Source organism: Qipengyuania sphaerica (genome assembly GCF_019711595.1).
In the GTDB taxonomy this organism is placed as follows: Bacteria; Pseudomonadota; Alphaproteobacteria; order Sphingomonadales; family Sphingomonadaceae; genus Qipengyuania; species Qipengyuania sphaerica.
Genome location: NZ_JAIGNR010000001.1, coordinates 892,034 through 1,007,376, shown reverse-complemented (window position 1 = coordinate 1,007,376; position 115,343 = coordinate 892,034). Strand labels below are relative to the sequence as shown.

Here is a 115,343-nt window from a genome sequence, read left to right as displayed (position 1 = left end):
AAAGCTCGAAAGGCTGCGACTCTTCCTGATTGCCGGTGCCATAACGCCCGAGGCGAGCGAGCATGGTGTTGAGCTTGTCGGCAGAGTTGCGCAGCGTGACCAGCATGTCCTTGCGGAATTCGGGCTTGTCGACGTGCTTCTCGGCATTCTTGAGCAACAGCGACATCTGGCTGGAGAGGTTCTTGATGTCGTGCATCACGAAGGCCATCCGGCGGTTGAATTCCTCGAAGCGTGCCGCTTCCGACAACGCTTCCTGTCCCGCCTGCTCGGCAAGATAGCTCGCCAGCTGCTGGCCGACGATACCGAGAAGGTCGAAATCCTCCCAGTCTAGCTTGCGCTTCACCTGCGGACGGGCAAGCACGATGACGCCGATCAGCCGGTCGAAATGGAGCAGCGGTACTGCCGCCCATGCGCGCGGCTCTTCCATAAGCCAGTCGGGAACGAGGTCGATCTCCCCGTGGTGTTCGATACCGGCGCGCGCCTCGTCGAAATCGAGGATCAGCCCTTCGCGTTCGAATATCGCGGCGAGACGCCCCGGCACGGGATCGCTCGGCACGACCAGCTGCGGCCAGCGCCAGTGTCCGCCGAATTCGAGGTGCCCCTCATTGTCCGCCAGAAGCAGGATGCCGCGCGGACTGTCGGTAATGTCGGCCAGCGCCTTGATGGCGCGTTCCTGCAGGCTCGCCTCTTCGACCGTGCCGCGTCCGATCGTGTGGGTGAAGCGGATCCACTCGTTGCGATAGTCGTAACGGTGCTTGAAGAGATGCTTGATCGCGGTCACCCGCAGCCAGCCGCGCAGCTTGTCCGACGGCAGCCAGATCAGTGCCAGCGCGCCAGCGGCAATCACCAGCCCGACCTGCGTCAACCGCGCCCCGCTGCCCGAAAGGACATCGAGCCAGTTCGCAAGGCCCAGCATCACGATGAGATAGCCGCCGATGACCAGCAGCGAGAGCATCTGGAAAGTGACTGCACGCGAGGGGCTGAATGTCAGCCCGGCCGCGCTCTTGTTGAACCCCAGCGCGAAGGGAACAGCGATAATCGCACCGGCAAGTCCGCGCAGCGCGACCAGCTCGTTCGCATAGTCACCTGCGAGGTATGCGATAGTGTAGAAGTTGAGCGAGAATGCCCATAGCCCCGCAAGCGCAGCCGCGTTCCAGCGCAGGATGCGGCGCGAGGATTGCGAGGCACCGACATAGAGGTTGTGCAGCAGGACCAGCGCACCGATCGAGACCATGACCCGGAAAATGGCCGAGGTCTCCACGACCAGTTCGGCCAGGTCGGGCGACAAGGCGAACCGCTGCCCGATAACGAGCAATACGAGCTGGAGACATTCGACGAAGGCCAGCGAGGCGGCCGCAGGGCGTACGATACGCAGGCTCTCGTCGCGACCGTCATTGGCAAAGAGGCGGAAAAGGACGAAAATCCACGCAAGGTTGCTGGCCACTTCGGTCATGCCCACGATGGGCTGGCCATAATCGAAGCTTGCGGCGGCAAAACACCAGTTTGCGGAAAGCGCGAGCGCAACGATACCGGCCCAGCGATCCGAGCGGTTTTCGTCACCGCTACGCAGGATCCAGACGGCCGCGCAGGCGCTGACGATCGCGCCGATCGTGTAAAAGATATAGGATAGCGAGCCGGCCCACTCCATCAGCCGCGGTCCCGCCCATGACGGCTAGCCAGCCGAACCAGTAAAAGTGCCCCGATCATCCCTGCCAACTCGTGTGGTTGCCTGAAGCTGCGGGATTACGCGCGAAATGGTGAATTGTCGGTAAATTTTACACCATATAAACCAAGAAGGCGACGCCATCCCGAGGGAAAGCGTCGCCATTCCTGACAGTTGCGAATGGAGGCTCCGGTTTATTCCGAAACCGATTCCTCGACCGCTTCGCCTGCATTCTGCGCGGCATCGCCAACCTGTCCGGCAGCTTCGCCGACCTGGTTTGCGGCATCGGCAACGGCATTGTCCTTGGCGACTTCCGCCCCGCTCATCTGCGAAAAGATCACGAATGCGCCGATCGCGAGGACGAGGAGGATGAGGATCAGGCCCCAGGAGGTGCCGCCGCTACGCTGGGTACCGGTGTCGGAGACAACAGTATGTGTGGTGTGCGTATTGCCCGCGCTATCGGTCGTTTCGGTGATACGTTCTTCGGTCATGGGATAATTCCTTACGCTGAACCCTTGAATGTGGCGAAAACGCGGCACGATGGCGGGCGGTTCCGCAGAAAGAGGGTTAACGACGGCGAATTATCGCGTTCCGAACTCGAAAGGCGAGGTTCCGCGGCGCATCCGATCGAAGTGCAACTTGCGCCCCCGCGGGGGAAGGGACCGCTGTGCGCAGCCCTCGCGGTAGCAGCGCGAACAGCCAGGTCCGATGGGTTGTGCGTCGTTCGGCCTCAGGGATAGTCCGCGTGCCTGTGCCAGCTCGGTGGCAAGCACCGCCTCGATACCCACCGCCACGACGAAACGAGCCTCTCCCGGCGCTCCGCTGCCCTCGACGCTGCGCATCATGGTGAGCCAGCCGCCCTGTCCCTCGCCTGCATCGTCGAGGCTGACATATTGGGTGACGAGGTCCCCGCCACGCTCGAATGCGCGGTGTGCGTCCCAGAGCGGGCACGATACGTCCTCACCGGCGAAGCGCGCCGTGCTCGCACCCATGAAACTTTTTGAGAATTGCCCCGCCCGGTCGAGCCGGACCATGAAGAAGGGAAGGCCGCGCTGGCCGACACGCTGGAGCGTGGTCAACCGGTGCGCAAGCTGTTCGAAACTGACCGCGAACCGCCGTTCCAGCACAGGCAAATCGTATCCGGTCGCCTCGCAGGCACGCAGGAACCGGCTGTAGGGCATCAGGAGCGCGGCAGCGAAATAGCCGTCGAGATGGCGTTTGAACAAGGCGCGCGCGGCTTCGTCATCGAAGCGGGCGCCCTGTGCGATGGCCATGATCTCGTCCGCCTTTTCCAGCTGCGCGATTTTCAGCGCGAGCTGGAAATTGCGCGAGGCAGGCCCAAGCATTTCGGAGAGCTGCACCTGCCGTGCATGGAGGTCGAGACGGCTCAGGCTGTCGGGCAGGACTTCGCGTGGCAGCGAGCGGACCGAAAGCTGGTGTCGCTCGCGAAGGCGTTCGGTCAGGGCAAGACCGATATCGCCGCGCGATAGGCGCATCTCGTCGGCCAGTTCCTCGGCCGCCGTATCGAGGTCGGCAAAGTGGTTGCGCCAACGCTCGATCTCGCGGCGCGAGGCCTCGAGCGGGTCATCGGCGACTGCTGCACCGGGCCCGGCGTTGTCGTAGAGCCTTGCAAATGCCGCGGCAGCCTGCGGGGCAGTGGCGAGGAATTCGTCCAGTTCCTCGCGGTCGATGGACAGGTCAGCAAAGCGCTCGTCGGCAAAGCGACGGGCAAGTCCGTCGAGCCCGCCGATCGCTTCGTCCTCGCGGATGCTGCGCGGGTCAAAGTCGAACTGTTCGACCAGCCCCATCACAACCCGGGCGCTAACGGGACGCTGGTTGCGCTCGATCAGGTTGAGGTAGCTGGGAGAGATCGACAGCCGCGAAGCCATCGCCGCCTGCGTGAGGTTCTCGCGCTTCCTGAGGCGCCTGATGGCCGGCCCTGCGCGGATGGCATCGTCCGACATTTGTAAATTCCTTTACAGGTTTACACGTTGGTTACGCCAAAAGGGCGTGATCAGACAAGATATTTTGTAAATTTCCCTGCCCGAATCGGCTTCCGGAGCGCATTACTCATCGCAAGGCACACGCCACACCGGACAGGAGAATACGCCATGACCTACCAGAGCCACATCGCGCAGATGAACGAGACCATCGCCCAGAACGGCGACAGCTGGGCTGCCATCGATGCTGCCAGCGCTGCCCGCATGGCGGTCCAGAACCGCTTCCCCACCGGCCTCGACATTGCGCGCTACACCGCGAAGATCATGCGCGAGGACATGGAAGCCTATGACGCCGATCCGGCGAACTACACCCAGTCGCTCGGCTGCTGGCACGGGTTCATCGCGCAGCAGAAGATGATCTCGATCAAGAAGCATTTCGGCAGCACCAAGCGCCGTTACCTTTACCTCTCGGGCTGGATGGTCGCCGCGCTGCGCAGCGAGTTTGGCCCCCTTCCCGACCAGTCGATGCACGAAAAGACGAGCGTCCCGGCGCTGATCGAGGAACTCTACACCTTCCTCAAGCAGGCCGACGCCCGCGAACTCGGCGGCATGTTCCGCGAGCTCGACGAGGCCAAGGCCAAGGGCGATGCCGTCAACACGCACCGCCTGCTCAAGGAAATCGACGAGCACCAGACGCATGTCGTGCCGATCATCGCCGATATCGATGCAGGTTTCGGCAATGCCGAGGCGACCTACCTGCTCGCCAAGAAGATGATCGAAGCCGGCGCCTGTGCGCTCCAGATCGAGAACCAGGTGTCTGACGAAAAGCAGTGCGGCCACCAGGACGGCAAGGTTACCGTTCCGCACGAGGACTTCCTCCAGAAGATCCGCGCGATCCGCTATGCCTTCCTCGAACTGGGCGTTCCCGACGGCATCATCGTTGCGCGCACCGACAGCCTCGGCGCCGGGCTGACCAAGCAGATCGCCTTCTCGAAGGAGCCGGGCGACCTCGGCGACCAGTACAACGCCTTCCTCGATTGCGACGAGGTGGACCCTGCCGACATCAAGAACGGCCAGGTCTTCATCAGCCGCGACGGCAAGCTGCTGGCGCCCAAGCGCCTGCCGAGCAATCTCTACCAGTTCCGCGCCGGAACGGGCGAGGACCGCTGTGTGCTCGATTGCATCACCGCGCTCCAGAACGGCGCCGACCTGCTCTGGATCGAGACCGAGAAGCCGCACATCGGCCAGATCGGCGGCATGGTGAACCGCATCCGCGAGGTGATCCCCAATGCCAAGCTGGTCTACAACAACTCGCCCAGCTTCAACTGGACGCTCAACTTCCGCCAGCAGGTATTCGACGCCTGGGAAGCGGACGGCAAGGACGTGTCGGCCTACGACCGCGCCAAGCTGATGAGCATTGACTATGACGGCACCGATCTGGCGGCAGAGGCCGACGAGCGTATCCGCACCTTCCAGAAGGACGCGGCGCGCGAGGCGGGCATCTTCCACCACCTGATCACACTGCCGACCTATCACACGGCTGCGCTCAGCACCGACAACCTCGCCCGCGAATACTTCGGGGATGCCGGGATGCTCGGCTACGTCAAGAACGTCCAGCGCGAGGAAATTCGCCAGGGTATCGCTTGTGTGAAGCACCAGAACATGGCCGGCAGCGACATCGGCGATGACCACAAGGAATACTTCGCCGGCGAAGCGGCTCTCAAGGCCGGCGGCAAGGACAACACCATGAACCAGTTCGCAGCCGCGTAAGGAGAGGAAGGATGACTACGATGACCGAAGACACTCCGAAGACCGAGCCGGGCCGCGCACGCGCCCTGTTCTCGACCGCCGATTTCCGCCTGCTGCGCACTGCGCTGACCAGCTATGCGCGCCAGACCGAGGACCGCGAGGAGCTGGCGAAGATCAACGCGCTTCACCACCGCCTCGGCACCTACGTGCCCTCGGACGGCTAATACCCTTTTCACAGTTCTCCTGGGGAGGAGAAACGGCTGCCGGAGTGCCCCAACACTCCGGCAGCCGTCAATTTATTCGCCGCCAAAGAAACCTAGGGCGCAGGCATTAGGTCGAGCGCTGCGCTGGCGAGCGCTTCGGCGCCGGTCCTGACAACCGCCTCTGCATCGGGGGCCCAGAACGGCGAGTGCAACGAGGGAAGCGGCTTGCCCTCCTCCTTCATCGCCTTGAGCATCGCGTCGGGCGTACCGCTGATCCAGAAGATCATCGATTTCACCCCTTCCGGATCCGCGCGGCGGAACTGGCTGAAATCTTCCCCTCCCATCACCGCGGGCCATTGCATCACCCGATCCTCGCCGAACCGCGCGCGAAAGGCGCTGGCGCGCTCTTCGCTGAAACCCGGATCGTTGAAGGTCGAGGGCGTGTACGGGTCCTCCACCGTCACCACGGGGTAGAGCTCTTCGGGAAGGCCCGCTGTGATCGCCTCGCCCCGCGCCACGCGGCGGATGCCGTCGAGCAGGAGCTGGCGGCTCTCGTCCGAATAGCTGCGCACTGTCAGCTGCAGCTTCGCTTCATCCGAGATGATGTTGTGCTTCGCGCCCGCATGGAAGCTGCCCACCGTTATGACGGCCGGATCGAGCGGCGAGCTATTGCGGCTCACCACCGTCTGCAGCTTCATCACGATCGCACTCGCCAGCACGATCGGATCGCGCGTGGTGTGCGGATAGGCACCGTGCCCGCCGACACCCTTCACATGGATATCGACGCTGTCGACGTTCGCCAGCGCATAGCCGGGCGTATAGCCGATGGTCCCTGCCGGCGCAGGCGCGGCGGCGTCATGGAAGGCAAGCACGTACTCTGGCTTGGGAAAGCGGGTGTAGAGGCCGTCCTCGATCATGGCGAGCGCGCCCAGCCCCAGTTCCTCGGCGGGCTGCAGGATCATCACCAGCGTTCCGCTCCATTCATCCTTGCGTTCGGCCAGCAGCTGGGCCGCGCCGATGAAGCCGGTCATGTGCGTGTCGTGTCCGCAGGCGTGCATGACGCCCGTGGTCACGCCGCTGGCAGGCGTGGCGGTGACCTTGCTGGCGTAAGGCAATCCGGTCTGCTCGATTACCGGCAGGCCGTCCATGTCCGCACGCAGCATGACCACCGGCCCATCGCCGTTTTTCATCACAGAGACCACGCCGGTCTGGCCGACGCCCTCGGTCACTTCGAAGCCGAGCGCGCGCATCCGCTTGGCCAGCTTGGCGGCGGTCTGATGCTCTTCGAAGCTGAGTTCGGGATTGGCGTGGAGATCGCGGTAGAGCTCCATCAGTTCCGGCATGTCCTCTTCGAGGCTGGCACGCAGGTCCTGCGCGTTGGCAGGAGCGGCAAAGGCAAGCGCAGCACAGGCCGCCACGAGTGTTGGACGCAGGTTGGAATTCAGCACGGCAATCCCCTCAGCTTGGAACATGTGGAACACGGTCCTGGGGAGAAGATCTCCCCATCCGCGAAACTGGTCATATGTCAGCGCGAGACTGGCAGAGCCCGCACCAATAGGAAAGCGTTAGAGACCGCAACTAAAGTCCATAGGTCAGCACCAGACCGACCGACAGCGCCGTCACCATGATCAGCACGAGCGGCACACCGGTCTTCACATAGTCTCCGAACTGGTAGCTGCCCTCGGCCATGATCAGCATGTTTGTCTGATAGGCGATGGGTGTCGCATAAGAGAGATTGCAGCCGAACAGCACGGCCAGCACCAGCGGTTCGGGCGGCAGGCCCAGCTGCGCGGCGACTGCAAAGGCGATGGGGGTGCCCACGGTTGCAGCAGTCGCGTTGGAGGCAAAGTTCGTGAGGATGGTCACGAAGACCATGATCGCGGCCAGGACAAGCGCGGGCGAGAGGAACTGAAGGCCATAGGATAGCAATTCGCCAAGCCATGCCGCTGCCCCGCTCTCGTCGATGATGCGGCCGATGGCGATACTGGCGGCAACCAGCACGATGACCTGTGCGGACAGGGCCCTGCCCACGCGGTCGAATTTCACGCAGCCGGTAACGAACATCAGGATCGCCCCACCAAGTGCGGCAATGGCGATCGGAAGGATACCGATCGAGGCAAGCAGGACCGAAACGCCCATTATCGTGGCGGCCAGCGCAGCCTTGGAGCGACGCGGTAATTCGCGCCGGCCTTCGAGCTGCAGCAGGCTGTCGGCCGTGGCGAAGGTTTCAAGATCGTGCTGGATACCCATCACCAGCAGCACATCGCCCTCACGCATACGGATATCGCCGACGTCGCTATACTGGTCTTTCTGGCCGATCACCGTGTCGGGGCGATGGATGCCGACAACCGCCACCCCATAGAGGTCGGCTATGCCAGAAGTCGGAAGAGTGCGATTGATCAGGCGGCTGTCGGCGGTGACCGTCATTTCGACTACTTCGATGTCTTCACCCGTTTCGTTATGCGCGCGCTTGATGCGTTCGAGAACCCAACCGGGCGCCGCCTCCCCGCGCATGACCGCGATGGCCTCCTCGATTGCCTCATGCGTGCCTGAAACCTTGATCCGCTGTCCCGGGCGAAACAGGCCTGGCTTCACGTCGTGGAATTCGATCCCCGACGGCAGGCGCGAGGCGATCTGCGCCAGTTCGCGCCCGTTCATCAGGCTGTTCTCGGTTACGCGCAGGCGGGTAAAAAAGCGGCGCTGGTTCTGTGGGAGGACGACACGGTTGTCACGCAGCATCCTGGGCATGACCAGCCAGATATAAGGCAACGCCACCACCGCAGCCATGAGTACGATGGGGGTGAAATGGAACACGCTCATCATCGGCATGCCGAGATCCACCGCGATCGATACGACGAGAATGTTGGTCGAAGTGCCGATGGTAGTGGCCAATCCGCCGATCAGCGAAGCGGCATTGAGCGGCATGAGGGTCTTCGATGCAGGCAGCGCGCCGCGGGCGGCAAGCGTGACGAAGATCGGGATGAGCAGGACCAGCACCGGCGTGTTGTTGACGAACATCGACAGTGCGAAGGCGATGAAGAGCGAAAACAACAACCCCAGCTGGAGGTTGAACTTGAACACCCGCTCCAGCAACCGTGCGGCCGGCTCCAGCGCCCCGGTGACGATCAGGCCGCGCCCGAGGATCATCAGTGCGCAGATCGTGATCAGTGCGTAATGGCCGAAGCCGCCGAAGGCGATGGCAAGGCCATCGGTCGGCGACTGACCCTCGAGCGGAAAGAAATAGAGACCCACCGCGATCACCGCGATCGTCAGCAGCGAAATGATCTCGATAGTCATGCGTCCGCGCGCAAAGGCGACGAACATCGCGATGGTCACGACCATGGCGGCAATAGCGTGGTAGGACGGCATCCCGATCATTCAGGTGCGCGATTCCCAAACCTCAGAGACTTATGCAAGGATATTAGCAAAAGCTAATTTTCGATGTCGGTTGCTCGGCTGCGCAGACAAAGGATCGCAACGGCCAGCAGGGCCGTGGCCAGCGTCCCTGCAATTCCGGCAGGCATCATCCAGGCAAGACCGCTAGGCATGGCGATGATGGAGAGGATTGTCCCTGCCAAACCGGCGAGGATTGCCAGCGCTCCCACGAGTTTCTTTCCTCCGCGATCGGTCACGAGAACCATTCCGAACCCGATCGCCGCCATGGCGAACAACGCCTTGCCTGCAAAATAGAGAAAGAAAGCCCCCTTGAGGATCGTATCGAACAAGGACGGCACCTGCTCCTGCGCAGCCGCAGCCGGAGCGAACATCGACAAGCCCATGCCGACCTGGATAATGTTGAACAGCGCACCCACGCAGATTGCCGACCACGCGAGAGGCGCGATTGGCGACCGCGCCGAAAGCGTCAGCGCCGCGACCGCAATTAGCGTGAAAGCGGCCATTTCGACCATCCAGGTGATCGGGCGCAGGACGGTTTCGGGCCCGGCCGGAGAAACGACGGTCATGTAGAAGACCTGCGTGCCCACCAGCAGCAACAGTGCTGCGGCGATGACCGTCATCGATGATCGGATGGAAAACTGCATGGGGAACCTCGCGCCGGATGTGATCGTGCTGCGCCCATCATCCGCACGGTTAGCACGAAAGGTTACAATCAGCCGAGCGGCGCCATGACCCAGGTCAGGGCGACCAGTTCCCCATCTTCGTCACCTTCCTGCCACATCAGCTCGGCGACCTCGTCGAGCAGTGCGTTCATCCGCGCGAGCCGCTTGGCATCCATCCGGTTGACAAGGCGGAAGAAGCCGAGGTTGCGCGCATCCCCGCTCGCACGCACTTCGGCCTGACGCTGCCCTTGCGAAAAGTCGCGCTGGGCGCGGCGGCCGAGCGCGGTGACGATCTTCTGCATCGTCTCGGCATTGGCCGGATCCTCGAGTGCGCGACGCAGGCGCATCCGGCGCGAAGGCGTGTTGTAGAGCGCTTCCGCCTTGCCGTTATGCGTCCTGCTACCCGTATCCGCGACAAGTCCGACTTCGACGAGCTGTTCGAGGTGATGATAGATGGCGGACGGCTTCATGCCGATTGCCGGGGCCAGCTCGCGCACGGCCATGGGCCCGTGTGCGGCAAGATGGTCGACGATATCCATGCGGGTTGCAGACGCGAGGCAGGCAAGCTGGTCTTCGCGCAGGATCCACTCGTCCTGCTCCCTCGCGTTGGCGGTCGGCTTCTGCGGCAATTCCTCGTCCCCTGTTCAAGAACCCTTGCCAAAGCGAATAGGCCGCAGGGCTGGCGCGAGGCAACATGTCATTCGTCGAGGGAGGTCGCACCCCGCCCGATTTCAATTCATTTTTTTATGCTAGTTTGAATAGGAGCGCTCCCGTTTCAAGGGAACCTCGGGGAATATCGATGGGATTGGTCCGCTTCTTACTCGCTCTTGCCGTGCTGCTTGCACACATGCCCACCTCCACGGTGAAGTTCATCCATGGCGGGTTGGCTGTGCAGGCCTTCTTCGTGGTCTCGGGCTTCTACATGGCGCTGGTGCTCGACCGGAAATACTCGGACACGAAGCTGTTCTATTCGAACCGCCTGCTGCGCCTTGCTCCGGCCTATTTCGCGATGATGCTGATCGCCGGTGTGGCGCTGTTCGGTTTCGGCCTGACAGTCACCTCCTCACCCGGCATTTTCGAGGCGGTGTTCACCAATCCCCTGTCGGCGGCCGTGATGCTGTTCGAGAACATATTCGTGATCGGCCAGCACTGGACCTACTGGTTCATGATCGATGAGGCGGGTGGGCTGAATTTCGATCCCTACGGCGGCATGCCGACCGAAACGAGCGCGGTCGCCTTCCAGGCGCTGCTCGTGCCGCAAAGCTGGAGCCTGTCGCTCGAGCTGATGTTCTACGCCATCGCGCCGTGGCTGGCGAAGCGACACTTGCGCACGCTGCTGGCGATCGCGGGGGCGAGCATCGGCCTGCGGTTTCTCGGTCATCTCCTGCCGGTGGAATTCCCGCTGTGGCAGGGGCGGCTGTTCGTCACCGTCCTGTTCATGTTTCTCTTCGGCATGCTCGCCTACCGCGCGATGCCGCTGGTGGAGAAGCTCCCGCGTGCCGCCCACTTCGCGGTGCTGGCGGCGCTTATCGCGCTGATCGTCGGAATGCCGCAGCTCGGTTGGTCGGGCGACGTGCAATCCTGGCTGATCTATTTCGGCGTTGCCGTGGGCACGCCCTTCGCATTCTGCGCGACGCGGCAGTGGAAAACGGATCGCTGGATCGGCGAACTGAGCTATCCGATCTATCTCACCCACCTGCTGGTGATGGCACCGGTGCTGATCTACGAATGGCCCTACCCGACCTGGACCACCATCGTCATCACGCTGGCCCTCTCGGCCGCGATCCTGCAGTTCATCGAACGCCCCGTCGACCGCTGGCGCCAGCGCCGCGCGAGGGGCCTCGTGCCCGCAAACGATGCGGGTTCGATCGAGGAAATGGCGCCGGCGACGCCCTGACGATGGGTGGTGGTACCTCTGGCCGGACTCGAACCGGCACTTCCGAAGAAACTCGATTTTGAGTCGAGCGCGTCTACCAATTCCGCCACAGAGGCACGTGTTGGAGCGCGGGCACTAGCCGCGCCGGGTCAGCCTTTCAAGGCGTTTGCGAGCAGCTTGTGAAGCCGCGAGTGCAGCTGGTCGTTCGCGGCCAGCACCTGCTTCGAGTGGATCGCTTCGGAACGCCCGCGGAAATCGGATACGAAACCGCCCGCTTCGCGCACGATCAGGCAGCCCGCTGCAGTGTCCCACTCGTTGAGACCGCTTTCCCAGAACCCGTCGTAGCGGCCAGCTGCCAGCCAGGCGAGGTCGAGCGAGGCGGCACCGAAGCGGCGGATGCCAGCCACCTGCGGACCGATGGCATTGAAGATCTTGGACCATTCGGCAAAATCGCCATGGCCGTGAAACGGGATACCCGTGGCGATCAGTGCCTCGGACGGATTGCGGCGCGAGGAGACGCGCAGGCGCCCGTCGTGCAGCCATGCCCCGCGGCTCTTTTCTGCCCAAAACGTCTCGTCGGTGATCGGGTTATAGATGACCGCAGCGGTCACATCGCCCCATTCGTCGCTGCCGAGCTTCCTTTCCTGCACCGCGATACTGATCGCGAAATGCGGAATGCCGTGCAGGAAATTGCTGGTGCCGTCGAGCGGGTCGACGATCCAGCGCGGCATGCCTTCCGCGCCCTCGATCGTGCCCGCCTCTTCCATCTCGAAACCCCAGTCGGGGCGCGCAGCGAGCAGTTCGTCGTAGATCGTGCGTTCGGCGCGAAGGTCCGCCTTCGACACGAAGTCGGCAGGGCCCTTGCGGCTCGCCTGGAGGTGTTCGATCTCGCCGAAGTCGCGGCGCAGGCGGCCACCCGCCTTGCGTGCGGCTTTCTCCATCACGCGGATCAGTCCGGAAAGTACGGCCATTGTCTTCTCTTACTCGGTGAGGACGCGGATCGACCGGGCGGCGAGGTGGATGTCGCCCCACTCGCATTCCATGTCGAACTTCGTGCCCTCGATATTGAATTTCTCGATCGCGAAGCGGCGCTGCATCTTGTCGCTGGCGGCCTCGCGGCGGTCGAGCTGCAGCGTGCTGATGCCGGCGAACTTGAGCATGCCGGGATGCCAGCAGCAGTCTTCACCTTCGAGCGGGGTCTCGTAATCGTCGTGACCGGGCTCGAGGCAGAAATCCATCTCCAGCGTCAACTCGTCATCGTTGATGATGACCGCGCGCAGCGTGCTCTTGGCGATGTCGACATTGTCGAAACGGCTGGCGATGGATTTGCCCATGGATGCGACCTCTTAGTTAGCCTTGCCGACGTAAGTCTGTTCGTAAACGTCGACCACGATCCGCGTGCCGCTTTCGATATGCGGCGGGACCATGATGCGCACACCATTATCGAGCACGGCGGGCTTGTAGCTGGACGAGGCGGTCTGCCCCTTCACCACGGCATCGGCCTCGACGATTTCGGCTTCGATCTGTGCGGGCAGTTCGACCGAAATCGGCTTTTCTTCCCACAGTTCGAGCTTCACCTGCATCCCGTCCTGAAGGAAGGGACGCGCATCGCCGAGCAGGTCGGACGGAAGCGTGATCTGCTCGTAGGTGTTCTGGTCCATGAAGACGAGCATGTCGCCGTCTTCGTAGAGGAACTGGTATTCCTGCGTCTCGAGGCGCACCTTTTCGACCGTGTCGGCGCTGCGGAAGCGGACGTTGGTCTTGCGACCATCCTGCAGGTTCTTCATTTCGACCTGCATGTAGGCGCCGCCCTTGCCCGGCTGGGTGTGCTGGATCTTCGCGACCTTCCAGATGCCGCCTTCGTATTCGATGATGTTGCCCGGACGGATGTCCACGCCGCTGATCTTCATGGGAGTTTGCCTCGATGTGAAAGAGCGCTGCCGTGATGCGGGCAGCAATGTGGAGCGCGCCTTACAGGGTGGAAGGCCCGGCGGCAAGGTGGTGGAAATTTTGCGGCATTTTCCCTATATGGGAGAACTGGAGGGCATGAGATGAAACCGCTTGCTATCGCCATAGTGGCGTCCGCCGCGACGCTCGCTGCAACCCCCGCCGATGCGCAGGGACGGCTCGGCCTGCTGCCGCAGGGCGAATATGTATGCGCCCTGCCCGGTGCAGCCAATGGCGCTGCGTGGAACGAGCTCGAAGGGCGCGGTTTCCAGATTACCGGCGCTTCTAGCTACAAGGCAGGAAACGGCGCGGGCACCTACCTTCTCGAAGGCAAGCGCGTGACCTTCACCCGAGGACCGATGAAGGGCACCCAGATGATGCGCGTGTCTTCCGGCATGCTGCAGGAGGTCGACAGAGCGGGCAAGCTTGGCCGCATGCGCTGTCATCGCTCTGGTCCTGTGACCGACTAAAACCTACCGCCCGCGCCTAAGCAGCGGGTAAGGATTGACCGGATTTGCCGGCTCCCACCATTCCGAATCGGGTGTTGTCTGCAGGATCGCGAAATGAAGATGCGGCGCGTCGGGCGAGGCGTTGCCGGTCGAACCGACCGCGCCCAGCCGCTGCCCGCGACGGACCTTCTGTCCTTCCTTCAATCCGTCTGCATATTTGTCGAGATGGGCATAATAGTGGATCGTGCGCCCATCGTTCGAACGGATATACATCGTCAGCCCGCCAGCGTCCGAGGTGAACAGCTTTTCGATTACGCCCGGTGCAGCCGCCACCACGCTGGTCCCGGTCGGCGCCATGATGTCGATCGCCTCGTGCAGGCGCTCACCGCCTCCGCGCGCGTCGCTATAGGTATCGGACAGCTCGCTGGGGCGGACGTTCAGCACTGGAATGACGAGTTCGCCCGCCTTGCTCATATCGATCGGGCGCGCGAACTCGGTATCGAGCGCTTCGGCCTTACGCGCTTCCTGCGATACGGGCGTCGGGGAACCGGCTTGTGCCGGATCCGTGCTTGTTGGCGACGGGCTGGGCGCAGCCTCAGCTGGCCGCGTACTGTCACGCTGTCCCTCGCCGGATGCATTCTCGATCAGTGATCCCCCCGCCACGATCCAGATCGCACTGGTGATCGTGGCGGTGATGATGACGGTGAGCAGTCGGTCGACGAAGTTCATAGCCCTCCCCTAGCCCCTTACGCCTCGAAAATCACCTGCGTGGACTGGCTGACCATTCCGGCAAGCCGCGCGGCGTCCCAATTCGTCAGGCGAACACAGCCGCTCGATTGTGCGCGGCCGATGGTTTCCGGGTCGGGCGTGCCGTGGATGCCGTAATGTTCCTTGCTCAGATCGATCCACACTATGCCGACGGGGGAATTGGGTCCTGGCGGAAGGGTATATTCCTTCCCTTCTTCCTTGCCGCCCGACAGGACAGAAGGATCATAGTTGTATGGCGGATTGTATGCTTCGCCCACAATGTCCCATTCGCCCAGCGGCAGGGGGAATTCGCTCGAACCGGAGCTGACTGTGAACAGGGCGACGAGCTTGTCGCCCTGGTAGGCCTTCAGCGTCTTGCCCGCCTTGCTCACGACAATGCGATCGACTTCGGGCTGGTCGGAGCCCACGCCCAGGCTGGCGAGAGTGCGCTGCCAGTCGCGATTGTCGATCTTGCCCTTCTCGATCCGGTCGCCCCCTATATTGGGCACGCGGATTTGCTGACCGGCGGTGAAATAACTTTCGATCCTGGCCTTGCCTTCGTCGGTATGAGGCGGGGTTTTTTCCGTTTTGACCTCGGTGGTCGACTGCGAAGACGACGTTGCCGTGGAATCTTCGCCCTTGGCATTCATCCCCGCCGGACGCCCATTGGGATTGAGCGCCTTCAATACGTCGACGGTGGTGTGGAAACGTTCTGCCAGGCGCTCGTCGAGCGATTTGTAGCCGAGACTTTCAAGCTTTGCCATGCCCTCAGGATCCTCGGGAATGTCGACATATTCCGCGCTGGACCAGCTGGCCGGGATGGTGACGACGCGCGTGGCCGGGATCGAATCCCAGTCGCTAAGCGCAGTCTTGGTCGCCTCGTCCAGCTCGCCGGTCACATCGAGGTCGTTGGCTTCCTGGAAGCCCCTGAGCGCGTTCTCGGTGCTCATTCCCATCTTGCCGTCGATCACACCGGGGCCGAAGCCCACGCGGTCGAGTACGACCTGAGCCTGCATGATCGGACGCTCCTCGCTGTCGGGGATGGCATCGTCCTCGCGCGCCACGCTGTCGCCCATGCCATAGGCATCGTCGTTCGAGGCCATGGAATCGGCGAGGTTGTCCTCGTCATAAGTCTCGTAGCCGTAGTCTTCGGCAGGCGCCGTCTGGGCGGTGGTGGTATCGGTGTCTTCTTCCGCACCGTTCATGCCGCAGGCGGCAAGGGCGAGCGAGGAAACGGCGACAAACAACAGGTTACGCATGAGGACCTCTCCTGGATTTCGGGGAGGCGACCCGCCCCGTACAGGAGAGATAACTCACGCCTTCGCGATTTGCTCCGCAAAGGATTTTACCGCCGCAACCTCGTCGCCAGACCAAACCGCGCCCGAGACGGCGAGGAAATCCGCACCGGCCTTCACCAAGGGGCCGCAATTGGCAGGCGTAATCCCCCCGATGGCAACCGAGGGGATCTCGACCATCTCGTGCCACCATTCGAGGAGGTCAGTCTCGGCGCGGTGTTCGGTTTCCTTGGTCTCGCTGGGGAAGAAGGCTCCGAAAGCGACATAGTCCGCTCCCGCCTCGCCCGCCTCGATCGCGAGGTGGCGCGAGGCATGGCAGGTCACCCCGATCTGCGCATCGCGGCCCAGCTCCTCGCGCGCCTCGCCGACATCGCCATCGCCCTGGCCAAGGTGCACACCATCGGCCTTCAATCGCTTGGCGAGCGCAATGGAATCGTTGACGATGAAAGCCACTTCATGCGCGGCGCAGATTTCCTGCAGCGGCTCGGCCAGTGCCGCCGCCTCGTGCTGGTCCAGCCCCTTCACGCGGAACTGGAAGGCGGTGACAATGCCCTTGCCCGCCTCGAGCGCCCTTTCCAGACGCTGCGGGAAGTCGCCTGACACATCGAGCGGGGAGATCAGGTATAGCTGGGTGGGAACGTCGTTCATGCAAACGCTCAATAGTGGACGCAACGCTTTAGGCAATGCACCTGTCCCGCTTGCCGCCCGAAGCCGCGTTTACCGCATGCTAATCGCGATTTACTAGTCGACGCGGAATGATCGAGCCGTACACCATGTTCGACCCGCGATGGGTTATCGAGAATTGGGACCTCCCAAAAAGCTTTCTCTATAACATCCCGGAGTGGCGCGGATCAGGCGATGTCGTGCTGCACCGCATCGACCTCGAGGGCCAGATCACTTCGCTAGAAACAGTCAGCTCGGAAACCTTTGTCGGTTTGCTCAACGAGGCCTGCGACAAGCTTGGCGAGAGACTCAACCTCTATTTCTATTCGCAGCCTCTCGACGGGAAGCTGCTGCGCACATTTCCGCGGGTCCAGAACCTGCAGGTATCCTCCTTCGATTTCGAACATCCCGAAGTGGTGGGCGAGCTCGACCACCTGGAGGTCTTCTGCCATGACGTCGCCTTTTGCGACGATCCGAAGCGCCTGGAGAAGATTGGTGTCGAACGACTCAAGCGGCTGACGCTTGTCGAAACGCCTGATCGAAAGCTCGACCTGTCGCCTCTCGCTGATGCCGGGAAGCTCGAAACGCTGCGGCTGATGGGCCAGTATCGCAATGTCGAGGCCATCGGGGCACTGGATCGCTTGCGCGAGCTGGTGCTTTACCCGGCGAAGAAGCTGGACCTCGGATTCATCGAGGACATGCGTGGGCTCGAAGTGCTCAAATTCGCCGTCGGTGCAATGGACAGTCTCGAAAGCCTCAAGGCGCACGCGAATCTGCGCGACCTGTCCTTCGAGTGGGTGCGCTTCCTGTCGGAGCTCGGCGATCTGCAGCGCTTCCCCGCCCTCGAACGATTGCGACTGTCGGACCAGTCGCGGATCGACGAACTCGTGACCGGACGCGGGAATACAGCGCTGCGTCACATATGGCTTGGCGGCCTTGCCAAACTGCACAATTTCCGCGGCCTCGGCGAGCTACCGGCGCTGGAGAGCTTCTTCGCGCACAGCACGGGTCTCACGCTCGAGCAGATCGATCTGCCCGCCTCGCTCGCCTATCTCCAGATCATACCGAAGCGGATGAGGGAACGTCCGGCGGCCGAGGCTGCGATACGCGAACTCGGCCTGCGCTTCGAAGAGCACCCGGACGCCAATTTCTTCTACAAGTAGGTCTTTCGATCAGGCCACGCTGGCGGCGTGGATCTGGTCGATCGCGCCCGACAGCGTGCCGTCGAACTCGTCGTCGCTCTGCTGCTTGCGCAGGTCCTGCAGAAGGCCGCGGCTGAAGCTGGCGATCATGCCGGGGTTCTGCGCGAGCTTCTCGCATGCTTCGTCGGTCGAATAACCGCCTGACAGCGCCACCACGCGCAGCACCTTGGGATGCTTGACCAGCCCGGCGAACAGGCCCGCTTCGGCAGGGATCGAGAGTTTGAGCATGACCTGCTGCCCCTCTGGAAGCGCATCGAGACCTTCCTCGATCGCTTCGAGCATGATCTTCTCGCCCTCGGCACGATCTGCGGCAGTGATGTCGTATTCGGGCTCGAGCATCGGCATGAGGCCGCAGGCGAGGATTCGCGCGCCGTCGGCGAACTGCTGACGCACTGCTTCCTTTATACCGACCGGGTTGGCTGACTTGATCACGCTGCGCATCTTCGTGCCGAAAACGCCCAGTTCCTTTGCCCGAGCACACATGGCTTCGAGGTTCGGATTGGGCTTCATCAGCTGCGCACCGTCGCGCTCGTCCTCGAGGCCCTTGTCGACCTTGAGGAAGGGCACGATGCCGCGGTCCTTGAGGCGGGCGGGCACGGTCACGCCGCCGCTTTCGCCTTCCATGGTCTTTTCGAACAGGATCGCGCCGATCACCTTGCCATTACCGAAGCAGGGCGCTTCGATGATGCGCTGGCGCATTTCGTGGATCATGCCGAACATCTGGTCGTCGCCATCCCATTCATGGTCTTCCACGCCATACCCGCGCAGCGCCTTGGGGGTGGAGCCACCCGACTGGTCGAGTGCTGCAATAAAGCCCTGTCCGTGAGCGATCCGCTCGCGCATTTCTTCGAAGGTCATGAGTCCGTCCCGTATCCGTGAAAACGTATGCGCGGCCCAATAGCCGCCTCGTTTCGCAGTCGCAACTGCGTGCCGGTAACTATTCACGGGGCGAGACGTATTGGTCACAGACAAGCGGAGAGATGCATGCTGGACGAAACGCAAGAAAAGCTTTGCGATGAGAACGACACCGATTTTTCGGACCTGAAAGCGCTGACGGTCAATTGCACGCTCAAGCGCAGTCCGGAGGGCTCGCATACCGACAAGCTGCTAGGGGTGGTCGAGACGATCCTCGTTCGGAACAAGGTCGGGCTCGAGCAGGTGCGGCTGGTTGACCACGAGATTGCGCCGGGCGTCTATCCGGACATGACCGAGCATGGGGCGGATACCGACGACTGGCCCGAAATCTGGGAAAAGGTGGAGGCAGCCGACATCCTCGTGGTTGGCACGCCGATCTGGCTGGGCGAGAAATCCTCCGTCTGCCAGCGACTTATCGAGCGGTTGTACGGGCACTCGGGCCAGACGAACGATCAGGGCCAGTATGTCTTCTACGGCAAGGTCGGCGGCTGCATCGTCACGGGCAACGAGGACGGCATCAAGCACGTCGGCATGGGGCTCCTCTATTCGCTGCAGCACGTCGGCTACACCATCCCGCCGCAGGCCGATGCGGGCTGGATCGGCGAGGCCGGCCCCGGCCCCAGCTATGGCGATACGAAGGAAGACGGGAGCGGCTATGTCGGCTTCGACAACGACTTCACTCGCCGCAATGCCACCTTCATGACCTGGAACCTGATGCACATGGCGCGCATGCTCAAGGATGCAGGCGGCATTCCCGCGTGGGGCAATTCGGTCGATCTATGGGAGGAAGGCCGCCGCTTCGATGCGCCCAACCCCGAATATCGCTAGGCCGTCAGCGCAGCCACGCCCGGAAGCGCCTTGCCTTCCATCCATTCGAGGAAGGCGCCGCCTGCGGTCGAAACGAAGGTGAAATCGTCCTTCGCGCCTGCGTGGGCCAGCGCGGCAACGGTATCGCCCCCGCCTGCAACCGAGGTCAGCGAACCGCCTTCGGTCAGTGCCGCTGCCGTCTTGGCGAGCGCCACGGTTGCGGCATCGAAGGGTTCGGTTTCGAATGCGCCCATGGGGCCGTTCCACACCAGCGTGCGGCACGTCTTGAGCACATCGCCCAGCGCCTCGACCGCCTGCGGACCGACGTCGAGGATCATCTCGTCCTCAGCGACTTCGTGGACGTTACAGACCCGCATGCTCGACGGGTTGGCGGCGAATTCCTTGGCCACCACCACGTCATAGGGGAGGTGTACGGTGCAACCTGCATGGTCGGCCTGATCGATGATGCGGTTGGCGGTGTCGGTGAGGTCGTGCTCGCACAGCGACTTGCCGACATCCACTCCGCGCGCGGCGAGGAAGGTGTTGGCCATCCCGCCGCCGATAATGAGGTGCTGTACCTTGCCGACGAGGTTTTCGAGCACGTCGAGCTTGGTCGAGACCTTGGCCCCGCCGACCACGGCCGCAACGGGCTGTTCGGGATTGCCGAGCGCTGCGTCGAGCGCCTTCAGTTCGGCCTCCATCGCGCGGCCCGCATAGGCCGGGAGGTGGTGCGCCAGTCCCTCGGTGCTCGCGTGCGCGCGGTGGGCAGCGGAGAAGGCATCGTTGACGTAGAAATTGCCGTGGGCGGCAATGCCCTTCGCGAATTCGGGATCGTTCGCCTCTTCGCCCGGCCAGAAGCGGACGTTGTCGAGCAGGCCGATGTCACCATCCGACAATATGCCGATGCTCTGTTCGACCACCGGGCCCATGACCTCGGGGATGAACATGATTTCCTTGTCCAGCACCTTTTCCACATCACCCTGCACGAAGCTGGTACTCATGGTCGAATGGCGCTGGCCCTTGGGACGGCCGAAATGGGCGAGCAGCAGGACCTTGGCGCCCTTGTCCGCGAGTTCGAGGATGGTGGGTTTCACCGCCTCGACCCGCGTGACGTCGGTGGCCGATCCGTCCTTCATCGGAAGGTTCAGATCGACGCGCACAAGCGCGACCTTGCCGGTCACATCGCCAAGGTCGTCCAGGGTCTTGAAGCTGCTCATTTCGGTGGCTTCCCTTAGAGGAACTTCGCCATCACACCGGCGGTGTCGATCATGCGGTTCGAGAAGCCCCATTCGTTGTCGTACCAGCTGACGACGCGGCAGAGCTTGCCTTCCATCACGCTGGTTTCGAGGCTGTCGATGGTCGAGCTCGCCGGGTGGTGGTTGAAGTCGCTGCTGACGAGCGGCTGGTCGGTATAGTCGAGCACGCCCTTCATTGCGCCTTCCGAAGCTGCCTTGAGCGCGGCATTGAGTTCTTCGGCGGTGGTATCGCGCTTCGGCGTGAACACCAGATCGACGAGGCTGACGTTGGGCGTCGGCACGCGCACGCTCGAGCCGTCGAGCTTGCCGGCCAGTTCGGGCAGGACCAGGCCGACCGCACGGGCAGCACCGGTGGTGGTCGGGATCATGTTCTGCGCACCGCCGCGCGCACGGCGCATGTCGGAGTGCATCTGGTCGAGCATGCGCTGGTCGTTGGTGTAGCTGTGGATCGTGGTCATGAAACCGCGCTCGATGCCGACCGTGTCATGCAGCACCTTGGCCATCGGCGAGAGGCAGTTGGTGGTGCAGCTGGCGTTCGAGACGATCACGTCCTCCGCGGTCAGCACATCGTGGTTCACGCCGTAAACGATGGTGGCCGAAACGTTCTTGGCCGGAGCCGAGATCAGCACGCGCTTGGCGCCTGCCTTGAGGTGCGGTTCGGCAGCTTCGTGGCTCTGGAAAAAGCCGGTGCATTCGAGCGCGATGTCGACGCCCTGCTCGGCGTGCGGCAAATTGCCCGGATCGCGTTCGCTGGTGACGGCGATCTTCTTGCCGTTGACGGTCAGGAAGCCTTCGCCGACTTCGACCGTGCCAGGGAAGCGGCCGTGCGTGCTGTCGTACTGGAACAGCAGCGCGTTTGACTTGGTGTCCGCGAGATCGTTGATCGAAACCAGTTCGAGATCGTGATCGTCACGTTCGAGGATCGCGCGCGCCACGAGGCGTCCGATGCGTCCGAAACCGTTGATTGCAACCTTGGTAGCCATGCGAAAAGCTCCTGCTTAACCGTTCAGTTTGTTCATGATTTGCGGAACGATAGCGTCCGCAGTGAAGCCGAATTTCTTGAAAAGGTCTCCGGCCGGGGCAGATGCGCCGAACCGGTCGAGACCGATGCTGAGGCCGTTCTCGCCGGTGTAGCGCTCCCAGCCGAACGTGGTGCCCGCCTCGATGCTGACGCGCAGCGTATCGGCCGGAATCATGTCCTTGCGGTATGCCTCGTCCTGCTCGTCGAACAGCTGGGTGCAGACCATCGAGACGACGCTTGCGCCCACGCCCTGCTTCTCCAGCTGCTCTGCGCAAGCAAGAGCGAGGTGCACTTCCGAGCCGCTGGCGACCAGCGTGACCTTGTGCGCATTGCCCGCCTTCTTGAGGCGGTAGGCGCCCTTGGAGCACATGTCGGTCTCCTCCGGGGCGTTGCGCACCTGCGGCAGGTTCTGACGGCTGAGCGCCAGCACGGAGGGACGATCCTTGCTGCGCAGCGCGATGTCCCAGCACTCGGCGGTTTCGACCGCGTCTGCGGGGCGCATCACCAGCAGGTTCGGGATCATGCGCAGGCTCTGCACATGCTCGACCGGTTGGTGTGTCGGGCCGTCCTCGCCAAGCCCGATGCTGTCATGCGTCATCACGTAGATGGCGCGCGTCTGCTGCAATGCGGAGAGGCGGATCGCGGCGCGGCAATAATCGGTAAAGACGAGGAAGGTGCCGCCATAGGGAATAACACCTCCGTGCAGCGCCATGCCGTTCATCGCTGCGGCCATGCCGAATTCGCGGATACCGTAGTAGATGTAGCGGCCCGAATAATCGTCTGCCGTGAACGGGCCGATGCCGCCCGCCTTGGTGTTGTTAGAACCCGTCAGGTCGGCGCTTCCGCCCATGGTGTCGGGCAACATGGCATTGATCTGTTCCAGCGCCATTTCGCTCGCCTTGCGGGTCGCGACCTTGACCGGGTCCTTCATCAGCGACTGGATGTAATTGTCGAGGCTGAACTTGGCCGGGAGGTCGCCCGCCATGCGGCGCTCGAAATCGGCGCGGCGGCCGTCGTTCGAAAGCCGGTCCTGCCATGCCTTGTGCGCCGACTGTCCGCCCTCGGCTGTGCCGCGCCAGTCGCCCAGCACCTGCTCGGGAATTTCGAAGGGCTTGTGGTCCCAGCCCAGTACATCGCGCGCGGCAGAGATTTCTTCGTCGCCCAGCGGCGCGCCGTGGGTGGCACTGGTGCCCTGCTTGTTGGGAGCGCCCTTGCCGATGACGGTGCGGCACGCGATCAGCGAGGGACGCTCGTCAGCCTGCGCGTCGTCGAGTGCGCGGCGGATGTCGGCGAAATCGTGCCCGTCGCAGCTCGTGACGTGCCAACCGGTCGCCTCGTAGCGGGCCTTGATGTCCTCGCTGGTCGACAGGTCGGTCGAACCGTCGATAGTGATCTGGTTGTCGTCCCACAGCACGTTCATGCGACCGAGCTTCAGGTGGCCGGCAAGCCCGATCGCCTCGTGGTTGATACCTTCCATCAGGCAGCCGTCGCCCGCGATCACCCAGGTCTTGTGGTCAACAATGTCGCTGCCGAAATCGGCGTTCAGCTTGCGCTCTGCAATCGCCATGCCGACAGCCATGGCGAGACCCTGACCAAGCGGGCCGGTGGTGCATTCGACGCCATCGAGCAGGAAGTTTTCCGGGTGGCCCGCACAAGGGCTGCCGAGCTGGCGGAAGTTACGGATGTCGTCCATCGTCGGATGCGCGTAACCAGAAAGGTGCAGCAGGCTGTAGATCAGCATCGACCCGTGGCCCGCCGAAAGCACGAACCGGTCACGGTCGGCCCAGTCGGGCGCGGACGGATCGTGCTTCAGATATTCGCTCCACAGGACGGTGGCGACATCGGCCATGCCCATCGGCATGCCGGGATGACCCGAGTTTGCCGCCTGCACCGCATCCATCGAAAGTGCCCTGATGGCATTGGCCATCTGGACCATGCGAGCGGTGTCGAGACTCATGCTGGAACTTCTCCGAAAATGTGGGGCGATTCGACGCGTGCGCACCCTTCGCGGAGGCAGGAGTTGAGGTCAACCCGACGAGGCGATCAATCAGCCCACGCGCCCTCCTCGCCCGATTTATCAACAGGCGGGGCCAAGCCTTTGCCAAGGCGGACCAATATCGTTAATTCGTGAGGCACCATGAGCCAGCAACGCATTTCCGGCGCTATCGACAGGATCGAACGCGCACTGACCCGTATCGAGGCGCAGGCCGGAAATCCGTGCGGCGACGGCGAGGCGGCGGCCAAGCACGAGGCGCTGAAATCACGCGTCGTGGCCAGCCTCTCGCAGCTCGACATGCTGATCGAAAGCCTCGAGAAATGAGCGAGGTAAAGCTCCAGGTCGGTGGGAGGCAGTACACCGTATCGGTTGCCGACGGGCAGGAGGACAACTTGCGCGGTCTCGCCTCCACCGTCGATGCCAAGATTGCCGGCATGGGCAACAATGTCTCGAACAACGAGGCCAAGAACCTGCTGTTCGCGGCGATCCTGCTGGCAGACGAACTGGACGAGGCGAAGAAGAAGGCCGCGCAAGCCCCGACGCATCCGCCCGACCCCGGCATCGATACCGATGGGCTGGCGGATCGGCTGGAACGCCTCGCAGTCGCGCTCGAAAATGCAGCGGCAAGGCTTGAGGGCTGAGCGCAGGCCTCCTAAATAGGGTCTTGGCGGGGCTGCCCGGCACGAGCCAATGAACATCCCTGAGGCTATAAGCAATCCTAGGGAGCTGTCCCTACTGGATTGGCGGGTTCGTCCCGGTGATCTGGATATACGGCGCCCACCTGACGTGAAGGCGTCAGAGGATTTCACGGCAACGACCCATGGTGGTCCCGTCACTCTTTTTCGCGCTACCGCTGCGCTGCATGCGCGCGCAGTGGTCCAGGTCGCGGCATTATTCTCCAAGAGGGACGCGTGACCAAGGACGAACTTCGCAAAAAGCTCAGGGCCGCGCGCCGCGATACGGTTACCGCCCTCCCCGACAGCATGCGCGGCCTCGTGTTTCATCGCCCTCCCGCGCCTCTTCTCGATTTCGTGCCGGAAGGAGCCATTATCGGCCTCTACCGCGCCAATCCGTTCGAGGCTCCGGCAGCGTCCTACGCCAAGTTCTTCCTCGACCGCGGGCACGAGATCGCCCTTCCCCGCTTTGCCGGCAAGACGGCGCCGATGGAATTCGCGCGCCATTCCGAACCGTTCGAGGAGGAGGATCTCGAAGTGGGCCCCTTCGGCCTGCTCCAGCCCTATGCAGATGCGCCAGTGCTCGATCCGGACGTGCTGTTCGTTCCGCTGGTTGGCTTCACCGCAAATGGCGGACGCCTGGGTCAGGGCGGCGGACATTACGACCGCTGGCTGGCAGATCACCCCTCCGCGCTTCCGATTGGTCTTGCATGGGATTGCCAACTTGCCGGCGAGCTTCCCACCGAAGATCATGACCGGCCCCTGCAAGCGGTCGTCACTCCAACCCGCCTCTACGGACCGTTTTCATGAGAACCGAACCCACCTGGCGTATTCCTGTCGGACTGCTCGGCCTGCTGCTCGCGCTTGCCATCTACGGTATCGTCCTTGCCCGCTACCTGCCGGGCCTGATCGGCAACTGGCCGACGCTGGCGCAGACCGTTGTCTACGTTTTCTTCGGCCTCGTCTGGCTGCTCCCGCTCGGGCGGTTCCTCAAGTGGATGGAAACCGGCAGCTTCCGCCGATAGCACATACGAAAAAGCCGCCCGGAAGGCGGCTCGTTCGTCTCGATTTCGAGAAATATCCCAAGGGTGGCGCGAGTGACGGGGCTCGAACCCGCGACCTTCGGCGTGACAGGCCGACACTCTAACCAACTGAGCTACACCCGCGCATTTGCGCGTCAGCGCCCCCTTGGGAGCCGCGCATCTAGTGGAGGCTCCGCGACCTGTCAACGCTATTTCAGGGGGAATTTTCGCATAATATCACCCAATCCAGCAGGCTGTTGAAATTTACCCAAATTTTACCTTTTGGGAGGAGCCTGAAGGCTGAAACCACGTGGGGCAATACAGGGGGTTTCGACGATGTTGCAGACGGCATTACTCGGCCTGTCGCTCGCCATGTTGGGCGGCGGCGCACTGGCAGCCAAATCGGCGATCGACATCCAGTATTCGGTGGTCGGAGAACTACCGCAGGAATGAAAACTCCCGCCGAAGCGGGAGTTTATTGAATTCAGTCGACGAGGATCAGCGCGGGCGTTTCCAGCAGCCTCTTGAGCGCCTGGATGAAGCTTGCCGCATCCCAGCCGTCGACCACGCGGTGATCGCAGCTGATCGAGATGTTCATCAGCTTGCGCTTCTCGATCCGCTCCACACCGTCGCTGCCCTTCACATACATCGGACGTTCGATAATCCGGTTGGGCCCGATGATGGCGACTTCGGGACGGTTGATGACCGGCGTGGTCGCCACGCCGCCGAGCGGCCCGAGCGAGGTGACGGTCAGCGTGCCGCCTTCCATCTCTTCCTTCTTCGCGGTGCCGTTGCGGGCAGCATCGGCAAGACGCGAGATCTCGTTCGCGAGTTGCCACAGGTTCTTGGCCTGCGCGTCCTTGATGACCGGGACCATCAGACCCGCATCGGTCTGCGCGGCCATGCCCATGTTGACCGAGCCGTGGCGCGTCACCACGCCCGCCTCGTCGTCGTAGCGCGCGTTGATCATCGGGAAGTCGGGCAGCGTCTTGCAGATCGCGGTGATCAGCAGCGGGAGAATCGTCAGCTTGGGCTTGTCGCCGCGGCTGTCGTTCAGTTGCGCGCGCATGACTTCGAGGTCGGTGACATCGCATTCCTCGACATAAGAGAAGTGCGGGATGTTGCGCTTCGAGGCGGCCATGTTCTCGGCAATGCGGCGACGCATGCCGATGACCTTCTTCTCCTCGTCTTCGCGGGTCTTGGCGGCGGCTCCATAGCCCGAGTTGTAGGAGAGGAACTGGTCGAGGTCGCCGTGACGGATACGGCCTTCTTCCGAGGGCTTCACCTGCGCGAGGTCGACGCCGAGATCCTTGGCGCGCTTGCGCACTGCGGGCGTGGCGAGAACCTTTGCCTGGTGCTTGGGTTCGGGCGCCGGAGTCGGCGCGGGCAGCGGTTCGGGATCGGGATCGGCGGCCAAAGCATCGTCGGCATCGCTTGCGTCCGAAGTCTCGACCTCGATCCGCTCTTCGACTTCCTTCGCCTTGGAGGCAGGAGCAGGAGCCGGGGCATCCTCGGCCACATCCTCGGGCACTTCGCCATCGACTTCGATCACCACCAGCATCGAGCCGATCGAGACCATGTCGCCTTCCTCGCCGGCGATCTCGAGGATCTTGCCGTCGACCGGGCTTTCCATCGGGACGGTCGCCTTGTCGGTCATCATGTCGACGAATTCCTCGTCTTCCTTGACCGTGTCGCCGACCTTCTTGTGCCACTGGACGATTTCCGCCTCGGCGATGCCTTCGCCGATGTCGGGCATGTTGAAGATGAACTTTGCCATTTCGGTTACTCGCCTATCTGATTGTCATAGACCCAGTCGGTCACTTCAAAAGTGGCCAGCTGGGTGCCGGGCGTGGCGGAATAGCCGACGCCCGCATGAATATCCTTCAGCCGTCCCGGGAAACGGCTCATAATCTCGATCCGCGCGACCTCGGTTTCGATCGTCACCAGCGGGATGCCCTCTGCGAACTCCGTGCCGGTCGCGACATGCCACTCATGCACCAATTCGGGGACATAAGGACCAAGGTCTTCCGGAACGAAGAAAGGCACTTCACGCATTATTCGGCCAAGATCTTGTCGAGGGCCTCGCCGATGCGGATCGGACCGGGGAAATAGGCCCATTCGAGGCTGTGGGGATAGGGTGTGTCGAAGCCGGTCACGCGTTCGACCGGGGCTTCGAGGTGATAGAAGCAGCGTTCGGTCACCAGTGCGCTGAGTTCGGCGCCGAAACCGGCGGTGCGGGTCGCTTCGTGCACGATCAGGCAGCGACCGGTCTTCTTGACCGATTCCTCGATGGTTTCGATGTCGACGGGCACGATGGTGCGCAGGTCGACTATGTCCGCCTCTACGCCCTTCTCGCGGCAGACTGCCTCGACCACGTGGACCATCGTGCCATAGGCGAGGATGGTGAGCTCATCGCCTTCGGTCGCGTAACGCGCCTTGCCGAGCGGGATCTTGTAGTGTCCTTCCGGCACGACGCTCGCATCGAAGCGCTTCCACGGTTCGACCGGCTTGTCGTAATAGCCCGAGAACGGGCCGTTGTAGATGCGCTTGGGCTCGAAGAATATGACCGGGTCATTATCCTCGATCGCGCTGATCAGCAGGCCCTTGGCGTCATAGGGCGTCGCCGGAATGACCGTCTTCAGGCCGGAGACATGGGCGAAGATAGCCTCTGGGCTCTGGCTATGCGTCTGGCCGCCGAAGATACCGCCGCCGAACGGACTGCGCACGGTAATCGGCGCGGTGTATTCGGCTGCCGAACGATAGCGCAGGCGCGCGGCTTCGGAGATCAGCTGGTCGAGGCCCGGATAGATATAGTCGGCGAACTGGATTTCCGGCACGGGGCGCAGGCCATAGGCCCCCATACCCACCGCTGCGGCAATGATACCGCATTCGGAAATCGGCGTGTCGAACACGCGGGTCTTGCCGTATTTTTCCTGCAGGCCGGCGGTGCAGCGGAACACGCCGCCGAAATAGCCGACGTCCTCGCCCATGATGACGATGTTGTCGTCGCGGCCCATGGTCACGTCTAGCGCATCGTTGATCGCCTCGATCATGTTGAGGCGGCGTTCGGTGCCCTGCTCTGCTGCGGGCGCCGTCTTTGTTGCGGTGTCGCTCATGCGCCCTTCCCTCCGTTCGGGAGTCCTTCGGGGAACTTGGTTTCGCGTTCGCGGATCGCCTGGTCGGCCTGCTCCTGCAGGTGCCAGGGCAGCTCCTCGAACACGTCTTCGAACATGGTTCGGAAAGGATGGTGGAGACCGTGGCCAAGGATACCGTTCTGCTCGGCTTCCTTGGTCGTCTTCTTGACGAATTCGGCGGCCTCGAGGTCCATCTTCTCCTGCCGATCCTCGTCCCACTCGCCGATTTCGATGAGGTGGTTCTTGAGCCGCATGACCGGATCGCCCAGCGGCCATTCGTCACGCTCTTGCGCGCTGCGGTAGCCGGAGGGGTCGTCGGAGGTGGAGTGGCCTTCGGCGCGATAGGAAAAGAACTCGATCAGCGTCGGTCCGGCATTAGCGCGGGCGCGGTTGGCCGCCCATTGCTCTGCCGCGTAGCAGGCGAGCGGGTCGTTACCATCGACGCGAAGCGAGGCGATGCCATAACCGAGGCCGCGTGCTGCGAAGGTCGAACGCTCGGCCCCGGCAAAGCCGCTGAAGCTGGAGATCGCCCACTGGTTGTTGACCACGTTGAGGATGACCGGCGCATTGTAGACGGTTGCGAACAGGCAGGCGGAATGGAAGTCGCCTTCCGCCGTGCTGCCCTCGCCCACCCAGGTCGCGGCAATCCGGCTGTCGCCCTTGATCGCGCTCGCCATCGCCCAGCCGACCGCCTGCGGGGTCTGCGTGGCGAGGTTGCCCGAGATGGTGAAGAAGCTGTGCTCCTTGCTGGAGTACATGATCGGCAGCTGACGGCCCTTCAGCTTGTCGCCCTTGTTCGAGTAGATCTGGTTGATCATCTCGATCATCGGGTAGCCGCGCTGGATCAGGATGCCCTGCTGGCGGTAGCTGGGGAAGACCATGTCGTCTGCCGCGAGCGCCATGCTGGCGGAAACGCTGGTCGCCTCCTCGCCGGTGCACTTCATGTAGAACGAAGTCTTGCCCTGGCGCTGCCCGCGGAACATGCGCTCGTCGAAAGCGCGCGTCATGGCCATGTGGCCGAGCATGGTGCGTAAGGTCTCGGGATCGAGCTTGGGGTCCCACGGCCCGTGCGCCCTGTTGTCCTCGCCCAGCACGCGGATCAGGCCATGCGCGAAATCGAGCATGTCCTTTGGATCGGTGGTCTCGTCGGGGCGCGGCTGCGCGCCCGCTTCGGGCACCTCGATATGCGAGAAATCGACCGCGTCGCCGGGCCGGAACTTGGGTTCTGGTACGTGGAGCGATAGCTTGGGGCGATTGTCGCCCGCCTTCGCTGCTCCACCTTGAGGCCTGTCGGCCATAGAATCGTCTCCCAGACGTAATCTTACGCTTACGCGTTATTTTATTTCACGCCGAGGAAACGGTCAAGTACGCCTTCGCATACGATTTCGGTCACACCGCGACGGGAGCCTTGATGGGCCCGTGCGGCGTGTAGTCGTGAACCGCGAAATCCTCAATCCGGTAGTCGAAGATCGTCGGCGGACGCCGCACAATCTCAAGCGTCGGCTGGCCCACAGGTTCCCGCGAGAGCTGTTCCTTCACGAGGTGTTCGTGGTTGAGGTAAAGGTGCGTATCGGCTCCCATCCACACGAATTCGCCCGGTTCCATCCCTACCTGCTGCGCGATCATTCGTAGCAGGAGCGCCCCCGACCACAGGTTGAAGGGCAGCCCCAGCGCCACGTCGCAGCTGCGCTGGTAGAGAATGCCGTTCAGGCGCTGCTCGCCATCGATACCGGTCGAAACATGGTACTGGTAGGTCTTGTGGCAGGGCGGCAATGCCATCTGCGGTACTTCGGCGACGTTCCAGCCTTCGATGATGTGGCGGCGGCTGCCCGGGTTCTCGCTCAATGATTCGATGACTTCGGCCACCTGGTTGATGCCCCGTCCCTTGCGGAACAGCCCGCCCTTGACCGGCTGGTATGTCGGCCAGTCGACCCATTGCTTGCCGTAAACCGGGCCCAGTTCGCCCCATTCGGTAGCGAATTCCTCGTCATCGGCGATCTTCTGGACGAAAGCGTCGAGTTCGATCTCGTCGCCCGTCTCCTCGACATAGCGCGCGTGCGGCCACTCGTTCCAGATCTTCACCCCCTGCAGGACAAGCGGGCGGATATTGGTGTTGCCGGTGAGGAACCACAACAGTTCGCGCGTGGCGGTCTTCCAGTAGACGCGCTTGGTCGTAATCAGCGGCATCGCGCCATCGGCCAGGTCGAACCGCAATTGCGCACCGAAGATCGAGCGCGTTCCCACGCCCGTACGGTCACGCCGCTCGTCTCCCTCGAGCCAGATCAGGCGCATGAGGTCGAGATATTGCTGTTCGAAATGGGGCTCTGGCACTGGTTTTCTTCGCTATTTCTGTCGCCGCGGACCCTAGGCGGAAATTAAGGCAAAAGCCCGCTTGCGTGCAAGGCAATCCACACCTATAGGGCCGCCTCTGCCTCGCGGGGTCCGCCCCGCAACGCATCCGGTCGGGGAGTAGCTCAGCCTGGTAGAGCACTGTCTTCGGGAGGCAGGGGCCGGAGGTTCGAATCCTCTCTCCCCGACCATTTTATCGCGCAAGCGACGGTTTTCCGCCTTTTAGCATGGGTCATCGCACCGCTGCGGTCACACGACTGTAGCACATAAGCGATGCACATGCGGAAAGGTCACGACCAATGACTCGCATCGCACATGTCACGCGCCGCGGCGCCCGATATGTCTTCCGGCGCCGCATCCATTTCCAAAATATTATCTCTCGCCCCCTAGCGCTCGCGCTCCAGACGGCTGACCCATTCGTCGCGCGCCAGCGCGCTGCGATCCTGTCGGCACGTTTCGCGGTCGTAAAATCAAGCGTGAGAAGAATGTTAGGACAAGGAACAGCCCTGACCGGGCCGCAGATTGAGGCGCTCTTCCGGCAGGAGTTGGAAAGCGAACTGAGAGCCATCGTGGATTTTGCATTCAGCGATGGAGCCTGGGCCGATGAGGCACTAGTGATCGCGTCGGACGATCGTGTGAAGTACAGTTTTCTGAGGTCGCCCGATCGTCATCGCCCCGAGTTTGTCGAGCTCGCACTCGGCCTCTTCCCAGATGAAATGGTGACGCAGCGGCTGGCCGGCGTCGGCGCTTCGACTGGTTCAAGCAATATCGCGGTGGCGCGCACGCACCTGATCCGTGCCCGCGCTGTTGCCGGGGCCAAGATCCAGAACCTGTACGATGACGAAGCCATGGATGCACCCGATCCCATCGCAGTTCTAATGGGTGAATTTGACGATCCAAGTCAGGCCACCCTCCCCTTGTCCACGACGGCCGTCGTCCCAGCCGAGAATATTCAAACGTCCCAGGACCTTCGAGAATGCAAGTTCGACTACTACGACGAGCGTCGTTTCTCGGAGATCATCGAAGAGGTCGCGGCAGACTTAAAAACCGAAGGAATATGGAGCGGAAAGCTAGATCAACAGCGCCGGATCATGCGCACCTTCGCCTGGATCACGGGTGACAGAGAGCTTGGGTCTTACACGCACCGTGACGTTGCTGCGTTTAAAAAGGCACTCCTCAAGCTGCCAAAGCGCTTCAAGTTCGGAACGCCTCAGAAAGGGGCGATGTCCCGACCCTTTGATCAAATAGCTAGAGGGTTGGCTTCCGGAAAATCCGGGGAACCGAGAAGCAAAAAGACCGTCAATCGCGATCTCAGCACTATGAGTACGGTTGGTAAACATCTCGAGCAGACCGCCTGGAAGCCAAAAATCGAGGGCAGCAAGGTAATGAACTTTGCTGGCGCGACGATCGGAATCAAGGAAGGGAAAAGCACCGAATTAAGGCCTGTCTGGACGAAAGAACACCTGCGGTGCCTCTTCTCATCCCCGATCTTCACCGGCGGTGGCGCTGGCAAGAAACGATTGAAGAACAGCGAGCATAGCCCGCGGGTTTGGCACGATGCAGCCTATTTTGCTCCGCTGCTCTGGTACTACACGCATGCCTGTCGGGAAGAGATCTGTGGTATCGAGATAGCCGATGTCTTCGCTGACGCCCCAGTCCCATTCATATGGATCCGTAATAATAAGACCCGCGGGGTGGACGGCGAGTTGGCTGGTGAGAAGCGCCCCGCCCGCCGCCGCGAGATCCCAATACACCCCGAACTAATCCGCCTGGGATTTCTGGAGTACGTCGAGAAAATTCGCCGCGATGGTCACACCGAGGTGTTCCCTGAATTGTATTTGCAAAAATCTAAAAGAGGTGGCGCCCAGTTCTACTATCGAGCGTGGACGCACATGGTGGATTGGATCGAAGACCGTATGCCCATTCCAATCGATGAAAACGGCAAGAAAACCGACATCCACTCGATTAGAGCGCTGGGCTCCTCTTTCTATGAAGTTGAGGGCGTGAACCCGATTATGCGGGCCGATCTGATGGGACACGAGCGAGAGGGGACGAATGCACGCCACTACTCTAAGCGGGTGGACGCGGAGGGTCTGTCCGTTGTTCTGAGTGAGCGCCTGCAGATGCTGTGCAGGTATGTTCCTGTGATCACTGAACACCTAAATGCAGCACCCATCAGGCTCTTGCCATTGAGCGACAGATCACGTGTCGGTTCAGGTCGGCCAAGAAAGGCTCGAAGTGATGCCGGAGCTTCTAGGTCTTAATCTGGCGACGGAAAGCCACAGGGTGACCTGGTTCCCAGCGAGTAGGCGACGATTTTGACCATCACTACCTGCTTCGGCCGGTCCAACCTTTAGATGGCTTTAGCCGCGCCGCTCTGCTGATCCCGAATTGCACCAACTGATGGCTGTTTGGACAACGATGACCATTTTTTAAATGGAGATGCCGATGGCGGACCCTGAAACCATCTTGACCGGATGGCCCGCACTGATGTCAACTGAAATAGCCGCTCGTTACCTATCTGTCGATGAACAGACGCTCCTACGCCTGGCCGATCAATTCAACAATCCGGCAATCGAGATTGAAGGCTTATCGATCAGGTGGCGAAAGCAAGATCTCGACCGTCTGATCAAGAAATTGCCACTAGTCTCCCCAAGCGTGGGAGAAGGCGATAGACCTCGCCTGTTGAAGCTTGATAGTTCACAACTCAATGAAATCGCGGAACAAGTCGCACGACGCATCGAACGCGCCCAGCCGAACACTACAGCTAAGCTTTTATCGATAAACGACGCCTGTGCTATTCTCGGTCTCGGGCGTACAAGCGTTTATAGGATGATCAAAGATGGAGCTTTGCAGGCTCGACGGATTGGTCGCCGAACTCTGATTTTGAGGGAAGAGCTAGAAGCGATCCTCGATGGCTCCAACCGGGCCTGAAAATGTCAACGATTGAAGCGAAGCAGCTAGACCTACTAGCCGCAACCGAGAATTTCTTGCTGGACACCTATGGCGCAAAGCTATTGGTTGTTGGAAGTGAGTAGCCTCAGCGTGTCCGCTAACATTTGGGCCTTCATCTGGTTATTGTAACTAGCCTTGCCGCGCCAATTTCGAACTTCGTGATATCTATCCCGGACACCCGCAGTTCCTCCAATCCGTCAACACCGTCAGAGTCCGTGAACAGTGAAATCCGCCCATACTTCTCAAGCAATTCCTGCAGCGGAGTTTTGAGGGAAGTCGAGCTACCAAGCTGATTTGCAGCTCGCCAGCTCCCAAACTCACCGACCGAAATAGTCGTCCGCACTGCCCCGTCGACAAGGACCAAGTCGACAGACCTGCCCTCGAACTGGCTGAGCCAAGACTTGAACTGCTCGCTTTCTAGAATGTCGCTCATCGAGGCGGACACATCGATCGCCAGAACTTCGTCATCACATCCGATCGCTGCGCCGCGAACGGGCTCGCCAACAAGTTCACGGACAATGTCCCGAAACTCATTGAGCGCATTGCGGTTCAAGGGAGTCAGGTTCCCGATCATCCGACACCGATTGCTTACGGAGGTGTCGAGGTCGGTGAATTCGGCACCAACAGGTCCGTAGTTCACCAGCACGACCTCCGCAGCCGGGTGCGCCCGGGCATAATCTTCGAGCGCGTCCCGGAAATTCCGGGCAGATCGTTTCTTGTAGTGCTTGACCTCGACCACCAGCGGACAAGCGGCAGGATCTGCTCCCTGCTTCCACAGACTGTAGTCCGGCTGCACAGCGCATTTGCGCCCCTCGCCCACCGGATCGGCAAGTGGAACGCGCTTTTCGGAATAAAGAGACAGTCGGGGACTTGCAGTCTCGATGTCAGCGATCAGCGTCTCGGAAAATGCAAACCTGAGGCCTGCGTCGGGCGCATTGTATTCGATATCGTGCCCGTCTGCGGCGGCAGCAATTCGCGTCGCTATCCAGACACCATAAGTTTCGTAGCGCTGCTTCCATACCGGTAGCGACAGAATGCGCTCGAGATCCTCAATTGCAAGCTTCCCAACGATCCGTCGCCTCGGAAATCGCTCCAGCTTCTCCTTGAGACTTGCGGCAAGCGCATCCTGCTGATCAGCTGGCAGACGGAGGGTATTGGCCAGATAGAAGACATGCGAGCGCAGCCAGTAGTCAGTCTCGCTCTGGGCGATGCTCCACGGATGCAAGGCATCACCGGCAACAACACGGTACCCGCGTGCGTAATGTGCCTCCAGCAGTCTCGCTCGCGTCTCGCCCTGATCGCGCAAGATCGAGACGGCTGCAAGCAGGATGCCGGCCACATCGGCAAGGCCACCTTGAAATTGGTCAGGATAGAGACTTGCCGGAAACGTGGAATATTCGCCGGACTCGTAAGCGGTCAGCCAGCTATCTACGTCTGCAATGCCTGTGACCGGCGGTCCATCGCCGTAGAGGCCTTGAGAGAGAGTATCTGGGTCTTCCAGTTCAAGGCGGAGATCGTTGAGCATCCAGGCATTGCCAAGGTCGAGCGCCGGGATATCAATCTCCGCTTCGATCTCGCGCCAGTGCAGAAGGAATTCCTCGAAGTGCTGGAACTCAACCAGGCTCTCATCGATCCGCAACCGCCATTGTGTGCGTCCCCTACGCGCACCTGCCTGCTCGAAGAATTCGAGGATGTCCGAGAACATGGCTGCGAAGGGTTCGATTATCTGAAACAGCGCGCGCAGGAACTGTTCGATAGATCTGCGAGCAAGCGCCTCCTCCAGCGTGAAGGCTGAAGGGCAAAGCAATTCGCGGAGCTTGTCGAGGAGATCGGCATCACGCCCGTCAATCTCGAGACCACCGATCTGTTGCAGGGCCCGCCAGGCCTCCAGACCGCTCTCGTAGACCTTATCCAAACTGAGGTCTCCCAGTTGATTGCTTGCCGCTCACAGCTCGAACTCGCTCTTCTCGAACAGCGGCACGCCCGGAAGTTCCTGTGTGTGGACAAGATTGCTGCTCTTCTCGAGCGCATTGACCAGCGTCCTGCGAGGTACCTCGGTCTTGCGCTCGACATGGCCGTGCTTGCCATCGAGCGTGGAGAGCAAAGTCGTCAGCCGGTTCCGCTTGCGCTTGCCGCCCTTGTTCGCGAAGTGCTCCCACAGCGTCCGGGGCGTAGCATTGAGGCTGCCATGATGGCCGACTTTGTAGACATCGACATCCTTCAACTTGTCCATCACCTCGGGATCGTTGAGCGCGAACCGCCAGTTCTCGATCTGCGCATCACCTGGAAACAGGAAGGACTTCGAGCCGATCCGAAACAGCAGGATCAGGCTGGTGTTGTTCATCGTGTCATCGAGGATGCGCACGATCTGGAACAGGCGGGAAAGTTCGAGCCGCTTGAGCCGGTGCCGGATCCAGAACATGTCGCGGCGCCCCCTCGAACCGGCAACACTCGGGAATGGGTCAACCGGATCGCCTTTGTATAATGCGCTCGAGGCAGCATTGATGTGCCAAAACTCGACATCGTCGCGCGAACGCATGCGCGTTACATCCTCTGACTGTTCAATGGTCGGCGGACCTAGCGCATCGACCGCCACGCCGGGAAGCACGCGATCGAGATCGAGCTCCATCTTCGCATGGGCAAAGATGGCCCGGCCGGCCGCTCCCATCCGCATTAGACGTTCGACCGCCTTGCGATTGCGGATATTGTCTGCGCCCATGAATTCGAGCTTTTCTACAGTCGCCCTGTCCACCGATTTGAGGTGGTTCAGCGCTTTGATGTTGCCATCGTCAAAGCGGTTCTCGGCAAACTGGCCCATCAGCGCGAGACGGCGTCGGTGCCGGGCACCGGTGGCAAGCGGAGCATGCGCATCCTCCGGGATGTCAGGATCCTCGGTCCAGGGCTGGATCACCACTTCGGGCTTGAGGTCTTCCAGTATCGACCCGGTGGAATCGCTGCTGAAGGCACTGATATGATCCTTGTGGCGATGGGTGGCGACCAGTACGTCGAGCTTGCCGCCGCATTCGTCACGGATCGATTCAACCACCTTTTCCATCCAGCCCCGCGTGCCTTTGGGTGACTTCATGCTACCGCAGTCAATCAGGATGTGTTTCGCAGACTGGTCGTCGTAATGGATCGTCATCAGGAAGCAGTCGCCGAAGCCGACATTGTAGGTCCTGATCGTGACCTTCTGCGGCACGGGATTTCTTCGGGGTCGTCTTGCCATCACCACTGCTCCCGTTTGCGCCGCGAGGAGGATCCCATTGCCCTCGATCGGTGGAGGCTTGCAAAATTGCTCTCCCCGCTGGTTTCGTTTTCAAACGCACCCATGTCCCATAGGCTCTTCAACCGCCGGGTCTGCTTCGTCGAGGCAACTCCGGTGGCGATATGATACTTGAGCTTGCCATAGTCGTTGAAAATCAGCGTGCCGCCGCCATAGAGCCGGATGAACTCGCTGGTTCGCATACCTTCCGGCCGTTCGATATCGAGTGAGCCCAGCCCGCTCGCAAATGTATGCAGGATCTGCAGGTACTCGACCACCGTCTCGCGTACGCGAAACCCGTCCGGACCTTCGCGCACGACCGGGCGGACAGAAACGATCTTGGTGAACGCATCCGGATGCAGTTCGAGAATGTCTGCATTTTCCCACAGGAAACGGAACACCGCCTCCCGGTCCCAAGTCATCTCGGCATGGCCGTGGAAGCCATAGGTCAGCTGGTCAGCCTCATCCTGAGGCAGCAGCCAGGCAGCATCATCAGCAGGTGATCCGGGAGCAATCCCATATGAGGCAAAGCTCTCCCTGATCGCTGTCCGGTATCCGTACCGGGTATCATCGGGCGCGGTTTCCATATCGGACGTGATAAGTGCCGACAGGAAGTCACCATAACTGAGGTTGGCCGGCGGCAGATAATCAAGTGCGCGGATGCACATGCGCAGCAGATGCTGTGCGGCCGTGGTGCCTTCCTCGACCGCGCGTTCAAGATCGATCATGCCGCCACCGAGCGGATCGAGCGGTTCGATGCGTCGCCACCAGATTGCGAGGAAGGCATTGATTAGCGGCGCAACGAGCACCTCGCCGAAATCATGTGCGCTTATGCGCAGTGCCTCGTCATGATAGAGCGAGGTATCGGGTTCCATCTCGACCGAGCGCCGAAGTGCATCGCCGCGCAATGCTGCGAGATTAGCCTCGCCCATATTGGCACCGAATTCCTCAGCAAGCCCGGCAAGGAAGGACTTGCGTAGCGCCTCGGGCTTGAGGCGCCGTTTGGCGATCAGCGCATCAGGCTCGCCACTGGTCAGGGCGAACTCGACCAGCTCGCTGCTACGGAAGCCTGAGAGTAGCGCGATGATATCGGCAAAGCCCTCATGGAAAGCGGCTTGGTCGATCGAGGAAGGGCGAATGTACTCGGTGCGCAGGCCATCGAGCACGGCGTGCACAGTCTCGTGCACGATGATGTCGTGCGACAGGCAGGTGAACACGAACTCCCCCTCGCTGTTGGGCTTCACGAAATAGCCGAAGGCAAGCAGTTCATCATCGCGCGAGTAGAACGCGTTCATGTCGTTGAACGCATGCGGCGAGACCTTGAGCTGGTGGCCGCCGGACTCGAACCCCCATTGGATCGTACGACCAAGCGCGCGCTCGAACTCGAGGATAGTGTTTGAGATCAACGCGTAGCAATTCTGCGCGTGAAATGCCGGATTGCCAAGCAAGTTGCGGATGGCAGCCTTCGTAGGCGCCCGCGCGCCATTGATGACTGCCTCGGCAATATCGACGTCGGGCGCCGGATGCGGCGCGATTAGCTTGTCGAGCGTCGCATCATAGTCGACTACGTGGATGCGGGCGCCCTTGGGCCCAGAAACGAGCCGCTCGTTGGGAACCTTTACCTGTGTAAACAGCGGTATTCCCCTGCTGTCAGTAATCGAGGGATCCTGGGCTAGGACCCAAAGCCTTCGTGTCGGTGCTTCCGGACAAAACCGCATGCTTTCCCCCTTACTGGCCTCTTATTGGTCTTCTGGCCTGCCAATTGTGCTAGCGTTGCCCATCCGTTCAGCTCCCGAATTCGCGATCAGGATAGGGCAATTTCCCGGGCGGCGTGATCGACGCATCGAAATAACTGCGCAGCGATGCATCGCAGCTGGCATAGCCGAAGTTGATCAACTGCTCCTGCAACGATGTGCTCATCTTCTTCAGCCGTGTCGGTGTCTCGGCGAGCGCTCTGCCCTGCTCGTCAGTAGGAGCATCCGGCATCTTCACCGGATACCTGCTGACCGGCGTCCTGATACTCCAGAACGCGCCTTGCATGTCCCCGTCATTGTAGGCCTGCACCACCTGCCGCGAGCGGATCGAATGCACCTGCTGGTGGATCACATTGAGGACGCGATAGGTCTGGCGTCCCCAGCCCGGCGCCGGCGAAGCTTCAAGCGGCAGGCTGCCACCGCCATCGGAGACGAGAACATTGGTGTAGCGGTCCCAGATGGGCTCCAGTCCGTAGTTGTCATAGACACCGCCATCGGTAAGCGAGATATCGCTGAAGAAGCTGTCGGGAACGCCGGGCTCGCGGATGGTGAAAGCGTCGGGCGATACCTTCAGCTTGTAAGGGGAAAGAAAAGGCGGAAAAGCTGACGACGCCGTCACCGCATCGGCAAGGGGCAGGTCGGGATTGTCGATCGAGCCCACACGGTAATCGCGCATGTAGGGTTTGGAGAAACGCCACAGCACTCCGGTCTCGAGGTTGGTGGCGTTGATGACAAACCTCGGCGAAGCAGGAATCTGTTGCAGGCTCGCGCCCTTGAACAGGTGCTTGTCATACTGTTTGGCAACATATCTGGCGACGCCACCCGGCAGGAACCTTCCTCGCAGTATCGAGGGCCGGTCAATCGTCCGGCCCGCAAGCGCGCGAACCGGATCGACAACATGATCGAATAGATCTTCCCGAGAATTGATCTGCGACCAGCGCAGAGCAAGCACTCCAGCGGTGATCGAACCGCCTGACACGCTTGAGATGCGACTCAGTCTTCCGATGAGACCCGTTTCATGCAGACGGATCACCGTGCCAAGGTGATAGAGCATGGCGCGGTATCCCCCGCCGGATAAACTCAAACCTATGCCGTTCTCCCGTGCCATCGCCCAAAGCTACGCTAAGATTGGCCTGAATACAAAACCGGACTTTGACTGATCCCAATAGCCAGAATGTTATCCGTCCGCCCGCAAGAAGAGCGCACTATTCGTATTGTGTGTTCATCGCTGACGCTCATCAACTTGGTGCACTGCCATCATCAGCCGACTGTCTGTTTTTTTGCTTACATCCCATGAGCAGACGGACAGCTTACGGCCCATAGCCACCGTTCGAGCTTCTTGCTCCAATGTCCGGAACGCTACCCTCTTCAGACTGTCAGCTTTGAGGATGGAAAATCCGGAATCCATCCTCTCAGCTTTCGCGCCCAATTTCAGCCAGCCCTTTGTCCACGAAAGGAGGGGATGAAGCGCCGAAATATTCATCTTACCTTCCTCGCCAGAGTACTAGAAAAGGACGTGAAATTCTTCGGATACAACCATGTATGTTCGACTTAAAAACTGAAGCTGGTCTTCAGAAACAGCGAAACCGTGAACTCTTCATTTGCGTCTGAAGGCTCACTGCCGTCTTTCGTGTAACCGAACTTAAGCCCCGGAGCGATGGGGCTCTCCCCTCCCAGAACGGCGTATACCGGAACCTCGACCCCCAAGTCATTGCTGAGCGCGTCGAAGCTGACGAGTGGTGCGATGCCGACGCCCGTGGCAACTCCATTGACCGGAAAGAACCGCCGATACTCGCCGCGCAGAACGAGCGATTCCTCGCGTTCCGGAAGCGCGGAAAATCCAGACTTACAATCGACCGCCGGATCGCCGATCGGCGTCTTGCAGATGATCGTCTCGTCGAGTTCCTCGAGCGCGTCGGCGTATTCCACCTCAGCCTTAATCGCGCTGACTCCGTCTGCAGGGTAAAATACTCCCGTCAATGTAGTTGAATAGGCCGTCTTGAAATCTTCATTCGTGCCAAGGTCGACAGGGTCGACGGCTTCATATTCTTTGAACGCCACACTGCCTTTCACGCCGATCGTATAAAATGGAATTCCAGCGGCGCGGTTGGCCGCGATCATCGCCATCGGCAAATGCTTGCGGATAAAACTCGGTGACACGATCGGTAATCGCCTCATTTCGTCGCATTCGCGTTTCTTTTCAGCATCGCCGCCAGCCCTGCGATCGCATGCGGCGAGCGCCCTGACACCGAGCTTTGCGTACGTGTCGTCGCTATAATTCTCCAAACTTGAAGCGCTGGACATCAACGTCAGGCCGGCGCTCAGCTTGAGACCATTGGCCAAACGGTCGAGGGTCGGATCCTTGATCACGTCGTCAGTGCCGCCGATTGGCAGTGCAATCCCTACCTTCCACATCAGCGCGTTCTGCTCGATGCGGGACGGATCACCGTTGTCGCTGGCCGTATACCCACTGACGCTCGCATTGGCCTCGGACTTCTTTTCGGAGACGTCGATAGAGGTGGTTAAACCGATGAACACTTCATCGAACCTGTCGCTTGGAGCAGTGACGACTATGGGATCAGCATTGGTATCGGCGGGCTGCTGCGCCAACCCCGTCGATGGCACCAGAACCAGCGATGTTGCCATTGCGGCGGGATAGCGTCTCATCAGCCCTCCTCCCCCTCTTTGCCCTGAATGCTGAAGTACCAGATGTCATTGAGAAAGGTGGCGGTCCCAGGAACGGTCAGCTTCATCGGCCACGTTCCACCCACCGGATAGATCATGGTGGTCTTGGGGGACTTCACTGTCAAAGAGACTTCGCGTCCGCCTCCCTTGCAATCGAGGTGAAGCCCGTACTCGCCTGCGTCGAGATCATCGGATTGCAACTCGAACTTGCCGTTCCCTTTGTCGCTCAGGATTAGGCCGTGTGAAATGACTTTCTGATCATCTTCCGTCCAACTGAAAAGGTGTACGAACCAACCAATCTTCGTCTCGTCCTTGGGTTCAGCCAGTATCTTGATTTTCGCCATCGCAAATCCCCGCCATCCGAAAATAATTGTTCCGGTTATTAAAGCATGCAATGTTGTTTACAGAAAATCAATGGAGAGGACACTGCATCTTCCGATATGCGAAATAGAAGTTTCGTGTCCTCGAATAAAGGATTCTTTAAGTTGGACAATTTCGGCCGGACGGCCGGCGCGCGATCCGCTTGAGGCACTTTCTGGCCTGAACCTTCGGCAAAGAACCGTCCGACAACTATAGAAAAGCCTGGCAGATGTGGGGTCGTTAGGCGAATGTCTGCTTCGGCGATCTAGCGGTCGCGTAACAGACAGTCCGCCATCGGCCCTATAGTTGCCATGGTGCAGAGCCAAGCTGAAGTCCTCACAGAAACGTCGGAACTTGCACTTTTCTAGTCGAATAAACTCGGGGATGCAGATGCCTTTTCCGGGAGAAGTTTAAGCCTTCTCATGCGGCCCTCTGACTGTGCGAACCATTCTGCTTGGTCCTTGATAGCGGGCTCTCGCTCGGTCCAAACATCGATAAGTCCACACCGTGTGACGAATGGTTGTACAGGCTTTCCGTCAGAGCGTGTGACTCCTGAGGAAGAAGGCTCACAACCTCGGCAAAACTTAGCCGGATTGAACTTCACATGGGCAGCGTGCGCATCGACGGCCCTCTCTATGCGCCGTCCAAGTGAACTCATGTCTCGCCTAAAGGCGGTTCTGCATTCGAAGCAAATGCTAAACTGCCTCCAAACCTCATACGTGGAAAAAATGGACCGCGCCCTCAAGAACCGGAACGAGTAAGATCGTCCGGCACCGTTGAGGTGTCTTATTTGTCGATTTCGTGCTTCCGCTCGCGCATTCGTATAGCGTTCGATGTCGATATCGGTGTCGAGAAAATCGTTGATCGGACTGTCGGGATCTAAACCGGAAACGGCATCATTCTTCTGTCCCGCCCCAATACAATCCCAGTACGAAAAAATCTCTAAGCGCCAATTGCTGAAGGTTTGAATTACGCCGCTAAACGCATCCGACTGTTGCTCGTCGAGCCATTCGCGCCATTCGCTGAATTTCGCTTCCGCTTCTTCACGGTTTCTCGAATGGTATACATCGAGCAATCGCTCTTTGGCCCAATACACACTCTTAAGGTGAGGGGCGCATTCCAGAAAATCCATGAGGGCCTGATGCCTCTCCTGGTTCTTCTCCTTTAGAACTCGCGACCGCGTTGCAAGGCAGAGCCTTAGATCCTTTGCAGTATCCTTTTGATCGTTGCGGACATTTCGGCGAGCTTTATCGACAACGCTGTTTATTCGTTTCGCAACATGCCATCGATCGGCGACAATGGTTACGCGATCACCGAAGGCAGCCCTAACCGCATTTCTGAAATTGGCTGAAAGATCGATGGTCACAAATCTAATGCGCTCGTAGCCCTGAAGAGCGACGAGAGCTTGGTAAACTGTAAACCCCTCCTTATCGGGCAAGACATCGACGACTTGCGAAGTCTCTCCGTCAGACAAAATTGTCCTAAATACTTTTGTCTTTCCGTTTGGAAATTTTTCGATGTTCTGGAGTCGTACCTTCTCATCTTTTCCGGAAGGGAGGCAAACTTCGTCGATTGAAAGTATTCTAGGAGTATCGATGCGGAAATTGGCATCCAATTTATCTAAGAGTTGATCTGCAATCCTGCGGATCGTAGCTTCTGGAACTCCGGTTTGCTTCGCCAGAGCGGAAAAGGTCTGCTTGAAACAGTTGTCTTCGATGTATCGACGACATCGTGAGGTTAGTTTGCCATCGAAATACCCGTCCGGTCGAAATTGAAAAGTCTTCGTTTCACAGTTCTCACTGCGGCAGCGCCCACGTGGGACTTCGACCCTAAGTTTTGCCGGGCGCCCTTGGTACGGAACATCGACGAAGAGCTGATAACATACTCCGTGCTTGGAGGCTTTGTTTCCACACGCCGGGCAGCGCCAATCCGTTGGCCGAACTAGCTTGGCGTGAATCCATGCTCCTTCGTTACTGTCGTCAATACGGGAAGTTATGAAATTGGTATCCTCGAGATATCCGATCCCGATTCCAACAGTGCCTCTGCCGTCAATTGTCACCAAACCTCCCACGTTGCGTTCAGCGGGCGGCAGTTAAGAGTTAATCCTTAAAACTCTGTATTTGAACGATTTCGGACGTAAGGGTGGTTGTGCTGGCAGAGATTATTGGTCGCCATGAGCAACGACCAAATTGTAATTGCAGCCTTTGCCCACCGTAAGCCTTCTAAACTGGCGCCTTCTGAGCTGTATCGCATGAGACGAAGACGTAATGGCCCGTTCGTGCCTCTCAACAATTGTCAGAAACGGTTCTCGTGCCAGCGGCCGAGATAGAAAAAGCCTGCCGGTGCATCCCTGCCCTGGTCGAATTTCTCCAGAGTCTGATGGAGCGACGGCGACACGAAGGTCTTGGAGAAAGAGATTTCTTCAAGACCCCGGTTTACCTTCGCACCGTTGGCCAGGACGTGACCGATGTGGGCGGCGAGTTGCCGACGGAACTCGTCCTCATCATGAGCCAGCCCGGCTGCAAAGTGAACCGAGTGTCCCTGACCGGTTGCAAGGTCGCTGACTGACCCAAGATAGATGCGCCGTGTAGCATCGCTCTGCGGCTCACTAACCTCCCAGTCGTAGGGAGGCACATCAAAGGGATTTTCTCCTTCCCCGTTAGGCTGGACCTCGCCGCTTACGAGCATCTCACGGGCGCGTTCCATGGTCGCCTGCAGCTCTGCCACTGCATCCTCTCCCTTGCGGGCGAAATGCGCCGCCAGAGACTCCGAAGGCTTAGAGCTTTGTTGCTTCCTCATACCTCACCTTCCCAATTCATCTTATGCTCCTCCCATGCTGCGAGCGCAGCCTCATAGCCGCGATCGCTGCACAATTCGGTACAGGCACCGCCAAAGCCATTGATCGTGATGTCGCGCGAGAGGACCGCACAATGGATGTGATTGCCCTGCCCTTTCAGGCCAGCAAAGCCCGGGATATGGGCGATCAGCACCACCGCGAAGCGATGCGCGAAGTGAGAGCGCGCATAGCTGCGCACCCGTTCGAACCCGACATGCCAGGCCTCGGCCGGATCGAGCATGATCTTGACGTGGATCATTGCGTGCTGCTCGTAGACAGGAAGGGTGTCGTCAAACCGATCGACGAGCGTCCCGAACCTGACAAGATCCCCCGGAGCGGTCGGGGGAACGAGCACATCGTACTTGGCCGCATATCCGAAGCGGGGATCGCCACCAGGGACAAGCTTCTTGTCGAACCAGGGCCGCAGGCCGACCCTGTTATCCTGTCCCTTATACCAATGGCGCGAGAACTCGAAATCGGGATGGTCGTCACACCGATGGTGGACGAACACGCTCAACTTGGTCTGCGCAATATCTGCGCAAGGTGCGAAATCCTTGGAGGTGGACTGGGCCATAGCTAGAACCCTCCGTCAAATGAGGGACGCTCGATGGCCCGCATGATCCCGGCATAGCGCTCGGCCCCGTTCGAATAAGGCGCACCTTCATAGGCCTCGAGCCCCTTCCCGGTGAAGCGGAAGAACGGACCCGATGCCTGCGAGGGCACCAGCCACATGTCGCCGCCATCACGGCGCCAAGCAAGGAAGTCGCACAGCCAGCTCTGGCTTCCATCCATCAGCACATCGAACGACGCGCCTAAGAGCGGATCGAACCGCAGCACGACAAGGTCCATCTGAAGCAACAGAGCTAGCGTTTCGCATTCGGCAAAGAGCAGCGGCCGGTCGCAGGAAGTGGCGGTAACCACCACGCCTGCTTCCTGGTCGACATAGAAGCCCTCATTGGTGCGATAGCTCATCTCGTTGCTGTCGGGCGAAAGTCCGGTCGCGCTCAGAAAGGCGCCCAATCGGCTAAGCGTCCTGTATGTCCTGTGGACAGTATGCGGCAGCAAGGGTTCGCCCCCATGAGGGCGTTGCGGGGTAACCATATTCATGTCGGATGATCCTTGGTGGGAGATCGCTCTGGCCGAGCGCGCGCTCCCCACTTAATTTCATATACTACTCGGCCCTACCGCCGAGCCACTCCATTGTACGGGGTAAGCGGTGACGGCTGTCGGCACCACAAATCTCGATGCGAGAAGCCTCGCCCTGGCAAGGACGAGACCGCGATCGTCGCTATCCGTCTACGGCTACACAACCTTACGCAGGCCCTTTTCAAATTCGAAGGAAACTGCGGGTTTCAGATTGGTCTCACCATTTCGAGCGAGCAAAATACAGTGCTTCTAATCACGGCAGCGAAGGGAAGTCTTTTCGACGATAGGAATGGACCATTTCTGCTAATTCTACTGGCTGCAGTACCTCGACATGCGAGCCCCAGGAGTAAAGGTGCCAAGCCATCTCAAGATGTCCAGAAGCCCTGAATCGTACGATAAGTGAACCATCCTCGCACCTTTCCGACGCCTGGGTCGGATGGAACAGAAAGCGGCTGGCTCGCTCCGCCGCATCGGGCGTAAAGCGCCACACCACTTCGCCGAACTCGGCATCGTTGTGGAATGAGCCAAAGGCGCGACTGGCGTGGGCGCGAAGATCGAATTCAGTTGGATAAGAGAAGCTCGACGCCAGGACCTCGGCCTCGCTGATGTCCTCGACGCGGTAATGGCGGAAGCGCCCATCCTTCTTTGCCAGATCCCGCCCGACGAGATAACGCCGTGCGCCCAATAAGAGCCCTAACGGCTCGATCGTGCGCCAGCTTGCCTCCCCTTCGCCGCGGCTACGATAGGCCACCCTGAGATGAAATGGGCCTTTCAAGGCCTGTGAGATCGCGCGATCAACCTCCGCTGCCGCAGCTGGCTGAGGCCCAGGTCGCGCGGCATAGCCGAGGGCCTCGAGCAGGGCCTCCTCGTCAACGGCCAGACGCCCGCCGCTCTCCGGCGGGATAAGGGCCCTAACCTTACGATCAAGTCCGGCTAGCCGTTCAGCTTCTGCGACCAGGCCAATTCGGCGAAGCTCGCCGACCGCCGTGGTCATGGCCGCAAGCTCATCCGCAGAGGGCGACAGCAACTGCGCGATAGCGCGAGCGGGAACCCGCCAGTAGTGGCGCCGATCCCCCTCGTCGATCCAGTGTTCGGTTGCGGGAAATGCCTCCTCAAGGGCGCCGATCATCCGTTGCGCAGTTCGGCGCACACAACCGAATTCGGCCTCCACGTCAGCGAGACAAACTCCGCGCCGTGACGTCGCCATCATGGCGAGGCGCAGCAGGTCGACTGCCTTGGAAAACGACATGGCTCCTCCATTGGGTGACAGTTTTTGTCGCCCTCGTCCTTCATAACGGATTCGCACCAACAGGAAAGGACCCAACATGGAGTTTACCCACCACGCACAGACCCGCCTCCAGCAGCGCGGTATTCCGACCGAAGCTGTCGATGCGCTGCTCGCCTATGGCAACAGCCGCAGGCACCATGGCGCAGATGTCTACTACCTCGACCGGCAGGCGCGTTCCCGGGCCAAGGCCGGCCTCGGCTCTCATCTCTTTAATCGCATCGAGAAGGCTCTCGATTCCTACCTCGTCGTGGGCGACGACGGCGCGGTCATCACCGCTGCGCATCGCCTGCAGCGGCTCAAGTTCTGAAGGATGCGCGCAGTGACCGGCGTCCCGGACAATTTCAAAAACTGCATTCTTGTCAGCAAGTTGGAGGCACCGTACTGTCCTCCCCTCACCCGGTTAGTGGAGCAATCCTGAACATGCGTAAGCACAATTCCCGATTGCTTCACTCGGCCTCGGACCTCAACGCCTTCCTGGGCTGCGCGCACGCCGCGGCCCTCAACCTCAGAAAGCTGCAGGCGCCCGACTCACTGCCCGAGCGGGCCGAAGACGACGAGACCATGGTCCTCATCCAGGACGCCGGGCACGCCCATGAGGCGGACTATCTCGCCTCGCTGTGTCAGTCGGGTGAGGTTGCAGAGATCTCGAGCGAAGGAACGCTCGAGGAACGCGCAGAGGCAACTCTTGTTGCCATGCAGGCAGGTGCGCCCTTCATCTATCAGGCAACCTTTCTCGATCCGCCGTGGCACGGCTTTGCCGACTTCCTTCGCCGTGTCGATCTCGGCACCGATCTGGGCACATGGGGCTATGAAGTCATCGACACCAAGCTGGCCCGCTCCCCTAACCCCAAGCATGTCATCCAGCTGGCGCTCTATTCGAAGATGATCGAAAATGTGCAGGGAAAGCCGCCGCACACGATGCATCTGGTCCTCGGCGACGGCGCGGAAGCGAGCTTCCGCCGCGTCGAGTTCGAGCACTTCGTCCGCGCGGCGAGCGAGCGCTATCTCGCCTTCATTGGTGAAGGTGCAGAAGGGTCGCGTCCCGAACCGTGCAAGGCCTGTTCGCTATGCGGCTGGCGCGAAGTCTGTGCCGCCCAATGGGAGGAGGAGGATCACCTCTTCCAGGTGGCCGGCATCCAGAGCACGCAGATCGACAAACTGCGCGAGGCTGGTGTCAACACCGTTGGAGACCTTGGCGCACTCCCGGCAGGCACGCAGATTCCCCGTCTGGCCCCGCGCACCTTCGAGCGTCTGAGGGCGCAGGCAGCCTTGCAGGTTGCACGGCGAACGGGTGAGCTGACGACAGAGCCTCTGCCGATCGAACCGGGACGAGGGTTTGCCCGGATGCCCGCGCCGAGCCCACACGACCTCTTCTTCGACCTCGAGGGTGATCCGCTCCATCCCGATGGCCTCGAATATCTCTGGGGCGTTCATTACCGTGGGCCTGCGGGCGATCCCCTCTTCCGCCATGCCTGGGGGCATGACCGTGCAGCCGAGCGGGCCGCCTTCGAGAGCATGGTTGATTTCTTCACCGAGCACTGTGCGCGGCACCCCAACGCGCACATCTACCACTATGCGCCTTACGAGGTGACGGTGCTGCGCCGCCTTTCAACCGCCTTTGCCAGCCGCGAGGCTGCCGTCGACAACCTTCTTCGAGGCGAGAAACTGGTCGATCTCTATTCGATCGTTCGCGGCGCCATCCGGACATCCGAGCCAGATCTCAGCCTCAAGACGCTCGAGATCTTCTTTGCCGAAAAGCGTGGCGAGGATGTGCAGAAGGCCGATCAGTCGATCGTCCACTATCACCGCTGGCGCGAGACCGGCGATCAGGCACTGCTCGACGGCATTCTCGCCTACAACAAAGTTGACTGCGAGAACACGGAAGGCCTGCGCGACTGGCTGCTGACGCTCCGGCCCGACCTTCCCTGGTGGACCAAGACAGGTCCCGAGCCATCCTCTGAGAAAAGTGAGGAATCTCTACGGCGCGAGGAAAGGCTCGATGCCCTGCGCCGGGCAATCACGGCTGGCTCTGTTCCGTCATCCGATCGTGGCCGCGAGCTCACCTCGCACCTCATCGACTTTCACACGCGCGCAAAAAAGCCCGAACAATGGGCCATCTTCGACCGCTGTGAGCGAGAAGAGGACGAACTAGTCGACGACGGCGAGTGCATCGGATCGATATCCCCCGCAGGCGATGAGTGGCTGCGACCCGAAAAGCAGTCGATAGTCGCAACCTACCGGTTCCCGGCGCAGGATACCAAGCTCCGCGAAGGCAAGGAAACGCTCCACGCACCGACCCGCGAGCGGCTCGGCACCATCTTTGCCATCGACCGCGAACAAGGCATTGTCGAAGTCAAGCGCGGCAAGAAGGCAGGGAGCGACTTCCCGACGGCAGGATCTCTGATTCCCGGTTGGCCTCTCGACACAACGCAGCTCGAGCTCGCTGTCGAGCGCGTCGCCAATGCTTGGGCCTCGCACGACCCGGCTGGTCCGGGCGAGGCGCGCTACCGAGCGCTTTCCGACATTGTCGAGCGAACCGGTCCTCGCCTCCTCGACTGGCAGGGCGGGACGCTTGTCAGGGACGATGAGACACTGGTCGAGGCTGCGATCGGACGAGCCCTGGCGCTCGATCATTCTGCGCTCTTCATCCAGGGCCCTCCGGGGACCGGCAAGACCTATACCAGTGCCCACATGATCCTCTCGCTGATCGCAGCAGGCAAGAATGTCGGGGTTTCCTCGAACAGCCACAAGGCGATCAACAATCTCCTCGGGAAGGTCGAGGAGGTTGCCGAGAAGGAAGGCGTCCATGTGTTCGGCGCCAAGAAGGTCTCGCCTGGCGATCCGGACAGCTACCTCAACGGCAAGATGATCTATGACCTTGCCGACAATGGCGATGTCGAAGAGGGCGGCTATGATCTCGTAGGCGGGACTGCCTGGCTCTTTGCCCGCCCAGCCTTTGATCAGCATTTCGACTATCTCGTCGTCGACGAGGCCGGGCAGGTCTCACTCGGCCACCTGCTCGCGATGGGTTCGGCAGCAAAGAACATCATTCTCGTCGGTGACCAGATGCAGCTTGGCCAGCCGATCCAGGGCGCACACCCCGGCGAAAGCGGGCTCTCCGCGCTCGACTACCTGCTCGAGGGCGCGGCAACCATTGCGCCGGACCGAGGCATCCTCCTAGACACAAGCTGGCGCATGAACCCCTCGATCGGGAGCTTCATCTCGCGCGCCGTTTATGATGGCCGCCTCAAGTCCCATCCCGCCTGCGAAAAACAGACTCTGCTCCTCGGTGATGCAGCGGACCCCAACCTGCCTCCGCACGGGATCCGGATGATCCCGATGGACCACACCGGCTGCAGGCAGGCTAGTGAAGCGGAAGTCACCAAGACAGTCGAGCTGGTCGAGGCGCTGCTCGGCACCCGTTTCATCGACTTCAACGGCAATGAAGGAACGGTCACTCTCGACAACATCCTCGTGGTCGCTCCCTTCAACATGCAGGTGAATGCGCTCAAGGATGCGCTTCCTGAAGGAGCCAGGGTCGGTACGGTCGACAAGTTCCAGGGACAGGAGGCCGAGATTGTCATCGTCAGCATGACAACCTCATCGCCCGATGACCTGCCGCGTCACGTTGACTTCTTCTATTCGAAGAACAGGCTCAATGTGGCAGTCAGCCGCGCACGGGCGCTCGCCATCGTCCTTGCCAATCCGAAATTGCTCGAGCTCGAGGCGACCACGGTCGAACACCTGAAGCTGGTCAATACGCTCGCCTGGCTCAATAACGAGGCAAGTAATTGAAGAAGCGACTGGATCGAAACGGAGAAATTTGGAAGATGCACGTGGGGGTATTTCGCTGGTGACTGAAGACAAGTTCAAGGAATGGTTGGCGAGCGAAGGGCTGGTAGCCAGCTCGATCTCGACGCGGATCTCGGATCTGCGGCGGGTCGAGAAGCACTTCGGCGATCTCGACGCGGCATACGACCAGGATGGCTGCGCCAGCATCTTTCAGAAACTCACCTACACCGCAGCCGATCAGGCGGCGGGTAAGCCCAACCCTTCCGGGATCGAGATCGAAGGCAATCTCTACGACGGCCTGTCAGGCTACAAGTCTTCGCTGACCGCTTATGTCCGCTTCAGGAATAGCGAGACAAACACGGGAGCCATGAGCCAGGCGGATCGGATCCGTCAGCATGTGGCCGACAATCACGCGAACCCTGCTCGCCGGAGAGGCGAAAGCCAGTTCTCGGTGGTTTCGGGAGATATTCACCGCGACCTTGGGCTCGCGAATGCCATGCCAGCCGTTTGCAGCGCCCTCGACAGCCGCAAGTTTGCCGAGGTGATCGATGGAGAGCTGGTAGACAGGGTCGGACCTGCCAACTCCTCGACCGTCCGCTTTACCTTTAGTCTCAATGCCGAAGAGGCTTTCGATATCGCGGCCGCCGAGCGCGAATTGAAGCGACGCTACGGTGAAGAGATCCCGACCATCAAAAATACAGGCAACCAGTATATCACGAGCTTTGCTCTGCCCGATGAGCGGCAGGTAGCGCTGGAAAAGGAAGGTCAGTCGGTCCGGATCTGGATTGAAGGCAGCAGGGACAATCCTCCGCCCGCTGGCTCGCCGACATATTATGCCCCAGACCAGGGACGCCAGGCCAATCTCCCCCGCCGCCTCAAGCACCTGCCGCCCGGCGGCGCGCAGCCACGCAAGGTGATCAAGATCACCTTTGCTGATCGGGCAAGCTTCACCGACGTGCTCGACTGGTACGAGGCGCAAGGGTCAAGCCCAGGCACACTGACCCGCGCGGCGGTCCTTGACGCAATCCGCGAATGTGAAGAGGTCGGGACCGACCCGTTCCTCGACAAGCATGGCTTCAGGCGGCCCAGAACCTACTGGATTGCCGAGAACGGCAAGTTCTACCCCTGCAAGGCGATTGCCAATGTCGCGCTGCGCTCGGTCGAAGGAGCCGACACCCAGATCCGTGATGCAACCCGTTCCCGTGAGCTCATATCGCGCTTGGGATTCAGGGTGGTCGACAGTCTCGATGAAAAGCTCGATGCAGCCGAGCTCGAACGGCTCAAGCAGCGCTTTCTGAGCTTTTTCCCTGATTTCGAGCCAGCAGGATTCGCCCCAAGCGAAGGCGGATATTACGATGAAGAGCGAGGATACAAGGAAGCCTTGCTCGAAAAGGCACAGGCAGCGCTCGACGACAGTTCCTTGTCTGAAGAAGAAGTGGGCGGGCGCTTCCTTGATATTCTGACCGGTCCGCAATCAGGCCTCCTCGGCTGGCGCACCGATGCCCGGATCAAGGCTCTGCGCGAGGCTCATCCTGGGATCCTCGAAACCGAAGCGGGAAGCCTGATCCTTTCCGATGACGATCCAGCCGTAGCCCTCGATCGCTTCGTCAAGGCCACTTGGCCTATCCTCAGCGAGGGACAGGACAAAAGCCAGCCATACAGCGAGAGCCGGAATATCCCCTCGATGCTGCTGGCCCTTGCACATCCGACAGAAGCGATGGGGATCAACACGGACCCCCTCTGGCGCGCAAGCAAGGCGCTGACAGGCAAACCTCCTTTTGGGAACAATGCCCTTAACGAGAACGAGTATGCAGAGATCCTCGACCTTGCTGAAGCCCTCTTCGAGAAATTCGAGGAATGGGGCTGGCAGCCGCGCGATCTCTGGGATGTCCAGGGATTCATCTGGGTCGTCAGGGAAACCCAGGACGCAGCCCAGCCCGACAATGATTCAGATCACGATGAGACCAAGCCCATGCCCAGACCCACCAATCTCATTCTCTACGGCCCTCCCGGGACCGGAAAGACCTACCGGACCGCAAAGGAAGCCGTAGAACTCTGCGATGGTTCGGCTCCCGATGACCGATCCGAACTGAAGGCGCGCTACGATACGCTCGTCGAGGCCGGGCAGATCGGTTTCGTCACCTTCCACCAGTCATATGCCTATGAAGACTTCGTCGAAGGCCTGCGGCCAGAGACAGGAAGCGGTGAAAGAGAAGATGAAGGCGCAGCGGCTGGTTTCCGTCTGGAACCCAAGCGAGGGACATTTCGGGAAATATCCGCGCTTGCCCAGCAATCCCGGCGCAATGCCGGCAGGCCAACCGGGCTCGACCTAAGCGGTCGCGAGTTCTTCAAGATGTCTCTTGGCCGAGCGGGCAGCGAAGATCATATCTATGATGCTGCCATCGAAGGGAATTACATAGTCCTTGGCTGGGGCGGCGATGTGGACTGGTCCGACCCCCAGTACGATGGTTACCAGGCCATCTTCGACAAGTGGAACGAGCTTCATCCAGGCACCCATGGCTCGGATGGCAACATCTCGCAGCTTTGGCGGTTCCGCAGCTCCATGAAGGAGGGCGACATCGTCATTGTTCCGGACGGAAATTCAAGTTTCCGCGCCATTGGCGAGATTGTCGGCCCATACGAATATGCCCCGACCGACGTCCGCGAGTATAACCATCGCCGCGCCGTTCGCTGGCTTCTTGTCCTCGACGAATCCTTGCCCGTTGAGACCATCCATGATGGCAAGTTCACCATGCGCACATGTTATCTGCTGAAGCGCAACCGGATGAAGCTCGAGGCGCTATCGCGTCTGCTGCCTGGCAATGCTCCGGCTTCCAACGCCTCTCCTGACCAGTTCGTTCTCATCATCGACGAGATCAACCGCGCCAATATCTCCAAGGTCTTCGGCGAGCTGATCACGCTCATCGAGGAAGACAAGAGGATCGGCGGGACCAACCAGACGACCGTCAAGCTTCCCTATTCTGGCGATGTCTTTGGGGTGCCCGACAACCTCCACATCATCGGCACCATGAACACCGCCGACCGCTCGATCGCGCTCCTCGATACCGCGCTTCGCCGCCGGTTCACCTTTCGCGAGCTCATGCCCGAGCCTGGCTTGCTCAAGGAAGCCGCCGAACGGACGGGCGTGCCCCTGGTTGGACTGCTGCGCCGTTTCAATGAGCGGATCGAATATCTCTTCGACCGCGAACATCAGATCGGCCACGCCTATTTCATGAATTGCCGGACTGTCGAAGACGTCCACGAAACGATGCGACACCGCGTCATCCCGCTCCTCGCCGAATATTTCTACGAGGACTGGAACAAGGTCGCACTCGTTCTCGGCGATGCCGAAGGAGCAGGACGTTTTCTGACGCGTACTCAGCTCGCTCCGCCGGCTGGCATCCAGTCCGACGGTTACAGCGAGGAACGCTGGCGCTGGCAGGTTCGCGATCACTTCGACGACAGTGCCTACGACGCCTTTGCATGATCAGCCGGACAGTCCTTGAGTGGCGCAAGATCCGCTATGGCGATGGGCCCGAGGAAATACCTGAATGGGCCGCTGACCGAATCGCCGCAGTCGCGCGCGCCAACCCCCTTGGCGGCGAGGAAGGCGCCCGCATCTTGCAGCATGGCAGGAGCTCGCTACGCGCGCAGCAGGTTGTCGGCGTCATCGCAGCCCAGGATTGCACCCTCGAAATCCTTCCCAAGATCGACGGGCTTGGCGATGGCGACAGCGCGGCTAGCCAGGCACAGATCCGGCGCAATCTCGTGCACATGCTCGCCGTTGCGCTCGATCTCGACATTGCCGCAGGGCAGATGGCGCGGCTCGGCTGGCAGGATGAAAACCTGCTCGAGGTCCTGATCCGCCTGTTCTGCGACAGGCTCTTCGAAGCCGTGCATCTCGGTCTGCCTCGGCGCTACGTCGCCATGGAAGAAGACATTCCGACGCTGCGCGGACGGCTCGACGTCATTTGGCAGTTCTCGACGCTGGCTGCAAGCCCCGATCGGCTGGCGTGCCGCTTCGATGAATTGTCGAGCGACATTCCGCTCAACCAGATCATGAAGGCCGCCGTTGCCCGCCTGCTGCAACTGTCGCGGTCCACACACAATCAGCGCAAGCTGCGCGAGCTGTCGTTCGCCTTTGCCGAAGTGAGCGACGTTCCGGTCCAGTCACTGCGCTGGAATAGCGTGATCCTCGACCGCACTAATGCCCGCTGGAAGGATCTTCTCGAGCTCGCCCGACTTCTCCTCGGCGAGCGATTCCAGACGACGACCAGCGGGCGCGGCCGAGGCTTCTCCCTGCTGTTCGAAATGAACACCCTGTTCGAGGAGTTCGTGGGCCGCACCCTAAGGCGCGCCCTTATTGGCACAGGCCTCCAGGTCGATCTTCAGGGCGGAAGGCTGCACTGTCTTGCGGAGTTAGACGAGGACTACGCTGCGACCGGTCGCCGGCGCTTCATGACCAAGCCGGACATCATGATCCGCCGAGGCTCCGAGCGGGTGATGATCATCGACACCAAATGGAAGCGGCTCGCGCCATCGATCGACGATCCGAAGCAGGGCGTGAGCCAATCGGACGTCTACCAGATGATGGCCTACGGCAGGATCTACCAATGCCCTAACCTCATGCTGCTTTATCCTCATCACGATGGGATGGGGGTTGAAGCTGGCATTACCAGCAGACATGAAGTTGTGGGATGCGACGACCGACTGGCGACCACCACCCTTGATCTGTCCCAGCTTGCGGCTTGTGCGCCGGCGCTGCGCTTGTTGATTGGCGAGGCGGCCGACAATAATGTCCAAGCAGCCACTGCAGAGCTATCGTAACGGTCGGCACTTCCATTTAGGCGGCGGACCACCCTGATAGAACCGGTCAAGTGCGCTGACCCTCGCAGGGGTAAGGATTCCCGGGGTTAGGATGCCCTACCCTCCACAGCCACAAATGTGGCCTCTGCAAATTTTTGCCCCCTAACTGCCAAGTAGCGCCTAGCAAGCGTTGCGGCCGTCTCTAGGTGGCCTGCAGCGTCTTGGTAATCAGCTGCCCTAAATATCGATCACGCCCGCCATTCATAAACAGCAAGTGCCTGTCTTCCAGGTTCGCCTGGGATTCTCGGTCGCCAATGTTGAGCAAATTTTCAAAGGCTGTGTTGGACAGGATGAATGCATTCAGCGTTAGCATTGGATCGGCGACTTCTGCCTCCACATCCTTGATCTCACGATAGAGCTGAAGTTTGGGATCGGAAAGGTCCACCAGTTTGATACCTTTGGGATCAACGAAGCTTAGCCACTGCTGGCCACTCGCCTCATCCACGATCCACAGTAGGTAATCTGGATAAAAATTACCTGCGGTCGCAAATCCCAAGCCCTTGCTCTTGGTGTCAGCATTGCGCAGCAGGTAAAGGCTCTTGCCTTCCAGCAGCTCCTTGCCCAGATCTGAGCCACAGAAGGCTTCCATATCCCTTACAAACTGGACTTCGCTGGGCGCATCAAACGCGATGGGGCGCATCCGTAATGGGAGGGCGTGCCCATCGGCAGGTGCCATCAGCGGGTAATACAGGTGCTCATTGAAGCTGATAGCGATCAACGGGCCATCGGCCCATTTTCGCGCTGCGTCTATGTCCCCTCCAGCGACAACCGTCTGCAGTTCTTTCAAGCGCGAAAGCCAGGTTTCGCCTTCGTCTGTGTTATCAATCTCAAAGCGGTAAGCCTCGAGCATCGAGCCGTGATCTTCATCGACATAATCGACCTGAAAGAATTGCCCTTCGTACGCGCCTTTCAGAGCCTGATAGAAACGGTCAGTGTAGTCGATCAGAAGGCGGATCAGGATGCCCTGCTGCTTCTCAATGTCGGCGAATGATCGAACTTCCAGCTCACTCGCCGGCGCGTAGAGGGTGTACCAATCCTGCCTTGCAGTACAGAAAGATTGTAGCCGCTCCCGGTCGATGCGGAGATTGCTCCAGGTGCGCAGTAATTTGTATTCTTGCACGGCCAAGAACACCGCGTCCCAATCGAAACCTGCCATCGCAGTTGGTGAGATCTTCCCCTCGTTGCGCACCTCAACCGGTTGTGAACCTTCTGCCGCACCATTGGTCGTCAGCGCCTCAACTCGCGGGTACAGATCGAGCTTGATGTGCGGCTTCTTTACCCGGCCCTCGAAATCTCCGAGCTCATAGAGCGTGGGGTAGTGGGTGCGCTTGAAGCCTTTGGCCTGGTTGTCCTTGTACCCGTCTTTCAGCTTTAAGGTCTTGAGGCGTTTGCCCACTGGGAGGTTTGATTTGGTAGGGAAGTCGAGCTCAAGTATTTCGTCGCTCGGCGTGATCCCTTCTTCGCGCAGATAATCTTTGAATGTTGCCATGTAGCTAGCACGCACGCCGAAGATGTTCAGCGTTTCTAGCGTATCTAAATGCGAGCCCTTCGCCGTCTGCTGGCGCTCGGTAGGTGTTGAGCGCTTGAGGGACATGCCCCGACCTTTGAGGCGAACCCCGCGCCCGAACAGCTGGATGATCTGGGTGCCCTCACCGCGTCCCATATTGAGCAAGCCCATGGTCGACACGCGCCAGCTCGACCAGCCTTCGGTGAACTTGCGCGATCCGATTAGGATGTTGAGCTTGCTGCCCTTGTCGTTGAGCGTTTCGAACAAGCCCGAACCGAAGTCATCGCTGACCGCGTCGTAAGGCTCGCCTTCATTGTCTGCCGTTTTGAAAAACTTACTGTCATCCCCGATGTTGATGAGGCCGAACGGCTCCTCCGTGCCCACCTGCAAAGCCAGTTCGCCGTCGCTTCCCTTGAGATTAACAAGCTTTAGGCGTTGGCGTGATCCTGCGTTGAACAAGCGGCGCAAGATATCGGCGAAGATCGTGTCCGCATCCATCGTTGAGAGTGCCACAAAGCGGCGAGCGAAGATATTGTTCCCCTTGGGATCGAGCAATTGGGCCCGGTCGTTCACCAGCTCGTCGATCCAGCGTGTGGAGCGCTCCTGTTCGTTCAGGAATTCGCCCAGGAAGCGCACCACGGCGAGGATGTCGCTATCGTCATCCGCCACCTTATTGCCCACGAATACCCAAAGCGGCTTGGCGATGTTGAAGTCAGCTATCTTCTCGCCCTGCGTGTCCCACAGATAGAGCTGCTGGTAGAAGGCGAGCACGCACGCGGTGAAATACTTTGCCAGCTGCTCCTCATCATCCTTCTCGTCCAAGTTGAGGATCAGGGATTCCTTGCCGTAGCCGTCAGCGTAGAAGAATTTGTAGCTGTAATCGAACAGCACTGCTTTGGCGTAAGCTTCCTTCACCGCATCTGTTTTGGCCTGCCGCTTGTCGGCGGAATTCAGGGCTAACTTGGCAAGGTCATCCTCGCTCAGTTTGCGCAGGTCGCCGGTGTCGAACCATCGCTTGGCCTTGGATTTGAGGATCGCTTCTTCAGCCTTTTCGATCGTCAGCCCCTTGTTCACCGCCTGGCCGAAGGTGGCGCTGTATTCGAAGGCGAAGCCCTTACTTACAAGGGCCTCGCGACGGGCCATCCATGCGCCGCCCGCGCTGCCTGCACCGCGATGGCCCTCGTCGACCAGTACAAGGTTGTTGCCCTCGAAAGCTTCGACGGCGACGGTCTTGTCGCCCATTTCGTCGCCCAGCTTGTTGATGTCGATCACTTCGATCGTGCCGGGGAAGTCTGGACTGCGGTTCTTGTCGAACAGGCGGGTGAAGCTGAAGCCGGACAGTGCCAGCTCTTCCAGGTGCTGGCGCGAGAGGCCCTCGTTCGGCGTCAGCAGGATGATCTTGTCAGGATAGCTCTTGCCGTTGCCATTCTGGAAATAGTGCAGATACTGATGGATATTGACGTGCAGCAGCAGCGTCTTGCCACTGCCAGTCGCGTTCCAGAAGGCCAGCTTGTTGAGGTCGTCAGCAGTGTAATTCCGAAAAGGTTCGGAGCCATCCTCCTTGCGGTACTCGGCCATCTGGGCGTTGAGCCCGTCCAGCAGATCCTGCCGCCGGTTGAAATACCAGTCGAGATAGATCTCGGTGAACAGCAGGCTGAGATACTGGAAATACTTCATCGTCAGCACATGGCCGTCCACCGCGTTGCGGCGTTGGGTTATGGCTTGCCAGTGCTTGACGATGTTGAGGTCGTATCGGCGCAGCTTCGCCTCATCGATTTGGTCGAGGTTGAAGAGATTGCGCGTCAGCTCGTGGAAGAATTTCGTCTGGCCGTCATCCTCCAGGCCTTCGTGCCGGTCGGCTCCGAGACGCTCTTTGAGCGCATCTAGGCTGCCGCCGTGGAAGAAGCCAAGCATCCAGCGATTGAGCACCAGCTCTTGATGGAAACTGCGTTTCTTCTTCGGAGCGCGCGCCATCAGGCGTCGCTCACATCGAACATTGCTTCGAGGAATGTCGGTTCAATCTGACGCAGCTTCAGCCGCTTCTCGGTCCCGCCTTCTTCCTCGGACGATTGCACGACCGACGGGATATTGTGATCGCCATTGATATAGACGAATTCATATTCGCTATCGGACGGGTTGATCGCCAGCTTGTCGCAAAGCTTGGTCAGCTCTTCATATCCGATCTTTTCGCAATCGCGCCACAACACCAGCGTGCGCTCACCCGTGGGAAGCGTTCCTTCAACGGCGGTGAAGCCCTGCTTCAGCTGTATGTCGATCGTCTTGACGGTGAGGCCAATCAGGTAATTGAACGTTTCGACCATATCGACCTTGCGTCGCTCTTGGGCTCCGGCGCTATCGACCGCGATATTGAGCTCATAGTCGAAGGGCTTCCTGAAATCCTCGACTGAGAGCAGCGATCCGCGCGTCTCGACATCGAGCATGTAGCGCATTAGGTAATCGTCGCGGGCTTCCTCGTTCAGGCCATCTAGCAGGCCCTTCTGGCCCTCGTCACGGACGAGCGCGAGGTTATTGAGCGTGTCCTCGTAGCTTTCGATCTTCAGCGTTTTGAACGCATGGCTAGTGCCGACACTTTTGGTAGCAGGCTCGCCAGCTTGCCAGTCAGCTGAATACACGACCTTCGCCATCCTAGGTTTGATGACTGAGTTGAAGTAATCGCCTTGCTCCACCAAAACGTATTTGCGATTTCCGTTATCGATGCGGTTCGTCGTTATGACCGCATGCCCTGTGCTTCCAGACCCCGCGTAGCAATCCAAGACTGTGCTGTTCGGCCTTGTTGTGTGCAAAACAAAACGAGACACAAAATTGGCATGCTTGGGCGCAAGGAAGATCCCAGATCTGCCGAACAAGGCGTAAGTCTGCTTTTCCCCATCCGAATAATCTGTGAATACGCTCTTCCCGACGTTTGTCTCCACTTCATTCAGATAACGCTTGATCTGAGGAACCTTATTCTCGTCGTCACCCCAGCTTATTCGGTCTTTGGCATCCAACGAGGTGAAACTTTGCCTTCCAGCTCTATCGCCCTCGCTCTTGAACGCGAATTTCCAGCCACTCTTCGGGTGTGGTACCGGACGCCCAGTTTTCGGATGCAAGGGTTTATACCAGCGGAAGTTTGGATCATTTGGGTCACCAGTGCTGGCTGCCTGCTTGGTTGCTGGCATTGAAGCATCGCTTTCGCGCCAAACCCAGATCTGACCCTTTTTCTGTGCAGCTTCTGACTGCAATATCAGCTTGCCTTCGTCGTCTCGATACTCGGCATTCTTATAATTGTAGAGCCCTTTCCAAGGATCGTTTCGCTTCTCCTCTTCCCAGTCCAAACCGTCGGCTTCAACCTGATGACGATACTCTTCAAGATGCTCCTCATAGAGCTTCTTGATCTCCGTTTCGATAGTTTCGATCAGAGGGTACTGTGGGTTCAACTTCGCCACCAACTCCATGACTTCCGCAAATCCAGGCTTGGGTTCGCGAAACATGAGCCGGTCTTTTTCAACCGTCGGCCGATCCTTGGCATAGACCATCACATATTCGTGGTTGGTCGAGTAGTTCGGCGCCTGGCTATTGTTCGTATTCATCGACCAGATGAGCTCTTCGACATGATTGTCTGCACCAAAATTCAGATCGAGAACATGCTCGAGGTTGGTGCGCTCATGCTTGTCGATACTAACGAAAATTGCCCCATCATCCGGCATCAAGGGGGCGATACGGGACAAGCGATTGTCGAGCATTGTTGTCCAAGCTGAGTGCTTGAAAGTGTTCTTGTAAGGAATGGCACTGCTTGAGGTGTTGTATGGCGGATCGATGTAAACGCACTTCACGCTCTCGCGGTAACGAGCGTTGATGAGGTTCAGCGCCTGATAGTTGTCGCCATGGATCAGCAAGCCATCGGTGCTCGCATCGACATGGGAAATCGCCTTCAGCAGGTCCGCCTTGAACGCCTCATCGAATAGCGCAGTATCGACCATCAGATAGGGATCGGCCTTCAGCTCCTCGACCGTCCCGGGCTTGGCATTCTTGCGCATTCCCAGATCATGCCACTGCGCCCATTGCGCTTCGTTGGCAGCGATGGCGGGATAAAGCTTCTCCGGCACGCGATCGAGCGTCACGCAGTAATGAGCCGACACGACAAATTTCTTCTTCAGCCACAGCTTCTTCTGGAAATCCTCGATACTGGCGAGGAAGTTGATCAGGTCCAGCGCGATGGCGCGCAGGCACTGGATCATGCGCAGGTTCTTCTCGATCGCACCGAAGCTGGCGGCATCTTGCACATCGTCGAGGTTCATCACCTCGTTCTTGATGTAGAAATCCAGCTCGCGCCACAGGAAGCCGCCCAGGTCCTTGTGAATGAAATAGTCGGCGGTGTTCTTCTGCGTATAGGTGGTAAGATGCTTTTCCAGCAGCGTGCGCTGCGGCTTCTTCTCGGTCGGCGCGCGCTGCGTCAGGCCAAGCCAGCGTTCCTGAACGCCCTCATCCGCCAACACCGCCTCGACCGCCTGATCGACCAGCGTCTCCTGCTTGGTCTTGGTCGGGAAGGCGCGGTATTCAAAGCGGACGATCAGGTCGTCGCCCTCCTCGCTGACGGGGACAATCTGTTCCTCATGGGCTTCGCCCTCGTCATCGATCCGCGTGACGGTGCGCGCCTCGGCCAGCGCAAAGCGGCGCTCCTTGTCGTTGTCCTTGCGGTTGTCCTTCGCCGTATCGGCGGAGATCAGCCGGAAATGGACGGTGCGCTCGTCGTCGAGCTTGAAGGCATAGTTGGAGAACGCCTCGCCCGACTTGGTGTAATACTGGTCTTTGTTGGCCCAATGCAGCACCACTTCCTCGCCCGCATAGGGAATGGCGTAGGTATCACCCCTGTAGCGGCGCTGGCTGATGAAATCGCCCTTGTCGTAATAGCGGCTGAAGAAGGCGAGCAGGTGGCTGAAGACGGCGTTCTCATGCTCGGACGCGCCGGATGAACCGGCGGCGATGGCAGCGCGCAGCTCCTTCACCTTGGCCACGCCATCCGGAACTACGCCCAGCGCCTGTGCGGATTTGATCGCCTCGTCCAATTCGCGCTGCTGCGCCTCGACATTGGCGGCGGCGCCGGAGGCGAGCGCCTCAGCCACACGCTCCTTCAGGCGCGTCGAAAGGTAAGCGTTAATCTCGTCAGCGCGGGCATTGAGGATACGATAGACACCAAAATCCAGTTCGGGCCGGTCGATCTGAAAGATCTCGCGCAGCTTGCTGACCAGCTCGTCGTATTTACTCACTCGCAATCCTTTCCACGGCACTCGCCTCTCGCCGCCTCTTGGCGACGTTCGATCACCTCATCAACTGTCGCACGCAGGTTCTCCAGATCTGACAAAGCGATATCCTTTCGGTTCAGGACCAGTACGTCGATCAATTCCTCGAGAAGTTCGGTAGCTGTGAATGTCTGGCCACCTATCGAGAAGCCATAGCCTTCTTGAGATATTCGCCGGGGCCAAATCCGCGCCTCTTTCGTCTTAGACCAATCAAAGCCCTCACTCTTGTGTCGATTTATCGCGAAAGATCCATTGGCCCTCACCGAGATTGGAAACTGTGATCGCAACTGGCTGATCATATCCAGGCGGGCCTTGGGGTCGGGGACCTCAGAGATCAGTCGCCGGATAAACTCCAAATCTCCGTGCTGCTTAAAATGCTCGAACGCATCTCTAACCGCCTGTTCAAAGCGCTGCCGAAACCGATGATCAGCAGGGTACCAGCCAAATCCCCCATCTTTATTCACGGAAAAACTCCATCGGCAGATTCAAACGACAGACCAGCGGATCGTGAAGAGAGTTTCCACCTCTTGTCCTCGTTGCATGCGTTTTTGAAGCGCTTCGATCAGGGCATCCCGTTTGTCCGCGATCTCGTCCTCGACATCGAAAATTTGCTGGCGCTGGCGGCGCTGCTTGCGCTCGAGTTCCTGCAGACGCGTCTGGACGGCATGTTCGTCCTCCAAAGTCGCTGCCTGGCGCGCCTCTCTGCGTAGCGCCTTGATCTGCTCCTTCGTGTCTTTCAGGGCCTTTTCGGCGGCAGTCACCTTATCCTCTGCCCAACGTTCCAGCTTCTCGCGCGCGCTGGCAAAGTGCTCGTTGTTCGTTTCGAGCGAGCGATTCAAGGCGGCCTTCTCGGCCTGCTTTGCGCCCGCTTCGATCCGGCGGGCGATGTCTCCGGGTAGAACTTTAAGGGGGCGCACCGTCGCAGCGATACCGAATAGCTTTTCGCAAGTCTCCTGGTCGAGCGAGACCCCTCCATCGGCCATGCCGGAGAAGAGGAGATACTCCTCCGTCTCGAAGGAAGTTACCGTCAGGCGCTGCAGCGTCAGCCAACCGCTCCTGCCCGCAAGTCCTTCGACAATAGCGCTGCGAGTGGGATGGTTCGTAATGTCAAACCGGAGTTCGGCTAGGGGCGTATGGAGGGCCTTGGCATTATCGAGCACATGTTCGCCGAGTGGATGCGAAAGCCGGTACAAGAAATTGCCATGGTCGTTCGCCTGCCCATCGTTGTTGCGGGAAATGAGGTGATAGCGTCCCTTGGCAATCTCACCGGTGGGCGGGTCAGTCAGATCAAAGGTTAGCGCCTGCTCATCGAATTGAGCCCGATCGCGCAGCATGAACTGGGTGACATCCCAGAAGCGCTGGCCGACGCGATCCAGCTGCGCTCGCGTGTCCTCCAGCCTCAGCTTCAGCCGCGCATGAACATCCTCGTCGAAATGCTCCAACAAGGCCTGTCTGGTCTCATCCATCCGTGAACGAATTTGCTCGTCCAGCTCCTGCTGGAGGGCATCAAAGGCTTTGTTAATTTCATCTGGGGTGCGGCAATCCTGATAGATTTTTAGAATACGCTTCTCGAAATCTACGCCGGATTCCAGAGAGCCTAGCACTTCGTCGGAAGCGCCAAACACGCCATTAAAGAGATTGAACTTCTCGCTGAGCAGCGTGTGGACGCGCTGATCCGCTTCGTTCCTCTCATTCAAGAAATTGATGACGATGACATCGTGGGTTTGTCCGTAACGATGGCAGCGCCCGATGCGTTGCTCGATCCGTTGGGGATTCCACGGCAGGTCGTAGTTGATCACCATCGAGCAGAACTGGAGGTTCACGCCCTCTGCCGCAGCTTCAGTAGCGATCATGATCTGCGCGTGATCGCGAAAATGGTCGATCAGGGCTGAGCGGACATCAATCTGCTTTGATCCCGTTACGCGGCCGGTGCCATCATTGACCAGCAACCACTGCTCATAGATTCGATTGACCTCGACGCCGGAATTGGTTCCGCTGAAGGATACAACTTTGCCAGCGTAGCCGTTGTCTTCGAGGTATTGGTGTAGGTAGCGCTGAGTTCGCCTCGACTCCGTAAAGATGAGCGCCTTGTTCGCGGCTCCCATTCTTTGCTGCTCGGCAAACCCGACATCGAGTGCCTTCATCAAAGCGCGAGTTTTCGTGTCGGTCCCAATGGAGCGCGCTTGCTCCGCCAGAGTTGCGATGTTCTCTATCTCGGACCTTAGTTTAGCCGGTTCGGTCAATTCCCGAAGATCGTCGTCGTCTTCTTCCGTGAGCCACTCATCAAGCAGCTCCTCCTCGATCTCCTCCGCCTCGATAATCTCCTCGGTCCAATCCGCGTCGGCTTCAATACCGTCGCGTAGATCGACGAGCCGGGCTTTCATTGTCTCAAGCGTGCCGGCTATCGCGTAAGATGACGACGCCAATAACTTTCTGAGAATTAGGACCGTCAGATGACGCTGACGGGACGGAATGGCATAGCTTTCCTCATCCTGCAGGAACTTGGAGATCGCATCGTATAATTGTTGTTCGGCGTCAGTCGGCCTGAAGGGCTGGGTGATCGCATTGCGAGCTGTGTATCGAACATATTCCAGGACTTGGCGTCTCAGTGTACGTTTGCAGAAGTCCGCAAGGCGATATCTCAGCTCGCCAATGTCGCCCCCACCGTTGATGTACCGCGACCGGAACGCGCTTGGATCACCAAAGAGGTTTTCGTCGAGAAAGGTGGAAAGTCCGTACAACTCCATCAGACTGTTTTGGAGGGGTGTAGCAGTCAGCAGGACTTTCTTTCTGCCCTCGACTGCCCAGCGTAGGGCCTGTCCGATCCGATTACTCGGTCGGTACGCATTCCGAAGCTTGTGGGCTTCATCGATGACAATCAAGTCCCAAGGGATAGGTCGAATTTCGTCCTGAAGCTTTGCCGCATAATGAAATGACATGATGAGCACGGCTGGTTGTTCTAACGGCCAAGGCTGACCATCCTGCTTCAATTGCCGATACGATTTCGCATCGAGCACCATTGCTGGGAGGCTAAATTTCTCACGCAGTTCGTTTGCCCATTGCTGCCTAATCGAGGCTGGGCAGATTATAAGTAAACGTCGCTTTCGCTCCGCCCACTTTTGGCAAAGCACAATCGCAGCCTCAATCGTCTTCCCGAGGCCAACCTCGTCAGCGAGTATGACACCTTCAGTCAAAGGGGACTGAAGAGCAAACATGGCTGCTTCAATTTGATGGGGATTCAGATCCACCGATGAATCGAAGAGTGCCATCGACAATTGATCATCTGACCCTGAGGGAGCTAGTCGGGTTATGTCGTTTGCATAATACTTGGAATGGTATTCTGTGATCATCGCAGTTTTGCGCCCCCTCCCACTTCCTGTCATAGGCTCATCCCTAAAATCCAATGTAGCCGCAAGGGTTTGGATCACGTCGTACGATTTTTTTCTAATCGTTGGTCCGAGCTCGAAGTTTCCGCCAGCCAAGAGTAAAGCCGTGGGCCGATCTAAACTGCCACCCACCGTCGGACCACCAGGTTCTGGAGTTTTCCGGCTCTCCAAGATCCGGTGTGCTGGTAGTACCCATCGAGCTGCACCCTCTGAATGATAATCGCAGAGCAACCAAGCCTCGATACGCTGGCGGGTACAAGGCTTTGATATCGTAGAGTTAGGTCTGACTGGATCATCGCCAAGAAAGTAATTGATAATGTTATAGGTATCTCAATGCACTACGGTCCATTTTCAGCATTTTACAGAGTACGAAACTGTGCAGATGACCCAAAAAGAAGATGCTCTTTATTTTCTCAAGCAAGCGCTCAATGATTCTGAGGCTAATTTCCGCGATGGACAGTGGGAAGCAATTGATGCGCTTGTTAACCGGCAAGAGCGCCTTCTCGTCATTGAACGAACAGGATGGGGGAAGAGCTCGGTCTACTTCATTGCCACGCGAATTCTGCGCAATCGCGGTCGTGGACCAACCCTGATTGTTTCTCCGCTCCTAGCCCTGATGCGAAATCAGATAGAAGCAGCCGACCGACTTGGAGTCCGCGCCCTCACGATAAATTCGACCAATACAGATGATTGGCCGGCCATTCATCGAGCCGTTGCAAACGACCAAATCGACGCATTGCTCGTATCACCGGAACGATTGGCAAATGAGGAATTCGTTCAAAACGTCCTGATCCCAATTGCCGAACGGATCGGGATGTTGGTGGTTGATGAGGCTCATTGCATTTCGGACTGGGGGCATGATTTCCGTCCGGATTACAAACGTCTCGTGAACATCTTGCAGCGCATGCCGGCAAACATCCCAATCTTGGGGACAACGGCCACTGCCAACAACCGCGTGGTTCACGATGTCCAGAACCAACTGGGCGATATTGGCATCCAGCGTGGCAGTCTCATGCGGAGCTCCCTTGCCCTGCAAACCATCCAGCTGCCAACCCAGGCTGCACGCCTCGCCTGGCTGGCAGAGCAAGTGGGGTCACTCCCGGGGACTGGGATCGTCTACACGCTGACCAAGCGTGATGCGCGCCAAGTTGCGGATTGGCTACAATCGCATGGCATTGAAGCTCGAGCCTATTATAGCGGCGTTGAAAGGGAAGACTTCGAGAATTCAGATGCTTACCGTCAGCACCTCGAACAGCTGCTCTTGAACAACGAAATAAAGGTGCTCGTAGCGACAACGGCACTAGGAATGGGATACGACAAGCCGGACTTGGGTTTCGTCGTTCATTATCAGGCGCCTGGCTCGATCGTTGCCTATTATCAGCAAGTCGGGCGCGCTGGCCGCGCCATTGATCATGCTGTCGGCATATTGATGTCAGGCGAAGAAGATGCTCACATCCATGACTTCTTCCGGCGAAGCGCATTTCCCAAAGAGGATTGGGTGCTAGCCATCCTTGCAGTTCTCGAAGAGAATGATGGCCTTAGCGTCCCTGAGCTCGAGCGAGCGGTCAACCTTAGGCGCGGCCAAATCGAGCAGGTGCTAAAGTATCTGTCCGTCGAGAACCCCGCGCCTGTCCTAAAATCTGGCTCGAAGTGGTATCGCACTCCGGTCACCTACAAGATGGACAAGGATAAGATCCTGCGATTGACAGGGCAACGCGAGCTCGAATGGAGCGAGGTTAGCGAATACGTCGCCGAAGAAGGGTGTCTCATGGAGTTCCTCGCCAAGGCCCTCGATGACGCTGATCCACTCCCGTGCGGAAAATGCGCATCCTGTCTTGGCCAACCTATCATCAGTCCGGATTTCTCCAGAGAGGTAGCCATCCGCGCTGGGCTCTTCCTCAGGCATGCTGAACTAGAGTTAGAATGCAATAAGCAAGTGGCGAAGGATGCGCTGCCAGAATACGGGTTACGTGGGAACATCCCGAGCGAACTACGCGCAGAAACTGGCAGGATCTTGTCCCGATGGGGGGATGCTGGCTGGGGTCAACTCGTTGCCGATGATAAGCATGCTGGCCACTTTCGAGATGAGCTTGTGGAAGCGGTAGTGGAGATGGTCAGCGATCGTTGGCAACCTGACCCACAACCGGAATGGGTGACCTGCATCCCATCGCTCCACAACCCGACGCTGGTTCCTGATTTCGCGAAACGGCTCGCAGACGCCTTGGGAGTTCCCTTTCTTCCGGTCGTAAGGAAGGTAAAGCAGAACAGGCCCCAAAAAGTGCAGCAAAACCGCTACCATCAGTGTCATAATCTCGACGGCGTATTCGCGATCGAAGGAGCGATCCCATCAGGTCCGGTTTTGCTGGTCGATGATGTGGTGGATTCATGTTGGACACTGACGATTGCGGCCGCACTTCTGAGGCACAACGGAAGCGGGCCGGTTTGGCCGTGCGCTCTCACTACATCCACGCTAGGGGCATAGGATGAAGATGAGCCCCCAAGCCCAAGCGATCATCATGTTGACGGTTCCGTTCGGAAAAACGGAAACCAGGCCGCTTTCCATCAAGGAGTGGGGTCGGTTTGCGCTTTGGCTGAGGGATCATGACCTTGAACCAGGCAGCCTGCTAACGCGAGACCCCCGCACTGCACTTTCGAGCTGGATGGATAAAACAGTCAAGCTCGAGCGGATAGAGAGTTTGCTACAGCGTGGCGGTGCTCTTGGGCTTGCTTTGGAGAAATGGGAACGCTCCGGGCTTTGGGTCATAACGCGGTCCGACAACGACTATCCCGAGCAATTGAAGCGCATGTTGAGAGCAAGCTCGCCTCCGGTGCTTTTTGGATGCGGGAACGCTTCCCTATTGTCGAAGGGAGGCATCGCCGTAGTCGGCTCTCGAAATTCAAATGATGAAGATTTGAGCTTCTCCACTAATCTAGGCCGGGAAGCCTCGAACCAAGGACTTTCCATTGTGTCTGGCGGTGCCCGCGGAGTGGATGAAAGCGCCATGTTAGGAGCGCTCGATCACGAGGGCACAGCTGTTGGAATCTTGGCAGACAGTCTCCTGCGTGCGGCAACATCGTCAAAGTACCGCAGATATCTGGTGTCGGGCGATCTCGCTTTGGTTTCCCCATTCAATCCGGAAGCTAGCTTCAACGTCGGAAATGCCATGGCACGCAATAAGTACATCTATTGCTTGTCCGATGCTGCGGTTGTGGTCGACAGCGCAGTTGAAAAAGGGGGCACTTGGAACGGCGCTGTAGAGAATCTCAATAATCAATGGGTGCCGCTTTGGGTCAAGCAGAAAGACGATGAGAAGTCAGGCAACGCCGCTCTAGTCAAGATGGGGGCTAGATGGCTTCCAAAGGATATGCCGTCTCTCACAGACCTATGGTCGGCGCAGGTGACAGCTGCCACATCGGATGAACCCCAAATTCTGGCTCTGGAACAATCTGAAAAGCAGCCTTCATCAGCTGCCAGTGATCCTCGTTCATCGAGCTTGGAGCATGCAACCGAGAAGTCAGTAGCTTCAGATGATCAGAAAAAACCTGCCAAGGTAGAAGTAGGCGACGCTCAGACTGCTGCGGACAGCACGTTGGATCTTTTCACCCTGTTCCTGCAGCATTTCAGCAAGTTGACAATTGATTCCCCATTACCAGCCGATGCGATTGCCGACCAACTGGATCTGCAAAAATCGCAGGTGAACGCTTGGCTAAAGCGGGGCATATCCGAAGGTGTCGTCAGAAAGCTGACCAAACCCGTCCGATATGAGCTATGCTCAAGCGGTGTACGCCAGGCATCCCTTTTCGAGAACTGATCGCCAACCGGCCTCTCCTTACTAAAGTCTCTTCATCCAGTTGGAGCTCAGCCAACGCTCAATGATCGGTCCCCCTCATCAGGAAAAGAGTCATGGCTGGACAGGCGCACATAGATTTAGCACAAGGCTCGAGCCAACTCTCGAAACCCCCGGAAAGCCGCCATTTTTCGCAAGCGCTATTTTGGTCTAGAATTCTCTCCTCCGAACAGGTGGCGGCGATAGGCCTAAGACAGAAGCCGGTTCGCACGGCTTGCACTCTCTGCCCTGCGTAAAGGTGCCGTCTCTCCGCGCTGTCACGTCTGACCCGACGTCGGGGGTGATCGGCTTGCTGGAGGAAAGGTGAAACTCCAGCCGTCCGATCTGCCGGCGTTTTTTGCGACGGCCGGCTGCGCACGCCCTCTCGGGGCTTTGCTCGCCGCGTATTACCGGCTCACGCAGGCGTCGAGCGCCCTGCGTGCGGTTTCGAGCGTGGTGACACGCAGGCGAGCGAGTGGTCGATCCCTGAAGGTCTCGAGGACATTGAGGTTGCTGTTCCGGCCGCTGCGGCCGGCAGGCAGCCAATCCGGAGCGAGATCGTTGATCCGGCCTTCAGCAGCGGAACGCGTGAAGTAGAGTACGGGTGCGCCGACCCGCTTCTCCACCGCGATCTCCTGTCCGCAAAGGGTGCGATATCGCAGGACCTTCGCGCTGTGTCCTGCGGGATGAGCTTCGATGCGCTTATCGCTCAAGAGCATCGAGTGCAGTTCAGCGGTCTGCTTGGCGAGGCCTTTTGTGTGGTCCACGAATATTCTCCTTGAATTGATGGATTCTAGATTTTGAGAAGTGACGTAACAGCTGCGAGCTTATCGGCAGGGAGAGCGGAACCGTCGTCGAACCATTTGCGCACTATTTCCGGCGAGGAGCCGATAGCCTCGGCTAAAGACGCTAGCGGTCCCGTGTTTACGACGCTGGCAAGCAGCAGTCCCCGAGTTGTTTGAGCGCCATTGAGACCATCGAGCCTACGGGAGATCCATGCTGAATCGATGGCGTCGATCCGAAAGGTCTTGCGCTCCTTCAGCCAATTGACCGCATCGAGCGAATGCAGGCGCACGAATGCTGGCGACGCGCTCGCACGATCCCGCGAAGATCGGTTCGAGCTGGTCCTGATCTCCTTCTTCGGCCCGCATCGATTGCGAACGGTCCTCTGATCGAGACCGGACAGGAGCGCCAGATCAGTCACGGCGAGTGCGGACTCAGTCTGTCCCTCGAACGCCTCTTCGATTGTTTCGACCAGATTGATCCACGCGAACGCCAGGTTGTAGATCCGGCGTACGCTTCCGTATCCCGCTGCGGTGAGATCGACGCCACCGAGTGCCACATCGGGCAGGGTCGATAGGAAGTGCTCGAGGAAGTCGAGCGCATCCTGTCGCGCGTAGTCGGCGTCAGGTTGTCCGATAGAAAGAAGCGAAAGCTGGCGTTCCTCCAGCATGGAATGCAGCCGGTGGACCGTGTCAGCGATCGCGAAGCGCGAAAGATCGATCGACGCCACTTGTTCGGGTGAGAGATTCTCGTCCGCGAGACCTTCCACGGTGACGCCCAGGAATTCGTTCCTCAGCCGCTCTCCGAGCGGGTTTGCCAAGGTGAAATGGAGATCGTCAGCTTTCAGAAGCAGGCAATCCCGCAGGTTTGCATCGGTCTCATCAAGAGAGGGTATCTCCATCGCGCTTACTCCTTTGTGATATCTTTATATCACTGCCAGAATTTCGGATGTCAATGGAAAAGTGATATTCGCATATCACAAACGATAAGCTTGCGACGACGTGGTTGATTTCCCACGCATTTCTGAAAGAGAGAAAACAGAGGGCAAGAAGAGCCTGATGGGGGAAGAATGGACGAGTTTCTGCAGTTGATGACGATCAGGCAGAGGTATTCGCAGGCCAATGCACTCGGCAAAGCGATTATGCGAAGAGATCTCCAGGCAGAGTTCGATAAATTTACTTCCCCGTCCGTGCGAAAGGCTGCGATGACTTTCCTCGACGCTGAGATCGAACAAGCGCGGATTTCCGCCGAAGAGTCGCAGAAGAAGTACGCTGCCGAGCGCACCGCCCATTGCAACAGAGCAAGAGAACGCCTCCAAGCATGGAGACTGCGGCGCATCCCGCTGAGTGTCGCCAGAGCGGTCGTCAGCGAATCTGCTTGGTGGCTCACCCATTCGTCCGGTTCGCCGGTTCGTGCACCTAGGCATGCGACCCGCATCAAGAAGAGCGGGGAAGCCTGGGCGATCCAATTCGGGGCCAACAGCTTCGAGATCTCGACCTATGTCTCCGCCGCCGCTTCGAAGCTTCTCGAACCGCTTGAGAGAATCGAAAACGGAGGCATTCTCGATCGCAATTCTCTCCTAAAGCTCGTCCGGCCCGTGCCGTCACGCTGCGTCGCCAACTACAAGGGTGATCGCTACGAGTATTACGCGCCCGAAGGGGAGTTTCTCGTGTTCGGTGCGCAAGCGCTGAGCCTGGACGATCTAGCTAGGTACATCGTGGGGGCGTCCGGCCTGAGCCGCTATGCCTGGTGACTGTTGAGGATAGCACCTTGCACTGTGAGTATGTAAAGGCTCCTCGTCTAACTCAGGAGCTGAAACACTCGTTCTGTGATCGGCGCCGTTATGAAAGAAAGGGGGTCTGGACAGGTACACATAGATGTAGCACAAGCCTCGAACCTACTCTCGAAACCCGCGGAAAGCCGGCATTTTTCGCGAGCGGTATTTTGGTCTGGAATCCTCTCTCCCCGACCATTTTGCCCTTAAATCCTCAGCTTTCCTGTTGTGCCGCGATCCAGCGGTCCACCTGCTTTTCGAGCACGTCCATCGGCACTGCGCCGTTGAGCAGCACCGCATCGTGGAACTGGCGCAGGTCGAAATTCGGACCCAGCGCCTCTTCCGCGCGGGTACGCAGGCGGCGGATCGTCAGCTCGCCGATCTTGTAGGCCAGCGCCTGTCCCGGATTGGTGATGTAGCGATTGACTTCGGCATCGACATTGCCCGGCGTGAGCGCAGTGTTGTCGAGCATGTAGTCGACCGCCTGTTGCTTGCTCCAACCCTTCGAGTGAAGCCCGGTATCGACCACAAGCCGGGTCGCGCGCCACATCTCGTAGCTCAACCGGCCCATTTCTTTGGCGGGCGTGTCGTAGAGACCCATCTCGATCCCGAGCCGCTCCGAGTAGAGGCCCCAACCTTCGACGAAAGCCGTGAAGAAGGTGCCGTTCGAGCGCAGCGGATGCATGTCGAGCTCTTGCTGAAGGGCGATCTGGTGATGATGGCCGGGCACCGCCTCGTGCACGCCCAAAGCGGGCAATTCCCACAAGGGGCGCTGGTCGAGTTCGGTAGTATTGATGCGGTAGATGCCGGGCTGTCCGGTCGCCAGCGAGCCGCGCTCGTAATAGGCGGTGGTATTGCCGGGCGCCTGTGCGGCGGGAATGGGCGAAACCGTATAGGGCTGGCGTGGCAAAGTGCCGAATAGCTTGGGCATCCAGCCATCGATTTCCTTGGCAAGAGCCTGCACGTAACGGACGTATTCATCCGCATCGGTCATGTAATATTGCGGGTCGGTGCGCAGGTGTTCGATAAAGGCCTCGCGCGTGTCGAAACCTGCATCAGCGGCGACGGCTTCCATCTCGGCGCGAATACGCGCCACTTCGGATAGGCCGAGGGCATGGACCTCGTTTGCCGTCATGTTCGTAGTAGTGAAGCTGCGCACCAGGTGGTTGTAGAACGCAGCCCCTCCCGGAGTATCTCCGATCCCGGGAGCGCCATCACGGCATTCGGGCATGTATTCGTCGGCAAAGAAGGTGCGGAAGTCGGAAAGTGCAGGTGCGACACTTTCTTCAAGCGCAGTGCGCGCCCGCGCCTTCAATCCTGCCCATTCTTCATCGGAGATTGTCGCAGGCTGCTCGGCAAAGGGTTGCCAATACGGCGTTGCCGTCGGGTCATCGAAAATCAGGCGATCGATTTGCTGCCCGAGACCTTCCATCGGTTCGCACGCCTGGGTCAATCCGCGCGCGACCGCTTCACGGCTGCGGATAAGACCTTGCTCGTTCATCGCGGCAAAACCTTCGAGCCTCGAGATATAGCTCTCGTAATCCGCCACGGTGAAGAATGGCGAGCGGGTCGCGTAATAGGTCGGCATCATGAACCAGCCGAAACGGTTGGAGAACAGCACGTAGCGCGAATGGTCGAAGGCGGCTCCGGCAAGTCCGTCGTCGAAACTGCTCTTCATGACTGCGTAATCGACCTGCAGGCCTTCGGGAAGCTGTGCGGGATCAATGGCCTCGAGCCGCGCAAGGAATGCGCGCGACTGGGCTATCTGCCGATCGTATTCGGTCAGCGAGAGGTCGCCCAGCTTGCCGTCACCGCGCCGGTCGCCGATGCTTGTCGCAAGGTATGGCGTGCTGTCCAGTGTTGCCTGCCACACCTCCTCGCGCAGTTCGGTAAAATCTTCGGTCGGCCCCGCGGTAGCCGAAGTGGCGATGGCCGATACGGACAGCGCAAGCGCGGCAAACATGGATCGCATGAATTTGTCTCCCTCTGAGCCGCTTCCTATTGCGCCGCCGCGCGCCGGTCCATAGGCATGTCGCCATGAGCCAGGCCAAAGTCCTCTTCGTATGTCTCGGCAATATCTGCCGTTCTCCGCTGGCCGAGGCAGCCTTTCGCCGCGCGGCGCAGGAAGCGGGCCTTGATGTCGAGGTCGATAGCGCGGGCACCGCCAATTACCACGTCGGCGAGCCGCCCGATCCGCGCAGCATCGACGAAGCGCGCAGGCAGGGAATAGACATCACCGGCTATCGCGGGCGGCAGTTGGGCGCGGAAGATTTTCACGAGTTCGACTACATCCTCGGCATGGACCGCTCGAACATGGCGAATATCGCGCGCGTCGATCCGGGCGACGGCAAGGCGAAAGTCACCATGCTGCTCGACATCGTACCCGGGCAGGAAGGGCGGGAGGTCGGCGATCCTTATTACGGCGGTGCCGAAGGCTTTTCGATCACCTGGGCCGAGGTAGATGCCGGGGCGAAGGCGCTGACCGCAATCCTCATCGATGAGCATTCCTGAAAATGTGATCGAGCGGCTGGCGGGCGCGCCGGTCACAAAGCAGCGGCGACTCCCGGGAGGCGACATTTCGGGTGCAAGCGAAGTGGCGCTCGGCGATGGGCGCGTTGTGATTGCGAAGCATGGCCCAGTGGTCGATGTCGAGGCGCGCATGCTCGGGGCGATGGCGAACAGCGCAGCGCCAATTCCGCAGGTGATTGGCTATAGCGATGATGTCTTGCTGATCGAGCGATTACCGACGGACGGCGCGTTGTCGGGTGCGGCATGGGTGTCTCTGGCGGAAGTGCTAAATGCTCTCCATGCGATCGAAGGCGACAGTTATGGCTGGAGCGAAGATTACGCGCTGCGCCATGTGACCGTCGAGAATGGCGCGCTAAGCAGCTGGCCCCGGTTCTGGGCCGAGCGCCGCTTGCTGTGCCACCTGCCGCATCTAACTGCCAGCCTTGCAGGGCGAATCGAACGCTTGGCTGCAAAGCTTGCCGACCTGCTGCCTGCCACGCCCAAAGCATCTCTCGTCCACGGCGATCTGTGGGGCGGCAATGTGCTGGTGACCGGCGACACTGTGAGCGGGCTGATCGATCCTTGCGCCTATTACGGTGACCGCGAGGTGGACGCGGCCAGCCTCACCGTGTTCGATACCCCACCTCCGCAATTTTTCGAGGCGATCACACTCGCCGATGGATGGCGCGAACGTCAACCGGTCTATCGCCTCTGGATGTGGCTGGTGCACGTCCGCCTGTTCGGCGGCAGCTATGTCGGCGCGGTCGAGAGGGAACTGGATACTCTCGGTTTCTAGCCGCCGCGCAGGGTCTTCACGCCGAAATCACGTTCGAACAGGTAAAGGAGGATGCGCGCCGCCTCCCCGCGCTTGCCTTCGAGGCCGCCGTCGCGCTCGATCAGTAGGCGCGCGTCGTCATGCGCCTTGGGGAGCAGCTCGGTGATCTGCTCGAAGCTGGCGACGCTGAAGGGCGTGTCGCCCGACTGGCGCGTGCCGAGGAGCTCTCCGCCGCCGCGCAGTTTCAGATCTTCCTCGGCCAGTAGGAAGCCGTCCTGGCTCTCTCGCATCAGGCCGAGGCGTTTCTGCGCGGTTTCGGATAGCTGCTCGCCGTGGAGAAGGACGCAGAAGCTCTTTTCGCTCCCCCGCCCCACGCGCCCGCGCAGCTGGTGGAGCTGGGCGAGGCCAAAGCGTTCGGCCTGTTCGATGACCATCAGCGTCGCATTGGGGACGTCCACTCCGACCTCGATCACCGTCGTTGCCACCAGCAGCCGCGCATCGCCGCGCGCAAAGCGCTCCATCGCGGCATCTTTCTGCTCCGGAGCAAGCTGTCCGTGCACGAGGACGACCTCGTCGCCGAACCGCTCTTTGAGCGAAGCGTAGCGCGCTTCTGCAGCCGCGATTTCATCCGGTCCGTCCATTTCGCGGACCATGGGACAGACCCAGAAGGCCTGCCTGCCCTGCTCGAACTGCGCGGCGAGGCGCTCTACCAGCGTGGGGATCCTGTCCTGACCCATCACCACCGTGTCGATCGATTGCCTACCGGGCGGAAGCTCGTCGAGCTTGCTCACATCGAGCTCGCCATATTGCGCCAGTGTCAGCGTGCGCGGGATCGGCGTGGCGGTCATGGCGAGGACATGCGGCGCGCGCCTGCCCTTGCTTGCCAGCATCAGCCGCTGGCCGACACCGAAGCGGTGCTGCTCGTCGATCACCACCATGGCGAGGTTTTTGTAAGCGACCTTGTCCTGGAAGATCGCATGCGTGCCGACAACGATGTCGATGCTGCCGTCGAGCAGGCCCATCAGCAGCCCCTCGCGCGCCTTGCCCTTGTCGCGCCCCGTCAACAGCGCGACCTCAACCCCGGTCGGCTCGGCCATGCGGCGCAGGCTCTCGTAGTGCTGGCGGGCAAGGATTTCGGTCGGCGCGAGGAGAGCAGCCTGCGCGCCTGCCTCGACCGCGATCAGCATGGCTTCGAGCGCCACCACCGTCTTGCCCGCGCCGACGTCGCCCTGGAGCAGCCGCAGCATCGGCGCTTCCTGCGCCATGTCGCCTTCGATCTCGGCAATCGAACGCTTCTGCGCGCCGGTGAGCGGGAACGGCAGGGCGAGCTTGCCGCGATAGCTGCCATCGCCCCTGAGCGGCTGGCCCTTGCGCTTGCGGTTGTCCGCCCGCACCAGCATCAGGGCAAGGCTGTTGGCGAGCAATTCGTCATAAGCCAGCCGGTCGCGCGCAGCTTTGTGCTCGCCCTTGTGCGCGAGGTGCAGCGCATCGCGCCATTCGGGCCACCCGGTTGTTTCGAACTGGGTGGGTTCAATCCATTCGGGCAGTTCGGGAGCCTTCGCCAGAGCCTGCTCGACCAGTCCCGCCACTCGCGGCTGGGTCAGCCCTTCTGACAGGCGATAGACCGGCTCGCACAGCCGCTGGAGCGTATCGCCGCCCTCTTCCACCACATGGTCGGGATGGACGATCTGCAGCATGTCGCCATAGCGTTCGAGCTTGCCTGCCACCCAGCGCGTCGCCCCCACCGGCAACTGCTTTTTCGCCGTATAGAACGCGCGCCCGAAGTAGGTCAGCGCGATGATATTGCCCACGCTGTCCTGAGCCAGCACGCGGTAGGGTGCGCGCGCGGTGCGGCCACCGCGGTGTTCGGTCACGGTGAGCTTGAGGACGATATTCTCGCCTTCGCCTGCCTCGTCGACGTTCTCCACCCCGCGGCGCGTCACGAAGCGTTCGGGCAGGTGGTAGAGCAGGTCGCGCAGGCGCGTCAGTCCCAGCTTGTCGAGCGGCTTCTTCAGTTTCGGGCCGACACCCTCGAGGGTCTCGGTCTCGGCAAACAGGGGATTGAGGATGTCAGGCCGCATGCTGCCCTGCTCCTAACCCGAAGCGCGCCCAATGCGAAGCGCAGTAACCGCTTGCCATCCACGGAAAACACGCGTTTAACTCGCGCCAAGGCGGGGTCTCACGCAAGAGGGGACGATACAGCCAGTATCTTCGGGGCGTTCCGGGTCGTGTACCTGAACCTTAGGGGGATACTTTCATGTTCAAGAAAATCGCAATCGCCTGTGCCGCAGCATCGATGGCCATTACTGCTGCACCTATTATTGCGCAGGACGCCGAAGAGGCGCGCACGACCTATCGGCTCGAATACATCAACTTCGCCCCCGGCGGCGCGGAGAAATGGAACGAGGCGATGACGACCTATGTCAATCCCGCCCGCGCGGAACTGGGCATGCCTGCACAGGAAGTCCACTGGCTGATGGCGGGCGACTGGGAAATCCTTATCGTCACCGAAATGCCCAGGGGCATGGCGATGCTCGACCGTCACCAGGCGGGGCAGTTCGCCAATCTGGAGAAAAACATCGTCGGACGGATCGGATCGGAAGAAAAGGCCAAGGCGATGCGCGAGGAAATCGACGGCATGATCACAAGCCGGATGGTTACCTACAGCCACACGCACCCCTAAGGGGCGCTCTCTGGCCTTGATTGCAGGGGCGTAGAAGGACTAGGGGGCGCCTTCCCATTGATGCGAGAAGGCGCCCTTTTCCTTGCCCGAAATGCTAACCACCGAAGGCCGTTTCGCCCGCGCCAGGTTCCGCAGCTGGCACCGCGGCACGCGCGAGGCCGACTACATGATCGGCGGCTTTTTCGACCGCTACCATGAAGAATGGGGGGAAGAGGAGCTCGCCTGGTTCGAGGCGCTGCTCGAAGAAGACGATGTCGATATCATGGCCTGGGCGTTGAAGACCCAGCCGACGCCGCCCCGCTTCCAGGGCGAACTGATCGAGAAGATGCAGGAACTCGATTACGTCGACATTCCGCGTTGACGGGAACGTATTGACGGGAACAGGGCGGGCGCTACGGCGCTGAACCCGTAATGCCCGATCTATCCCGTATCCTGAAAGCCGAGCGCCCGCTTACACTGGCACAGGTCGCCCGCGGCGCGCAGCCGCTGGTGATGGCCGACCTTGCGCGCGCAGGCACCGGCCGTGCGGTCTTCATCGCGCCCGACGATGCTGCGATGCGCGGCGTGGCGGACGCGGCACAATTCTTCGCGCCCGAACTGGAAGTGATCGAGTTTCCCGCCTGGGATTCGCTGCCCTACGACCGGGCCAGCCCGGCACTCACGGTCAGCGCCAAGCGGCTCGCCGCGCTGTTCCGGCTCCAGACGGGCAAGGCGAAGGCGCAGCTGATCGTCACCACCGCCAATGCGGTGCTCCAGCGCGTGCTCACCCCATTCCGCATCCGCGAGAGCGTGCGCGAATTTAAACCCGGCACCGAAATCGGGCGCGAAAGCCTTTCGCTGCTGCTGCAGAAGCAGGGCTACAGCCGCACCGACACGGTGATCGACAAGGGCGAATACGCGATCCGCGGCTCGATCGTAGACGTGTTCCCCTCGGGGCTGGACGAAGCGCTGCGGCTCGATTTCTTCGGCGACGAACTGGAGAGCCTGCGCACCTTCGATCCCAATACGCAGATGAGCACCGGGCGGCTCGACAGCCACCTCCTGCTCCCGGCGAGCGAGGCGCTGCTCGACGAGGACAGCATCAAGCGCTTCCGTAGCCGGTATCGCGAGATGTTCGGCGCGAATGCCACGCAGGACCCGCTCTACGAAGCCGTGAGCGAAGGCCGCCGCCTTGCGGGCATGGAGCACTGGCTGCCGCTGTTCGAAGAGCGGCTGGTCACGCTGTTCGACCATCTCGACGAAAAGGACACGGTGGTCATCGACAACGCCAGCCTTGCCGCGGCGGACGAGCGGATAAAGGACGTTACCGACTACTTCGACCAGCGCAAGGCGGCGAGCGGTCAGGCCAAGGGCAGCTATCGGCCACTCGCGCCAGATGCGCTCTATCTCACCGCCGACGAATTCAAATCGGCCCTGGACCAAGCCCCCGCCCACCGCGCCACCACATTCGACGAGCCCGAAAGCGATAGCGTCATCGATTTCGGCTTCCGTTCGGGCCGCGACTTCGCGCCGGAGCGCGCGCGGGGCGACAATGTCTATCCGGTCCTCTCCGATCACCTGAAAGCGTTGGGCAAAGCGGGGAAGCGCCCGCTTCTGGCAGCCTATTCGACGGGCAGCCGCGCACGCATCGCGTCGATACTGACCGAAGCGGGAGCGCCGGTCCAGCTTGCCGACAGCTGGCAGGAAGCCCTCGGCCTTTCCGCCAGAGGCAAGCCGGCCGCGATGGTGCTGCCGCTCGAAGCCAGCTTCGCCAATGACGAGATGGAACTGCTCACCGAGCAGGATATTCTCGGCGACCGCCTCGTACGTCGCAAGAAGAAGCGCAAGGACGCCGATGCCTTCCTCGCCGAATTGCAGGCGCTCAGCGTGGGCGACCTCATCGTCCATACCGAGCACGGCATCGGCAAATACCTTGGCCTCGAACCGGTCGCAGTGGGTAAGTCGAAGCACGATTGCGTGCAGCTCGAATACAAGGGCGGCGACAAGCTCTTCATCCCGGTCGAGAATATCGACGTGCTCAGCCGATACGGCTCCTCCGAGGAAGCAGTCATGCTCGATCGGCTGGGCGGGGAGGCCTGGCAGAAACGCCGTGCGCGCCTCAAGGAGCGCATCCGCGAGATCGCAGGCGAGCTCATGAAGGTCGCTGCGCAGCGCGCCCTGAAGAAGGCGCCTGTACTCGAAGTGGACGAGCCGACCTATCACCAGTTCCTCGACCGCTTCCAATATGAGGAAACCGACGATCAGGAACGCGCCATCGCCGATGTCCTGCGCGATCTTGAAAGCGGAAAGCCGATGGACCGGCTCGTTTGCGGCGACGTCGGTTTCGGCAAGACCGAGGTCGCGCTCCGGGCCGCATTCGTGGCCGCGATGAATGGCGAGCAGGTGGCGGTGGTCGCGCCCACCACCCTCCTCGCCCGCCAGCATTTCGAGAACTTCCGCCAGCGCTTCAACGGCTTTCCGCTCAAGGTCGGTCGACTTTCGCGCCTCGTTCCTGCGAAGGAGATGAAAGAGACACGCGAAGGTCTGGAGAAGGGCGACATCGACATTGTCGTCGGCACCCACGCGATCCTGTCGAAGCAGACAAAGTTCAAGAACCTCGGCCTCGTCATCGTCGATGAGGAGCAGCGCTTTGGCGTGACGCACAAGGAGAAGCTCAAGCAGCTACGCGCCGACGTGCATATGCTCACGCTCACCGCCACGCCGATCCCGCGCACCTTGCAGATGGCAATGACGGGATTGCGCGAGCTTTCCACCATCCAGACCCCGCCGGTCGACCGCCTCGCGGTGCGTACCTATGTGATGGAATGGGATGACATGGTGATGCGCGAGGCGCTGCTGCGCGAACACCATCGCGGCGGGCAGAGCTTCATTGTCGTGCCGCGCATCTCCGACATGGAAGGCATCGCCGACTGGCTCCACGAGAATGTGCCGGAGGTGAAATTCGTCCAGGCACACGGCCAGATGAGCGCCGGCGAAATCGAAGAGCGAATGAGCGCCTTCTACGAGGGCAAATACGAAGTGCTCCTCGCCACCACCATCGTGGAAAGCGGGCTCGACCTGCCGAGCGCCAACACGATCATCATCCACCGCGCCGACATTTTCGGCCTTGCCCAGCTCTACCAGCTGCGCGGGCGCGTGGGGCGCGCCAAGCTGCGCGCCTATGCCTATCTCACCTACGAGAAGGACACCCAGCTTTCCGAAGTGGCGGAGAAACGGCTCAAGGTGCTCGGCGATCTCGACAGCCTTGGTGCAGGCTTCCAGCTGGCCAGCCACGACCTCGACATTCGCGGTGCGGGCAATTTGCTGGGCGACGAACAGTCGGGCCACATTCGCGAGGTCGGTTTCGAACTCTACCAGTCGATGCTCGAAGACGCGATCCTTGCGGCCAAGGCGGGCGAACTCGGCCTCGAGGCCAAGCGCGAGACCGTCAGCCCGCAGATCACCGTCGATGCGCCGATCATGATCCCGGAAGATTACGTGCCCGACCTCGCCGTGCGAATGGCGCTCTATCGCCGCCTCAACGATGCGGAAAACATGGGCGAGATCGAGGCACTGGCAGCCGAGATGATCGATCGCTTCGGCCCGCTCCCCTCAGCCACCGAAAATCTCGTCCGCCTGATCCAGATCAAGCTGCAGGCAATGGAAGCGAATATCGCCAAGATCGACGTCGGCGCGGCGGGCACGCTGGTGACCTTCCACAAGGACGATTTCCCCGACGGACCGGGTCTTGTCGCCTATGTCGACCGGCTGCAGGGCACCGCCAAGCTGCGCCCCGATATGAAGCTGGTCATCAGTCGCGTCTGGAATTCGCCCGAAAGCCGCCTCAACGGGTTGTTCCAGTTGACCAAGGGCCTGTCGGGGATCGTCAGGAAAGCGAAAAAGCGCGACAAGGTCGCCGCTTAACGCATCGCCAGATTGAGCATCTGGTGCGCCGGCATTGGCTGGGCGCGCAGGAAGCCCTGATAATATTCGCAGTCTTCGGCAGCCACGAAGTTGCGCTGCTTTTCGGTCTCGATTCCTTCGACCAGCACGCGCAGGTCGAGCGCCTTGGCCATGCCCATGATCGCGCGGAAAACCGCGCGGTCCCGCTCGTCGTCAAGGACGCCCTCGACCATCGAACGGTCGAGCTTGATGCAGTCTATTGGCAGCACCTTGAGGTAGCGAAAGTTGCAGAACCCCGCGCCGAAATCGTCGAGCGCAATGCGGACATCAAGGACCTTGAGCTGTTGCAGCACACGGCTGACCCGGTCGAGATCGGCCAGCAGGACCTGCTCGATGATCTCCAGGGTGACGCGCGACAGAGGAAACCCGACCCGTTCTGCCAGCCGGGCGAAATCGATCGCGAAATTGTCGACTGCAAGGTCCGCCGGCGTGATGTTGATCGACAGCCTCAAGTGCTCGGGCCATTCGATCGCTGCCTCCAAAGCACGCTTGGCAATGTGCCTTGAAAGATGGGCGACGTGATCTGCCCGCTCGGCGATCTGGAACAAGGAGCCGGCCCCGATTCGCCCGACGATGGGATGATGCCAGCGTGCCAGTGCCTCGGCCCCGATGATCCGGTCATCGACCAGCGAATATTGCGGCTGGAACAGGATCTCGATCTCGTCACGGTCGATCGCCGCAAGCAGATCGGCCTCGAGCTGGATATTCGAACGGGCAGCGCTGGCCACGATGCCGCTCGACCACTCGATCCGGCGGCCGTGCGATAGCCGCATGCGCGCAGTGACTTCGGAAAGCCGGTCCAGCATCGAGTCGACATCGTCGTTCTCGCCGGTCCGCATCAACGCGATGCGCGGCCACAGGCGCAGCGATCCGCCGTTTTCAGGATGGGCAATGGGCGCAGCAAGCGCGTCCGCAAGCGCCTCGGCCAACCATTGCCAGCGTTCCCGACTGCAATCTGCCCGCGTCGCCAGAAGAAAATTGCCGCCGGAAATGCGCACTGCCATCCAGGCGTCACTTTCCAGCTCGTCGGCGGCGAAGTGGCGGATTCTCTGGGCAATTTCGACCAGCGCGCCATCGACAACCGTTTCACCGAATGCAACGTTTACGGTGTCGATCCGGCCAAGTGAAATGAGCATTGCATGGATGGGGCACGGACCCGAGGAGTCCGGCCATTCCGCGCACCATGCACCGACGGTACGGCGTAGCTGGGAGAGGTCCCCCAGGCCGGTCAGTGCATCCTGCGACTCGTGCTTCAGTTCTTCGGGCATGGTTGCCATTCATGCACCCTAACATTGCTTTACGATTTATTAATCATAAAATCGACATTGTTGCCAAATGGGACTCTCGTCCATAGGGATGCGGTGAAAGCCGCCTAACCGGCGACGGGCAGACACGGGACAGGCAATGCCGGAATATCAAAAGCTTGCGCTGCTGGTCTCGGACTCCGACCGGGCACAGGAAGCTGCCGAAAATATCTTCCGCCCCCTAACGGACTGGGTGTCAACCGACGAGGCCGATGCCGTCGTCGTGATCGGCGGCGACGGATTTATGCTCCAGAGCCTGCATGCCATGCTCGATGCGGGAAAAATCCTCCCGGCATATGGCGTAAACCTCGGCACTGTCGGTTTCCTGATGAACAAGAACCGCCAGCCGGACAAGCTGCTGGGCCGCATTACACGTGCCAAGCCGCATACGATCCTGCCACTGGCGATGGAGGCGGACACGCGGGACGGCCAGACGCACCGTTTCTGCGCAATCAACGAAGTCTCGCTGCTGCGTGAAACGCGCCAGACCGCGAAGATCGAGGTCTCGGTGGATGACAAGGTGCGGATCAAGGAACTGGTTTGCGACGGCGTATTGCTGTCCACCCCAGCCGGTTCGACAGCCTACAATCTGTCTGCCGACGGACCGATCCTTCCGCTCGATTCGCAGCTTCTCGCCCTCACCCCCATCTCCGCTTTCAGGCCGCGCCGGTGGAAGGGTGCAATACTGCCCGATCGCAGCCGGGTGACCTTCCGCGTGATGGAAGAGGACAAGCGCCCGGTCTCTGCCGTCGCCGACCAGCGGGAAATCCGCAATGTCGCGGAAGTCCGCCTCGAAATCGCGCGCGAGAGCGAGCTGACGCTGCTGTTCGACCCCGGCCATGCCCTCGACGAACGCATTGTTTCGGAGCAGTTCGTGTTCTGATTTGGGCTGTGTTGCAGATGCAGCGCAAAAATCTGCAAAAGCCGGGTTGCAAAACCCATATCACGTCCATATACGCGCGGCCTGCCTTCGGGTTGCTCCCCGATAGCTCAGCGGTAGAGTAGGTGACTGTTAATCACTTGGTCGTTGGTTCGAATCCAACTCGGGGAGCCATTTACTTCTCAGAAGTAACGCAAATCAGCCATCTCCAGCGTTCTCGATGTCTAACTCTTTTCAAGAGGCTAAACCCCCCGTATTCGCCCCAAATCCGCGAACGAGCGGAAACAATAGTCAGGCCCTTCACCAACCAATGTTGGTAGAGGCGCCAATTTCTAGGGCGCGTTTGTCAATCTTTCGAGATCTCGAGCCGTATCGACATCTGCCAGCTCTCGCCAGTCTGGTGGAGAGACGAGTTCGGCCTCACCAAACTCGAGACTGCGGGCACCTTGCTCGCCTGTCAGACCTTCCAGCTGTTCAAAAGCCGATCTCGGGAAAATTGCCGGACACCCTGCCGTGCCATCAGGGTATCGAGTGAAACCCACGCCTTGAGTTGTGACAAGCTGGGCCAGATGCGTGTGCGAAACGAGCGGCATGTCGGCGAGCATGACGATCGCGCGATTGCAATCGGTCAGGGCGCGCACTCCCACAGCGATCGAGGTGCCCATGCCCTGCTGTGCTTCAGGGTTTTCGACCACCCTCCATCCCGTCCGACCCTTGATCGGGCTATTTGGGCCAACCACGAGAAGGCGCTCGTTTGGATCGATACGCTCTGCAGTTTCCGCGGCCCATTCCCACAGGGCGCGTCCGCGAAATTGTGCCTTGAGCTTACTGCCGCCAAACCGTGTCCCTTGCCCAGCGGCAAGAAGTACCACGCCGGTCTTCAGTTCAGGTGACGGCACGCATCTGCTCGTAGCGACCGACGATTTCGGACAGCGCCGACAGCGCAAGGGTTCGCGGCGACTTGCAGGCCGGCATCAGCCCGATCGGGCTTGTCAGGCGCGCGATCTGCTCCTCAGGAACGCCGCGCGCGGCAAGCGCCAGTGTCCGATCGCTCCGCGCCCTTTCTCCGCCTTGCGCTCCTACGTAAAACGCCTCGCTCGCCAGCGCCTGTTCGAGCAGGGCCAATTCCCACTCGTGGTCATGGAACAGCAAGAGGCAGGCGGTCCAGGGATCGAAACGTACGTTTGGCGCCGCTTGGCCGAGAGCGAGGTCATCTCTCGAATAAACTTCCACATCGATCCTCATGGCCGAGCAGAGGGAAGCCACGGTCTCGAGTTCCGGCCCCTCCCCCAGGACGACGAGTTTCAACGAAGGCAGATAGCTACGGTTCAGCAGAGGGCCTTCGCTTTCGATTGCAAGCCGGGCCGGGCGACGCAACTGCAGCGCTTCAAGGGCGGATCGACAGGCCGCGCGATCCGGTTTCGGATCGAGCAGGATATCAAGCCCGCCTCCGCACGGCAGGCGAAAATCGATCCGGGAGGATCCCCGTCCATAGCGCGCAACGCGCCGTTCTGCGCATTGCGTTATGTCCTTTGCCAACTGGCTTTCCAGACAGCCATCGGCGAGATCGCCAACGGTTGTGCCATCCGGCAGGACCGCCAGCTGCGCTCCGAGGCGCCTCGAAAAGCTGCCCTCGATCCCAACGATGGTACAAAGCCCGACGCCCGGCTGGCACGCTGCGGCCAGCGCGAGGTGGTCCTCGTCGCGCACGATTTCACTCGAATAATCAGCCAGCATCATTCTGGCATGGCTTCGAGAACGCGATCAGGCGTCATCGGATAATCGTATATCCGAGCCCCGCAGGCGTTGTAGATCGCGTTGGCAATAGCTGCCGCGCCTCCGCACATGCCAAGTTCACCGATGCCCTTCGCTTGGATCGGGCTGGCCGCGCCATCGCGTTCTTCCACCAGCACGACTTCAAGGTCGGGAACGTCGCGATGAACGGGAACGTGGTATTCGGCGAGATCGCAATTGACGAGGTGTCCGTCGCGTGGATCGAATTCCAGCGCCTCGGTCAATGCTACACCAATGCTCCAGGTAATGCCGCCGATGCATTGCGAGCGAGCGGTCTTGGCGTTGAGGACGCGCCCAAAGCCGAATGCGCCGAGCATCCGATCGACGCGGGTTTCGCCGGTGTAGTGATTGACGCGCACCTCTGCGAAGAAGGCGCCGAAACCTGAGGCTGTGTAATCGTCTTCGATATCGCCCGGCTCGTAATGCCCTTCGCGGGCGAGGTCCTCGCCCTCGAGAAGGTCGGTCAAAGCCTCCCCGGTACCTGCCTCGCCTTCTCGCAACTCGAGTTCTTCCTCGCTCGTGCCGGTTTTCGCGGCCAGTTCCTCGCGGATCGCCTTGCACGCGACATAGACCGCCGAACCGATAGAGGCTGCGCCCCAACTGCCGCCCGAGCCGGGCCCGCGCGGGTGGCGGGTATCGCCCAGTTCGACCAGAACCCGTTCGGGATCGAGCCCCAGCATCTCCCCGACAATCTGCGCAAGGATGGTGTAAGTCCCGGTGCCGATGTCGGTCATGTCGGTTTCGACCAGCGCCGTGCCGTCGGCCTTCAGCGTGACCCGGGCCTTGGCCTCGGCAATATTGTGCACCCTTGCGGCGCTGGCCATGCCAGTGCCTATCCACCACTCGCCCTCACGCCGCTGGCGCGGTTTGCGGGGGCCCTTGTCCCAACCGAAAGCCTCCGCACCCTGCTTCAGGCATTCGGCGAGCTTGTGAGAAGAGAACGGCAGGTCTTCTTCGGGATCCTTCTCGGGTATATTGCGCAGGCGGAGCTCGACCGGATCGAGACCGGCCTTTTCCGCCAGCACATCCATCGCGCCTTCGAGTGCCGGCATACCCACCGCTTCGCCCGGAGCGCGCACCGATCCGGCCGTCATGCGGTGGATGCGGGCAACCTTGAGCATAAGTTCGCGGTTTTCGCCGTCGTAAAGGAAGTGCGAGGATTGCAGAACGGGCTCGGCAAAATCCTCGCCGGGAAGGTTGGAGACCAGCGCTTCGTGGCCGAAGCCAGTGAGCTTCCCGTTTTCGTCAGCCGCCAGGCGCAAGCGCTGGGTGGTTTCGCTGCGGCGCATGACGGTCTGGAAAACCTGCTGCCGCGACTGCACGACCCGGACGGGCCGCCCAATCTGTTTCGCTGCCAGCGCGGCTGCGACCACCTCTTCGCTGATACCCAGCTTGGAACCGAATCCGCCCCCGACGAAGCGCGATATGAGGCGGATGTTCTCCTCCTCCATATCGAGCGCATCGGCGAGCTCCGTGATATTGTAATTGAGCATCTGGAGCGCGGCGTAGACGGTCAGCTTGTCGCCGTCCCACTGGGCGATTGCGGCATGCGGCTCCATGGCAGCGGACGCATGCCCCCTGGTGGTGTAGGTTACATCGACGCTGTGCGCCGCGTCGGCCATGGCATGCGCCAAGTCGCCTTGGTGGACTGTCTCATCTTCCTGCTCTTCCGGCTCGACCGCACCCGGATCGATGGGCGCGCCCTCCTCCTCGCGATAGTCGACTTTCAGATGCTTCGCCGCGTCGCGCGCCTGTTCGAAGGTTTCAGCAACCACGAGAGCGATCGGTTGGCCCCAGTAGCAGACCTGTTTCGGCCCCTGCATGGGCGCTTCGTTGGCCGTGCCCTGCGCCGCGCGGGTGCAGAGCTTCTCGTTGTCCACCACCGCTATGACGCCGGGCATGGTCAGCACGCTTTCGTGATCGATGGAGGTAACCTCGCCGCGCGTGATCGTCGCTGTGACCAGCACACCCTCTGTGCAATTCTCGATGGGATATTCGGCGGCATAGGGCGCGGTCCCGGTTACCTTGGCCAGTCCCTCGATGCGCGGCAGCGGCTTGCCCAGCACACCCTGCTTCATGCGATCGAGCCGGTTGGAATTGTCGGGTTCGTCCTGCTTGAAGTGAACCGTCATGCTGCATCCCCCGTCACTTGCGCCAGGACGGCGTGGAGCGTGCGCCGCGTCAGCGGTATCTTGAAATCGTTCTCGCCGTAACCTCGCGCATCTTCGAGCAGGATATCGGCTGCTTTTTCGAACAGTGCGGCTGAAGGAGGCTGGCCTAACAGGCATTCTCCAATACGCGGATCAAACCACGGCTTATGCGCCAGACCGCCGAAGGCGAGGTCTGCGCGGGAAAATTTCCCATCGGCCAGTTCGATGATGGCGGCGACGGAAACCAGCGCGAAGGCATAGGACGAACGCTCGCGCACCTTCCGATAGATTTGCGTGCCCCCCACTGGTGCCGGAAGAACGATGCCGGTGATGATCTCGCCCGCTTCGAGCACATTCTCGATCCACGGCGTATCGCCCGGGAGCAAGTGGAAATCGCGCACTGGGACGCTGCGCTCACCCTTTTCGCCGGAAATCTCCACTGCCGCGCCAAGCGCGCTTAGTGCCACGGCCATGTCGCCCGGATAGGTCGCAATGCACTGGTTGCTCGTGCCAAGGATAGCGTGGAGTTTCGCGATGCCGTCGATTGCCCCGCAGCCGCTGCCCGGTTCGCGCTTGTTGCAAGGCTGGTCGATATTCGTGAAGTAAAAGCATCGCGTGCGCTGGCACAGATTGCCGCCATTGGTGGCCTTGTTGCGCAGTTGCTGCGTCGCTCCGGCCAGGATCGCTCGCGACAGGACCGGATAGTCGGAGCGCACGCGCGGATGGACAGCGGTGTCGGTATTTGTGGCAAGCGCGCCAAGACGCAGGCCGCCGTCGTCCGTGGCCTCGATGTCCGCAAAGCCAAGCCGGTTGATGTCGGCCAGCTGACCGGGCGTTTCCACCTGCAGCTTCATGAGGTCGAGCAGGTTGGTTCCACCGGCAATGGCAAGCGCATCCTCGCCTGCGGTCAGGTTCGACGCTTCGGTCAGCGAAGGCGCGCGAGTGTATTGGAACGGCCTCATGAGCGTCCTCCTGCCGCGACTTCCTCGATCGCAGCGACGATATTCGCGTAAGCGCCGCAGCGGCACAGATTGCCGCTCATGCGCTCGCGAATTTCCTCACCGGAAATCGCGATACGGCCTTCGAGACTTTCGCTGGCGTCGCTCGGCCAGTCGGCGGCAAGCTCCTCCAGCATTGCGGTGGCCGAGCAAATCTGGCCCGGAGTGCAATAGCCGCACTGGAAACCATCGTGCTCGAGAAAAGCGCGCTGGAGGGCCGAGGGGTCGTCGGGCGTGCCGATACCTTCGATGGTGGTCACGCTATCGCCATCGTGCATTGCCGCGAGGGTCAAGCAACTGTTGATGCGGATACCGTTCACGATAACCGTACAGGCACCGCACTGGCCATGGTCGCAGCCCTTCTTCGTGCCGGTCAGGCCGATGTGGTGCCGCAGGAAATCGAGAAGACTGACCCGCGGGTCTTCCGGCACGGGGTGAGCGGTTCCGTTTACGGTAATTGTGTCGGCCAAGCGCGCCTCCTTTCCCCTTAGAACCGTCAAACGACCAAAGGTGTCCGAGGATGAACTTTTAGAAGTCCGGAAGGTGCTGGTCCGCAAAGCCCCAGCCATGGAGCGCTTTCGACGTAGCACGCCGCAAGAGCGTATCTGCTTGATCGATGGAAAAAGGCTTTGCGCTATCCATCTCTTTGAGTTCGTTCCATGTGACAGGAACGGCAACTGGCGCTCCGGACCGAGCGCGTGCTGAATAAGGCAGCACTGCCGTCGCGCCTCGCTGGTTCCGCAGCCAATCAATGAAAATGCGCCCCTTGCGCTTGGCTTTGCTCATACTCGCGGTGAAACGCTCCGGTTCGGCAAGGCTCAGCGCTTCAGAAAATCTGCGGGCAAAATCCTTGTGCTGATCCCAGTCGTGGCCCGGCGTCAGTGGCACCACGACATGGACACCCTTGCCGCCTGAAAGCATGGCGAAACTGGTTAGGCCGAGATCGGCGAGTTGGTCGTGAATATCGCGCGCAGCCTTCTTCACTCCGCTAAAATCCAGCCCCTCGTCGGGATCGAGATCGAAGATCATACGATCGGGTTTCTCGACATCATCCGACCGTGCCGACCAGCCGTGAAACTCGATCGTTCCCATCTGGACGCATTGCAGAAGCCCGCGCAGGTCTTCGACATAGAGGTAATCCTCGTGCCCGCCGTCCCTTTCCCGGATCGGCACGTGATGGACGGCATCGCCGAAAGCGCCGCTGTCATGCTTTTGGAAAAAGCACTTCTTAGCCCTCCCCTGCGGACATCGGACCAAGCTGACGGGACGACGCGCAGCGAAGGGCAGCATGACCGGTGCGATTGCCGCATAATAATCGGCGAGTTCCCCCTTAGTCTGACCACTGTCGGGAAAGATCACCCGGTCGCGGCTCGAGATAGCGACGTCATCTTTCTTACGCGCGCGAGTGGGTGTTTCGGGCACGACCTTTTCCGCAGCCTTGTCTCCGCGCAGTCCTAGGAAGCTACCGTGACGCACGTTCCCGTCTGCGGTGAATTCGGAGAACGCGATCTCCGCAACCAGCTTCGGTGTCACCCATGTCACCTTGCCAGCGCATGCCTCGTCGACTTCGGCAGGCGAAGTCTTGCGCTCAAGACGTTTCATTTTGCCAGCAAGGTCGTCCAGATCGTCGGCAGAAAAGCCAGTGCCTACATTGCCCTTGTAGACCAGTTCGCCGCCCTCGTGCTGGGCAAGCAGGAGCGACGCGAAAGGACGACCCTTGGCGCTCGACGCCTTCCAGCCAATGATGACGAATTCTTGCCGGCGCGTGCATTTAACCTTCACCCAAGCTGTGGACCTTCGCCCCGAATATTTGCCGTCAACGGTCTTGGAGATGATACCTTCCTGCCCCGCTTCGCACATCGCCCGGTACAGCTTTTCGCCCGCCCCCAAGACGTGGTCGGCGACATGGATTGGCGGCTGTGCAGTTGCAAGCAGGGCCTCGAGCCGTTCCTTGCGCTCGATATTCGAAAGGGCGGTCAGGTCCTCACCCTCCAGTTCCAGAAGGTCGAATGTATGCAGGGCCAACTTGTCGGACGATTGCTGTGACCCTGTCCCTCTTTTCAAAACCTTTTGCAGTGTGGAGAAATCAGGATTGCCCTTGGCGTCATGCGCCACGATCTCCCCGTCGATCAACGCCGACGGCAAGTCGAGCGCAGCGATGGCATCGACCAGCGGGCCAAACTTGTCCGTCCAGTCCTTCCCGTTCCGCGTGTAGATACGCACGTCCTTGCCCTGCACCGCGATCAGCGCGCGGTAGCCATCGAATTTGATCTCGTGCATCCAGCGATTGCCCGCCGGCACCTCGTCTACCAGAGTGGCAAGCTGGGGCTTTCGGTACTTGGGCAACGGCGCAGCTTTTCTGGCGCGGGGTTTCGTCGCACCTGATCTGGGGCGCCGAGCGTCCTTGCCGGCCGCAATTTCCGCCATGGAACGACCGGTCGCCACGCTGGTCAGTTCGCGCTGCACCAAAGCGTCGCCCGCTTCGGCGTGGTCATCCTGCAGCTTGCGCAAAAGCCAGTTCTCGCGCTTCTCGCCCGGTTTCTTTTTTAGGCGGATCAGCAGCCATTCGCCGCGCATCCGTTCGCCTTGAAGCGTGAAGTGGAGGTGGCCCCTGTCGAGATCTCTTGCGCTCTTGCCTTCGATGGGCGCCCAGTTTCCGCGATCCCACAGCATGACGGTTCCGCCGCCATACTCCCCCTTGGGAATAACGCCTTCGAACTCTGCATAGGACAGGGGGTGGTCCTCGGTTCGCACCGCCAGGCGTTTGGTGTCCGGATCCGAAGAGGGGCCCTTGGTCACCGCCCAGCTCTTCAACACGCCGTCCAACTCCAGCCGCAAATCCCAATGCAGCCGGGTTGCGTCGTGCTTCTGGACGATGAAGAGGTCGCCCGACTTGCTGCCCTGTCGCTTTCCCGCAGGCTCGGGCGTTTGCTTGAAGTCCCGCTTGGCGTTGTACTCGGCCAGGAGGTCCTTGCGCGCTGCCATGGGTCAGGCAGATTTCCGACGCTTGGACGGTTTTTTCGCCTTGTCGCTTTCGACCGACTTTTTGAGCGCAGCCATCAGGTCGATGACATTGGAACCAGAAGAGACATCCGGATCGTCAACGTCCTCGATGACAGCCTTCTTGCTCCTCGATTTGGCTTTCTTGTCGATCAGCTTCTTCAGCGCCTCAGCGTAACGGTCATTGAACTCGCTCGCGTCGAAAGGCGCGCTCTTCTGTTCTATCAGCGTGTTGGCAAGGTCGAGCAGTTCCTTCTTGGGCTTGGCCTCATCGATATCGTCGAAGAAGCTTTGGCCAGCGCGCACCTCGTCGGCATAGCGGAGGGTTTCGAGGAGCAGTCCCTTTCCACATGGCTTGATCGCGACCAGCTTTTCCCGCCCCCGGACCGAAAGCTGGCCCAAAGCTACCTTTTTCGCTTTGCGCAGCGCCTCGCGCAGCACGATGAACGCCTCTTCGGCGAGCTCGTCCTGCGGTGCTACGTAATAGGGCTTCTCAAAATAGAGCGGGTCGATCTCGCAGGCATCCACGAACTGCACCAGTTCCAGTGTGCGTTTGCTCTCGATTTTTACTGCTTCGATCTCCTCGTCTTCCAGGAGAACGTAACTGCCCTTCGAAATCTCGTAGCCGCGAATGATCTCGTCGCGGTCTACCGGACCTATACCCGGCACGACCTTTTCGTAGGAAATACGCTTTCCGCTAGGCTCGTGGATCTGGTTGAAGCTGATCCTCGAACCGGATTTGGTTGCCGAGTAAATTTCCACCGGTATCGAAACCAGCGCCAGCCTTATCTGTCCCTGCCAATACGCACGAGCCGCCATAAATTTCTCCGTTCGGATGTGAACGTGCGAGGTAGGCGGAATGTTTCGGCCAGGGCTGCCCTTTAAGGATGGGACAGCACCAGGCACGCAAGGGTTCATGGCGAGAAGCACCGAATTCACAGCCGGGGATCCAGGATCAATCACGGCACAAAAAAAGGGAGGGACCATGGCAAGGGCCGCGAAATTGCCTAATCCGCGCTTAATACCCTGTTTCTACTATTTTTTATCCGCCCCCGACGTAAATCCTGATCGCAGGATTCTGCCATTGTAGTAGCCCACCCCGGAGAACTATTTCCCGACATCGTATAAGAGTGCAGGATCATCCTAGGACCTAATCCGGGCGGTTGGCGTCAATCGCGCAAGAGCCAAGGCGGCGGGTGATCTACCGCTTCCCTCTCGCAAGTGCCCTCGAAACGTCTTGCGAATATTGGCTTGGCGCCGCGATCTTTCTTGAAGGCATCATACCGGCCGCTGAATTGCAGGTCGGCGCCTATTTGCGTCGTCCGACGCCAAGACCCGCCATCGAACAGCGGGCCTGAACCCTCTTGGAATTCGTAACTATCGACAATCGTAATCTCACCGCTTCTCCGTTCGAACTTGCAAGTGGAGCACCAGGCCCAGCGCTCCTTCCAGACCGTCATGTAGAGCTCCTCACCACTGGCCGGGAAACCATAGCTGACCTCGTAAACACCAATCTTCTTGCCTTCGAGCTCGCCGCCAACGCCGATTTCCCAGCCGGAACAGCGAAGGACGAATGGCTCTGGCTCAGCAGCCTCGCACGCGGTCGCAGTTGCGATCGGGATCAAGGCGATGATCCGATGATGAATCTTGGTCATACCACCCCCTTCGGACCACAACCTATTGAAAATCTGTTGGAAGGCAAATGGGTCGTTTGCCAGCGTTATAGCAATAGTCTCAGTCCCACCCAGCCAGTAAGGATGCCCGTTCCAACCATTATCCAGCGTTGTGGCAGGAACTTCAGCGCCAGCAGGCTGCCGATCTGGCCGCCGACTGCGACTGCGAGGATCAAGGGCAGGCCAAAGTCCACGGCGGCCAGGAAACGTCCCTCGCCGCCCTTTAGGAGCTGGCCTGCAAGACCGAAAAGAGAATTGACGAGGATGAAGAGGCTCGCGGTCGCTGCAATGGCGCGCGCCTCGTTCCAACGCGACAGGTGCAGCAGCGGGGCGAGGAAAATGCCTCCGCCGATTCCGACGAGACCTGCCAGATAGCCAAGCGGCGCGGCCGCAAGGACAATCATGCGTGACGAGCCAGCTGGACCGCCATCATCCTTTGCCACGGGAAGAAACATGGTGATAGCCGTGAGGACGAGGCTCGCACCAAGGATCGTCAGGAAGGCGCCTTCTCCGATGGGTGTGAGGCCGCCAACGAATGCCGCGGGAGCAGCTATGGCTGTCAGCGAGAAGGCTGCGCGCCACGGCGTCACGCCCGCGCGGGCAAAACGGATCGTGCTGCCCGCGACAACCACGATGTTGCAGCTGAGCGCGATGAGCGGGAGGACCCGGTAATCCACTCCGGCAAGCGCCAGCAGCGCATTGTAGGTAGAGCCGCCACCGAAGCCGACGCTCGCATAGAGCAGCGCGGTCACGAAAAAGGCGGCGATGAGCCAGAGCATCATCGCCGCCTCTTATTTTCAGCGGTTGCCGTCAAGCATCTCGCTATGCCCGGGCGCCGATAGCCCCGTGGCAATGCTTGTACTTGTTGCCCGAGCCACAGGGGCACGGTTCGTTGCGGCTGATATTCTTGTCGGCATACGGATTTTCCCGTGCCGAGCCGCCCGGTCCCGCAGCAGCGCGAGCACTTCCAGCCAGCGCACCGAATAGCGCGGCGCGGTTTTCCGAACCGTCACCATCGTCCGAATTGTCGAGCCCGGTGAGCGGGTCGATATGTCCGGTCAGGAAATCGGGCAGGTCCGGCAGGTTCACCGGCGGCAGCGGAGCAGGTTCGGCCAGCTGGATGGTGAGCAGCTTGGACGACACGTCCTCGCGCAGTTTGTCGAGCATGCTTTCGAACAGGGCGAAGGCTTCCTGCTTGTATTCGTTCAGGGGCTGCTTTTGCGCATGCGCTCGAAGGCCCACGACCTGGCGGAGTGAATCGAGAGTGGAAAGGTGTTCCTTCCACTGGTGGTCGAGTTCCTGCAGCAGCAGGCTCTTCTCGATCCGGCGCCATACGCCCGGGTCGGCCTGCGCCACCTTTTCCTCCATCCGGCGGTCAGCCTCTTCGCGGATGCGCTCTTCGATGAGTTCCGGCTCGATCTGGTCTTCTTCGAGCCACTCCTCCATCGGGAAGGACATGCCGAAGACTTCCTCGACCTTGGTTTTCAGACCATCGATATCCCACTGTTCCGGGTAGGAACCCGGAGGCGCGTGCTCGGCAACCATGGCGTTGATCGCATCGTGGCGCATGTCGACAACGACATCATCCACCGCTTCGCTGTCCATGATTTCCGCACGCTGCTCGTAGATGACCTTGCGCTGGTCGTTCATGACGTCGTCGTACTGAACTACCTGCTTGCGGATTTCGTAGTTGCGCGCCTCGACCTTCTTCTGCGCGGTCTCGATGGCCTTGGAGAGCCATTTTGAGCCGATCGCCTCGCCGTCTTCGAGGTTCGAGTTCATCATGCGTGCGAACAGCGTGTCCGGTCCGAAGATGCGCAGCAGGTCGTCTTCCAGGCAAAGATAGAAACGCGACAGTCCCGGGTCGCCCTGACGGCCCGAACGTCCGCGCAGCTGGTTGTCGATGCGGCGGCTCTCGTGACGTTCGGTGGCGAGCACGAACAGGCCACCGGCTTCGAGTACCTTCTGCTTTTCAGCGGCGACTTCGGCCTTGATCCGGTCGATCTCAAGCTGGCGCTTGGGATCGTCCTCGGCAAGCTCGGACAGCTCGTCCTCGATCCGGAATTCGACGTTGCCGCCGAGCTGGATGTCGGTGCCGCGGCCGGCCATGTTGGTCGCGATGGTGACCGCGCCCAGACGGCCCGCCTGAGCCACGATATGGGCTTCGCGTTCGTGCTGGCGGGCGTTGAGGACCTCGTGCTCGACACCTTCCTTTTCGAGGAAGCTCGAAAGCAGCTCGCTCTTTTCGATCGAGACCGTACCGACGAGGACCGGCTGGCCCTTCTCGTGGTGCTCCTTGATCGACTTGGCAATCGCCTGGAACTTGTCGGCCGTGTTCTTGTAGAACACGTCTTCCTCGTCGACGCGCTGGACGGGGACATTGGTCGGGATCTCGACCACGTTCATCTTGTAGATGTCCCAGAATTCCGCGGCTTCGGTGGCCGCGGTGCCGGTCATGCCCGCCAGCTTGGGATACATGCGGAAGTAGTTCTGGAACGTGATCGAGGCGAGCGTCTGGTTCTCAGGCTCGATTTTCACGCCTTCCTTGGCCTCGACCGCCTGGTGCAGGCCGTTCGACCAGCGACGACCGTCCATCATGCGGCCGGTGAACTCGTCGATGATGACGACCTTGCCCACTTCGGCCATCTCGCCATCGGGCTGCACCTTCTTTTCGTATTTCACGATGTAGTCGATGTCGCGCTTGAACATGATGTTCGCCTTGAGCGCCTGGTCGAGGTGATGGACCACCTGCGTATTCTCGACATCGTAGAGGTTGTCGGTCTCGAGGAGGCCTGCTTCCTTGAGCATCTCCTCGATGCCGTCGTTGCCTTCCTCGGTCCAGGTGATGTTCTTGGTCTTCTCGTCGGCCTCGTACCATTCGGGATCGACCTTCTTCACGATCTCGTCGATCGCGATGTAGAGATCCTGCTTGTCTTCGGTCGGGCCGGAAATGATCAGCGGGGTACGGGCCTCGTCGATCAGGATCGAGTCCACCTCGTCGACGATGGCGAAGTTGAAGGGACGATGCACCATTTGGCTGCGCTCGTGCTTCATGTTGTCGCGCAGGTAATCGAAGCCGAATTCGTTATTCGTGCCGTAGGTGATGTCGCTGCCATAGGCGTCACGGCGCTGCTGTTCGGAAAGGTTCGGAACGATGACGCCCACGGTCAGGCCGAGGAAGTTGTAGAGCTGCCCCATCCATTCCGCGTCGCGGCTGGCGAGATAATCGTTCACCGTAACGACATGGACGCCCTTCCCTTCGATGGCGTTGAGATAGGTGGCGAGCGTCGCCATCAGCGTCTTGCCCTCGCCCGTGCGCATTTCGGCGATCTCGCCGCGATGGAGCACGATACCGCCGATCATCTGCACATCGAAATGGCGCATGCCGAACACGCGAACGGAGGCCTCGCGAACAGTGGCGAAAGCTTCGGGGAGGATTTCGTCGAGGGTCTTGCCGTCGGCAAGCTGCTGGCGGAACTTGTCCGTCTGCGCGCGAAGTTCCTCGTCGGAAAACTGCTGGATCTGGGGTTCGAGCGCGTTGATCTGATCAACGACCTTGCGGACGGAATTGACGTAACGGTCGTTGGACGAACCGAACATGGCTTTGCCGATTGCTTTGAACATGATGGGGGCGAATGCCTCGAATTTACGGGTGAATTATACGGGTAATGCCCGCGCACAATGTTCGTGCCGGGCATGCGGGAACTGGCGGTAGCGTTAAGCTATTCGATAGCGCGGTCGGCGCCGAACATTACCGAAGGAATAAAGATGGTAACGGGTTCCGGCGCCTTGCAGGGCGTGACCTTTTCGCCTCGCGCCTTCTGCTTGCGCTGCTTTTCGGCGCAGGGACATTGGCTGGCGCGCTGGTCCGCATCCCGGCTGTCCGCTCGTTCGACGGCCGCGCTCACCGCGCCATTCACAGCCGCCTGGACAGGCGCGCTCATTGCGGCAAGGCCGGTGAGCAAGGCAAGAAGGGCGAGTAACTGGCGAACCATAGTCGAATAGTGAGATAGCGGAGATTTCTTGCTGATTAAAGGCAAGAGACTGAATTTTTCGGTAACGGGCTCTTCTTGCGGATAGATGCTTGTCGATATAGCGCGCCAGGAATGGATCTAGAGCGCTCCCCCCTCGCCCGCCCGTTTCCCGATTTGCAAGGAATTGACGGCGTAACGCTGCGCGTGGCGCGGGCACGCTACAAGAATTGGGACCGGGCGGACCTGACTTTTGCCGAGCTTGCGCCCGGTACCAGCGTGGGAGGTGTCTTCACCAAATCGGCCTGCGCCTCGAGCGAAGTCGAATTGGGCCGCGAGCAGGCGAGGCTCGGCAAGGGACGCGCCCTGATCGTCAATGCCGGCAATTCAAACGCCTTTACCGGCTTCCGCGGCCGCGAGGCGGTCGAACAGATCATGGCGCAGGTCGCCGAGGCGCTCGGCTGCGAGCCGAGCGAGGTTTTCGTATCCTCCACCGGCGTGATCGGCGTGCCGCTGCCCAAGGACAAGGCGCGTGAGGGCGTGGCAGCCGTGCTCGAAGCCGAACCCTGCGGCTGGGAAGAGGCGGCGAGCGCCATCGGAACGACCGACACCTTCACCAAGGGCGCAGGTGCTTCGGCCATGCTGGGTGAAAACCGCGTCGCACTGGCCGGGATCATCAAGGGCAGCGGTATGATCGCGCCCGATATGGCCACCATGCTCGGCTACGTTTTTACCGACGCGGCAGTCGAGGCCGCCTTCCTGCAGGAAATGCTCTCTAAGGCGAATGCGGCGACTTTCTCCTGCATCACGGTGGACGGCGACACCTCGACCAGCGACACGGTGCTGGCCTTCGCCACCGGCAGGGCGGGCAATGCGCCGCTCACATCCTGGGACGACACGGGTGCGGATGCTTTCTACGCAGCACTTTTGCAGGTCTGCCGGGACCTGGCGCATCTGGTGGTGCGCGATGGAGAAGGCGCGCAGAAATTCATCGAGATTACCGTAACCGGTGCCGAGAGCGACGAGAGCGCGCGCCGCGTCGGCCTCGCCATCGCCAATTCGCCGCTGGTTAAGACCGCGATCGCAGGGGGCGATGCCAACTGGGGCCGAGTCGTAATGGCGGTGGGCAAGTCCGGCGAACCTGCAGACCGCGACAGGCTATCGATCGGCTTCGGCGGGACCTGGGCGGCAAAGGACGGGCAGCCGCTGGCCGACTACGACGAAGCGCCCGTGGCGAAACATCTCGAAGGACAGGATATCCGCATGGATGTCGACCTTGGCATCGGGGATGGGCGTGCGACCGTGTGGACGTGTGACCTGACCCACGGGTACATCTCGATCAACGCGGACTATCGCTCTTGAATTCGCTCGACAGCGAGATCCTGGCGCTGATGCAGCGCGTCACCGAGCAGGCGATCCTGCCCCGTTTCCGCAATCTCGCCGAGGGAGAGGTGGAGGACAAGGGCGGTAACGACCCGGTCACCATCGCGGACAAGGAGTCCGAAGCACTGCTTCGCCAAGGCTTGTCCGCATTGGACGATGTCATAGGCTTCGTCGGCGAGGAAGCAGCGCATGCCGATCCCTCGATCCTCGATAGGCTCGATACCCCCTGCTGGATCGTCGACCCCATAGACGGCACGCGGAATTTCGCAGGCGGGAAGCCGCCTTTCGGCATCATCATCGCGCGCGCCGAAGGTGGAGTAACTCAGTCGGGATGGATCTACGACTGCCTCACGCAGCGTTTCTGCGTCGCCCATCGCGGCAGGGGCGCCTTCGTCGATGGCGAGCAGGTCACTTCCCGGCCAACCGGGAAGACCCCTCCCGTCGCCGCGATCTCGCTCATTTTCATGGAAGAGGAGCGCCGGCAGGCCACCCGTCGGCACATTTCTCCCAACTACGAGCTAGTCGACATCCCCTTCTGCGCTGCCGAGCAATATCCGCGCCTTGCGCTCGGCGAAAACGATGTCTCGATATTCGAGCGAACGCTCGCCTGGGACCATGCTGCAGGTGCGCTATGGTTAGAAGAAGCGGGGGGGAGGGTCGCACGCCCTGACGGCTCGCCATACCGCGTCGACGAATGGGACCGGAAGGGCTTGCTCGGTGCCTCCACCCCCGCCCTGTGGGACGAACTGGCCGCCCGCTATGCGCAATTGTGACGCTCTCCTGACAGCTGAGCGCAACCGGTGGCGAAGCGAAACGCTTTCCAATAGCCCGCGCACGCCCTACCCTGCACAGCCATGAAACGAGAGGCCCACGCGTGACCTTAGGCAATGCGCCTGCCCCCGGCTCCGAGGACACCGGCGAAGACGCTGGCAATGGCGCCGTTCCCGTCGCACCCGAGGCTCCCGAAGACCGCTACGTCAATCGCGAGCTGAGCTGGCTCAGCTTCAATCGCCGCGTACTCGCCGAAAGTGAAAATGCGGATTATCCGCTTCTCGAACGGCTTCGCTTCCTGTCGATCTCGGGCAGCAACCTCGACGAATTTACTACCGTCCGCATTGCAGGCCTGGAGGGACAGGCCCAGCGCGGCATAGAAACGCCGGGCATCGACGGGCGATCCCCCCGCCAGCAACTGGAGGCCATTCGCGAGCAGGTGCTTGAACTGGAGGATCGCCAGCAGGAAAGCCTCGAGATACTGCGCGGCTTGCTAGCCGAAGAAGGCATTGTCCTCGCAGTACCGGACGAGCTCAAGAAGGCCGAACAGAAGTGGCTGGAAAGCTATTTCGAGACCGACATCCTCCCGCTGATTACCCCGCAGGCGATCGACCCGTCGCACCCCTTCCCCTTCGTCGCGAGCGGCGGGATGGGCGTGCTGTTCCGCTTGAAGCGCGGCAAGCGCAAGGGCGAGCTGGTCGAGATGGTCCTCATCCCCAGCGGCGTGCCGCGCTTCGTGCGCGTCCCGGGCGACCAGGCAATCTATGTCGCGATCGAACAGCTGGTGACGCGCTTCGCAGACCAGATGTTCCCCGGCTTCAAGATCCTTGGCGACGGCATATTCCGCGTGCTGCGCGACAGCGATATCGAGGTTGAGGACGAGGCCGAAGACCTCGTGCGCTATTTCCGCACCGCCATCCAGCGCCGCCGCCGCGGCCGCGCCGTTCTGCTGGAACTGGACGATGAATGCGACGAAGCTGCCGAAGCGCTGCTGCGCGAACAGTTCGATGTCGATGCGGCGATGATCGTCAAAACCGGCGGCATGCTCGGCCTCACCGACCTCGACGCGATCTGCAACGAGCCGCGCCCCGACCTCAAGTTTCCGCCTTTCTCTCCGCGCTATCCCGAGCGCGTGCTCGCGCATGACGGTGATGTCTTCACCGCGATCCGCGAGAAGGACATGGTCATCCACCACCCCTACGAGAGTTTCGAAGTGGTGGTGGATTTCCTGCACCAGGCGGCGATCGATCCGCAGGTCGTGTCGATCAAGCAGACGCTCTATCGCGCCGGAGACCAGTCACCCGTGATCGCCGCGCTGGTGGAGGCGGCGCAGAACGGCAAGGCGGTCACTGCGGTTGTCGAACTTAAGGCCCGCTTCGACGAGGAACGCAACATCCGCTGGGCGAGCGAGCTCGAACGAGCAGGTGTGCAGGTGATCTACGGTTTCACCGAGTGGAAGACCCATGCCAAGGTCAGCCTCGTCGTGCGCCGCGAAGAGGATGGCTACCGCACCTATTGTCACTTCGGGACGGGCAATTACCATCCGGTCAACGCCAAGATCTATACCGATCTCAGCTACTTCACCGCCGATCCCGCTTTGGGCCGCGATGCCGCCAAGATGTTCAATTTCATCACCGGCTATATCGAGCCCGACGATCTGGAATGCATCGCGATTTCGCCCATCGGCATGCGCGAAAAGATCTACGGGCTGATCGATGCCGAAATCGCCAATGCCAAGAATGGCAAGCCATCAGGCATCTGGGTCAAGATGAACGCAATCACCAATCGCGAGATGATCGACAAGCTCTACGAAGCCAGCCAGGCTGGCGTCGAAATCCGCATGGTCGTGCGAGGCATCTCCTCTCTTCGGGCGGGTATTCCCGGCTTGTCGGAAAACATCAGCGTGAAGTCTATCATCGGGCGCTTCCTCGAACATGGCCGCATGTGGGCCTTCGCCAATGGCAAGGCGCTGCCGAGCAGGCAGGCCAAGGTCTATATCACCAGCGCCGATGCGATGAGCCGCAATCTCGACCGGCGGGTCGAGGTCATGGTTCCGGTCCTCAACAAGACTGTCCACGACCAGATGCTGAAGCAGGTCATGCTTGCAAACATCCTTGATACCGAGCGCAGCTGGCGTCTCGACCCCGACGGACAATATCGCCGGATGGGCAAGGGCGAGGATGGCTTCAATTGCCACCAGTATTTCATGGCCAACCCTTCGCTCTCGGGACGCGGATCGGCGCTGGAGAAACATGACGTGCCCCATCTGACACTGCCTGGAGGCGAGGCGTGAGCCGTTCCAAGACGCGCAGCCCGCAATGGCAGCGACGCCTGATCCACCCTCCCCGCGCGGTGATCGACATCGGTTCCAACACGGTTCGCCTCGTAATCTATGAAGGCACTGGACGCGCACCCGAAACCGTCTGGAACGAAAAGGTTGCCGCGCGTCTCGGGCGCGATTTGTCCGAAACCGGTCGCATCCCCGAGGAAGCTGCCGAGGAGGCTCTTGCAGGGCTAGCCCGCTACCAGATCCTCGTCAGTGACCGCGGGATCGAGGACGTGCAAACCGTTGCGACGGCAGCTGCACGCGATGCTGAAAACGGTGCGGAATTTCTCGCCAGGGTGGCCGCTCTCGGGCTCGAACCACGCCTGCTCAGCGGCGAGGAGGAAGCCTGCGCTTCCGCGTTCGGGGCGATCGGCGCCTTTCCCGGTGCGGAAGGCATCATCGCCGATCTGGGAGGCGGCAGCCTCGAGCTGGTATCCATCGGCAATGGCGATTGCCGCGATGCGGTGAGCCTGCCCTTCGGCACGCTGCGTCTGCCCGCAATGCGCGAGGCGGAAAAGGAACTCACATCGACCGTCCATGATGCCTTATCGAAGGTCGGCTGGCTGCACTCGCACCCCGGCCCGCTCTACATGATCGGCGGCACCTGGCGCGCGCTGGCACATTACGCCATGGTCGAGGCAGATTACCCCCTCACCGATCCGCACGGTTTCGAACTCTCCATCGAAGACACGCGCGCCCATGCCAGCAAGCTGGTCGAGGCCAAGCCCGACGATCTGGTGAAAATCTCCGGCATCACTCCGATGCGTGCATCCTATCTGCCCGACGCTGCAGCGATGCTCCTGCCAATGCTCGATTGCCTGCGGCCCGACCACCTCGTCTTTTCGAGCTGGGGCATCCGCGAAGGGTTGCTCTATTCGCGGCTAACCGACCTCCAGCGCGGCCTCGATCCGCTGCTATCCGGGGTCCATGCCTTTGCCGAGCCGCGCGACGCGCCCGTGGTCGATGCCACGCGCGTTGCGGGCTGGACGGTGGACCTCGCCAATGGTGCCGGCAAGCGCAACGAACGGCTGCGCCTAGCCGCAGCGCAACTGGCCGCCGCCCTGCAGCGTGTCGAGCCAAACTTGCGCATCAATCACGCCACCGAATGGGCGATCGACAAGCGCTGGATCGATTGCAGCCCGCGCGACCGTGCCATGATCTGCGCGGCCCTGTTCGGCAGCCTCGGGCGGACGGAAGTACCCGCCAAACTGCGAATGCTGGCCGATGACGACGATCTTCGCGAAGGCATCACTTGGGGCCTCGGCTTCCGTCTGGCGCGTCGCCTGGGCGCGGGATCGCGCAAGGCGCTCGGCAACAGCAGGCTCAGGCTGAAGAAGAAATCCCTGATACTTTACCTCGACGAAAGTCGCGCGCCGCTCGCCACCTGGCCGCTAACGCGCGATCTGGAAATCCTGGCCGAATGGTTGGAGCGCAAGCCGAAAATCAAGATCGGCGATTATGATTTCTACGACGACTTCGAAGAAGAGGAAGAAGAGGAGGACTGACCCTCAGTTCGCGGTCGCAGGTGCGGCGAGCGGGAAGAAGGGAATACGGACCTCGAAAGGCTCCCCGTCTTCGCGGTGGAAGGTGTAAAAACCTTCCATCGAGCCATGCGGCGTATCGAGCGGGCAGCCCGAGACATAGTCATGTGCCTGTCCGGGCTTCAGCACAGGCTGTTCGCCCACTACACCATCGCCGTCGACATGCGCGACATGGCCCGCACCGTCGGTGATGCGCCAGTGGCGCGTCTTGAGTTGCACGACTTCGTGCGAGGCGTTCTCGATCCGGATGTGATAGACCCAGAACCACTTGCCAGCTTCCGGCTGCGATTGCTCGGGCAGGAAGTTCACCGCGACCCGCACGGTGATGCCATCGGTCATGGCGCTATGCTGGAAGAGTTCCTTTATCACGGCCCCAAACCTAAGGCTTCTACCGGCCCATGCAAGGGGCGCGGGGGCAGTCTCCCACCGCTTTAAGATCGATTAACCCCACTCTGATAAGAATTACTAAGCACCTGCTGCAATTCTGCATTCAGGAAGGGGACGCGACATGTTGTTCGCATTCGTAAAGCGGCTGGTCCGCGACACCGACGGGGAAGGACGCATCGAGCTGATGCTCGCCGCCCAAGTCGTGCTTGCAGCTTTCGCTCTCTAAGCGAGAGCGCACCAAAACCTAAGGCTTTCCGCCGCTGAGGTAGCTTTCCAGCTGGCCCAGCCGCTCCTTGCCGAAAAACATCTCATCGCCGACGAAGAAGGTGGGAATGCCGAACGCCCCGCGCTCGACCGCGCGCGAAGTATTGTCGGCAAGTTGCTGTTTCACCGAGTCGTCTTGCGTTCGCTCGAGCAACGTTTTCGCATCGAATCCGGCATCGGAAAGCGTCTGGGCCACTACTTCGACATTGCCGCAATCGATATTCCTCTCCCACACCGCAGGCTGGAGGGCGTCGACGAGTGCCTTTCGCTGCGCCTCGTCATCGGCCGCCACCAGGACGCGCTGGAGCAGGATCGAATTGAACGGCAGCGCGGGGTGCATCGAGAACTTGTCAAGGCCTTCGCGGTCGAGGAAGCGCCTGAATTCCAGCGCCGCATAAGGGACCTTCCCCAGTACGTCCGCATCACGCATCATCGGCGGGGAATTGCCGGTGATCTTGTGCATTCCGCCCAGGAAGACGGGTGTCACAACAAGTTCCGCGCCGGTACGAGCGACTACTTCCTTAAGCGGGTACCATGCGAGATATCCGTTGGGCGCGGCCAGATCGAGGATGAATTCGACTGTCGTGTTCATAGCCCCCCTTCCCTCAGCGCGCGGTCGAGGTCTTCCTGCACGTCCTCGATATCCTCAAGACCCACGTTGATGCGCAAAAGGCCTTCGGTGACACCCATCGCATCGCGCTCTTCCTGAGTCATCCCGGCGTGTGTGGTGCTGGCCGGGTGGCACATAAGGCTGCGCGCATCGCCGATGTTGTTCGAAATATCAATCAGGTGCAGCGCGTCGAGGATGGCGAAGGCGCGCTCGCGGGTTTCGACGTCGAAGGCGAAGATTGGGCCGGTCGCACTCATCTGCTCCATTGCGAGCGCGTGGCGCGGGTGGCTTTCGAGGCCGGGGTGGAGCATGCGCGGCACGCGGCCCTCGATAAATCGGCCGAGATCGACTGCATTTTCGCTCTGCTTGTGGGCGCGCAGGGACAGCGTCTCGAGACCCTTCAGGACTACCCAGGCGTTGAACGGCGCGATGTTGGGGCCGGTGTTGCGCTGGAAGGGCAGCAACACTTCGTCGATCCATTCCTGCGATCCGCATACCGCGCCGGCGAGCACCCTGCCCTGCCCGTCCATCAGCTTGGTCGCCGAATAAGCCACGACATCCGCGCCGAAATCCATCGGGCGCTGGAGCGCGCTAGTGGCAAAGGCGTTGTCGACAACGGTGGTTATCCCGCGCGATTTGGCGAGGCCGCAGACCTGCGCGAGATCGACCACGTCGAGGGTCGGATTGGCAGGCGTTTCGAAGAAGAAGACCTTGGTGTTCGGCCGGATTGCTGCCTCCCAGGCGTCATTGTCGGCGCTGTCGACCACCGTCGTCTCGATCCCGAAGCGCGGAAGCAGGTGGTCGAGCAGCCAGCGGCACGAGCCGAATGCCGCACGCGCGCCAACGACGTGGTCCCCGTGCGAAAGCTGGCACAGCAGGGCAGTAGTCATGGCCGCCATCCCGCTCGCCTGCGCGCGGCAGGCCTCCGCGCCCTCCATCAATGCGATACGTTCTTCGAGCATCGCGACGGTCGGGTTCTGGAGGCGTGAATAGGTCATGCCCTGCGCCTCGCCCGCAAAGCGGTCGGCCACGGTCTGCGCGTCGTCGTAAGTATAGCCCGAGGTCAGGAACAGCGCCTCGCTGGTCTCGCCATGCTCGCTGCGCCAGGTGCCGCCGCGAACGGCCTGCGTTGCGGGACGCCAGTTGGAAGTGATCGAGCGGTCGGTGCCGGTGGTTTTTTTCATGGCGAGCGGGATAGCACGCAGGCGCGGCGCGGCAAGCAGGTCAGCCTTCGAAGGCGGCAAGCGCAGCTTCGGCGATATCCGCCCGCCCCACCGCCCCGAGCATTTGCGAACCTTCGATCAAAGTCAGCAAGAGCCGCGCACCTCCGCGCGGATCCGGGTCGCCCTCGGGCATATGCGCTTCGAGCCAGCCGAGCAGCAAACCCATGGTCGAAGCGGCGCTTTCGCGGAAAGTCTCGTCGCCCGCTGCCGAAGCCGCAACCACTTCCCACCACAGGCGCATGAAAGGCGTGAGGGCGGGTGACGCGGTACGTTCCAGAATTCTCCTGACGGTCTCGCGCCTGTCGCGCGCCGGCTCGGCCGGGAGGGCGGCATCGAGGCCGGTTTCGTAAAGCTTCGCCAGATATTCCAGAAGCGCATCCACCACGCCCTGCCGGTTGCCGAAGTGGTAGATCAACATCCGGTCGCTGGTCCCCGCAGCCTTGGCCAGCGGGCGCAGGCTGACACCCGCGATACCATTCTCGAGGACATGCGCGGCCATGGCAGGCAGCAGCGTTTCGCGACTCATTCGTGCGGGCGACATGCAGGCCTTGTAGCGATCGCTACATAAAGCTACAAATGTAGCGCTCGCTACATCGACTCGGAGAAAAACCATGGTGCCATTCGAATATCTCGCAATCGGAGGCATCGTGGCTGCCGTCGCGGTTCTGGTGTACGTCATCGCCAACCGCGATCCAGTGGGTAGCCCGGTCCTTGCGGCAGTCCTCGGCGCTTTCTTCGCCGCCTACACAGGGGTGACGATTTTCCACGAAGGCATCGCGACGGTCTGGACCAACCACACTACCAATCTGTGGGGCGTGCAGGTCTGGTGGGACCTGCTGATGTCGGTCGGGATCGCGGTCTTCTTCATCGTCCCGCGGGCGCGAGCGCAGAACATGGCCATCGTGCCATGGCTCCTGCTGGTCGCCGCCACCGCAAGTATTGGGCTGTTCGCAATGGTCGCCCGCCTTTTCTGGCTGGAAAAGCGCGCCGCAACCGCCTGAACGCGCTTGCCCGGCGCACGCGGCTTTCCTAAGCCCCGCTGCGATGAGCCGCGCGCCCGAGCAACCGATTGACCCGATCCGCTGGTGCGCCGCGCTGGCGCTCGCCTTCTGGTCTTTGTTGCTGTGGAACCTCGCCATCCCCAGCGCGCCCTATTTCGACGAAGTGCATTACCTTCCCGCCGCGCGCGACCTGCTGGCGTTGTCGGACTTCTCGAACCGGGAACATCCGCTGCTGGGAAAGGAACTGGTCGCGCTGGGCATCGCGCTGTTCGGCGACAATCCCTGGGGCTGGCGGATTTTCTCGTCGCTCGCCGGAGCGCTAGCACTATTCGCGGTGATGCGCGCTGTCTGGTTCGGCTCCTGCAGCCGCTACGCGACGATCGCTTCCGGCGTGCTGGTTGCGACGGGCTTCCACCTCTTCGTCCATTCGCGCATCGCAATGCTCGATATCTTCATGATCTGTGCCCTAGCAGTCGCCTTCTGGCAGCTTGCCGCCGCCATGCGCGAGCCGGAGACGGGGCGCTGGAGGCTCGCATTGGCGGGCCTGGCGCTGGGGCTAGCTATGGGGGCCAAGTGGAACGCGCTCGTTATTGCTGCAGTGCCCGGTCTCGCGTTCCTCGTCCTGCGCTGGTTCGCAGGGCGCAGGCGCTTGCTGCTCAGCCGCCGCGGAATGCCGGTCCCTGGAGTGACGCTGATCGAAGCATTCGTCTGGCTCGGTGTTTTGCCACTGGCGATCTACTGGCTGACTTTCCTGCCGGGCTACTACTTTGCCACAAACGCAATCACGGACGGCATCGTCGCGCATCACCGGCTGATGCTCGATCTGCAGACACAGGTTCTGAAATCGCACCCATACCAGTCGACCTGGCCCGAATGGGTCGCGAACTGGCGGGCAATCTGGTACCTCTATGAGCCGGTCGACGGGGCCCAGCGCGGGGTCATCCTGATCGGCAACCCGCTCACGATGCTGCTCGGCCTGCCCGCCCTGCTGTGGTGCGCATGGCGAGGTATCATCGCACGTAAACCGATGCACGGTGCGGTCGCGCTGCTCTATGCGGTGAGTCTCGGTTTCTGGATTGTCGCTGCCAAGCCGGTACAGTTCTACTACCACTACTTCCTGCCGAGCACCTTCCTGCTGGTGGCGCTGGCACTGGCGCTGACGGACCTGCGCGAAGCGGGCTGGAGAAAGACCCCCTACTTCGTGCTCGTCGCCAGCATTGTGATTTTCGCGTTTTACTACGAGGTCCTCGCCGCAGAAAGGCTCGCAGGGCCCAACAGTTTCCTCGTCTGGACCTGGCTCGAAAGCTGGAAATAGCCGCTCAGTAGCGCCCCCAGACGAAGCGGCTCGACAGGGCGTAATTCCACACCGACCCGATGGCGATTCCCACCAGCGCGGCGAGCAGCGAGTGCACCCCGCGCTCGAATAACGTGGCGGCGATGGCCACGTTTGCGAAGGCGCCGATCGAGCAGGCGAGGACGAAGCTCGCCCAGCCGCGCAGAAGCTTGCCGAAAGTCTCCAGCCGGCGATCGCGGTAGGTGAGGAAATTGTTGAGCCAGAAGTTGAAGGTCATCGCGCCCAGCGTGGCGATGGCCTGGCTCCATGCGAATTGCGTGCCCGCAAGCCACAGGCAGAGGTAGAGGATCGCGAGATGCACCAGCACGCCCAGCGCGCCGACCGTGCCGAACAGGGCGAAGCGAGTCGGGATGATGCGGCCGAATGCCTTGTCGTAAAGTCCGGCGAGGAAGTCGACGGCGATGGCGCGGTCTAGCTTGCTTTCCCCGGCCCGCCGCGCTGCGAAATCCATCGGAATATCCCTGACTTTTAGCGGCTTTTCGGAAGTGGCCAGCAGGTCGAGCAATATCTTGAACCCGATACCCGACAGCCGTGGCACGAGCGCCAGGGCGGTTTCGGTCTGCAGCAGGAAATAACCGCTCATCGGGTCTGACAGTTCAACACCGGTGAGCTTGCGTGCGAGGCGATTGGCGACGCCCGAAAGCTTTTCCCGCTCGGGATTGGCCCATTGGTCTGTGCTGGCACCTTCCGCAAAGCGGCTGGCGACGGCGACGTCGGCCTGACCCGAGCGCACCGCCTCCAGCAAATCCACGAGCAGCGCCGGATCATGCTGGTGGTCGGCATCCATTACCGCCACGAAAGGGGCTGCAGTGGCGCAAAAACCCTCGATGGCGGCACTGGAAAGCCCGCGCCGACCGATCCGCTGGAGCACGCGAACGCGGTTGTCCTCGCGCGCGATACGGCGGGCTTCCTCGGCTGTCCCGTCGGAAGAATTATCGTCGACGACCAGCACTTCCCAACCGGTTTCGCCAAGTGCGTCTTCAATGCGCGCAACAAGCGGCGCGAGATTGTCGCGCTCGTTCAGCGTGGGCAGGATGATCGCAAGGTCGAGCGCCATGGCGTGAGTGCGTGGCGCGGCTGCCCTACAATTTCAAGACACTGCAGTCAGCGCGCGCAGGACTGCATCGCCGATTTCGCTCGTCGAGGCCGACCCGCCGAGGTCCGCCCCGCGCACTTCACTGGAGACTACCTTGGCGATCGCGCGCTCGATCCGCCCCGCCTCGGTCTCGCGCCCCAGCGAATGGCGCAGTAGCATGGCGAGGCTGAGGATCGCCGCGACAGGATTGGCCTTGCCCTGCCCCGCGATATCGGGCGCGCTGCCATGGATGGGCTCGTAAAGTCCGAAGGTGCCAAACTCGGTCTGCCTCTCGCCCATGCTTGCGCTGGCGAGGAGGCCGATCGAACCAACACAGGCACTGGCCTGGTCGGAAAGGATATCGCCGAAGAGATTACCGGTGAGGATAACGTCGAACTGTCCGGGGCTGCGCACCATCTGCATCGCGGCATTGTCGACATACATGTGGTCGAGCGCGACATCGGGATACTCCTTTGCCACCTCGATCACCGTTTCGCGCCAGATGCGGCTGGTTTCGAGGACGTTGGCCTTGTCCACGCTGGTCAGCTTGCCACGGCGTTTCTGCGCCGCGCGGAAGCCGATGTGGGCAATGCGGCGCACTTCGGCCTCATTATAGGACATGGCATCCCAGCCCTCGCGTCCGCCATCACTTTCCCGCTCGCCCTTGTCCCCGAAATAGACGTCGCCGTTGAGTTCGCGAACGACCAGAAGGTCGATCCCGCGCGCGATTTCGGGCTTGAGCGAGGACATGTCTTCAAGCCCAGGATAGCCCGCGGCAGGGCGCAGATTGGCAAACAGGCCAAGCTCGCTGCGCAGTCCGAGGATGGCCTGTTCGGGCCGGTGCTCGCGCGGCAGTTCGTCGCACTCCGGATCGCCGACCGCACCGAACAGCACGGCATCGGCCGCACTCGCCATCTCGATCGTCTCGGCAGGCAGCGGATGGCCGTGACGCTTGTAGGCAATCCCGCCAACATCCCCTTCCCAGATCGTCAGCTGCGGCAGGGACAGCGCATCGAGCACTCGCCGTGCCTCGGCGGTGACCTCGGGTCCGATCCCGTCACCGGGCAAAATCGCAAGTTTCATCTCAGGCCATCCGTTCGAGCCGCTGCATCAGGAGAGCCCTAGCGGCTAGAACGTCGACGCGGGTGTCGGCAAGCAGGTAACGAGCGATCTGGCCCTCGTTTTCGCGCAGAATTTCCAAGGCCTCGTCAAGGCCCGCTATCTCCGGCTTGGCACCGCCATAGCCGAGTTCACGCAACAGCAGCACTTCATAGGACGCAAGCGCAGGTGCCCAGCCGCGCGCGGAAGGCGCGTTGCAGACCGCATCGAGCAGCGCCGCAAGCGCGCGATAGAGGCTAGGATAGGGATTGCGCTCGGGCAGAGCGCTGGCGGTGAGCGCGCAGGTCCATGCGATGGCGGCGGCGGGCAAAGGCTCGGTCAGCCAGGGTCCCCTGCTCTGCGCCAGTTCGAGGCGCGCGAAGGGCAGCTGGCTGTCCGACTTGGCACGGATTTCCGCCTCGACGAGGTTGCCGGGAATGACCACCGGGCGCAGCTGCCGCCCGCGCCCGCCCGCGACATAGGCGGCGACGACACCGCTCTCCTCGGTGAGCAGGCGCGCGATGATCGCCGTCTCCCCATGCGGTCGGGCGGCAATCAGGATGGCAGGGGCGCGCAGGTGCATTCCTGCGTGTTGGCCGTTCGGGGCCCGGCCCGGCAATACTTATTTTGCCGGATCGCCATTCGCGGCAAAAGTGCCGAGCGACTGCACGAGTTGCGGGAACGACTTCGCCACAGTCTCGCCTTCACGCTGTTCCGCTCGCAAGGCCAGGAACTCGCGCTGGAAGGCATCGAAACGCAGGAAACCGCGTCCGTTGACCATCGTATCGGAAATGATCTGCGCAATCGCCTGTGCGTCCTCGGGCTCCAGCTTGTCTTGAGCATAGACGCTAAACAGGGCCCAATTGACCATCTCATTGAAAACACCTTGGGAGTTTTCGTAAAATTTCGCCGGCATCTCGTCCGCCCATTCGCCGAGGTCCGGCATGTGCGCCGCGATTTGCGGTGCGAGTCGCTCGCTGGTCGGATTGATGAACCCGTGGTTGAGTTCGGTGAATATGATGAGCGACTGCAGGAAGGGGCGCAAGTCTTCATCGAACCGCTCTAGTTCGGATGGATAAGGAAAATTCACATGCGGTTGGAGTTCGCGGAACCCTCCATCCTCGAACGTCGCCAAGGCCTGGTTGGCACCTACCAGCGGTGAAAAAATGACCCGGGTTGTGTCGTAGGGGGGCACATCCGGAAACTCGCGACCCAACCAGTCAAGCATGCCGGAGATGTCGACTTCATCGCGGAGGAAAGCGGCCTGTTGTGCATACAAGGGAGCGAAATCTGCAAGAAATTGCGAGAATTGAGCCTTTCGCGCAAAGTCCTGCATCTCGGCTTCATAAGGCCGCAGCGTATTCCCCGCCCAGCCCACATGGTCGTAGATGTCGCTGCGAACCATGGTGTCGTCGCTCTGCAAATCGTACGAAGCGCCATTCATCTTTAGCGTATTGTAGCTGCTGCGATCCTCACGGATGGCCTCGTCGAGGGACATCACGAAAGCATGATCACGCAGGTGGGAGAAGCGGTAGCGCACTGCATCGAGGTAAGGCGAAGGCGCGACGATCCCGTATTCTTCCTCCGCGTAAGGCGTCAGCGCAATCGCGACATTGACCAGTTCGTAGGCCCCGGGGACCTCTACGCGGACGGAACCCGAATGAAGGTCGCGGTAGGCCTGGTCGAATACGGCGGCCTGACCCCGATATTGCAGGCGAAGAACATAGGTCGCCCCAGCGTATGCAACCGCAATGTCCTGCGGCTCTCCGGGTGTGAGAACCCGACATTCGGCCACGCCAGCCTGTTCCACACACACATCTTTCGGCTCGGCCCCTGCGCCGAGGTTCACATTGATGACGTCTTCTTCCAGCGGAAGCGTGATCACACCCGGATAAAGCGTTCCGTCGAAGCGGAGATCGACCGATGCGGATTGGGCTTCGAAGTCCTGTGCCGTTGCCGGGACTGCTGCAAGCGCAGCGACGGCGAAAACCGTAATAATGCGACCGTTCATGGGGTAGTGTGTCCTGCGCTCAGGCCTTGTGCTTAGCTTCCAGTGCCGCGACGCGGGCGGCAAGATCTTCCGCCTGCTCGCGGGCCTTGGCGGCCATCGCCTTGACCGCGTCGAATTCCTCGCGGGAGACGAAGTCCATTCCGCCGAAGGTTTCCTTGGCACGCTCGCGCGCCGTTTCGCGCGCCTCGCGGCCCATTCCGGCAAGCGTGCCGGCCGCCGAATTGGCGAGTTTGACGAAATCGGCGATCAGCGGGTTCTGGCTCTGCATGACTGGCTATCTAGGCGCGGGCGCGCAGCAGTTCAATTGCCGATCCGCACGCGTTCGACGGCATCGCCCTGCGAACCGCCATCGGCATCCGGATTGAGGCGCAAGAACTCGTAATTGAGCAAAGTCGCGAAGCACACCCAGGCAAGATAGGGCAGCAGCAGCACAGCGGCGAGGCGGCGTACCTTCCAGAACAGGGCGATCACGACAAGCAAGGTCACCACGATCAGCACGAGGATCACGAGCGCGACGGTGATCTGCTGCATGGCGAAGAAGGTCGGCGACCAGGCAAGGTTGAGCACGAAATGGAGGGCGAAGACCCACAGGGCCGCCGTGCGTCCGCGTGCGCCCCAGGCGCTGGCCACCAGTGCGACCGAAAAGCCGATCATGATGTAGAGGATCGTCCACACGATGCCGAACCACTTGGGCTCGGGATAGATCGAAGGCTTCTCGAGCGACTGGAACCACTGGCTCTCAGGCCCCGCTCCAAGCTGCCCCGACATAAATCCGAGCAGCAGGCAAAGCGGCACCAGAAAAAGCGCCCAGCGGAGAAAACTTGCGCGAAGTTGTCCGCGCGAAGCCAGCATGTTCATGGCGATAGGTCCCTCAAGCGCCCCGAATCGTTAGCGTCCTTGTGGCGCGGCATTGCAAGAAGGGCAATCGCGGTCAGAAACGCAGCAGTATCTTGCGCGCGAGTGCCGGGGATATCGAGTGGATCCGCCGGAGCAGCTTGACCTGTCCGATCGGTGCTTCCTCGCGGCGCTGCTGTATCGCTTCCACGATCGCCGCCGCGCAATCTTCGGCAGACATCTTGTTGCCATCGCGCCCCGCTGTCATCTGCGTATCGACCATCGGAGGGAGGGCTTCGAGAAGATGTATTCCGCTTGCGCGCAACTGCTCGCGCGCACCGATCGAGTAGCTGCGCAGCCCCGCCTTGGTCCCGCAATAGAGCGGACCGGTATTGCTCGGCGTAATCGCCAGACCTGACGTGACATTGACGATCATCGGTGCATGGCCAGCCTTCAGATTATCGTGCAGCCGCGCCCCCAGGATGATGGGCGATGTCAGGTTGGCGTAGATGTTTTCCTCGATATCGGATGTCGCGGTCGCGCCTTTCCGGAAATCGTGATCGCGGCCCATGCCGGCGTTATTGATCAGGATATCGAGCGGGGCATCGCCCCAGGCATCGAGTACCGCAGCAACCCCTCCGGAGTGCGAGAAATCGGCCTCAATCGTCCGGAAACCCTCACCCGCCATGACGGCGAGCTTTTTCGCCGAACGGCCGGTAACGGCGACTTCGGCGCCCTTCGACTTGAGCTGGCGGGCAAGCTCCTGCCCGATCCCGTCGCTCCCGCCAGTGAGCAGGACCCGTTTCCCCGAAAGGTCCATCATGCCTTCACGATCCCCTTCTCGACGAGGCTTTTCACCGTATCTTCGAGCGTCTGTTCCGCCGGGATGTAGGTATAGCCGAGCACCTCCTCGGTATGCTTGCCAGACACATCACGGATGTTGCCGAGCTCGCCCTTGATCTGGCGCATTTCGGGCATGAAAAGAGCGAGGAACTTCGCCAGCCAGTCGGGCATGCGGCGCTTGGGCACCTTGCCCGAATGCTGCGGAACCCGCTGGCGGATGGTTTCAGCCATCTCCTCGATCCACATGAACTTTTCCGAAGTCGGGAATCGCTCGCCGCGCACCTTCTCGGCCGGAGCCTCGATTGCGCGGACATGCGCCTCGCCCACGTCACGCACGTCGGTGATGCAGATGCCCATATTGGGGATCATCGGGATCGAGCCGTCGATGATCTTCTTCACCATCTCGACGCTGGTCGACATGTCGTCGTCATAGACCGGGCCGAAAACGGCCACCGGA

The 115,343-nt window shown here is 60.6% G+C and carries 96 protein-coding genes and 4 tRNA genes (2 of these 100 running past the window's edge); 33 read left to right on the top strand and 67 right to left on the bottom strand.

Annotation, left to right across the window (positions count from 1 at the left end):
• The 3 genes from prsK to K3178_RS04975 form a co-directional block, all read right to left on the bottom strand.
• Positions 1-1,648: the 5' portion of an XrtA/PEP-CTERM system histidine kinase PrsK gene (gene prsK, locus K3178_RS04985; RefSeq protein WP_221570250.1), read on the bottom strand. It extends 461 nt beyond the left edge of the window; 1,648 of the gene's 2,109 nt are visible here — the first part of the coding sequence; it begins with the start codon at positions 1,646-1,648; the stop codon falls past the left edge of the window.
• Positions 1,649-1,857: 209 nt separating this feature from the next.
• Positions 1,858-2,154 carry a hypothetical protein gene (locus K3178_RS04980; protein ID WP_221570249.1) on the bottom strand — a complete coding sequence of 99 codons (297 nt, stop codon included), beginning with the start codon at positions 2,152-2,154 and terminating at the stop codon, positions 1,858-1,860.
• Between the two features lie 90 nt (positions 2,155-2,244).
• The gene (locus K3178_RS04975) at positions 2,245-3,627 is read right to left on the bottom strand and encodes a helix-turn-helix domain-containing protein (RefSeq protein ID WP_221570248.1); all 1,383 of its coding nucleotides are present in this window, start codon (positions 3,625-3,627) and stop codon (positions 2,245-2,247) included.
• A 147-nt stretch (positions 3,628-3,774) separates the two neighbouring features.
• Here K3178_RS04975 and K3178_RS04970 point away from each other — a divergent pair, with 147 nt between their 5' ends.
• Together K3178_RS04970 and K3178_RS04965 are read left to right on the top strand one after the other, a co-directional pair.
• Entirely contained in the window at positions 3,775-5,373 is a 1,599-nt protein-coding gene (locus K3178_RS04970) for an isocitrate lyase (RefSeq protein WP_221570247.1), read from the top strand.
• Between the two features lie 20 nt (positions 5,374-5,393).
• Positions 5,394-5,576, top strand: a complete 183-nt coding sequence (locus K3178_RS04965) for a hypothetical protein (RefSeq protein WP_006832439.1) — start codon at positions 5,394-5,396, stop codon at positions 5,574-5,576.
• Positions 5,577-5,668: 92 nt separating this feature from the next.
• Here K3178_RS04965 and K3178_RS04960 read toward each other — a convergent pair whose 3' ends face one another.
• From K3178_RS04960 to K3178_RS04945, 4 genes are all read right to left on the bottom strand, one after another.
• Positions 5,669-7,027: an amidohydrolase gene (locus K3178_RS04960; protein WP_221570246.1), complete on the bottom strand. Its 1,359-nt coding sequence runs from the start codon at positions 7,025-7,027 to the stop codon at positions 5,669-5,671.
• Positions 7,028-7,133: 106 nt separating this feature from the next.
• Positions 7,134-8,933 carry an SLC13 family permease gene (locus K3178_RS04955; protein WP_221570245.1) on the bottom strand — a complete coding sequence of 600 codons (1,800 nt, stop codon included), beginning with the start codon at positions 8,931-8,933 and terminating at the stop codon, positions 7,134-7,136.
• Between the two features lie 53 nt (positions 8,934-8,986).
• Positions 8,987-9,595 carry a hypothetical protein gene (locus K3178_RS04950; protein ID WP_221570244.1) on the bottom strand — a complete coding sequence of 203 codons (609 nt, stop codon included), beginning with the start codon at positions 9,593-9,595 and terminating at the stop codon, positions 8,987-8,989.
• Positions 9,596-9,663: 68 nt separating this feature from the next.
• Positions 9,664-10,242 (bottom strand): winged helix-turn-helix domain-containing protein, encoded by a 579-nt coding sequence (locus tag K3178_RS04945; RefSeq protein WP_221570243.1) that lies wholly within the window; start codon positions 10,240-10,242, stop codon positions 9,664-9,666.
• A 170-nt stretch (positions 10,243-10,412) separates the two neighbouring features.
• On the opposite strand from K3178_RS04945, the gene K3178_RS04940 reads away from it, so the two are divergent.
• Positions 10,413-11,510, top strand: coding sequence for an acyltransferase family protein (locus tag K3178_RS04940; protein WP_221570242.1), 1,098 nt, complete (start codon positions 10,413-10,415; stop codon positions 11,508-11,510).
• 10 nt (positions 11,511-11,520) lie between these two features.
• Here K3178_RS04940 and K3178_RS04935 read toward each other — a convergent pair.
• The 4 genes from K3178_RS04935 to efp all read right to left on the bottom strand — a co-directional run bounded on the left by K3178_RS04935 (position 11,521) and on the right by efp (position 13,399).
• Positions 11,521-11,605, bottom strand: a tRNA-Leu gene (locus tag K3178_RS04935).
• Positions 11,606-11,638: 33 nt separating this feature from the next.
• Complete coding sequence (locus K3178_RS04930) at positions 11,639-12,460, bottom strand: inositol monophosphatase family protein (protein ID WP_221570241.1); 822 nt, start codon at positions 12,458-12,460, stop codon at positions 11,639-11,641.
• Between the two features lie 9 nt (positions 12,461-12,469).
• Positions 12,470-12,823, bottom strand: coding sequence for a hypothetical protein (locus tag K3178_RS04925; protein WP_221570240.1), 354 nt, complete (start codon positions 12,821-12,823; stop codon positions 12,470-12,472).
• Positions 12,824-12,835: 12 nt separating this feature from the next.
• Positions 12,836-13,399 (bottom strand): elongation factor P, encoded by a 564-nt coding sequence (gene efp, locus K3178_RS04920; RefSeq protein ID WP_221570239.1) that lies wholly within the window; start codon positions 13,397-13,399, stop codon positions 12,836-12,838.
• Between the two features lie 141 nt (positions 13,400-13,540).
• Here efp and K3178_RS04915 point away from each other — a divergent pair, with 141 nt between their 5' ends.
• Positions 13,541-13,906, top strand: a complete 366-nt coding sequence (locus tag K3178_RS04915; protein ID WP_247713515.1) for a hypothetical protein — start codon at positions 13,541-13,543, stop codon at positions 13,904-13,906.
• A gap of 3 nt (positions 13,907-13,909) precedes the next feature.
• Here K3178_RS04915 and K3178_RS04910 read toward each other — a convergent pair whose 3' ends face one another.
• Genes K3178_RS04910 through thiE form a run of 3 tightly spaced genes read right to left on the bottom strand, consistent with a single transcriptional unit; the run spans position 13,910 to position 16,575 of the window.
• A complete protein-coding gene (locus tag K3178_RS04910) occupies positions 13,910-14,614 on the bottom strand; it encodes a M23 family metallopeptidase (protein ID WP_221570238.1) in 705 nt (234 codons plus the stop codon).
• Between the two features lie 17 nt (positions 14,615-14,631).
• A complete protein-coding gene (locus K3178_RS04905; RefSeq protein WP_247713514.1) occupies positions 14,632-15,891 on the bottom strand; it encodes a L,D-transpeptidase family protein in 1,260 nt (419 codons plus the stop codon).
• Between the two features lie 54 nt (positions 15,892-15,945).
• On the bottom strand, positions 15,946-16,575 hold the full coding sequence (gene thiE, locus K3178_RS04900; protein WP_221570237.1) for a thiamine phosphate synthase: 630 nt from the start codon (positions 16,573-16,575) through the stop codon (positions 15,946-15,948).
• A gap of 107 nt (positions 16,576-16,682) precedes the next feature.
• Here thiE and K3178_RS04895 point away from each other — a divergent pair, with 107 nt between their 5' ends.
• Positions 16,683-17,753, top strand: coding sequence for a leucine-rich repeat domain-containing protein (locus K3178_RS04895; RefSeq protein WP_221570236.1), 1,071 nt, complete (start codon positions 16,683-16,685; stop codon positions 17,751-17,753).
• Between the two features lie 9 nt (positions 17,754-17,762).
• Here the strand turns inward: K3178_RS04895 and K3178_RS04890 are convergent, their stop codons facing one another.
• Positions 17,763-18,650, bottom strand: coding sequence for a fructose bisphosphate aldolase (locus tag K3178_RS04890; RefSeq protein ID WP_221570235.1), 888 nt, complete (start codon positions 18,648-18,650; stop codon positions 17,763-17,765).
• 126 nt (positions 18,651-18,776) lie between these two features.
• Between K3178_RS04890 and K3178_RS04885 the strand changes: the two genes are divergently transcribed.
• On the top strand, positions 18,777-19,535 hold the full coding sequence (locus K3178_RS04885; protein ID WP_247713513.1) for a flavodoxin family protein: 759 nt from the start codon (positions 18,777-18,779) through the stop codon (positions 19,533-19,535).
• Here K3178_RS04885 and K3178_RS04880 read toward each other — a convergent pair.
• From K3178_RS04880 to tkt, 3 genes are read right to left on the bottom strand one after another with little or no spacing between them, the layout of a single operon-like run.
• Positions 19,532-20,731: a phosphoglycerate kinase gene (locus tag K3178_RS04880; RefSeq protein ID WP_221570234.1), complete on the bottom strand. Its 1,200-nt coding sequence runs from the start codon at positions 20,729-20,731 to the stop codon at positions 19,532-19,534. The two genes, K3178_RS04885 and K3178_RS04880, sit on opposite strands and share 4 nt — an antisense overlap.
• A 14-nt stretch (positions 20,732-20,745) precedes the next feature.
• A complete protein-coding gene (gene gap, locus K3178_RS04875; protein ID WP_221570233.1) occupies positions 20,746-21,753 on the bottom strand; it encodes a type I glyceraldehyde-3-phosphate dehydrogenase in 1,008 nt (335 codons plus the stop codon).
• Between the two features lie 15 nt (positions 21,754-21,768).
• Positions 21,769-23,748, bottom strand: a complete 1,980-nt coding sequence (gene tkt / locus K3178_RS04870) for a transketolase (RefSeq protein WP_221570232.1) — start codon at positions 23,746-23,748, stop codon at positions 21,769-21,771.
• 180 nt (positions 23,749-23,928) lie between these two features.
• On the opposite strand from tkt, the gene K3178_RS04865 reads away from it, so the two are divergent.
• The 4 genes from K3178_RS04865 to K3178_RS04850 all read left to right on the top strand — a co-directional run bounded on the left by K3178_RS04865 (position 23,929) and on the right by K3178_RS04850 (position 25,486).
• A complete protein-coding gene (locus K3178_RS04865; protein ID WP_221570231.1) occupies positions 23,929-24,111 on the top strand; it encodes a hypothetical protein in 183 nt (60 codons plus the stop codon).
• Positions 24,108-24,428 (top strand): cell division protein ZapA, encoded by a 321-nt coding sequence (locus tag K3178_RS04860; protein WP_221570230.1) that lies wholly within the window; start codon positions 24,108-24,110, stop codon positions 24,426-24,428. The genes K3178_RS04865 and K3178_RS04860 overlap by 4 nt, the downstream gene beginning before the upstream one ends.
• 270 nt (positions 24,429-24,698) lie before the next feature.
• Entirely contained in the window at positions 24,699-25,271 is a 573-nt protein-coding gene (locus K3178_RS04855; RefSeq protein WP_221570229.1) for a 5-formyltetrahydrofolate cyclo-ligase, read from the top strand.
• Positions 25,268-25,486, top strand: a complete 219-nt coding sequence (locus K3178_RS04850) for a DUF2842 domain-containing protein (protein ID WP_221570228.1) — start codon at positions 25,268-25,270, stop codon at positions 25,484-25,486. Before K3178_RS04855 ends, K3178_RS04850 begins: the two co-directional genes overlap by 4 nt.
• 64 nt (positions 25,487-25,550) lie before the next feature.
• Here K3178_RS04850 and K3178_RS04845 read toward each other — a convergent pair.
• From K3178_RS04845 to thyA, 6 genes are all read right to left on the bottom strand, one after another.
• Positions 25,551-25,627, bottom strand: a tRNA-Asp gene (locus K3178_RS04845).
• Between the two features lie 340 nt (positions 25,628-25,967).
• A complete protein-coding gene (locus K3178_RS04840; protein WP_221570227.1) occupies positions 25,968-27,260 on the bottom strand; it encodes a dihydrolipoamide acetyltransferase family protein in 1,293 nt (430 codons plus the stop codon).
• 5 nt (positions 27,261-27,265) lie between these two features.
• Positions 27,266-27,538, bottom strand: coding sequence for a biotin/lipoyl-containing protein (locus K3178_RS04835; RefSeq protein ID WP_221570226.1), 273 nt, complete (start codon positions 27,536-27,538; stop codon positions 27,266-27,268).
• Positions 27,538-28,599, bottom strand: a complete 1,062-nt coding sequence (locus tag K3178_RS04830; RefSeq protein WP_221570225.1) for an alpha-ketoacid dehydrogenase subunit beta — start codon at positions 28,597-28,599, stop codon at positions 27,538-27,540. The genes K3178_RS04835 and K3178_RS04830 overlap by 1 nt, the downstream gene beginning before the upstream one ends.
• A complete protein-coding gene (locus tag K3178_RS04825) occupies positions 28,596-29,915 on the bottom strand; it encodes a 3-methyl-2-oxobutanoate dehydrogenase (2-methylpropanoyl-transferring) subunit alpha (protein WP_221570224.1) in 1,320 nt (439 codons plus the stop codon). Before K3178_RS04825 ends, K3178_RS04830 begins: the two co-directional genes overlap by 4 nt.
• 91 nt (positions 29,916-30,006) lie before the next feature.
• Positions 30,007-30,948, bottom strand: a complete 942-nt coding sequence (gene thyA, locus K3178_RS04820) for a thymidylate synthase (RefSeq protein WP_221570223.1) — start codon at positions 30,946-30,948, stop codon at positions 30,007-30,009.
• Between the two features lie 132 nt (positions 30,949-31,080).
• Here thyA and K3178_RS04815 point away from each other — a divergent pair.
• From K3178_RS04815 to K3178_RS04805, 3 genes are all read left to right on the top strand, one after another.
• A tRNA-Pro gene (locus K3178_RS04815) sits at positions 31,081-31,157 on the top strand.
• Positions 31,158-31,265: 108 nt separating this feature from the next.
• A complete protein-coding gene (locus K3178_RS04810) occupies positions 31,266-33,230 on the top strand; it encodes a site-specific integrase (RefSeq protein ID WP_221570222.1) in 1,965 nt (654 codons plus the stop codon).
• A gap of 184 nt (positions 33,231-33,414) precedes the next feature.
• On the top strand, positions 33,415-33,900 hold the full coding sequence (locus tag K3178_RS04805) for a helix-turn-helix domain-containing protein (RefSeq protein WP_247713512.1): 486 nt from the start codon (positions 33,415-33,417) through the stop codon (positions 33,898-33,900).
• Between the two features lie 133 nt (positions 33,901-34,033).
• Here the strand turns inward: K3178_RS04805 and K3178_RS04800 are convergent, their stop codons facing one another.
• The 11 genes from K3178_RS04800 to K3178_RS04750 form a co-directional block, all read right to left on the bottom strand.
• Positions 34,034-35,836, bottom strand: a complete 1,803-nt coding sequence (locus tag K3178_RS04800) for a hypothetical protein (RefSeq protein ID WP_221570221.1) — start codon at positions 35,834-35,836, stop codon at positions 34,034-34,036.
• A gap of 30 nt (positions 35,837-35,866) precedes the next feature.
• A complete protein-coding gene (locus K3178_RS04795; protein WP_221570220.1) occupies positions 35,867-37,120 on the bottom strand; it encodes a ComEC/Rec2 family competence protein in 1,254 nt (417 codons plus the stop codon).
• A 26-nt stretch (positions 37,121-37,146) separates the two neighbouring features.
• On the bottom strand, positions 37,147-38,631 hold the full coding sequence (locus tag K3178_RS04790; RefSeq protein WP_221570219.1) for a gluzincin family metallopeptidase: 1,485 nt from the start codon (positions 38,629-38,631) through the stop codon (positions 37,147-37,149).
• A gap of 337 nt (positions 38,632-38,968) precedes the next feature.
• Entirely contained in the window at positions 38,969-40,045 is a 1,077-nt protein-coding gene (locus K3178_RS04785; RefSeq protein ID WP_282098831.1) for a patatin-like phospholipase family protein, read from the bottom strand.
• Positions 40,046-40,488: 443 nt separating this feature from the next.
• Positions 40,489-41,604, bottom strand: a complete 1,116-nt coding sequence (locus K3178_RS04780; protein WP_221570217.1) for a hypothetical protein — start codon at positions 41,602-41,604, stop codon at positions 40,489-40,491.
• Entirely contained in the window at positions 41,604-41,966 is a 363-nt protein-coding gene (locus K3178_RS04775; RefSeq protein ID WP_221570216.1) for a hypothetical protein, read from the bottom strand. Before K3178_RS04775 ends, K3178_RS04780 begins: the two co-directional genes overlap by 1 nt.
• A 380-nt stretch (positions 41,967-42,346) precedes the next feature.
• On the bottom strand, positions 42,347-44,041 hold the full coding sequence (locus K3178_RS14155) for a transposase (RefSeq protein ID WP_221570215.1): 1,695 nt from the start codon (positions 44,039-44,041) through the stop codon (positions 42,347-42,349).
• Positions 44,042-44,277: 236 nt separating this feature from the next.
• On the bottom strand, positions 44,278-44,709 hold the full coding sequence (locus tag K3178_RS04765) for a hypothetical protein (protein WP_221570214.1): 432 nt from the start codon (positions 44,707-44,709) through the stop codon (positions 44,278-44,280).
• Positions 44,710-44,777: 68 nt separating this feature from the next.
• Positions 44,778-45,392, bottom strand: a complete 615-nt coding sequence (locus K3178_RS04760) for a hypothetical protein (protein ID WP_221570213.1) — start codon at positions 45,390-45,392, stop codon at positions 44,778-44,780.
• Positions 45,393-45,394: 2 nt separating this feature from the next.
• Positions 45,395-45,838: a hypothetical protein gene (locus K3178_RS04755; RefSeq protein WP_221570212.1), complete on the bottom strand. Its 444-nt coding sequence runs from the start codon at positions 45,836-45,838 to the stop codon at positions 45,395-45,397.
• A 379-nt stretch (positions 45,839-46,217) separates the two neighbouring features.
• Complete coding sequence (locus tag K3178_RS04750; RefSeq protein WP_247713511.1) at positions 46,218-47,213, bottom strand: helix-turn-helix transcriptional regulator; 996 nt, start codon at positions 47,211-47,213, stop codon at positions 46,218-46,220.
• A gap of 76 nt (positions 47,214-47,289) precedes the next feature.
• Here K3178_RS04750 and K3178_RS04745 point away from each other — a divergent pair, with 76 nt between their 5' ends.
• From K3178_RS04745 to K3178_RS04730, 4 genes are all read left to right on the top strand, one after another.
• A complete protein-coding gene (locus K3178_RS04745; RefSeq protein ID WP_221570211.1) occupies positions 47,290-47,559 on the top strand; it encodes a DUF4258 domain-containing protein in 270 nt (89 codons plus the stop codon).
• A 113-nt stretch (positions 47,560-47,672) separates the two neighbouring features.
• Positions 47,673-51,047, top strand: a complete 3,375-nt coding sequence (locus tag K3178_RS04740; RefSeq protein ID WP_221570210.1) for a TM0106 family RecB-like putative nuclease — start codon at positions 47,673-47,675, stop codon at positions 51,045-51,047.
• A 58-nt stretch (positions 51,048-51,105) separates the two neighbouring features.
• The gene (locus tag K3178_RS14365; RefSeq protein WP_221570209.1) at positions 51,106-54,531 is read left to right on the top strand and encodes a ScoMcrA-related endonuclease; all 3,426 of its coding nucleotides are present in this window, start codon (positions 51,106-51,108) and stop codon (positions 54,529-54,531) included.
• A 134-nt stretch (positions 54,532-54,665) separates the two neighbouring features.
• Positions 54,666-55,871: an McrC family protein gene (locus tag K3178_RS04730; protein ID WP_247713510.1), complete on the top strand. Its 1,206-nt coding sequence runs from the start codon at positions 54,666-54,668 to the stop codon at positions 55,869-55,871.
• Positions 55,872-56,052: 181 nt separating this feature from the next.
• Here the strand turns inward: K3178_RS04730 and K3178_RS04725 are convergent, their stop codons facing one another.
• From K3178_RS04725 to K3178_RS04710, 4 genes are read right to left on the bottom strand one after another with little or no spacing between them, the layout of a single operon-like run.
• Positions 56,053-59,391 (bottom strand): DEAD/DEAH box helicase family protein, encoded by a 3,339-nt coding sequence (locus tag K3178_RS04725; RefSeq protein WP_221570207.1) that lies wholly within the window; start codon positions 59,389-59,391, stop codon positions 56,053-56,055.
• Complete coding sequence (locus tag K3178_RS14360; RefSeq protein WP_221570206.1) at positions 59,391-62,684, bottom strand: site-specific DNA-methyltransferase; 3,294 nt, start codon at positions 62,682-62,684, stop codon at positions 59,391-59,393. Before K3178_RS14360 ends, K3178_RS04725 begins: the two co-directional genes overlap by 1 nt.
• The gene (locus K3178_RS04715) at positions 62,681-63,181 is read right to left on the bottom strand and encodes a hypothetical protein (protein ID WP_221570205.1); all 501 of its coding nucleotides are present in this window, start codon (positions 63,179-63,181) and stop codon (positions 62,681-62,683) included. The genes K3178_RS14360 and K3178_RS04715 overlap by 4 nt, the downstream gene beginning before the upstream one ends.
• 21 nt (positions 63,182-63,202) lie before the next feature.
• Positions 63,203-65,986, bottom strand: coding sequence for an SNF2-related protein (locus K3178_RS04710; protein ID WP_221570204.1), 2,784 nt, complete (start codon positions 65,984-65,986; stop codon positions 63,203-63,205).
• Positions 65,987-66,485: 499 nt separating this feature from the next.
• Here K3178_RS04710 and K3178_RS04705 point away from each other — a divergent pair, with 499 nt between their 5' ends.
• Both K3178_RS04705 and K3178_RS04700 read left to right on the top strand, forming a co-directional pair.
• Positions 66,486-68,585 carry a RecQ family ATP-dependent DNA helicase gene (locus K3178_RS04705; RefSeq protein WP_221570203.1) on the top strand — a complete coding sequence of 700 codons (2,100 nt, stop codon included), beginning with the start codon at positions 66,486-66,488 and terminating at the stop codon, positions 68,583-68,585.
• A 1-nt stretch (position 68,586) separates the two neighbouring features.
• On the top strand, positions 68,587-69,915 hold the full coding sequence (locus tag K3178_RS04700; RefSeq protein ID WP_221570202.1) for a DNA-processing protein DprA: 1,329 nt from the start codon (positions 68,587-68,589) through the stop codon (positions 69,913-69,915).
• A 422-nt stretch (positions 69,916-70,337) separates the two neighbouring features.
• Here the strand turns inward: K3178_RS04700 and K3178_RS04695 are convergent, their stop codons facing one another.
• Positions 70,338-70,697: a hypothetical protein gene (locus tag K3178_RS04695; protein ID WP_221570201.1), complete on the bottom strand. Its 360-nt coding sequence runs from the start codon at positions 70,695-70,697 to the stop codon at positions 70,338-70,340.
• A gap of 26 nt (positions 70,698-70,723) precedes the next feature.
• On the bottom strand, positions 70,724-71,614 hold the full coding sequence (locus K3178_RS04690) for a hypothetical protein (protein WP_221570200.1): 891 nt from the start codon (positions 71,612-71,614) through the stop codon (positions 70,724-70,726).
• Between the two features lie 168 nt (positions 71,615-71,782).
• Here K3178_RS04690 and K3178_RS04685 point away from each other — a divergent pair, with 168 nt between their 5' ends.
• Complete coding sequence (locus K3178_RS04685; RefSeq protein ID WP_221570199.1) at positions 71,783-72,466, top strand: hypothetical protein; 684 nt, start codon at positions 71,783-71,785, stop codon at positions 72,464-72,466.
• A 235-nt stretch (positions 72,467-72,701) separates the two neighbouring features.
• Here K3178_RS04685 and K3178_RS04680 read toward each other — a convergent pair whose 3' ends face one another.
• Positions 72,702-74,459: a DUF885 domain-containing protein gene (locus K3178_RS04680; protein WP_221570198.1), complete on the bottom strand. Its 1,758-nt coding sequence runs from the start codon at positions 74,457-74,459 to the stop codon at positions 72,702-72,704.
• Between the two features lie 65 nt (positions 74,460-74,524).
• On the opposite strand from K3178_RS04680, the gene K3178_RS04675 reads away from it, so the two are divergent.
• Complete coding sequence (locus tag K3178_RS04675; RefSeq protein WP_221570197.1) at positions 74,525-74,998, top strand: low molecular weight protein-tyrosine-phosphatase; 474 nt, start codon at positions 74,525-74,527, stop codon at positions 74,996-74,998.
• Positions 74,985-75,791, top strand: a complete 807-nt coding sequence (locus tag K3178_RS04670; protein WP_221570196.1) for a fructosamine kinase family protein — start codon at positions 74,985-74,987, stop codon at positions 75,789-75,791. Before K3178_RS04675 ends, K3178_RS04670 begins: the two co-directional genes overlap by 14 nt.
• On the opposite strand, the gene recG is transcribed toward K3178_RS04670, so the two are convergent.
• Positions 75,788-77,851: an ATP-dependent DNA helicase RecG gene (recG, locus tag K3178_RS04665; RefSeq protein ID WP_221570195.1), complete on the bottom strand. Its 2,064-nt coding sequence runs from the start codon at positions 77,849-77,851 to the stop codon at positions 75,788-75,790. The genes K3178_RS04670 and recG overlap by 4 nt on opposite strands.
• Before the next feature lie 176 nt (positions 77,852-78,027).
• On the opposite strand from recG, the gene K3178_RS04660 reads away from it, so the two are divergent.
• From K3178_RS04660 to mfd, 3 genes are all read left to right on the top strand, one after another.
• Positions 78,028-78,453: a hypothetical protein gene (locus K3178_RS04660; protein WP_221570194.1), complete on the top strand. Its 426-nt coding sequence runs from the start codon at positions 78,028-78,030 to the stop codon at positions 78,451-78,453.
• 91 nt (positions 78,454-78,544) lie between these two features.
• Positions 78,545-78,814: an FAD assembly factor SdhE gene (locus K3178_RS04655; RefSeq protein ID WP_221570787.1), complete on the top strand. Its 270-nt coding sequence runs from the start codon at positions 78,545-78,547 to the stop codon at positions 78,812-78,814.
• A gap of 50 nt (positions 78,815-78,864) precedes the next feature.
• Positions 78,865-82,356 (top strand): transcription-repair coupling factor, encoded by a 3,492-nt coding sequence (gene mfd, locus K3178_RS04650; RefSeq protein WP_221570193.1) that lies wholly within the window; start codon positions 78,865-78,867, stop codon positions 82,354-82,356.
• Here the strand turns inward: mfd and K3178_RS04645 are convergent.
• A complete protein-coding gene (locus K3178_RS04645; RefSeq protein ID WP_221570192.1) occupies positions 82,353-83,672 on the bottom strand; it encodes an EAL domain-containing protein in 1,320 nt (439 codons plus the stop codon). The genes mfd and K3178_RS04645 overlap by 4 nt on opposite strands.
• A gap of 127 nt (positions 83,673-83,799) precedes the next feature.
• On the opposite strand from K3178_RS04645, the gene K3178_RS04640 reads away from it, so the two are divergent.
• Positions 83,800-84,582, top strand: coding sequence for an NAD kinase (locus tag K3178_RS04640; protein WP_221570191.1), 783 nt, complete (start codon positions 83,800-83,802; stop codon positions 84,580-84,582).
• Positions 84,583-84,678: 96 nt separating this feature from the next.
• Positions 84,679-84,753, top strand: a tRNA-Asn gene (locus tag K3178_RS04635).
• Positions 84,754-84,911: 158 nt separating this feature from the next.
• Here K3178_RS04635 and K3178_RS04630 read toward each other — a convergent pair.
• From K3178_RS04630 to K3178_RS04580, 11 genes are all read right to left on the bottom strand, one after another.
• Positions 84,912-85,478: a nucleotidyltransferase family protein gene (locus tag K3178_RS04630; RefSeq protein WP_221570190.1), complete on the bottom strand. Its 567-nt coding sequence runs from the start codon at positions 85,476-85,478 to the stop codon at positions 84,912-84,914.
• Positions 85,465-86,319, bottom strand: a complete 855-nt coding sequence (locus K3178_RS04625) for an XdhC family protein (protein WP_221570189.1) — start codon at positions 86,317-86,319, stop codon at positions 85,465-85,467. Before K3178_RS04625 ends, K3178_RS04630 begins: the two co-directional genes overlap by 14 nt.
• Positions 86,316-88,505 (bottom strand): xanthine dehydrogenase family protein molybdopterin-binding subunit, encoded by a 2,190-nt coding sequence (locus K3178_RS04620; protein WP_221570188.1) that lies wholly within the window; start codon positions 88,503-88,505, stop codon positions 86,316-86,318. The genes K3178_RS04625 and K3178_RS04620 overlap by 4 nt, the downstream gene beginning before the upstream one ends.
• On the bottom strand, positions 88,502-89,485 hold the full coding sequence (locus K3178_RS04615; RefSeq protein WP_221570187.1) for an FAD binding domain-containing protein: 984 nt from the start codon (positions 89,483-89,485) through the stop codon (positions 88,502-88,504). The genes K3178_RS04620 and K3178_RS04615 overlap by 4 nt, the downstream gene beginning before the upstream one ends.
• Complete coding sequence (locus K3178_RS04610; RefSeq protein ID WP_247713508.1) at positions 89,482-89,991, bottom strand: 2Fe-2S iron-sulfur cluster-binding protein; 510 nt, start codon at positions 89,989-89,991, stop codon at positions 89,482-89,484. The genes K3178_RS04615 and K3178_RS04610 overlap by 4 nt, the downstream gene beginning before the upstream one ends.
• Before the next feature lie 58 nt (positions 89,992-90,049).
• Positions 90,050-92,506: a DNA ligase D gene (gene ligD / locus K3178_RS04605; RefSeq protein WP_221570185.1), complete on the bottom strand. Its 2,457-nt coding sequence runs from the start codon at positions 92,504-92,506 to the stop codon at positions 90,050-90,052.
• Between the two features lie 3 nt (positions 92,507-92,509).
• Entirely contained in the window at positions 92,510-93,340 is an 831-nt protein-coding gene (gene ku / locus K3178_RS04600; protein WP_221570184.1) for a non-homologous end joining protein Ku, read from the bottom strand.
• Between the two features lie 350 nt (positions 93,341-93,690).
• Complete coding sequence (locus tag K3178_RS04595) at positions 93,691-94,176, bottom strand: hypothetical protein (protein WP_221570183.1); 486 nt, start codon at positions 94,174-94,176, stop codon at positions 93,691-93,693.
• Positions 94,177-94,241: 65 nt separating this feature from the next.
• Positions 94,242-94,973: a sulfite exporter TauE/SafE family protein gene (locus K3178_RS04590; RefSeq protein WP_221570786.1), complete on the bottom strand. Its 732-nt coding sequence runs from the start codon at positions 94,971-94,973 to the stop codon at positions 94,242-94,244.
• A 43-nt stretch (positions 94,974-95,016) separates the two neighbouring features.
• The gene (gene secA, locus K3178_RS04585; RefSeq protein WP_221570182.1) at positions 95,017-97,818 is read right to left on the bottom strand and encodes a preprotein translocase subunit SecA; all 2,802 of its coding nucleotides are present in this window, start codon (positions 97,816-97,818) and stop codon (positions 95,017-95,019) included.
• A 98-nt stretch (positions 97,819-97,916) separates the two neighbouring features.
• Positions 97,917-98,189: a hypothetical protein gene (locus K3178_RS04580; protein WP_221570181.1), complete on the bottom strand. Its 273-nt coding sequence runs from the start codon at positions 98,187-98,189 to the stop codon at positions 97,917-97,919.
• Positions 98,190-98,300: 111 nt separating this feature from the next.
• Here K3178_RS04580 and argJ point away from each other — a divergent pair, with 111 nt between their 5' ends.
• From argJ to K3178_RS04560, 4 genes are all read left to right on the top strand, one after another.
• Entirely contained in the window at positions 98,301-99,527 is a 1,227-nt protein-coding gene (argJ, locus tag K3178_RS04575) for a bifunctional glutamate N-acetyltransferase/amino-acid acetyltransferase ArgJ (protein WP_221570180.1), read from the top strand.
• A gap of 29 nt (positions 99,528-99,556) precedes the next feature.
• A complete protein-coding gene (locus K3178_RS04570) occupies positions 99,557-100,321 on the top strand; it encodes an inositol monophosphatase family protein (protein WP_221570785.1) in 765 nt (254 codons plus the stop codon).
• A 101-nt stretch (positions 100,322-100,422) separates the two neighbouring features.
• On the top strand, positions 100,423-102,612 hold the full coding sequence (locus K3178_RS04565; RefSeq protein WP_221570179.1) for an RNA degradosome polyphosphate kinase: 2,190 nt from the start codon (positions 100,423-100,425) through the stop codon (positions 102,610-102,612).
• Positions 102,609-104,150 carry a Ppx/GppA phosphatase family protein gene (locus K3178_RS04560; RefSeq protein WP_221570178.1) on the top strand — a complete coding sequence of 514 codons (1,542 nt, stop codon included), beginning with the start codon at positions 102,609-102,611 and terminating at the stop codon, positions 104,148-104,150. Before K3178_RS04565 ends, K3178_RS04560 begins: the two co-directional genes overlap by 4 nt.
• 3 nt (positions 104,151-104,153) lie before the next feature.
• Here the strand turns inward: K3178_RS04560 and apaG are convergent, their stop codons facing one another.
• The 4 genes from apaG to K3178_RS04540 form a co-directional block, all read right to left on the bottom strand.
• Positions 104,154-104,552, bottom strand: a complete 399-nt coding sequence (gene apaG / locus K3178_RS04555; RefSeq protein ID WP_221570784.1) for a Co2+/Mg2+ efflux protein ApaG — start codon at positions 104,550-104,552, stop codon at positions 104,154-104,156.
• 265 nt (positions 104,553-104,817) lie between these two features.
• Complete coding sequence (locus K3178_RS04550; protein ID WP_221570177.1) at positions 104,818-105,429, bottom strand: 2-hydroxychromene-2-carboxylate isomerase; 612 nt, start codon at positions 105,427-105,429, stop codon at positions 104,818-104,820.
• Complete coding sequence (locus K3178_RS04545) at positions 105,426-106,631, bottom strand: trans-sulfuration enzyme family protein (protein ID WP_221570176.1); 1,206 nt, start codon at positions 106,629-106,631, stop codon at positions 105,426-105,428. Before K3178_RS04545 ends, K3178_RS04550 begins: the two co-directional genes overlap by 4 nt.
• Positions 106,632-106,671: 40 nt before the next feature.
• Positions 106,672-107,196 (bottom strand): TetR/AcrR family transcriptional regulator, encoded by a 525-nt coding sequence (locus K3178_RS04540; RefSeq protein ID WP_221570175.1) that lies wholly within the window; start codon positions 107,194-107,196, stop codon positions 106,672-106,674.
• Positions 107,197-107,281: 85 nt separating this feature from the next.
• Between K3178_RS04540 and K3178_RS04535 the strand changes: the two genes are divergently transcribed.
• The gene (locus K3178_RS04535) at positions 107,282-107,671 is read left to right on the top strand and encodes a DUF2933 domain-containing protein (protein WP_221570174.1); all 390 of its coding nucleotides are present in this window, start codon (positions 107,282-107,284) and stop codon (positions 107,669-107,671) included.
• A gap of 43 nt (positions 107,672-107,714) precedes the next feature.
• Positions 107,715-108,986: a phospholipid carrier-dependent glycosyltransferase gene (locus K3178_RS04530; protein WP_221570173.1), complete on the top strand. Its 1,272-nt coding sequence runs from the start codon at positions 107,715-107,717 to the stop codon at positions 108,984-108,986.
• Between the two features lie 4 nt (positions 108,987-108,990).
• On the opposite strand, the gene K3178_RS04525 is transcribed toward K3178_RS04530, so the two are convergent.
• From K3178_RS04525 to K3178_RS04490, 8 genes are all read right to left on the bottom strand, one after another.
• Entirely contained in the window at positions 108,991-110,082 is a 1,092-nt protein-coding gene (locus K3178_RS04525) for a glycosyltransferase (protein ID WP_221570172.1), read from the bottom strand.
• Between the two features lie 33 nt (positions 110,083-110,115).
• Complete coding sequence (gene leuB, locus K3178_RS04520; protein ID WP_221570171.1) at positions 110,116-111,183, bottom strand: 3-isopropylmalate dehydrogenase; 1,068 nt, start codon at positions 111,181-111,183, stop codon at positions 110,116-110,118.
• 1 nt (position 111,184) lies between these two features.
• Positions 111,185-111,781, bottom strand: a complete 597-nt coding sequence (gene recO, locus K3178_RS04515) for a DNA repair protein RecO (protein WP_221570170.1) — start codon at positions 111,779-111,781, stop codon at positions 111,185-111,187.
• 39 nt (positions 111,782-111,820) lie between these two features.
• A complete protein-coding gene (locus K3178_RS04510; RefSeq protein WP_221570169.1) occupies positions 111,821-113,209 on the bottom strand; it encodes a DUF4932 domain-containing protein in 1,389 nt (462 codons plus the stop codon).
• 19 nt (positions 113,210-113,228) lie between these two features.
• Entirely contained in the window at positions 113,229-113,477 is a 249-nt protein-coding gene (locus K3178_RS04505; RefSeq protein ID WP_221570168.1) for an accessory factor UbiK family protein, read from the bottom strand.
• Between the two features lie 32 nt (positions 113,478-113,509).
• Positions 113,510-114,067, bottom strand: coding sequence for a TspO/MBR family protein (locus K3178_RS04500; protein ID WP_221570167.1), 558 nt, complete (start codon positions 114,065-114,067; stop codon positions 113,510-113,512).
• Positions 114,068-114,140: 73 nt separating this feature from the next.
• Entirely contained in the window at positions 114,141-114,866 is a 726-nt protein-coding gene (locus K3178_RS04495; protein WP_221570166.1) for an SDR family NAD(P)-dependent oxidoreductase, read from the bottom strand.
• Positions 114,863-115,343: the 3' end of an NAD-dependent epimerase/dehydratase family protein gene (locus K3178_RS04490; protein ID WP_221570165.1), read on the bottom strand. 539 nt of this gene lie beyond the right edge of the window; only the last 481 of its 1,020 coding nucleotides appear in the window; its start codon lies beyond the right edge, outside the window — the gene reads right to left on this strand; its stop codon occupies positions 114,863-114,865. The genes K3178_RS04495 and K3178_RS04490 overlap by 4 nt, the downstream gene beginning before the upstream one ends.

Excerpts from the sequence above, each read along its gene's own strand:
- K3178_RS04980 (WP_221570249.1), bottom strand. The coding sequence starts at position 2,154 with ATGACCGAAGAACGTATCACCGAAACGACCGATAGCGCGGGCAATACG.
- K3178_RS04975 (WP_221570248.1), bottom strand. The coding sequence starts at position 3,627 with ATGTCGGACGATGCCATCCGCGCAGGGCCGGCCATCAGGCGCCTCAGG.
- K3178_RS04970 (WP_221570247.1), top strand. The coding sequence starts at position 3,775 with ATGACCTACCAGAGCCACATCGCGCAGATGAACGAGACCATCGCCCAG.
- K3178_RS04965 (WP_006832439.1), top strand. The coding sequence starts at position 5,394 with ATGACCGAAGACACTCCGAAGACCGAGCCGGGCCGCGCACGCGCCCTG.
- K3178_RS04960 (WP_221570246.1), bottom strand. The coding sequence starts at position 7,027 with ATGTTCCAAGCTGAGGGGATTGCCGTGCTGAATTCCAACCTGCGTCCA.
- K3178_RS04955 (WP_221570245.1), bottom strand. The coding sequence starts at position 8,933 with ATGATCGGGATGCCGTCCTACCACGCTATTGCCGCCATGGTCGTGACC.
- K3178_RS04950 (WP_221570244.1), bottom strand. The coding sequence starts at position 9,595 with ATGCAGTTTTCCATCCGATCATCGATGACGGTCATCGCCGCAGCACTG.
- K3178_RS04940 (WP_221570242.1), top strand. The coding sequence starts at position 10,413 with ATGGGATTGGTCCGCTTCTTACTCGCTCTTGCCGTGCTGCTTGCACAC.
- K3178_RS04930 (WP_221570241.1), bottom strand. The coding sequence starts at position 12,460 with ATGGCCGTACTTTCCGGACTGATCCGCGTGATGGAGAAAGCCGCACGC.
- K3178_RS04925 (WP_221570240.1), bottom strand. The coding sequence starts at position 12,823 with ATGGGCAAATCCATCGCCAGCCGTTTCGACAATGTCGACATCGCCAAG.
- efp (WP_221570239.1), bottom strand. The coding sequence starts at position 13,399 with ATGAAGATCAGCGGCGTGGACATCCGTCCGGGCAACATCATCGAATAC.
- K3178_RS04915 (WP_247713515.1), top strand. The coding sequence starts at position 13,541 with ATGAAACCGCTTGCTATCGCCATAGTGGCGTCCGCCGCGACGCTCGCT.
- K3178_RS04910 (WP_221570238.1), bottom strand. The coding sequence starts at position 14,614 with ATGAACTTCGTCGACCGACTGCTCACCGTCATCATCACCGCCACGATC.
- K3178_RS04905 (WP_247713514.1), bottom strand. The coding sequence starts at position 15,891 with ATGCGTAACCTGTTGTTTGTCGCCGTTTCCTCGCTCGCCCTTGCCGCC.
- thiE (WP_221570237.1), bottom strand. The coding sequence starts at position 16,575 with ATGAACGACGTTCCCACCCAGCTATACCTGATCTCCCCGCTCGATGTG.
- K3178_RS04895 (WP_221570236.1), top strand. The coding sequence starts at position 16,683 with ATGATCGAGCCGTACACCATGTTCGACCCGCGATGGGTTATCGAGAAT.
- K3178_RS04890 (WP_221570235.1), bottom strand. The coding sequence starts at position 18,650 with ATGACCTTCGAAGAAATGCGCGAGCGGATCGCTCACGGACAGGGCTTT.
- K3178_RS04885 (WP_247713513.1), top strand. The coding sequence starts at position 18,777 with ATGCTGGACGAAACGCAAGAAAAGCTTTGCGATGAGAACGACACCGAT.
- K3178_RS04880 (WP_221570234.1), bottom strand. The coding sequence starts at position 20,731 with ATGAGCAGCTTCAAGACCCTGGACGACCTTGGCGATGTGACCGGCAAG.
- gap (WP_221570233.1), bottom strand. The coding sequence starts at position 21,753 with ATGGCTACCAAGGTTGCAATCAACGGTTTCGGACGCATCGGACGCCTC.
- tkt (WP_221570232.1), bottom strand. The coding sequence starts at position 23,748 with ATGAGTCTCGACACCGCTCGCATGGTCCAGATGGCCAATGCCATCAGG.
- K3178_RS04865 (WP_221570231.1), top strand. The coding sequence starts at position 23,929 with ATGAGCCAGCAACGCATTTCCGGCGCTATCGACAGGATCGAACGCGCA.
- K3178_RS04860 (WP_221570230.1), top strand. The coding sequence starts at position 24,108 with ATGAGCGAGGTAAAGCTCCAGGTCGGTGGGAGGCAGTACACCGTATCG.
- K3178_RS04850 (WP_221570228.1), top strand. The coding sequence starts at position 25,268 with ATGAGAACCGAACCCACCTGGCGTATTCCTGTCGGACTGCTCGGCCTG.
- K3178_RS04840 (WP_221570227.1), bottom strand. The coding sequence starts at position 27,260 with ATGGCAAAGTTCATCTTCAACATGCCCGACATCGGCGAAGGCATCGCC.
- K3178_RS04835 (WP_221570226.1), bottom strand. The coding sequence starts at position 27,538 with ATGCGTGAAGTGCCTTTCTTCGTTCCGGAAGACCTTGGTCCTTATGTC.
- K3178_RS04830 (WP_221570225.1), bottom strand. The coding sequence starts at position 28,599 with ATGAGCGACACCGCAACAAAGACGGCGCCCGCAGCAGAGCAGGGCACC.
- K3178_RS04825 (WP_221570224.1), bottom strand. The coding sequence starts at position 29,915 with ATGGCCGACAGGCCTCAAGGTGGAGCAGCGAAGGCGGGCGACAATCGC.
- K3178_RS04810 (WP_221570222.1), top strand. The coding sequence starts at position 31,266 with ATGACTCGCATCGCACATGTCACGCGCCGCGGCGCCCGATATGTCTTC.
- K3178_RS04805 (WP_247713512.1), top strand. The coding sequence starts at position 33,415 with ATGGCGGACCCTGAAACCATCTTGACCGGATGGCCCGCACTGATGTCA.
- K3178_RS04785 (WP_282098831.1), bottom strand. The coding sequence starts at position 40,045 with ATGGCACGGGAGAACGGCATAGGTTTGAGTTTATCCGGCGGGGGATAC.
- K3178_RS04780 (WP_221570217.1), bottom strand. The coding sequence starts at position 41,604 with ATGAGACGCTATCCCGCCGCAATGGCAACATCGCTGGTTCTGGTGCCA.
- K3178_RS04775 (WP_221570216.1), bottom strand. The coding sequence starts at position 41,966 with ATGGCGAAAATCAAGATACTGGCTGAACCCAAGGACGAGACGAAGATT.
- K3178_RS04760 (WP_221570213.1), bottom strand. The coding sequence starts at position 45,392 with ATGGCCCAGTCCACCTCCAAGGATTTCGCACCTTGCGCAGATATTGCG.
- K3178_RS04750 (WP_247713511.1), bottom strand. The coding sequence starts at position 47,213 with ATGTCGTTTTCCAAGGCAGTCGACCTGCTGCGCCTCGCCATGATGGCG.
- K3178_RS04745 (WP_221570211.1), top strand. The coding sequence starts at position 47,290 with ATGGAGTTTACCCACCACGCACAGACCCGCCTCCAGCAGCGCGGTATT.
- K3178_RS04740 (WP_221570210.1), top strand. The coding sequence starts at position 47,673 with ATGCGTAAGCACAATTCCCGATTGCTTCACTCGGCCTCGGACCTCAAC.
- K3178_RS04725 (WP_221570207.1), bottom strand. The coding sequence starts at position 59,391 with ATGGCGCGCGCTCCGAAGAAGAAACGCAGTTTCCATCAAGAGCTGGTG.
- K3178_RS04710 (WP_221570204.1), bottom strand. The coding sequence starts at position 65,986 with ATGGCACTCTTCGATTCATCGGTGGATCTGAATCCCCATCAAATTGAA.
- K3178_RS04705 (WP_221570203.1), top strand. The coding sequence starts at position 66,486 with ATGACCCAAAAAGAAGATGCTCTTTATTTTCTCAAGCAAGCGCTCAAT.
- K3178_RS04700 (WP_221570202.1), top strand. The coding sequence starts at position 68,587 with ATGAAGATGAGCCCCCAAGCCCAAGCGATCATCATGTTGACGGTTCCG.
- K3178_RS04690 (WP_221570200.1), bottom strand. The coding sequence starts at position 71,614 with ATGGAGATACCCTCTCTTGATGAGACCGATGCAAACCTGCGGGATTGC.
- K3178_RS04685 (WP_221570199.1), top strand. The coding sequence starts at position 71,783 with ATGGACGAGTTTCTGCAGTTGATGACGATCAGGCAGAGGTATTCGCAG.
- K3178_RS04680 (WP_221570198.1), bottom strand. The coding sequence starts at position 74,459 with ATGCGATCCATGTTTGCCGCGCTTGCGCTGTCCGTATCGGCCATCGCC.
- K3178_RS04675 (WP_221570197.1), top strand. The coding sequence starts at position 74,525 with ATGAGCCAGGCCAAAGTCCTCTTCGTATGTCTCGGCAATATCTGCCGT.
- K3178_RS04670 (WP_221570196.1), top strand. The coding sequence starts at position 74,985 with ATGAGCATTCCTGAAAATGTGATCGAGCGGCTGGCGGGCGCGCCGGTC.
- recG (WP_221570195.1), bottom strand. The coding sequence starts at position 77,851 with ATGCGGCCTGACATCCTCAATCCCCTGTTTGCCGAGACCGAGACCCTC.
- K3178_RS04660 (WP_221570194.1), top strand. The coding sequence starts at position 78,028 with ATGTTCAAGAAAATCGCAATCGCCTGTGCCGCAGCATCGATGGCCATT.
- K3178_RS04655 (WP_221570787.1), top strand. The coding sequence starts at position 78,545 with ATGCTAACCACCGAAGGCCGTTTCGCCCGCGCCAGGTTCCGCAGCTGG.
- mfd (WP_221570193.1), top strand. The coding sequence starts at position 78,865 with ATGCCCGATCTATCCCGTATCCTGAAAGCCGAGCGCCCGCTTACACTG.
- K3178_RS04645 (WP_221570192.1), bottom strand. The coding sequence starts at position 83,672 with ATGGCAACCATGCCCGAAGAACTGAAGCACGAGTCGCAGGATGCACTG.
- K3178_RS04640 (WP_221570191.1), top strand. The coding sequence starts at position 83,800 with ATGCCGGAATATCAAAAGCTTGCGCTGCTGGTCTCGGACTCCGACCGG.
- K3178_RS04625 (WP_221570189.1), bottom strand. The coding sequence starts at position 86,319 with ATGATGCTGGCTGATTATTCGAGTGAAATCGTGCGCGACGAGGACCAC.
- K3178_RS04620 (WP_221570188.1), bottom strand. The coding sequence starts at position 88,505 with ATGACGGTTCACTTCAAGCAGGACGAACCCGACAATTCCAACCGGCTC.
- K3178_RS04615 (WP_221570187.1), bottom strand. The coding sequence starts at position 89,485 with ATGAGGCCGTTCCAATACACTCGCGCGCCTTCGCTGACCGAAGCGTCG.
- ligD (WP_221570185.1), bottom strand. The coding sequence starts at position 92,506 with ATGGCAGCGCGCAAGGACCTCCTGGCCGAGTACAACGCCAAGCGGGAC.
- ku (WP_221570184.1), bottom strand. The coding sequence starts at position 93,340 with ATGGCGGCTCGTGCGTATTGGCAGGGACAGATAAGGCTGGCGCTGGTT.
- K3178_RS04595 (WP_221570183.1), bottom strand. The coding sequence starts at position 94,176 with ATGACCAAGATTCATCATCGGATCATCGCCTTGATCCCGATCGCAACT.
- K3178_RS04590 (WP_221570786.1), bottom strand. The coding sequence starts at position 94,973 with ATGCTCTGGCTCATCGCCGCCTTTTTCGTGACCGCGCTGCTCTATGCG.
- secA (WP_221570182.1), bottom strand. The coding sequence starts at position 97,818 with ATGTTCAAAGCAATCGGCAAAGCCATGTTCGGTTCGTCCAACGACCGT.
- K3178_RS04580 (WP_221570181.1), bottom strand. The coding sequence starts at position 98,189 with ATGGTTCGCCAGTTACTCGCCCTTCTTGCCTTGCTCACCGGCCTTGCC.
- argJ (WP_221570180.1), top strand. The coding sequence starts at position 98,301 with ATGGATCTAGAGCGCTCCCCCCTCGCCCGCCCGTTTCCCGATTTGCAA.
- K3178_RS04570 (WP_221570785.1), top strand. The coding sequence starts at position 99,557 with ATGCAGCGCGTCACCGAGCAGGCGATCCTGCCCCGTTTCCGCAATCTC.
- K3178_RS04550 (WP_221570177.1), bottom strand. The coding sequence starts at position 105,429 with ATGAACACGACAGTCGAATTCATCCTCGATCTGGCCGCGCCCAACGGA.
- K3178_RS04545 (WP_221570176.1), bottom strand. The coding sequence starts at position 106,631 with ATGAAAAAAACCACCGGCACCGACCGCTCGATCACTTCCAACTGGCGT.
- K3178_RS04540 (WP_221570175.1), bottom strand. The coding sequence starts at position 107,196 with ATGAGTCGCGAAACGCTGCTGCCTGCCATGGCCGCGCATGTCCTCGAG.
- K3178_RS04535 (WP_221570174.1), top strand. The coding sequence starts at position 107,282 with ATGGTGCCATTCGAATATCTCGCAATCGGAGGCATCGTGGCTGCCGTC.
- K3178_RS04530 (WP_221570173.1), top strand. The coding sequence starts at position 107,715 with ATGAGCCGCGCGCCCGAGCAACCGATTGACCCGATCCGCTGGTGCGCC.
- K3178_RS04525 (WP_221570172.1), bottom strand. The coding sequence starts at position 110,082 with ATGGCGCTCGACCTTGCGATCATCCTGCCCACGCTGAACGAGCGCGAC.
- leuB (WP_221570171.1), bottom strand. The coding sequence starts at position 111,183 with ATGAAACTTGCGATTTTGCCCGGTGACGGGATCGGACCCGAGGTCACC.
- recO (WP_221570170.1), bottom strand. The coding sequence starts at position 111,781 with ATGCACCTGCGCGCCCCTGCCATCCTGATTGCCGCCCGACCGCATGGG.
- K3178_RS04510 (WP_221570169.1), bottom strand. The coding sequence starts at position 113,209 with ATGAACGGTCGCATTATTACGGTTTTCGCCGTCGCTGCGCTTGCAGCA.
- K3178_RS04505 (WP_221570168.1), bottom strand. The coding sequence starts at position 113,477 with ATGCAGAGCCAGAACCCGCTGATCGCCGATTTCGTCAAACTCGCCAAT.
- K3178_RS04500 (WP_221570167.1), bottom strand. The coding sequence starts at position 114,067 with ATGAACATGCTGGCTTCGCGCGGACAACTTCGCGCAAGTTTTCTCCGC.
- K3178_RS04495 (WP_221570166.1), bottom strand. The coding sequence starts at position 114,866 with ATGATGGACCTTTCGGGGAAACGGGTCCTGCTCACTGGCGGGAGCGAC.